At 43.2% G+C, this 109,799-nt stretch carries 90 protein-coding genes, 2 tRNA genes, 1 pseudogene and 2 riboswitches; of the genes and pseudogenes, 31 read left to right on the forward strand and 62 right to left on the reverse strand.

The window, feature by feature from the left end; translation table 11 throughout:
- Positions 1-384 precede the first annotated feature (384 nt).
- The 11 genes from G5B06_RS07380 to G5B06_RS07430 form a co-directional block, all read right to left on the reverse strand.
- Positions 385-472: transfer RNA gene (locus G5B06_RS07380), tRNA-Ser, on the reverse strand.
- A gap of 957 nt (positions 473-1,429) precedes the next feature.
- Complete coding sequence (locus tag G5B06_RS07385) at positions 1,430-3,115, reverse strand: sulfate adenylyltransferase subunit 1 (protein ID WP_173771632.1); 1,686 nt, start codon at positions 3,113-3,115, stop codon at positions 1,430-1,432.
- A gap of 1 nt (position 3,116) precedes the next feature.
- Positions 3,117-4,019 carry a sulfate adenylyltransferase subunit CysD gene (gene cysD, locus G5B06_RS07390; RefSeq protein ID WP_015526618.1) on the reverse strand — a complete coding sequence of 301 codons (903 nt, stop codon included), beginning with the start codon at positions 4,017-4,019 and terminating at the stop codon, positions 3,117-3,119.
- Positions 4,020-4,070: 51 nt separating this feature from the next.
- Positions 4,071-4,382, reverse strand: a complete 312-nt coding sequence (locus G5B06_RS07395) for a 4Fe-4S dicluster domain-containing protein (RefSeq protein ID WP_015526617.1) — start codon at positions 4,380-4,382, stop codon at positions 4,071-4,073.
- Positions 4,366-6,072 carry an adenylyl-sulfate reductase subunit alpha gene (locus G5B06_RS07400; RefSeq protein WP_173771634.1) on the reverse strand — a complete coding sequence of 569 codons (1,707 nt, stop codon included), beginning with the start codon at positions 6,070-6,072 and terminating at the stop codon, positions 4,366-4,368. Before G5B06_RS07400 ends, G5B06_RS07395 begins: the two co-directional genes overlap by 17 nt.
- A 5-nt stretch (positions 6,073-6,077) precedes the next feature.
- Complete coding sequence (locus G5B06_RS07405) at positions 6,078-6,494, reverse strand: M67 family metallopeptidase (protein WP_021976043.1); 417 nt, start codon at positions 6,492-6,494, stop codon at positions 6,078-6,080.
- Between the two features lie 77 nt (positions 6,495-6,571).
- Positions 6,572-7,378: a thiazole biosynthesis adenylyltransferase ThiF gene (thiF, locus tag G5B06_RS07410; protein WP_118071859.1), complete on the reverse strand. Its 807-nt coding sequence runs from the start codon at positions 7,376-7,378 to the stop codon at positions 6,572-6,574.
- Complete coding sequence (gene thiS, locus G5B06_RS07415) at positions 7,378-7,587, reverse strand: sulfur carrier protein ThiS (protein ID WP_021976045.1); 210 nt, start codon at positions 7,585-7,587, stop codon at positions 7,378-7,380. The genes thiF and thiS (G5B06_RS07415) overlap by 1 nt, the downstream gene beginning before the upstream one ends.
- A gap of 12 nt (positions 7,588-7,599) precedes the next feature.
- Entirely contained in the window at positions 7,600-7,845 is a 246-nt protein-coding gene (locus G5B06_RS07420; protein WP_015526613.1) for a sulfurtransferase TusA family protein, read from the reverse strand.
- Entirely contained in the window at positions 7,838-8,701 is an 864-nt protein-coding gene (locus tag G5B06_RS07425) for a 4Fe-4S binding protein (protein ID WP_173771636.1), read from the reverse strand. The genes G5B06_RS07420 and G5B06_RS07425 overlap by 8 nt, the downstream gene beginning before the upstream one ends.
- A gap of 38 nt (positions 8,702-8,739) precedes the next feature.
- The gene (locus G5B06_RS07430) at positions 8,740-9,978 is read right to left on the reverse strand and encodes an O-acetylhomoserine aminocarboxypropyltransferase/cysteine synthase family protein (RefSeq protein ID WP_173762202.1); all 1,239 of its coding nucleotides are present in this window, start codon (positions 9,976-9,978) and stop codon (positions 8,740-8,742) included.
- A gap of 304 nt (positions 9,979-10,282) precedes the next feature.
- Here G5B06_RS07430 and G5B06_RS07435 point away from each other — a divergent pair, with 304 nt between their 5' ends.
- The 3 genes from G5B06_RS07435 (at position 10,283) to G5B06_RS07445 (ending at position 13,617) form a co-directional block, all read left to right on the forward strand.
- Positions 10,283-11,473, forward strand: a complete 1,191-nt coding sequence (locus G5B06_RS07435) for a sensor histidine kinase (protein ID WP_294414086.1) — start codon at positions 10,283-10,285, stop codon at positions 11,471-11,473.
- Complete coding sequence (locus tag G5B06_RS07440; protein ID WP_173762193.1) at positions 11,474-12,187, forward strand: response regulator transcription factor; 714 nt, start codon at positions 11,474-11,476, stop codon at positions 12,185-12,187.
- Between the two features lie 143 nt (positions 12,188-12,330).
- On the forward strand, positions 12,331-13,617 hold the full coding sequence (locus G5B06_RS07445) for a hypothetical protein (RefSeq protein ID WP_173771638.1): 1,287 nt from the start codon (positions 12,331-12,333) through the stop codon (positions 13,615-13,617).
- 186 nt (positions 13,618-13,803) lie between these two features.
- Here G5B06_RS07445 and G5B06_RS07450 read toward each other — a convergent pair whose 3' ends face one another.
- From G5B06_RS07450 to G5B06_RS07475, 6 genes are all read right to left on the reverse strand, one after another.
- Complete coding sequence (locus G5B06_RS07450; RefSeq protein ID WP_173771640.1) at positions 13,804-14,820, reverse strand: sulfate ABC transporter substrate-binding protein; 1,017 nt, start codon at positions 14,818-14,820, stop codon at positions 13,804-13,806.
- Positions 14,821-15,251: 431 nt separating this feature from the next.
- Entirely contained in the window at positions 15,252-16,493 is a 1,242-nt protein-coding gene (thiH, locus tag G5B06_RS07455; RefSeq protein WP_148445792.1) for a 2-iminoacetate synthase ThiH, read from the reverse strand.
- Between the two features lie 46 nt (positions 16,494-16,539).
- Entirely contained in the window at positions 16,540-17,325 is a 786-nt protein-coding gene (locus G5B06_RS07460) for a thiazole synthase (protein ID WP_021977211.1), read from the reverse strand.
- A gap of 57 nt (positions 17,326-17,382) precedes the next feature.
- Positions 17,383-17,586 (reverse strand): sulfur carrier protein ThiS, encoded by a 204-nt coding sequence (gene thiS, locus G5B06_RS07465; protein WP_021977212.1) that lies wholly within the window; start codon positions 17,584-17,586, stop codon positions 17,383-17,385.
- Positions 17,587-17,784: 198 nt separating this feature from the next.
- A riboswitch (TPP riboswitch) is annotated at positions 17,785-17,892 on the reverse strand.
- Positions 17,893-18,084: 192 nt separating this feature from the next.
- Positions 18,085-19,017 carry a serine hydrolase domain-containing protein gene (locus G5B06_RS07470; RefSeq protein WP_173762190.1) on the reverse strand — a complete coding sequence of 311 codons (933 nt, stop codon included), beginning with the start codon at positions 19,015-19,017 and terminating at the stop codon, positions 18,085-18,087.
- Positions 19,018-19,022: 5 nt separating this feature from the next.
- Positions 19,023-20,369, reverse strand: coding sequence for an APC family permease (locus G5B06_RS07475; protein ID WP_021653084.1), 1,347 nt, complete (start codon positions 20,367-20,369; stop codon positions 19,023-19,025).
- Between the two features lie 259 nt (positions 20,370-20,628).
- Here G5B06_RS07475 and G5B06_RS07480 point away from each other — a divergent pair, with 259 nt between their 5' ends.
- Positions 20,629-21,462, forward strand: a complete 834-nt coding sequence (locus G5B06_RS07480) for a MurR/RpiR family transcriptional regulator (protein ID WP_118063617.1) — start codon at positions 20,629-20,631, stop codon at positions 21,460-21,462.
- A 21-nt stretch (positions 21,463-21,483) separates the two neighbouring features.
- Entirely contained in the window at positions 21,484-22,431 is a 948-nt protein-coding gene (locus G5B06_RS07485; RefSeq protein WP_118063619.1) for a serine hydrolase domain-containing protein, read from the forward strand.
- A gap of 91 nt (positions 22,432-22,522) precedes the next feature.
- Here the strand turns inward: G5B06_RS07485 and G5B06_RS07490 are convergent, their stop codons facing one another.
- The 5 genes from G5B06_RS07490 to G5B06_RS07510 all read right to left on the reverse strand — a co-directional run bounded on the left by G5B06_RS07490 (position 22,523) and on the right by G5B06_RS07510 (position 27,534).
- Positions 22,523-23,581: a sulfate/molybdate ABC transporter ATP-binding protein gene (locus tag G5B06_RS07490; protein ID WP_173771642.1), complete on the reverse strand. Its 1,059-nt coding sequence runs from the start codon at positions 23,579-23,581 to the stop codon at positions 22,523-22,525.
- Positions 23,571-24,407, reverse strand: coding sequence for a sulfate ABC transporter permease subunit CysW (gene cysW / locus G5B06_RS07495; protein WP_173771644.1), 837 nt, complete (start codon positions 24,405-24,407; stop codon positions 23,571-23,573). Before cysW ends, G5B06_RS07490 begins: the two co-directional genes overlap by 11 nt.
- Entirely contained in the window at positions 24,407-25,246 is an 840-nt protein-coding gene (gene cysT, locus G5B06_RS07500; protein ID WP_148445780.1) for a sulfate ABC transporter permease subunit CysT, read from the reverse strand. The genes cysW and cysT overlap by 1 nt, the downstream gene beginning before the upstream one ends.
- 37 nt (positions 25,247-25,283) lie before the next feature.
- Complete coding sequence (locus G5B06_RS07505) at positions 25,284-26,309, reverse strand: sulfate ABC transporter substrate-binding protein (RefSeq protein ID WP_244094538.1); 1,026 nt, start codon at positions 26,307-26,309, stop codon at positions 25,284-25,286.
- Positions 26,310-26,457: 148 nt separating this feature from the next.
- Positions 26,458-27,534: a LacI family DNA-binding transcriptional regulator gene (locus G5B06_RS07510; RefSeq protein ID WP_173771646.1), complete on the reverse strand. Its 1,077-nt coding sequence runs from the start codon at positions 27,532-27,534 to the stop codon at positions 26,458-26,460.
- A gap of 158 nt (positions 27,535-27,692) precedes the next feature.
- On the opposite strand from G5B06_RS07510, the gene G5B06_RS07515 reads away from it, so the two are divergent.
- Entirely contained in the window at positions 27,693-28,193 is a 501-nt protein-coding gene (locus G5B06_RS07515) for a substrate-binding domain-containing protein (protein WP_173771648.1), read from the forward strand.
- 51 nt (positions 28,194-28,244) lie between these two features.
- On the opposite strand, the gene G5B06_RS07520 is transcribed toward G5B06_RS07515, so the two are convergent.
- From G5B06_RS07520 to dnaA, 37 genes are all read right to left on the reverse strand, one after another.
- A complete protein-coding gene (locus tag G5B06_RS07520) occupies positions 28,245-29,561 on the reverse strand; it encodes an alpha-L-fucosidase (RefSeq protein ID WP_173771650.1) in 1,317 nt (438 codons plus the stop codon).
- A 47-nt stretch (positions 29,562-29,608) separates the two neighbouring features.
- Positions 29,609-31,072, reverse strand: a complete 1,464-nt coding sequence (locus G5B06_RS07525) for an alpha-L-fucosidase (RefSeq protein WP_173771652.1) — start codon at positions 31,070-31,072, stop codon at positions 29,609-29,611.
- Positions 31,073-31,092: 20 nt separating this feature from the next.
- Positions 31,093-32,340 carry an alpha-L-fucosidase gene (locus G5B06_RS07530; protein WP_148445770.1) on the reverse strand — a complete coding sequence of 416 codons (1,248 nt, stop codon included), beginning with the start codon at positions 32,338-32,340 and terminating at the stop codon, positions 31,093-31,095.
- Between the two features lie 39 nt (positions 32,341-32,379).
- On the reverse strand, positions 32,380-33,219 hold the full coding sequence (locus G5B06_RS07535; RefSeq protein WP_148445768.1) for a carbohydrate ABC transporter permease: 840 nt from the start codon (positions 33,217-33,219) through the stop codon (positions 32,380-32,382).
- 30 nt (positions 33,220-33,249) lie between these two features.
- The gene (locus tag G5B06_RS07540; RefSeq protein WP_148445766.1) at positions 33,250-34,143 is read right to left on the reverse strand and encodes a carbohydrate ABC transporter permease; all 894 of its coding nucleotides are present in this window, start codon (positions 34,141-34,143) and stop codon (positions 33,250-33,252) included.
- A gap of 98 nt (positions 34,144-34,241) precedes the next feature.
- Positions 34,242-35,573 carry an ABC transporter substrate-binding protein gene (locus G5B06_RS07545; RefSeq protein ID WP_173771654.1) on the reverse strand — a complete coding sequence of 444 codons (1,332 nt, stop codon included), beginning with the start codon at positions 35,571-35,573 and terminating at the stop codon, positions 34,242-34,244.
- A gap of 424 nt (positions 35,574-35,997) precedes the next feature.
- Positions 35,998-36,708, reverse strand: a complete 711-nt coding sequence (locus G5B06_RS07550) for a lysophospholipid acyltransferase family protein (protein ID WP_173771657.1) — start codon at positions 36,706-36,708, stop codon at positions 35,998-36,000.
- A gap of 22 nt (positions 36,709-36,730) precedes the next feature.
- Entirely contained in the window at positions 36,731-37,360 is a 630-nt protein-coding gene (locus G5B06_RS07555; protein ID WP_244092671.1) for a hypothetical protein, read from the reverse strand.
- 15 nt (positions 37,361-37,375) lie between these two features.
- A complete protein-coding gene (gyrA, locus tag G5B06_RS07560; protein ID WP_173771659.1) occupies positions 37,376-39,931 on the reverse strand; it encodes a DNA gyrase subunit A in 2,556 nt (851 codons plus the stop codon).
- A gap of 14 nt (positions 39,932-39,945) precedes the next feature.
- Positions 39,946-41,871 (reverse strand): DNA topoisomerase (ATP-hydrolyzing) subunit B, encoded by a 1,926-nt coding sequence (gene gyrB, locus G5B06_RS07565; RefSeq protein ID WP_173771661.1) that lies wholly within the window; start codon positions 41,869-41,871, stop codon positions 39,946-39,948.
- A gap of 281 nt (positions 41,872-42,152) precedes the next feature.
- Complete coding sequence (gene rsmI, locus G5B06_RS07570) at positions 42,153-43,004, reverse strand: 16S rRNA (cytidine(1402)-2'-O)-methyltransferase (RefSeq protein WP_173771662.1); 852 nt, start codon at positions 43,002-43,004, stop codon at positions 42,153-42,155.
- 734 nt (positions 43,005-43,738) lie between these two features.
- Complete coding sequence (locus G5B06_RS07575; RefSeq protein ID WP_173771663.1) at positions 43,739-44,479, reverse strand: tRNA1(Val) (adenine(37)-N6)-methyltransferase; 741 nt, start codon at positions 44,477-44,479, stop codon at positions 43,739-43,741.
- Entirely contained in the window at positions 44,469-45,359 is an 891-nt protein-coding gene (locus tag G5B06_RS07580) for a PSP1 domain-containing protein (protein ID WP_173771664.1), read from the reverse strand. The genes G5B06_RS07575 and G5B06_RS07580 overlap by 11 nt, the downstream gene beginning before the upstream one ends.
- Position 45,360: 1 nt before the next feature.
- A complete protein-coding gene (holB, locus tag G5B06_RS07585) occupies positions 45,361-46,350 on the reverse strand; it encodes a DNA polymerase III subunit delta' (protein WP_148445752.1) in 990 nt (329 codons plus the stop codon).
- A gap of 101 nt (positions 46,351-46,451) precedes the next feature.
- Positions 46,452-47,039: a guanylate kinase gene (locus G5B06_RS07590; RefSeq protein ID WP_173771665.1), complete on the reverse strand. Its 588-nt coding sequence runs from the start codon at positions 47,037-47,039 to the stop codon at positions 46,452-46,454.
- Between the two features lie 27 nt (positions 47,040-47,066).
- Positions 47,067-48,503 carry an aminotransferase class I/II-fold pyridoxal phosphate-dependent enzyme gene (locus G5B06_RS07595; protein WP_173771666.1) on the reverse strand — a complete coding sequence of 479 codons (1,437 nt, stop codon included), beginning with the start codon at positions 48,501-48,503 and terminating at the stop codon, positions 47,067-47,069.
- Between the two features lie 112 nt (positions 48,504-48,615).
- Positions 48,616-49,305 (reverse strand): response regulator transcription factor, encoded by a 690-nt coding sequence (locus tag G5B06_RS07600; RefSeq protein WP_148445746.1) that lies wholly within the window; start codon positions 49,303-49,305, stop codon positions 48,616-48,618.
- Positions 49,298-50,455 carry a sensor histidine kinase gene (locus G5B06_RS07605; RefSeq protein ID WP_173762177.1) on the reverse strand — a complete coding sequence of 386 codons (1,158 nt, stop codon included), beginning with the start codon at positions 50,453-50,455 and terminating at the stop codon, positions 49,298-49,300. The genes G5B06_RS07600 and G5B06_RS07605 overlap by 8 nt, the downstream gene beginning before the upstream one ends.
- Positions 50,456-50,618: 163 nt before the next feature.
- Entirely contained in the window at positions 50,619-51,821 is a 1,203-nt protein-coding gene (gene metK / locus G5B06_RS07610) for a methionine adenosyltransferase (protein ID WP_173762176.1), read from the reverse strand.
- An 86-nt stretch (positions 51,822-51,907) separates the two neighbouring features.
- Positions 51,908-52,009, reverse strand: a riboswitch (SAM riboswitch).
- 190 nt (positions 52,010-52,199) lie between these two features.
- The gene (locus G5B06_RS07615; protein ID WP_173762175.1) at positions 52,200-53,756 is read right to left on the reverse strand and encodes a pilin N-terminal domain-containing protein; all 1,557 of its coding nucleotides are present in this window, start codon (positions 53,754-53,756) and stop codon (positions 52,200-52,202) included.
- The gene (locus G5B06_RS07620; protein ID WP_148445738.1) at positions 53,740-54,648 is read right to left on the reverse strand and encodes a class C sortase; all 909 of its coding nucleotides are present in this window, start codon (positions 54,646-54,648) and stop codon (positions 53,740-53,742) included. The genes G5B06_RS07615 and G5B06_RS07620 overlap by 17 nt, the downstream gene beginning before the upstream one ends.
- Positions 54,649-54,651: 3 nt before the next feature.
- Positions 54,652-55,512 (reverse strand): class C sortase, encoded by an 861-nt coding sequence (locus G5B06_RS07625; protein ID WP_244092670.1) that lies wholly within the window; start codon positions 55,510-55,512, stop codon positions 54,652-54,654.
- Between the two features lie 103 nt (positions 55,513-55,615).
- The gene (locus tag G5B06_RS07630) at positions 55,616-57,217 is read right to left on the reverse strand and encodes a SpaH/EbpB family LPXTG-anchored major pilin (RefSeq protein WP_173762173.1); all 1,602 of its coding nucleotides are present in this window, start codon (positions 57,215-57,217) and stop codon (positions 55,616-55,618) included.
- Between the two features lie 68 nt (positions 57,218-57,285).
- Positions 57,286-62,682, reverse strand: coding sequence for an SH3 domain-containing protein (locus G5B06_RS07635; protein ID WP_173771667.1), 5,397 nt, complete (start codon positions 62,680-62,682; stop codon positions 57,286-57,288).
- 354 nt (positions 62,683-63,036) lie between these two features.
- Positions 63,037-63,933 (reverse strand): helix-turn-helix domain-containing protein, encoded by an 897-nt coding sequence (locus G5B06_RS07640; protein WP_244094539.1) that lies wholly within the window; start codon positions 63,931-63,933, stop codon positions 63,037-63,039.
- A 406-nt stretch (positions 63,934-64,339) separates the two neighbouring features.
- A complete protein-coding gene (locus G5B06_RS07645) occupies positions 64,340-65,632 on the reverse strand; it encodes a UDP-N-acetylglucosamine 1-carboxyvinyltransferase (protein WP_148445728.1) in 1,293 nt (430 codons plus the stop codon).
- 129 nt (positions 65,633-65,761) lie between these two features.
- Positions 65,762-66,268 carry a shikimate kinase gene (locus G5B06_RS07650; protein WP_148445726.1) on the reverse strand — a complete coding sequence of 169 codons (507 nt, stop codon included), beginning with the start codon at positions 66,266-66,268 and terminating at the stop codon, positions 65,762-65,764.
- 67 nt (positions 66,269-66,335) lie between these two features.
- Positions 66,336-66,917, reverse strand: a complete 582-nt coding sequence (locus G5B06_RS07655) for a flavin reductase family protein (protein ID WP_021975984.1) — start codon at positions 66,915-66,917, stop codon at positions 66,336-66,338.
- Between the two features lie 13 nt (positions 66,918-66,930).
- Positions 66,931-68,601, reverse strand: a complete 1,671-nt coding sequence (locus G5B06_RS07660; protein ID WP_118063668.1) for a putative manganese-dependent inorganic diphosphatase — start codon at positions 68,599-68,601, stop codon at positions 66,931-66,933.
- Between the two features lie 35 nt (positions 68,602-68,636).
- Entirely contained in the window at positions 68,637-69,542 is a 906-nt protein-coding gene (locus G5B06_RS07665) for a 30S ribosomal protein S1 (RefSeq protein ID WP_021975982.1), read from the reverse strand.
- A 535-nt stretch (positions 69,543-70,077) separates the two neighbouring features.
- A complete protein-coding gene (locus G5B06_RS07670; protein WP_173762170.1) occupies positions 70,078-70,545 on the reverse strand; it encodes a DUF1002 domain-containing protein in 468 nt (155 codons plus the stop codon).
- Positions 70,546-70,946: 401 nt separating this feature from the next.
- Complete coding sequence (rsmA, locus tag G5B06_RS07675) at positions 70,947-71,828, reverse strand: 16S rRNA (adenine(1518)-N(6)/adenine(1519)-N(6))-dimethyltransferase RsmA (protein ID WP_148445722.1); 882 nt, start codon at positions 71,826-71,828, stop codon at positions 70,947-70,949.
- Positions 71,829-71,857: 29 nt separating this feature from the next.
- Positions 71,858-74,734, reverse strand: a complete 2,877-nt coding sequence (locus G5B06_RS07680) for a tetratricopeptide repeat protein (RefSeq protein WP_420314378.1) — start codon at positions 74,732-74,734, stop codon at positions 71,858-71,860.
- Positions 74,735-74,780: 46 nt separating this feature from the next.
- The gene (gene recF / locus G5B06_RS07685) at positions 74,781-75,872 is read right to left on the reverse strand and encodes a DNA replication/repair protein RecF (RefSeq protein ID WP_148445718.1); all 1,092 of its coding nucleotides are present in this window, start codon (positions 75,870-75,872) and stop codon (positions 74,781-74,783) included.
- Between the two features lie 4 nt (positions 75,873-75,876).
- Positions 75,877-76,083, reverse strand: coding sequence for an RNA-binding S4 domain-containing protein (locus tag G5B06_RS07690; protein WP_021650164.1), 207 nt, complete (start codon positions 76,081-76,083; stop codon positions 75,877-75,879).
- 177 nt (positions 76,084-76,260) lie between these two features.
- Positions 76,261-77,376 (reverse strand): DNA polymerase III subunit beta, encoded by a 1,116-nt coding sequence (gene dnaN, locus G5B06_RS07695; RefSeq protein WP_173771669.1) that lies wholly within the window; start codon positions 77,374-77,376, stop codon positions 76,261-76,263.
- Positions 77,377-77,653: 277 nt separating this feature from the next.
- On the reverse strand, positions 77,654-79,024 hold the full coding sequence (gene dnaA / locus G5B06_RS07700) for a chromosomal replication initiator protein DnaA (protein ID WP_148445714.1): 1,371 nt from the start codon (positions 79,022-79,024) through the stop codon (positions 77,654-77,656).
- Between the two features lie 90 nt (positions 79,025-79,114).
- Between dnaA and G5B06_RS07705 the strand changes: the two genes are divergently transcribed.
- From G5B06_RS07705 to G5B06_RS07765, 13 genes are all read left to right on the forward strand, one after another.
- Positions 79,115-79,390, forward strand: a complete 276-nt coding sequence (locus tag G5B06_RS07705) for a hypothetical protein (protein WP_173771671.1) — start codon at positions 79,115-79,117, stop codon at positions 79,388-79,390.
- 205 nt (positions 79,391-79,595) lie between these two features.
- The gene (gene rpmH, locus G5B06_RS07710; RefSeq protein ID WP_005423866.1) at positions 79,596-79,730 is read left to right on the forward strand and encodes a 50S ribosomal protein L34; all 135 of its coding nucleotides are present in this window, start codon (positions 79,596-79,598) and stop codon (positions 79,728-79,730) included.
- A gap of 82 nt (positions 79,731-79,812) precedes the next feature.
- A complete protein-coding gene (gene rnpA / locus G5B06_RS07715; RefSeq protein ID WP_173762165.1) occupies positions 79,813-80,175 on the forward strand; it encodes a ribonuclease P protein component in 363 nt (120 codons plus the stop codon).
- Positions 80,153-80,365, forward strand: a complete 213-nt coding sequence (gene yidD, locus G5B06_RS07720; RefSeq protein WP_015526553.1) for a membrane protein insertion efficiency factor YidD — start codon at positions 80,153-80,155, stop codon at positions 80,363-80,365. Before rnpA ends, yidD begins: the two co-directional genes overlap by 23 nt.
- Before the next feature lie 83 nt (positions 80,366-80,448).
- Entirely contained in the window at positions 80,449-81,771 is a 1,323-nt protein-coding gene (gene yidC, locus G5B06_RS07725; protein ID WP_173771673.1) for a membrane protein insertase YidC, read from the forward strand.
- A gap of 21 nt (positions 81,772-81,792) precedes the next feature.
- Positions 81,793-82,803, forward strand: coding sequence for an RNA-binding cell elongation regulator Jag/EloR (jag, locus tag G5B06_RS07730; protein WP_173771676.1), 1,011 nt, complete (start codon positions 81,793-81,795; stop codon positions 82,801-82,803).
- A 353-nt stretch (positions 82,804-83,156) separates the two neighbouring features.
- Positions 83,157-84,533 (forward strand): tRNA uridine-5-carboxymethylaminomethyl(34) synthesis GTPase MnmE, encoded by a 1,377-nt coding sequence (gene mnmE / locus G5B06_RS07735; RefSeq protein WP_173771678.1) that lies wholly within the window; start codon positions 83,157-83,159, stop codon positions 84,531-84,533.
- A gap of 602 nt (positions 84,534-85,135) precedes the next feature.
- Positions 85,136-87,022 (forward strand): tRNA uridine-5-carboxymethylaminomethyl(34) synthesis enzyme MnmG, encoded by a 1,887-nt coding sequence (gene mnmG, locus G5B06_RS07740; RefSeq protein ID WP_173771680.1) that lies wholly within the window; start codon positions 85,136-85,138, stop codon positions 87,020-87,022.
- A 54-nt stretch (positions 87,023-87,076) separates the two neighbouring features.
- Complete coding sequence (gene rsmG, locus G5B06_RS07745; protein ID WP_173762160.1) at positions 87,077-87,796, forward strand: 16S rRNA (guanine(527)-N(7))-methyltransferase RsmG; 720 nt, start codon at positions 87,077-87,079, stop codon at positions 87,794-87,796.
- 208 nt (positions 87,797-88,004) lie between these two features.
- Positions 88,005-89,045, forward strand: a complete 1,041-nt coding sequence (locus tag G5B06_RS07750; protein WP_148445700.1) for an ABC transporter ATP-binding protein — start codon at positions 88,005-88,007, stop codon at positions 89,043-89,045.
- The gene (locus tag G5B06_RS07755; RefSeq protein WP_148445698.1) at positions 89,042-89,905 is read left to right on the forward strand and encodes an ABC transporter permease subunit; all 864 of its coding nucleotides are present in this window, start codon (positions 89,042-89,044) and stop codon (positions 89,903-89,905) included. The genes G5B06_RS07750 and G5B06_RS07755 overlap by 4 nt, the downstream gene beginning before the upstream one ends.
- A gap of 13 nt (positions 89,906-89,918) precedes the next feature.
- Positions 89,919-91,448: a GldG family protein gene (locus tag G5B06_RS07760; protein WP_173762159.1), complete on the forward strand. Its 1,530-nt coding sequence runs from the start codon at positions 89,919-89,921 to the stop codon at positions 91,446-91,448.
- Complete coding sequence (locus G5B06_RS07765) at positions 91,448-93,013, forward strand: DUF4340 domain-containing protein (protein ID WP_173762158.1); 1,566 nt, start codon at positions 91,448-91,450, stop codon at positions 93,011-93,013. Before G5B06_RS07760 ends, G5B06_RS07765 begins: the two co-directional genes overlap by 1 nt.
- A 107-nt stretch (positions 93,014-93,120) precedes the next feature.
- Here the strand turns inward: G5B06_RS07765 and G5B06_RS07770 are convergent, their stop codons facing one another.
- Positions 93,121-96,432 (reverse strand): YhgE/Pip domain-containing protein, encoded by a 3,312-nt coding sequence (locus G5B06_RS07770; RefSeq protein WP_173771682.1) that lies wholly within the window; start codon positions 96,430-96,432, stop codon positions 93,121-93,123.
- A gap of 394 nt (positions 96,433-96,826) precedes the next feature.
- Between G5B06_RS07770 and G5B06_RS07775 the strand changes: the two genes are divergently transcribed.
- Positions 96,827-97,417: a TetR-like C-terminal domain-containing protein gene (locus G5B06_RS07775; protein ID WP_148445690.1), complete on the forward strand. Its 591-nt coding sequence runs from the start codon at positions 96,827-96,829 to the stop codon at positions 97,415-97,417.
- Between the two features lie 141 nt (positions 97,418-97,558).
- Here G5B06_RS07775 and G5B06_RS07780 read toward each other — a convergent pair whose 3' ends face one another.
- Positions 97,559-98,512, reverse strand: coding sequence for an alpha/beta fold hydrolase (locus G5B06_RS07780; RefSeq protein ID WP_173762156.1), 954 nt, complete (start codon positions 98,510-98,512; stop codon positions 97,559-97,561).
- Positions 98,513-98,794: 282 nt separating this feature from the next.
- Entirely contained in the window at positions 98,795-99,238 is a 444-nt protein-coding gene (locus tag G5B06_RS07785) for an SseB family protein (protein ID WP_148445686.1), read from the reverse strand.
- A 399-nt stretch (positions 99,239-99,637) separates the two neighbouring features.
- Between G5B06_RS07785 and G5B06_RS07790 the strand changes: the two genes are divergently transcribed.
- From G5B06_RS07790 to G5B06_RS07840, 11 genes and pseudogenes are all read left to right on the forward strand, one after another.
- Complete coding sequence (locus G5B06_RS07790) at positions 99,638-99,793, forward strand: hypothetical protein (RefSeq protein ID WP_173762155.1); 156 nt, start codon at positions 99,638-99,640, stop codon at positions 99,791-99,793.
- A 908-nt stretch (positions 99,794-100,701) separates the two neighbouring features.
- Positions 100,702-101,469 carry a ParA family protein gene (locus tag G5B06_RS07795; RefSeq protein WP_118071877.1) on the forward strand — a complete coding sequence of 256 codons (768 nt, stop codon included), beginning with the start codon at positions 100,702-100,704 and terminating at the stop codon, positions 101,467-101,469.
- Entirely contained in the window at positions 101,469-102,398 is a 930-nt protein-coding gene (locus tag G5B06_RS07800) for a ParB/RepB/Spo0J family partition protein (RefSeq protein ID WP_173762154.1), read from the forward strand. The genes G5B06_RS07795 and G5B06_RS07800 overlap by 1 nt, the downstream gene beginning before the upstream one ends.
- A gap of 8 nt (positions 102,399-102,406) precedes the next feature.
- On the forward strand, positions 102,407-102,928 hold the full coding sequence (locus G5B06_RS07805; RefSeq protein ID WP_118170150.1) for a DUF4446 family protein: 522 nt from the start codon (positions 102,407-102,409) through the stop codon (positions 102,926-102,928).
- Between the two features lie 42 nt (positions 102,929-102,970).
- Positions 102,971-104,266: a serine--tRNA ligase gene (gene serS / locus G5B06_RS07810; protein WP_021976386.1), complete on the forward strand. Its 1,296-nt coding sequence runs from the start codon at positions 102,971-102,973 to the stop codon at positions 104,264-104,266.
- Between the two features lie 33 nt (positions 104,267-104,299).
- On the forward strand, positions 104,300-105,175 hold the full coding sequence (locus G5B06_RS07815) for a DUF3881 family protein (RefSeq protein ID WP_173762153.1): 876 nt from the start codon (positions 104,300-104,302) through the stop codon (positions 105,173-105,175).
- 646 nt (positions 105,176-105,821) lie between these two features.
- Positions 105,822-105,895 (forward strand) — tRNA-Arg (locus G5B06_RS07820).
- A 326-nt stretch (positions 105,896-106,221) separates the two neighbouring features.
- Positions 106,222-107,187: a ParB/RepB/Spo0J family partition protein gene (locus G5B06_RS07825; RefSeq protein WP_055160129.1), complete on the forward strand. Its 966-nt coding sequence runs from the start codon at positions 106,222-106,224 to the stop codon at positions 107,185-107,187.
- Positions 107,188-107,201: 14 nt separating this feature from the next.
- Positions 107,202-107,987: a ParA family protein gene (locus G5B06_RS07830; protein ID WP_055148854.1), complete on the forward strand. Its 786-nt coding sequence runs from the start codon at positions 107,202-107,204 to the stop codon at positions 107,985-107,987.
- A complete protein-coding gene (locus tag G5B06_RS07835; protein WP_101872287.1) occupies positions 107,977-108,879 on the forward strand; it encodes a ParB/RepB/Spo0J family partition protein in 903 nt (300 codons plus the stop codon). Before G5B06_RS07830 ends, G5B06_RS07835 begins: the two co-directional genes overlap by 11 nt.
- Positions 108,880-108,957: 78 nt before the next feature.
- A pseudogene (locus G5B06_RS07840) lies at positions 108,958-109,799 on the forward strand (replication initiator protein A); the annotation flags it as partial.

The raw sequence follows: 109,799 nt of genomic DNA on the forward strand, positions 1-109,799 counted from the left end.
TAAGCACGCCGCCAGCGTTCATCCTGAGCCAGGATCAAACTCTCTGATAAAATGTTTGATTCGTTTACTCAAGACAACCGTTTGGCTATCTCTCGTTTTTACTGCTTTTGGTTTGTTAAAACCGTTCTTTAAAATGTAAAGAAATTTTCGAGAATCGTATGTGTTTCACTGTTTAGTTATCAAGGTTTTTCGTTCTGTCTCTCAGACAGCTCATTTATTTTATCTCATCTCAAATCATTTGTCAAGTACTTTTTCAACTTTTTTCAAATTCTTTTTTGATGAATTTCTGTCTCGCTGACAGCTTGTTTACTTTATCATGTTTGCAAGCGTTTGTCAACAAGTTTTTTCATTTTTTTGAAAAGTTTATTTTTTTCAAAAAAATAACGGAGAAGGAGGGATTTGAACCCTCGCGCCGCGTTAGCGACCTATACCCTTAGCAGGGGCACCTCTTCGGCCTCTTGAGTACTTCTCCAGACTCCGAACTCATAATTTCTTATTAAATTGGAGTGCATTTCTTCTGTCTTTTCATCCGAAACGCAGGTTTAATTATAGCGGAAGGCGATATGCTTTGTCAACACCTTTTTTTATTTTTTTACATTAATTTTATTGTATTGCGATAGATGGGGAATAACAAAGGATGTATACTGTTGTTTATTGCCTTATTGCATAGGGCTACGCGGGTCGCATTTTCAATGCGGGAGATGCAGGGGGAAGGCCATCTCAGAGTTCCGTAAGCCCGAAGGCCCTCCCCCTGCACCCCCCACCCTCTTGGGCACGGAAACCAGTGTTACATCTTCGATGTGTAACACAGTTGACTCTTGTCTGTATTCTTCGGTATTCAGGATGTAGCTCTTTGCCGATCCAATCTTCTGTATGCTACGATATTCAAAATGGTTCTCTTTGCCGATCTAGTTTTCTATATGCCACTCTATTTCAAAATACTTCCCTTCACCAATTTAATCCATATACACTATAAGAAACTCCACACAACCAGGACAGGGCGCCACAGCGCCCGCCTCCGTCCCTCTGCAGGCTTGTTTTCTCCTTTCCGGCCTGAATGCACAGCCAAGGCTCAGGATACTGGCTGGCTCTGCTTCTACAGGAGGGGTGCGCTTCTTAGATGGCGGGAATCTGCGTTGTTTTTCAAAAGTTCGCTGTTTGAGCGAAGCGAGTTCGGACTTTTGGAAAACGGTTTTAGCAGATTTTCGGCATCTTAGAAGCCAGCCCCCGACGAAGCCGCAGACCGGACAGTATCCTGAGCCTCGGCGTCCCGTCAGCCACCAAACCGTCCAATCACCAACAACCTCCCGCAGAAGCCCACCCTCCCAGCCATCCAGCGCAGCGCTGATGGCTCAACAACCTTCAAATTCAACAAAAAAAGAGACTGCACACCCATGCAGCCTCTTAATGTTATTGATACAGTTTTTCGTTAGATCATCCAGAAATTATCCGTGCAGACAATCTTCCTATAAGTCTCAAACTTAAACCACTTATTATGAAACTCCGACTTATTATCAGCCCCCTTAAACTCCTCCAGGAACTGCTGATAATCATCATTACTGCGGATCTCCAGCGCAAAACCTCTCTCATCTACAACAGGAAGTCCCATAAAGGCATACTTATCCAGCGGAATAATATCCAGCACCTTCTTATCACGAATAAGAACAGCTGCATTGTCCTCCAGGGATACAATATCAAAATAACCCGGATACTCGAAGCTATCACCCTCTGTAGGTACAGTATCCCCTACATGATAAGTCTTGACCTCTTTATCCGCTTTGGAAAGCAGCGCATTCTCAAGGTTAAAATAGAACTCCTCAAAAACATAACCGCCAACCTTCACATCATCCTTCTGGAAATAAGGCTTCTCACCCTCAGTATCCACAGACTCCACAACACCACAAGCCGAAGTCATATGACTCACACGGTCGATCAGAATCAGTTCCCCAAGAGTCTTATTCTTCTTAAACTCATCCAACACAACCTTATCAGAAAGCCCGATCTTACACAAAGCAATCTCATTCTTCACAATCGTATCCGCAGGCAGATGCTCCCCGGTATTCACGTCAGTCTTAAACTCAATACTCTTAACCACACCTGCGATCTTCTTGGTACCAAGCTTCACAAGATATTCCTTGCCCACTTCAAGTCTGGAATCATCCATCCAGAGAAGCGTAGCCTCAAAACCTTTAGCCACCGGAATCTCATTATTATTGGTAAGAACACAGCCACGGCTGACATCCACCTCTTTATCCAGCTGAATGGTAACAGCCTGGCCTGCAACAGCCTCCTCACGGTTATCACTGCCCACCAGGATCGTCTTAACAGCCGCTGTCTCGTTGCTGGGGAGCGTAGTGATGGTATCGCCTACATGAACCCGGCCACTCTCGATCTGGCCCTGGAAACCACGGAATTCATGGTTTGGACGGGAAACTCGCTGGACAGGAAGATAAAACTCGCTGACATTCTCAGCCTCTGAAACATCCACAGTCTCAAGATGCTCCAGAAGAGCTTTCCCCGTATACCAGGGCATATTCGGAGACTTCTTCGTTACGTTATCACCCTCTGTAGCACTGACAGGAATAATCACAACATCCTGAAGACCCAGAGTCTCAGAAAGCTCATTGATATCCTTCACGATCTCGTTAAAACGGCTCTCACTGTAACCAACAAGATCCGTCTTATTAACAGCAAATACAAAATGATGGATACCCATCAGAGCGCAGATACGCGCATGACGTCTTGTCTGCACCAGAACACCCTGTTTTGCATCCACAAGAATAATGGAAAGCTGGGCAAAAGAAGCGCCAACTGCCATGTTTCTTGTATACTCCTCATGACCAGGAGTATCTGCAACAATAAAACTTCTCTTATCCGTTGTAAAATAACGGTATGCAACATCAATGGTGATACCCTGCTCACGCTCAGCCATCAGACCATCCAGAAGAAGAGAATAATCAATGGCACCACCTCTGGAACCTACCTTGCTGTCCAGAAGAAGGGCTTTTTCCTGGTCTGCATATAAAAGCTTGGAATCATAAAGAATATGGCCGATCAGTGTAGACTTTCCATCATCCACACTTCCGCAAGTGATAAATTTCAGTAATCCGCTCATCCTAGAAGTACCCCTCTCTCTTTCTTTTTTCCATGCTGGCAGCTCCGCCGTCGGAATCGATAACACGTGTAGTTCTCTCAGATTCCACAGAGCTTAAAGTCTCGTCAATGATCTCGTCCAGTGTTTCTGCGTCAGACTCGATACCACCTGTCAGAGGATAGCATCCAAGAGTACGGAAACGAACTTTTTTCATCTGCGGCTCCTCACCCGGGTTCAGACGCATTCTGTCGTCATCCACCATAATGATGTTGCCGTCTCTGTATACAACCGGACGCTCTTTTGCAAAATACAGCGGAACGATCGGGATATTTTCTCTCTTAATGTACTGCCAGATATCAGTCTCAGTCCAGTTGGAGATTGGGAAAACACGGATGCTTTCACCTTTGTTGATCTCAGTATTGTAAAGCTTCCACATCTCCGGACGCTGGTTCTTCGGATCCCAGGCCTGCTCTGCGTTACGGAAGGAGAAGATACGCTCTTTTGCACGGCTTTTCTCCTCATCACGACGGCCGCCGCCAAATGCAGCTGTGAAACCATATTTTTTAAGAGCCTGTTTCAGGGCCTGTGTTTTCATGATATCTGTATATGCGGAACCACTGTCAAAAGGATTGATTCCCTGTTTCACACCGTCCTGGTTAATGTACTCAAGCATTTCAATCCCGAGATCTTTTGCAGTCTTGTCACGGAATTCGATCATCTCTTTAAATTTCCAGGTTGTATTTACATGAAGAAACGGGAATGGCGGTTTCTCCGGGTAAAAAGCTTTCATCGCAAGATGAAGCATTACAGAACTGTCTTTTCCTATAGAATAAAGCATTACCGGCTTTTCGCACTCTGCTGCAACTTCACGGATGATGTAAATTGCCTCCGCTTCCAGCTCATCCAAATGTGATAATCCACTCATATCTGATCTCATCCTCCTGTTCCGGCCGCCAAAACCGGCAGCACCTGTTTTCTAGTATTTATTCGAATTTCGTCGATCCACATCGATCACGGATGTGGAACCGTCTGTTTTTGTAATGATCCAGTGAAGGATATCACCTTCGCTTTTTACATTCATGATACTTCCGTTACCACCGATATCCGCACCAAGGAAAAAGTCAATGGCGCCGGCTTTACATTCCTTTACACAGGAAACACAGCCCCAGCAGTTTTTCGGATATTTCATCACGGCTTTTTTGTCTTCCATGACAATCAGGGTTCCCGGACATACTTCACTGCACTTTCTGCAGCCAACACATTTTTTCTGATCAATTCGTATGCTCATATGTGTCCTCCTTTACAATGTCACGGAAAATGATCTTGATCTCGCCGTTTTCCAGTTTCGAATTTACATATTTATAAAATTTCTCATCGGTTTCCGGATGATCCAGATTTTCGTTGAAAGAATGCCATCTGGTCTCTTTTCGGTTTTTCAGATGAGCGATCAGTGAACGGCACACAATGAGACGCTCACGAAGTTCGTATGCAAACATCAGCTCATGCATATCTGCTGCCGCTGTTTTTTCGGCAAGAGCCTGAAGCTTAAGGATCTTTTCATCTGCAAGATCCAGCTGTTTCTCATTGAACTGATAATTGGAAGCAATTCCTCCCGCATACTCGTCCATGACTTTCTGCATGGCTTCCTCAAGCTCCTCAACGGAAAATGCCGGTGCATCTTCATTACGGAACTTTTCGTACTGAGAAAGGATTTTTTCTTCCTGAACTTTGATCTCCGCTTCTGTGGTAATATCCGCTTCTTTCAGAGATCCTGCGGAAAACTGTTTCACCATATCCAGTGCTGCAAGTTTTCCTTCTGCAAGTGCCCCTGTTACATATTTCTGGGGACATCCGCCTGCAACATCACCTGCTGCATAAAGACCTTTCACAGTAGTCTCACGGCCTGTGTTTACCCAGTAGCCGCTAGCTGTATGGCCGCCTACGATATAGGGCTCTGTTCCCTGGATCTCCACATCCTGCTCACTTGGGTTTTTTCCACTTTCGATCCATTTCAGAGTCTGGCTTGGTGCCATGTTCAGATAAGCTTTCAGAAGATCTTCATCCTGCTCTTTCGTGATCCCTGTAGTCTTCAGGTAACACGGGCCATGGCCAAGCTGATTTTCCCGGACTGTTCCGTAAACTCGCTCGCTTGTGGTCAGACCGTATTTTGTCTCGTAGATCTCGCCTGCCGCATTGATCTGTTTTGCGCCGACACCCTGTGCGATGGTTCCTGTAGGAGCGATGGTGTCCTTGCAGCGAAGAGCAATAAAACGCATCTCAAAAGATGTCATCTCCGCGCCTGCCAGGATTCCCATTGCGTATCCGGCACCTGTGTTAAATGGCGGATACCACATCTTATGTCTGGAAAATCCCGGATTGTTTGGTTTATAGAGACCAGCTGCACCTCCGGTCGCAACAAGAATTGCTTTTGCCCGGATAATGTATGCTGTTTCTTCCATAATAGAGAAGCCAACCGCTCCGTAAACCTGTCCATCTTTTACAAGAAGGTCTGTGATGTTTACATAATTCAGAACGTCTACATTTTCTGCTTCATGAACGGCATCAGCAAGAAGCGGTTTAAAATTCTCACCATTGATCTTGATGTTACGGTTTCCTCTGGCTACATAATCGCCATTTTCGTCCTTCAGGATCACAAGGCCAAGTTTCTCCATCTTCGCGGTAACTTCGTTGAAGTTCTCTGCAGCTGTGAGAAGAAGATCCTGCCTTACGATTCCTGCGGCATCTTTTGTGGCATAATCTACATAGTCCTGAGGTTTGCGGCCTTTTACAATGTAGGCATTGATGGCGTTGACACCTGCTGCAAGACAGCCGCTTCGTTTGATATTTGCTTTTTCTGCGATCAGCACCTTGCCGGCTTTCTGTTCTGAGAGAACCAGCGCCGCATAGCAACCTGCGGTACCTCCGCCTATGATCAGCACATCGGTTGTAATTTCTTTTGTGTTTAATCTGTTTTTCATACTCATCACTCTGTTATCTGAATCTCATGTACAGTTACATTTTTTTCTTTGTCTACGCCGAAGGCCTTCAGCACCGGGTTTTCTGCATCCATAAGGGAGAGGATCAGATATTCGATGTTCGGGTCAAAAGCAAGTCGTTTGTCTTCTTCGGAAGGCCTTGACGGAGACTCCGGATGAGAATGAAAGTTTCCGATCATCTGATATCCGTTCTGACGGATATCTTTGATCGCGCTCAGCTGTTCTTTCGGGTCCATGGAAAAGTGCTCGTTACTCTCGTCGATATTTGTCAGTAAATACACCTTCTCGATGGTTTTTACATCGCCCTCAATGGTCCCGCCCAGAAGGCCGCAGGACTCATTGGGAAGTCCCTTTCTGCAATGGTCTAATATTTTTTCGTAATCTTCTTTTTTTAATTTCAGCATTATCTTCGCAGCCTCCAATGGGTTTCTATACTTATTTATACTGCCTGCACCAGCAGACACTTTTGACTTCTATATGATCAGTGTTTCAGCTCGCACACAGCCTGCTCGTAATCGATCAGCTCTGTGATGGTCGGATTGTCGCCGCATACCGGGCAGTGATGGTTCTTCGGAAGTTTTACGGTACGGAATGTCATCTTCAGCGCATCGTAGGTAAGAAGTCTTCCTGTAAGAAGGTCACCCTGTCCGATGATGTACTTGATGGCTTCCATTGCCTGAAGGCTTCCGATCACGCCGCCCATGGCTCCGATAACACCAGCCTGCTTACAGGTCGGTACGGCATCCTTTGGTGGCGGGCTCTGGAATGCACATCTGTAGCATGGTCCCTGTCCCGGAACGTAAGTCATCAGCTGTCCCTGGAAACGGATGATACCTGCATGTGAAAACGGTTTCTCAGCCATTACACAGGCATCGTTGATAAGGAATTTTGCAGGGAAGTTGTCCGTTCCATCCAGAATGAAATCGTAATCTTTGATCAGATCCATAATGTTGCTGGAATCTACAAATGTATGATATGTATTTACGGTAACGTCCGGGTTGATGGCTTTCATAGTCTCAGCCGCAGACTCTACTTTCAGTTTGCCAACATCTGCAGTTGTGTGGATGACCTGTCTCTGAAGATTGGAAAGATCTACCTCATCTGCATCTACGATTCCGATTGTTCCCACACCTGCTGCTGCAAGGTAAAGGGCTGCCGGTGCTCCAAGTCCGCCGGCTCCGATGATAAGAACCTTGGCATTCAGAAGCTTTTTCTGGCCTTTTACTCCCACCTCTTTCAGGATGATGTGGCGGGAGTAACGCTCAAGCTGCTCATTTGTAAAAGCCATTATCTTGCGCCTCCTCCCATGTAGTACAGGAACTCAACAACATCACCGTCTTTTACAACTGTGTTCGGAACGTCTTCTTTGCTGATGAATTCATCGTTGATGGTTACGGTTACATACTCAGGACTTTCGATATCCTCTTTCTCAATAAGCTCTGTAAGTTTCAGTCCGTCTTCGTATTCTTTTTTATTTCCTGCAACTGTGATTGTCATTTCTCTGTTCTCCTATTCTTCAACTTTTCTTACGATCAGTGTATAAGTTCCATCTTCATTATCTTCAAGTTTCAGGATCTGATGTCCTTCTTCTTTTACGCTTCTCGGTACATTCTGTACTGGCTCGCCATCGTTCATTTTGATCGCCAGGATCTGTCCGTCGTCTAGCTCCTCAAGTGCTACTTTTGCTTTTACAAAAGTTACCGGGCAAACTACATCGGTAATATCTACTGTATCATCAATTTTAATATCAGCCATTGTATGCTCCTTTCAAAACTTCCTGAAGTTTTTCAGCGCCTACCCAGTCGATGGTAAATTTAAAACGCTCTCCCGGATTTGCATAGTCATCAAAGAACTGGATCGCTGCATCGGTCACTCTGAAAAGCTGTTCTTCAGAGGTGATCAGCGGAAGGAATTCCTGTCCCTTGCTGATGTGATTTCCAAACGTTCCGCCAAAGGAAACGATAAATGCTTCGTTTACATACCATGCATCTACAGGACAGGATTTTGCACATCTGCCGCAGTAGTTACATTTCTCTGTGTCGATCACCAGCTTGTCATCTTTAAAGGAGATGGCGTTTTCTCTACAGGCTTTTTCACAGACTCCACAGTGGATACATGTATCTTCTTTCCAGCTGACCTGTGCTGCTCCTTTGATTCCTACATCGTTCTCCTCTGCTTTCAGACAGTTGTTCTGACATCCGGTAACACCGAATTTGAATTTATGAGGAAGCTCTCTTCCAAAATATCTCTCATTTAATTTCACCGCAATGTCATAGCTGTTGATGTTTCCGCTTGGACAGACTGCATTACCCTGGCAGGCTGTAACTGTACGGACTCTCGGTCCGCAGACACCAGGTTTGCATCCGCCTTTCGCAAGATCATCTTTTACATCATCAATATCATCTAATTTAATGAACGGGATCTCAACTCCCTGTCTGGAAGTAAGATGTACATATCCGTCACCATATTTCTCAGCTACTTCTGCGATTTTCTTAAGGTTTTCTGCTGTAAGCGTACCGCCTACACAGGCAAGACGAAGAGAAAAATTATTTTTCTGCTTCTGTCTCATGAAACCACCTTTTTTTAATGTAGCGTAATCTACTTTTGCCATAACGAACTCTCCATTTCTCTGCCGTGCAGCTATCGATTTTATCTGTTACTCTCTATCGCTTCTTTAAAATCTCTCTTTAAATCTTCAATATCTTCAATTCCCACACTGATACGGATCAGGTCTTCGAATACTCCTGACTGCAATTTCTCTTCATCGGAAATGTGTGCCGCGATAGTGGATTCAGGATGAATGACCAGTGTCTTCGTGTCTCCGATGTTGGAGATGATCAGCGGAATCTTCAATGAATTAATAATGGAAAAAGCCTTCTCCTTGCTTCCGGTTCTTACGGTTACGATAGCTCCGTAGCCATTCCTGAACTGCTTTTTCGCAATTTCGTGATAAGGGCTTTCTTCCAGTCCCGGATAATTTACTTCAATGTCACCACCCAGGCTTTGTAAAAATCTGGCAAGTTCCAGTGCGTTGTCACACTGTCTCTGCATTCGAAGCCCCAGGGTTTCCAGTCCCAGATTATTAAGGAAAGCATTCTGCGGAGCAAGACACGCGCCAGTGTTCCGGAAAAGTCCGTTTCGAAGTTTGGCGATGTATGCAAATGGTCCGAATTTCCGGTATGGAGCAAGTCCCGGATATCGGTCAGGGTCCCATTTCAGACCCTTACCACAGACAAGAATGCCGCTGATTGCATCGCTGCTTCCATTGATATATTTGGAAGAGGAATGAACCACGATGTCAGCTCCAAGCTTCAGTGGCTGGATCAGATACGGGGTTGCTACCGTGTTGTCTACGATCAGTGGTACGTCATGCTTATGTGCCACTTCTGCAACCGCCTGGATATCGGTAACGTCCAGCTTGGGGTTTCCGATAGTTTCCGCAAAAACAAGTCTCGTTTTCTCTGTGATCTCTGCCTCAAAAGCTTCCGGCTTATTCTCACTTACGTACTTTACGGAGATCCCGAAAGGCTTCAAATCATCAAACAGTTCCACAGTTCCGCCGTACAGTCCGCAGGCTGCCACGATCTCGTCTCCTGCCTGCAGAATGTTCAGAAACGCATTGGTCAGCGCCGCCATTCCGGAAGCACATGCTACACTGCCGATTCCATCCTCCAGCATAGTCACTCTTTTCTCAAAGGACTCTACCGTAGGATTGTTGATCCTTGTATAGGAGAAGCCCATTTTTTTATTATCAAAAATTTTCTCCAGGTCTTCCGCGCTGTCATGTCGGAATGCGCTGCTCTGATAGATTGGAACCTGTGTGGCACCCTGCGGATATTTCTCATTGGTGCCGTGGAGCAGCCCTGTATTAAAGCCGTATTCGTTCATAGCCTCTGCCCTTTCTTTTGTTGACACTTATATTAACCTACTATTCATAGTATGTCAATAGGAAAATGGGATTAAATGTATTTTTTTGTGTACACAACTATACAGCAGCATGGTACAATTATAGCAGTTACGGGAATTACAACCCCAAAAGAAAGATGCTCGCAGACATACAAACCTACATTAAAAGCAGGAGGTGATCCCTATCAATATAAATCCGAAGCTCCGAACTATTTTTCACTCTTTATTCAGCCCCACCCTTGATTTCCGCGTCCGGCTGTTCAACATCCTCGCCTTGGGAGGTACTGTGATCAGCCTGATCATGGCCTTTCTCAGTCTCGGGACCGGTTCCTGGGGAAATGTACTGATCAATTTTGCGCTGGTTGCAATCTCCGGAGGGCTTTTTCTTTATTCCTATTACAGTGGAAAATATCAGCGCTGCTACCTGATCACCATTGTCGTGATCTTTCTGATCGTTTTTCCGGTGATGTTTTTTACCAGCGGCGGTTATCGTGGCGGCATGCCGGCTTTCTTCGTGTTTGCTATTATTTTCACCGTGCTGATGCTGAAAAAAAGACGGGCTCTGATCGTTTCTCTGCTGGAGATTATCCTATATATAGGACTGTGTCTGATTGCATACCATTTCCCGGACACTGTAACTCCTTTTGCCACGGAAGCTGACCGGCTGGCAGATATTCTTCTTGCGTTTGTCTCTGTAAGTATTGTCTGCGGCAGTGTTCTCTATCTTCATCTGAAGGAATATAATCAGCAGCAGCTCCTTCTGGAGGAACAGAATCTGCGGTTGCGCTCCCTTGATAATGCCAAGTCCACCTTCCTGACCACCGTTGCCCACGAGATCAAAAATCCTCTGAACTCCATCGCTCTCCACGCCCGTGACACCTCCGAGCTCCTTGAGGAAGATCCTCTGGATTTCTCTCTTATGCAGGAAAATCTCCGCACCATCGAACAATCAGTAATGCGGATTGACCGGATTGTGCTGGATCTTATGGATACCGTTTCCATTGAGCAGGGACGGCTTGCCCTTTCCCTTGTACCATCAGATCTGGGAGCACTTTTACATTCTGTGGAAAAAGATTTCAGCAGTCATCCAAGTCCCGGGAATAACCAGCTGGTCCTTACGATACAGCCCAACCTCCCGGAAATCTCTGCAGACCCGGAACGGCTGATCCAGGTTATCACCAATCTGATCTCCAATGCAGAACGGCACACCCAAAACGGAACCATCACCATTTCTCTTTCCGGCGAACCGGGCTGGCAGACCATCTGCGTCTCCGACACCGGAACCGGCATGTCAGAAGAAATGCGAAAAAACGCACTCAAGGGTTATGTTTCTGCAGATAAAGATTACTGGCGGCACGGCATAGGCCTCTATGTATGTCATCAGATAATCACTGCCCACGGCGGCAAAATATGGCTGAAAAGTAAAGAAGGCGAGGGAACTCAGGTGTTCTTCTCACTTCCGGAGGAGGAATCATAAATGAATGAAAAGAAATCGCTTATCCTTATGGTCGAGGATGAAGAACAGGTGCTGAATACCAACTGCCGGATGCTACGGCGCCGTGGCTACGATGTCCGCACTGCACAGACAGCCGCCGAAGCCTGTCATCAGCTTGAAGAACATCTGCCGGATCTTCTTATCCTGGACATTATGCTTCCGGACGGAAACGGTCTGGATATCTGCCGCCGCTTCCGCGAAAAAACCATGAATCCGGTTCTTTTTCTCACCGGAAAAAGTGATATCCGGGATCGGGTAGAAGGACTTCAGCAGGGAGGCGACTATTATCTCACCAAACCTTATAATTTCGATGAATTTCTGGCCGTGATCCAGATGCTTCTGGAACGCCAGAAACGAATGGAAAAAAAAATAAAAGAAAAATTTCAGTCCTCCCGTCAGATCACCATCGGCAGCCTGCGGCTGGATCTTTCGGACGGCCATGCATATCTCAATAATGCCGACACAGGTCTTACCCGGACCGAATTCTCTCTGCTGCGTCTCCTTGCAGAAAACCAGGAGAAGATTTTTTCTGCAAAGGAGCTCTACGAAGCGGTATGGGGCAGTTGTGCAGGAACAGATACCAGCACGGTACGGCGGCATATCTTTAACCTCCGGACCAAGATCGGTGCCGAGGATACCGATGAATATGACATTGTCTCGGTTTATGGGAAGGGATATCTTTTTACCTGCCGGTAAATGTCTCTTTTTTTTCACATTTCCGGATATCAGGATCTGTCTGTTACAATATACTTAACAAACAGATCCTTTTTATTTTGTAAAAATTTATGATACGTGGACAGTAACTGAATAACTGCTGCGCAATTTATCAGGAGGTGCCTATGCATAAAAAAATCTTAGTTCTTTTAACAGGCGCGATCGCTCTTTCCATATCTGCAGTCCCGGTCCTCGCTTCTGACCCTCCAACCGATGACGGTCAGTACATCTGGCAGGATGAAAACGGAGATTACTGGTACCGCAATGGTTCCGAGGATGAATATATCGGGGAAGGTAATTATGCCCCTGACCCGGATTCCGGTGAACTGATGGAAGGCAACAATGCCGGCTGGACCGAACAGGACGGTTATTTTGAGCCTCATTATTATTATGAGGACGGCAGTGTGTGGCTGGAAGATGCCACCGGAACTACTTATATTGGTTCCAGAGATGACTATTATATTGATGACTACGGCAATCTTCAGGAATATTCCGATTCAGAAGATAATTCCTCCTCCAATACTACTGGAAACTCCTCCTCGCAAACTTCCGATTCTTCATACCCCGGTTCCTCTTCCAATACAGATACAGAAGAATCTTCTGAATCGGAAAAGCGCGGCGAGCTTCATATGCGGGTTGGATTCCATGACAGTGACACGGTCATAGAATCCATGCCCGAAAAAGAAAATTATTTCGAACGACGTTATGTAAACGATGAAAAAAGCACTGCTGCTGTTTTAAAAGTAGCTAATTCTTCTCTGGAGGATTCCTCCGCGAATGATTTTCTGGCGGAATATTATCCGGTAAAAGGTGAGATCACTACAAAGAAAGACCTTACTTTTGAATCTTATCCGGCTACAAAATATCAGTATGTAACTTCCGTCAATGAGGAAGATAAAAATGTAGATGCCCTTGTATGCCAGACTGACGATTATACATTTGGACTTTTTATCCTGACTCCATCTGATACTTATGATAAAGCTGCCGAAAAAGCAGCAGCTGAACTGATCAAATCTGTAAATTTCATTTATGCGGAGCGTATTGATATGGCCATGACCGATCATTTCCAGGTTCTCACTCCGGAGCGTTGGAAATATCTCTGCCATTATGAGACAACCGAAACAGAAAACGGTGGCTATAAACTTACTTATTATAATGAAGATGTTCCGGTCCTGACTCTGGAAGCCAGATATTACGATGGCAAAGACCAGCCTCTGGACAGTGTATGGCAGGGTTATCTCGGTCGTATCGAAGCAATGGATGGTAAAAAATACGATCTTCTTGCCACTGTCAGCCAGTATTCTGAGGATGCCTCCGATGAGTGGAAAGAAATGTATGATACTTACGAAGATGTTATAAATGGAATCCGTATGCTGGATGGCTGTTCTCTGGTGGAAGGAAGCCATGCCTGATCCTTTTGTCCCCTCTGCCATTATTTTGCAGATTGGAAAATTCATGACTGCGTGAGATGTTGATCGTTGTCATTTTTTCCAGTTGCAAAAGGCACATCATATTTATGCAAAAGAAGCTGCAGAACTTGGGTCTTCATTGTTCTGCAGCTTCTTTATGTTGTTTTGTCTGATTATATCTTCTGATTTTTATCCTTCATAAATCTGGTCAAAAACACCACCGTCCGAGAAATGTGTTTCCTGTGCCTTTTTCCATCCACCGAAATCATCAATGGTAACAAGATTGATGTCCAGGTCAAACACATCGGAGTATTCCTTCAGAATATCCTGGTTTGACGGACGGTAATAATTGTCACCGGCGATCCGCTGTGCTTCATCGGAATAGAGATAATTCAGATATTCCTCTGCCACATCTCTGGTGCCTCTTTTGTCTACAACTTTATCGACTACTGCTACAGATGGCTGTGCAAGGATGCTGATGCTTGGTGTTACGATCTCGTAGTCGTCCGGATAATCTTTTACGGAAAGATAGGCTTCATTTTCCCAGGCGATCAGTACATCACCCTGTCCGTTTTCCACGAAAGAGGTCGTTGCGCCTCTGGCTCCGGTGTCCAGGACAAGTACGTTTTTGTAAAGATCTCCGATGAATTCTTTAATTTTATCCTCGTCTCCGTTATATTTATCTTTTGCATAGGCCCAGGCTGCCAGATAGTTCCATCTTGCTCCGCCGGAGGTTTTCGGGTTTGGTGTGATCACACCTACGTCTTTTTTTACCAGATCGTCCCAGTCTTTGATGTTCTTGGGATTTCCTTTTCTTACAAGGAATACGATGGTTGAAGTGTAAGGGGAACTGTCTTCCGGAAACTCATCTACCCATCCGTCATCGATAAGTCCTGCATCCTGGATCGCATCCACGTCATACTCCAGTGCCAGTGTTACCACATCTGCTTCCAGTCCGTTGGCAACTTCAAGTGCCTGCTTGCCGGAGCCTCCATGAGACTGCGTGATATCCACATCCTGGCCCGTTTTTTCTTTCCAGTGTTTCTGGAAGATCTTATTGTACTGCTCATAAAGTTCTCGGGTCGGGTCATAAGATACATTGGTAATGCTGACGCTGTCCGCCGCATATGTGGTTACTCCTGTAAGGCTTCCGATCGCTGCTATTGCTGCAAGAGCTGCTACTGCTGATTTCCATCTTCTTTTCATAATACTTACCTCCTGTATTTTGCCTCGTGTTTTGTTGTTGGGGCTATTATAAACATGAGTAAGTCCATATGAAAACTGTTAGATTAGAAACCGTTTTCAGCAGTTTTCAGAAACAGGGGTGTTTTTGCGGATTTCACAGGTTTTTATATCTGATTCCGGCCGATATTATGTTGTTTTTGTTGATTTTTGCATCGTATTTTATTGTTCCGGGAGTATATGTGAAAACGTCATCAGCCTTGTGAATCCAACAAATTCTCCCAGTACTCCCCTCTGTTTGGCAAAAATCTTTCTGCATTCATTTTTCTGAAACAGTTATCCACACCCGCCTTGAAAAATCTTTCTTTCGGGCGGGTGGTTTTCCACATATTCCACAGAAATTATCCCCTGTTGGCTGTGCAGTCATCTATGCGCTTGTGCGACATTATCTCTTTTTACAGATATATATAATCATTCATTACCGGCTGCAGGCCGTGGTCTTTCAGGGCGTTGAAGACTTCGTCCACGGATCTTGCATCAGAAATCTCAAACTGGTCATCGCCTTTATCTTCGATGTCTTCCACATGGCTTCCGATTCCTGTGCTGACACCTGCAGAAATCTTGGTTGCTGCGATATTTACCAGATTGTCACGGACACGCTCGCACTCTCTGGTGGATACAGTAATGCTTGCAAATGGCATAAACAGGCGATATGCACAGACTACCTGCAGAAGCTGCGGTTCGTGGACGTCCTTCGGATTGATCCGGTCATTGTTGATGATCGGGCGAAGTCTCGGGCAGGAAAAAGCAATCTCTGCGTGGGGATATTTTCTCTGCAGAAGGTATGCGTGATATCCCGTCGCAAAAGCATCTTTACGGAAATCATCCAGCCCCAGAAGCGCCGCAAAGCCAACTCCTCGCATGCCGCCTTTCAGTGCACGCTCCTGTGTATTTAATCTGTATGGAAAAATCCTCTTGTGGCCTGCCAGATGCAGGGTTTCGTATTTATCAGAATTATAGGTCTCCTGGAAAACAGTTACATAATCTGCACCGCATTTGTGAAGATATGCATACTCATCAGAATTCATCGGATACACTTCAAGACCTACCACCTTGAAATATTTCCGGGCAATCTCGCAGGCTTTTCCGATATATTCTACATTGGATTTGGATTTGCTTTCACCGGTAAGGATCAGGATTTCCTGAAGGCCGGTTTCTGCAATAGCTGCCATTTCCTTCTCAATCTCTTCCTCATTCAGCTGTGCACGGCGGATCTTGTTGTGGCAGTTAAATCCACAGTAAATACAGTAATTTTCGCAGTAGTTTGCAATGTAGATCGGTGTAAACATACAGACACTGTTTCCAAAATGTTTTCTTGTTTCGATCCGCGCTGCCTGTGCGATCTCTTCCAGAAGAGGCAGTGCTGCCGGTGAAAGCAGTGCCTGAAAATCTTCCGGTGTACGGTTGTCATGGGCCAGGGCTCTGCGTACATCTGCTTCTGTGTATTTGTCATAATCATATGCATTCATTGCGGAAATAACCTGATCCATCACATCAGACTCTTCCAGCTGTTCCATATCCGGAAGGTACTTCATGTGGTCGATACGATTCTTTTTCATGTCTTCCAGAATTTCTTCGTTTACGATACTCTCATTAAAATGGCCGTCCTGCTGACTGGCCTGTACTGTTTCTGCCATTGTTGTTATGTCGCTCCTCTCGCACTTTTATTATCTCTAAACTATTTTATTCATGAAGAAATCCGGTCAGCGGTGAAGACGCGCTGGCTCCTCTTTCCAGAGTTCTTCCCATGCCGGAAAGGTATGCACTTCTTCCTGCCTCGATAGCTTTCTTAAAGGCCTCTGCCATAACACGGACGTCTCCTGCTGTTGCGATGGCTGTGTTTGCCATAACTGCCGCAGCACCCATTTCCATAGCCTCACATGCCTGTGACGGACGGCCGATTCCTGCGTCTACAATGATCGGAAGGTCGATCTCATCTATGAGGATCTGGATGAATTCTTTTGTGCAGATTCCTTTGTTGGAACCGATCGGAGAACCAAGCGGCATTACACAGGCAGCTCCTGCGTTTACCAGATCTCTGGCAGCGTTCAGATCCGGATACATGTACGGCATGACAACGAAGCCTTCTTTTGCAAGGATCTCAGTTGCTTTGATAGTCTCATAATTATCCGGGAGAAGATATTTGGAATCATGGATAACTTCGATCTTTACAAAATCTCCACAGCCAAGCTCACGGGAAAGTCTTGCGATACGGACTGCTTCCTGTGCGTTTCTGGCACCGGATGTATTTGGAAGAAGTGTAACATCCTTCGGCACGTAGTCCAGAATGTTGGCAAGTCCGCCTTCATTTGCACGGCGCAGGGCAAGTGTTACGATCTGTGTTCCTGCTTTTTCGATACATGCTTTTACAAGATCCAGAGAAAATTTTCCGGAACCAAGAATAAAACGGGAAGTAAACTCATGGCCTCCCAGGATCAGTTTGTCTTCATTTGTGTTTGCTGTTGTCATTTTTTATGTCCACCTTTCTTTTTATCTGTCAATTACATAATAATATCGCCTTTTATCTCAGCAGCTTCCGCCGCCCATAAACTGCAGAATCTCCACAACATCGCCGTCTTTCAGCACTGTTGTATCGTAAGTCTCTCTCTTGATGATCTCTTCATTCAGTTCAACTACTACCTGCACCGGAACATAATTGCAGGCTTTCAGATATTCGGTTACTGTCACCGGATTTTCCAGTGTTCTTTTCTCGCCGTTTACTGTGATCATAAGCTCTCCTTTCCGAGAATAAAAAAAGAGTCCACAAAGAAATACACCCGCGGTGGTGCACCCCTTCATGAACTCAGTTCACTCTCAAAATTTCCTGTATTCCGTTGTAGATACCAGGGTTAAAAGCATCTGCTCTTAAGCCCTTCCTTGTAAATCCTGATCATAAATAAAAAAGGAGATACACCAAAGTATCTCCCGTAAATTCATCCTATACGTTCCTACGTTGGCATTATCCAAATCAGGTATAAGGGTCGAAGTTGAAGACTTCCTCTCAGCCTGCCATCACAAGCTCCCCTGTTATTTACAATGCTTAGTATAAGGCGAATTATGATTAATGTCAAGCCTGAAAGGCTTAAGCCACCTTACATAACGGAATAGAAAACCCCGGAAGGCTCGCACACTTCCGGGGTTTTCGTTTTTGCCAATGTTTGAATTTCATCACATTTCTTAGCTACTATTATCTCATGCTTTCCACTCTGTTTTGTCAACCAGAGTATATTACAATTCCGGAACCACTGTAGTCCATAGATGATTTCCTATTTTCTGGAAATCCCCCTCCAGAGACATTACAGTTACTACTGCATCCTTGTCAGGAAACGCCAGACAGAACTGACCATAATTTCCATCGGATCGATAGGAACCGGCTTCCGGATTCATGACAAACTGATATCCATATCCAAAACCGGAATAAAGATTTCCCGGACTTCCTGCCGCTGAATTGTCTACAAGATTGGAAGTCGCAACTTTCATATACTCTTCCGGCACCAACTGTTTTCCATTGTATTTTCCTTTATGAAGGATCAGCTGTCCATATCTGGTGAACTCGTCAATATTTACATAAAGACCATTCGCAGCATGTACATGACCTTTCGGACACAAAGTCCAGTCCGGATTTCCAATTCCCAATGGTTCAAAAAATCGATTTCTCAGATATTCCAGAAGGTTGACACCCGCACGTTTTTCAATGGCACAACTGATCATATATGTGTTGAAATTACTGTACAGCCACTGGGTTCCTGGTTTATTTACAACCTTCGCGTTCTCAAAGAAATATCTGATCCAGTCCGGTGTTGTATAACGTTCCGGCCAGTCACAGAAAAACAGTGAGCTTTCCAGACCGGTGGTCATTGTCAGCATATTTTCCAGGGTCACATCACCAAGATATCCTTCTGTTTTTTCTGGAACATACTCCGGAAAAATATCAACGATCTTCTCATCCAGCTGAATCAATCCCTCATCCAGTGCAATTCCCACTGCACAGGATACCACGCCTTTGCATGCAGACCAGGTATTCAGGCGGGTTTTCACCGGCATTCTTTTATATTCTGCCGTTAACTGTCCTTCACGCCATATCTGCGCATACATAACATTGAGATTTTCTTTTAAAGTTTTGATAGCAAATTCATTAATCAGGTTCTGGTCTTTATTCATAAACATTAATCCTCCCACACACTTGTTTCCATCTTTACATCAGGACTTACACTTCTAAACCATCCGTAAGCCATGCATACTACAATGGCTATCAGACTGATGATTACTACCGGAAGTTTCAGGCTTCTGCAAGAATTGATAAAAATGCAGATATATGCAAACAGGCTCAAACAGCAGAGGAAATAATATTTTCCGTTAGAAATATGCATTGGTGATTTTTCCCATGCTTCTGCATGTTTTTTCGGAAGCTGGAAATAAGCATAAATCTGCAGAAATGCCAGTGCTGATGCCAGAAGCATAATATTATTTACAACATCACTGATAGAAAAGTCCAGTAACACAGGTAATATTCCCATAAGATAAGTAAATGTCATCAGTTTCCAGTAAGCCCCTCTTCTGTTCTGAGCTGCCCATGATTTCGGAAGCCATCCATCTTTACAGGACTGTGCAACCGGAATACAGTTATTGGAAATTGTTGAATTAATGGATGAAGACAGTGCAAGTACCGGACCACCAATCATAAATACTGTGAAAAGTGCCGGATTTAAAATATTTTTTGCAACCAGGGTAAGCGGCTGTCCGGCTACCTGATCCAGAGGAAGCACACCACTTGCTACAATTGCAACACCGCCATATACAACCATCAGTGTCGGAATACAGTACAGAAGTGCCTTTGGAATATCTTTATGTGCTTCTTTTGCCTGTTTACCATAATTCATAATGCAGGAATATCCGTTTGTTGAATATACATACAGCATGATTGCGGAAAAGAATCCGGATGGACCATTGGAGAAAAAGTCTGGTGCTGTAAACTCAAACACCGGATTTTTCAGCTGGAGGCATCCCAGAACAATAAACAGACCAAGTGCAACAAACAGCAGGATAACCAGAATTTTCTGTACCTTCGCCATTACATCCACACCACACAGATTGATGGCAAAGAACACACTCAGGGCTGCAATTCCAAACCATTTCGCATTGATCTGCGGCCACAGGGAATTTGCATACATACCAATTGCCACACCATAAGTCGCCAGATTGATCGTCTGTGGCAAAAATCCTACTGCATACATACCGGCAACTCGTTTGCCGGCCATATCTCCTACCAGAGAATAAAATCCTCCTCCAAGTTTCAGTGTAGATGTGATCCATGGAATTGGTGCAATCATCATAAATCCCCAGATACATGCAGCTACATATGCCAGCCATGCTGACTGACCAGTCAAAAGAATTGCCGGTCCGATCAGTGTCAGAACACCCGATCCAATCGCCTGTCCTACACCGATTGTATAAAGATCACTTCGTTTCAGGTAACCTGTTTTTTCTTTTATTTCCTTTACTGTTGACGACATAAAAGCCCCCCTTTTTTATTGGCTCTAATATTAATAGTGCAATTAATTCTTTTTCTGACGTCATATGAATTATTTAATGCTATATTAACATCTAGGTTTCAAGATTTCTATTGACAATATTATTAAAAATACACACTTTAATTTGTGCATTATTTACATCTTTTTTATATCAAGAAGAATTTTTTACTCCATTATATTGTAATCAAACTTTACACCTGTTATAATTTATTATACTAATCGTACAATACAGGAGGTTTTCATGAAAATAGAACAGTTGATCCGTGAAAAAATATCTTCTCTTTCTGCCGGTCAGAAGAAAGTTGCCGAATATATATTACAACACCTTGATTCTTTCAGTTATTCCACCCTTGCGAAACTCAGCAAGGAAATTTCCGTAAGCGAAACCACTATCATACGCCTCGCTTATTCTCTGGGATTTGAAAGTTTTTCCGAGATGCAGAGAACTGTACAGAATGACATTCTTTCCATTCCCACAGCTACAGCAGATGACACACTGGACAATGGGAATTTCTATCAGAACATCATTGCAAAAGAACTCCATTCCATGGAAAACTGGGCTTCACACCTGAGTCAGGATGATATGGATCAGATCGTTACCTATCTGACCAATGCGAAGAAACGTCTGATTGTAGGCGCCCGTTCCTCTTACAGTGCAGCACTCTGGATGGGAACCTTGCTGAATCAGCTTCTTGGAAATACCAAGGTGGTTCATGAATTTTATGATCCCCATTTTGAATATCTCACGGAAGCTTCTGAAGATACTGTTGTTCTTCTGCTCTCTTTTGCCCGCTATACCAAATGGTCACTGAAATACGCACAGGTTGCCAAAAACCATGGTGCAAAGATCCTTGCCATCACAGACAGTATTTCATCACCGGCATGGTCTCTGGCAGATCATGCGGTCATTACAGAGATCAATCTCAATGAAATGGGATTTAACTCCTTTTCCTGTCTCTATTGTCTTTTTGACAGCATTGTTGCAAAAATCCGAAAAAGCAAGTGCAAGTCCATCAGTACACGCCTTCATGACCTGGAAGAACTTTACTCAGACTTTGATCTTTTTTACGAATAATAATTACAGGGAGGGATTATCATGCAGGAAATTTTAGATATTTTTCTTGAAAAATCTAAACATCATCATTCCAATATTATCTATGCCCAGATATATAAAAACGATGTTTTAAAAGAAGAATTCAGGCTTTTTCCGGTAAAAACCCGATTAAATATATGGTCTATCAGCAAGCCTTTTGTTGCCATGGCTGCTGGTATCGCAGAACGCGAAGGACTGATCACTCTTGATGAATATATTTATCCCTGGTTTGAAAAATATTTCCCATCTGATCCTTCCGAAAATCTTTACAAAATAAAGATCCGTGATCTGCTTACGATGTCATCCGGTCAGAAAGATCCTCTCTTTTTCTGCGACGGTCCGGAACGATACAGAGAAAAAGACTGGGTAAGATATTTTTTCCAGAATGATTCTTTTCCCTATACACCAGGTACCCATTTCGTGTACAGCAATTTCTGTTCCTATATTTTGTCTGTTCTTCTGGAAGAAAAATCCGGAACCGGTTTGTTGAATTATCTGCGATATCGTCTGTTTGAACCAATTGGCATCCCGAATCCGGACTGGACCCTCTGCCCTCAGGGACATTGCATGGCAGCTAATGGACTGTATCTGACGATTGATGAACTGGCCCGTTTTGGGCATCTGCTTCTGCATGAAGGTGCTCTGAACGGAAAACAGATCGTCCCAAAAAAATTCGTGATTGATGCCTGTCAGAAACATATCGATTCTTACAATCCACTGACGGAGCATCCGGATTACCAGAGCTATGGTTATGGATATTTCATATATATGGGACCTATGGAAGATACACTAATCCTGTCCGGCAATTACGGCCAATACTGCGTCGTTGATAAAAAACACCATATGGTATCCTGCGTTATGTCTTTAGATGGAAATGACCACAAAAAAATCCGTGATGATCTGGTAGATTCCCTTGCAGAATATTACGGTGTGAAAATTTCACATATATAAAAAAATGCCGCTCCCGCGGCCACATCATATGATATTCGCAATCCGCTAGCGCTACTTGCTCATAAAAAAATGCCGCTCCCGCGGCATTTTTTTATATCACCAGCCAATCCTCAACCATAGCTGTATTATGCAGCAACACGGCTTCATTTCCTTTCGTCACAAAGATCCTCTGTACGAAAACATCCACAACTTCACCTTCCCGGACGGGTTCTTCATCAAGGCTTCTTCTGGCGCTGAGTGTGGTATTTCCTACACGGACTTTCAGTTCCAGGCTGCTGCCGCGGAATGCGACTCGTTCTACGACGCCCTCTGTTGCGGAGCTTTTATATTTCTGTTCCTCGTTCTTCTTAGTCACTTTTACAAACTCCGGACGGACAATGGCTTTTTCGCCTCCCGGAACTTCCTCGAAGTGATTGAACACCTGGTAATCATCGATCACAGAAGTCTGCCCGAAAAATCCCGCCGTAAACGCAGTATCCGGATTCTGATAAACATCCAGTGGTGTACCCTTCTGCTCAATCCGTCCACGGTTGGTGATGATGATTTCATCCGCCACCTCAATAGCCTCATCCTGGTCATGGGTAACAAAAATACTGGTGATCCCCAGCTTCTCGATCATATCCTTCAGCCAGCTTCGAAGCTCCGTACGGATCTTTGCATCGATCGCCGCAAAAGGCTCATCCAGAAGGAGAAGCTGCGGATTCGGAGCCAGAGCCCGGGCAAAAGCCACTCGCTGTCTCTGACCACCGGACAGCTGACTCGGATATCTTTTCTCCAGGCCCTTCAGCCCGATCAGCTCTACCAGTTCCATAACCCTCTGCTTAATATACTTCTTGTCCGCCTTCTGTACCTTCAGGCCAAATGCAATATTATCATACACCGTCATATACCGGAAAAGAGCATAATTCTGGAACACAAATCCAATGCCTCTCTCGCTGGCAGGCACATCATTGACCACTCTTCCGTCGATGATGATCTCACCGCTATCCGGCTGCTCCAGACCGGCGATCATACGGAGAATCGTAGTTTTTCCGCTTCCGCTGGGCCCCAGAAGACCGATCAGCTTCCCCTTTTCGATACCAAAGCTTACGTTATCAGATGCCTTGTAATCCCCATATGTTTTATTGATATTTTTTAACTCAACGTACATCGCCTTTTTCCCCCTTTCCTTTATGCTCCAGAACATTTCTTGCGATCAGAAGGATCACCGCCAGGATCACCAGGATCGAAGAAACCGCAAATGCCGGAACATACTGGAATTCGTTATAAAGAATTTCCACATGAAGCGGAAGTGTATTTGTTTTTCCACGAAGATGTCCGGACAGTACGGACACAGCTCCAAACTCTCCCATGGCTCTGGCTGTACACAGCACAACGCCATAGAGGAATGCCCACTTGATATGCGGAAATGTCACCTTTGTAAAAATGGTCCAGCCTTTGGCTCCCATCAGTGCTGCCGCCTCTTCCTCATCCGATCCTATGGATTCCAGGACCGGAATGATCTCTCTGGATACAAATGGAAATGTAACAAAGATCGTTGCGAGGATAATTCCGGGAACCGCAAACACGATCTGAATTCCGGCTTTTTCAAGCACAGAATAAAGGGGGCTCTGTTTTCCAAAAACCAGAATATAGATAAGACCTGCGATAACCGGTGATACCGTAACCGGAATATCGATCAGAGTTGTGAGGATCTTTTTCCCCCGGAAATGAAATCTGGTCATAGCCCATGCTGCACACAGTCCGAAGATCGTGTTGCATACAACAGCAGCCACCGTTGCCTCAATAGTCAGCGCCAGAGCTTTCAGCGTATAAGAATCCGTCACAGCCTGCACATAGCACTCCCAGCCTTTACTCAGCGCCTGGGTCACAACAACCACCAGCGGAAGCACCAGCATTACAAAAAGAAAGATCACGGAGATCCCGATGAGGATCCATTTCACCGGCCCGGAAGCCTGCTTCTTTTTTTCGTCCATTACGCGTCCCTCCCTCTGATTCGTTTCGTATTTCTTGCCTGCACCATGTTTACGCCAAACAGGATCAGGAATGAAACTGCCAGTGTAACCAGTGCGATAGATGTTGCGCTTTCATAATCAAACTCCTGAAGTTTTGACATAATGATCAGCGGTGTGATCTCTGTATAATATGGTTTATTTCCTGCGATAAAAACAACGCTTCCGTATTCTCCCAGGCAGCGTCCGAAAGCAAGTCCGGCACCGGAAAGCATTGCCGGCAGAAGCTCAGGAAAAATTACCCTGCGGAAAATGGTGAATGGTTTTGCCCCCATGACACGTGCTGCCTCTTCATAGGAACCATCCAGTTTTTCCAGCACCGGCTGAATAGCCCGGACTACAAACGGAATTCCCACAAAGATCAGAGCCACCGTGATACCGATCCTGGTATACGCGATCTTGATCCCGAACTTTGCAAAAAAACTTCCCACAAGCCCTTTGTCGGATGTCAGTGATGTCAACGAGATACCGGCAACCGCAGTTGGCAGCGCAAACGGCAGCTCGATCATTCCATCCATGATCCGTTTTCCCGGAAAATCATATCTTACCAGCACCCACGCAAGGATCAGTCCCATGATGGCATTCACCACCGTGGCCGCAAATGCGGTAATAAAACTTACGTAAAATCCGGACAAAACTCGAGGTCTCGTGATCACCTGGATAAATTCCCGAAATCCCAGCCGCGCCGAATAAACTGCCAGAGATGCAAGGGGAATCAGAACCACGATACTCAGCATCGCCAAAGTCACTCCCATTGTCAGCCCAAAGCCTGGTATCACCCGTTTACTCTGTTGTTTCTTCATTTCTGTCTCCCCTCTTTTCTGTATCCGCTATGCTTTTTTACTCTTCATAAATCTCATCAAACACTCCACCGTCCACAAAATGTTTCTTCTGTACTGCATCCCATCCGCCGAAATCTTTGATAGTAGTCAGCTTCACACTCAGGTTAAAAGTATCTGCATGTTTTTTCAGGATGGTCTGATTGACCGGTCTGTAATAATTCTCAGCGATCAGCTCCTGCGCTTCATCGGAATACAGATATTTCAGATAAGCTTTTGCGGCATCTGCGTTATCGTGTTTTTTTACATTTTCATCTACAACAGCAACGGACGGCTGTGCCAGGATACTGATGCTCGGTGTTACGATCTCGTAATCATCCGGATTGTCCCTTACAGAAAGAAACGCTTCATTTTCCCAGGCGATCAGCACATCACCCTGTCCGTTTTCCACAAAAGAAGTGGTGGCACCTCTTGCTCCGGAATCCAGAACCAGGACATTTTTGTAAAGCTTCTTAATAAAAACCTTCATCTCTATCTCGTTGCCGTTATATTTCTCATTGGCATAAGCCCAGGCTGCCATGTAATTCCAGCGGGCACCACCGGAAGTTTTCGGGTTTGGTGTAATCACTCCCACACCATCCTTCGTCAGATCATCCCAGTCGTGGATGTTCTTCGGATTTCCCTTCCGTACCAGAAATACAATGGTGGAAGTATAAGGAGCACTGTCATCCGGATATTCATCGATCCATCCCTTGTCGATCAGACCAGCATTCCGGATCGCATCGATATCATATTCCAGAGCAAGTGTCGCCACATCTGCAGGAAGTCCGTTGGAAATCTCAAGAGCCTGCTTGCCGGAACCTCCATGGGACTGGATCACATCCACACTCTGGCCGATTTCTTCTTTCCAGTAATCTGCAAAGATCTTATTGTATTCCTCATAAAATTCTCTGGTTGGATCATAGGACACATTGATGATCTCCACATGATTTTTATCTTTTGTATTGTTTCCTGATACTGCGAAAGTTCCTGCCAGTACCACTGCTGCCAGTGCGATACAGACACCTGCGATGCGTTTTCTTTTCATGATCTATGTACTCCTTTTCGTCACCTCTGTGACTTTCTGTAAACGTTATCCTGATTGAATACATTAAACCATATTATTCCCATTAATTAAATAGGAATATCTGAAAACGTTTTCACGCATATATTCTGCCAGAACTGCAAACAGCTACTCAGATACAATAATCACTCCACATACTGTCTTCCACACTGCTGCAGCTGTTCCGGATCACCAGCTTTCCTTCCAGTTCCATCCGCACAATGCCGGAATGTCCGCCCTTCAGCCGGTCCAGCAGCAGATACAGTGCGAATTTTCCCATATCCTCTTTCGGTAAACTTACCGTTGTCAGCATCGGCTTGGTAAACTGTGCTTCCTGGATATCATCGCTGGATATGATCGAAGGCATATAATACCGGTTCCGGAATTTATTCAGGCACTTCAGCATTCCGATGGCTGAAATATCATTGGCACAGTAGATTCCTGTTGGCATATCATCTGACTGGAGGAATTTTTCCATGGCTTCATAGCCCTCGGCCTCGGTCTGCTTCGTTTCGATAACATACTCCGGGATCACATCCAGGTCATGTTTCTTCAGTGTTTCCAGATATCCGTTGTACCGGTCTTCACTGTGACACTGTCCAATATATCCGATATTTTTGTGCCCCAGCGAGATCAGATATTCCACTGCCGCTGACGCGATCTTTTTTCCATCGCAAAGGACTTCATCCACTTCATAATTGGTAGAATTCCGGTTCACCGATACCACACTCTTATATTTCTTGTTCAGTATCTTCAAAGCTTCCTTATTACATCTGCCGATGATGATCAGTCCATCCCTCTTCCCTTCTACCTCGTCATACATTCCGTCGATCAGCCGGTCCAGATTTTCCCTGCGGCACTTCCTGTCATTAGAAAATACCGACATGTACCATACTTTGGAAAGGATGCAGTTTTTATCATGGATCTCACTTTCGATCACACGAAGAAGCTCTGCAAAAAACGGATCTGTCGTAGAAGAATCCGTTCTTGTCATCAGGATATTGATATACCAGGTTTTCTCCTGCTTCGCGGAAACACCTCTTTTCAGATTCCGGGCTGCCTCATTTGGCACGTAATTCATCTCGATAGCTGTTTTCCATATCTTATCCCGGAGTCCGGGAACGGAACATTTATAATTGGGATTATTCAAAACCCGGGAAACCGTCGCCGGTGAAACCCCTGCCTTTTCTGCGATCTTCTTAATGGACATGTACCTTTCCCCTCTCTCTGAAAAAATTTCTACTCACTGCCAGTCCAGTAAACCTCTCAAATCTATCTAAAACAGATAATTTTCCCATTCCTAATTTCATAGTAACTAAATATGATTTATATGATAATAAGGCCGGTCTAAAAAGTCAATCTTATTTTGTGAAAACGTATTCTTTTTCGCTGTATCTGCACAGCCTTGAATCTATCAGCAGTTTTGACGAACGCAGAGATGGCTATTTTTCCGCCATGAAGCATTTTCATCTGGAGCTACCCCAGGACGACATCTACTATGTCCATTATTCTGAGGAAGAAAGTTACCAGGATATTTACCGGATTTTTAAAGATTCTCCAGTTCACTCAACTGCCTTTATCTGTGATGACGATACCATTGCCGCCGGTGCCTTAAGAGCGTTTCATATGCTTGGTTACAAAATCCCGGAAGACATTTCCCTGATTGGTTTTAATGACAGACCAAACGCATCGCTGACCCGGCCGTCGCTGACCACCATCAATGTTCCAAAAGGTGCATTTGGTACCGCTGCCGTTGATTCCATCATCAATCTCATCAGCAAAAAGCAGAACAACAACTGCTGGACCAGTTCCCTGAAAACCCGTATCGGAACACAGCTTGTCATCCGCGACTCTGTAAAAAAAATATAGACAAAAACAAGGGGAGGAATTTTCATTCCTCCCCTTATCTTATGATCTTAATTACAGTTTGTTAGTAAGTCCAACTATATACAGTTCTTTTCTGTACTCTGGAATCTTAACCAGAAGTCCCTCTTCTGTATCCGTTGTTTCTACTTTAACACTTGGATCAAATGGTCTCAGCTGTCCATGATAACCTTTGATCAGGAACTCATTTGCTCCCTCTTTCAGATGATCTGCAAACACATTGAGATTTCCCTCTTTCTGTGTATAATGCAGCTCAATTCCATTCTCCAGCATCTCAGATTCGCGGTCGCTGCAGCGTGTGCCATAAATACCATCATGGTTAACTTTCAGCCATGCACCAAGAATCTTCAGCCTCTTTACCTGTTCTTCCGGAATTGTTCCGTCTGCTTTTGGTCCGATGTTCAGAAGCAGGTTTCCATTGTTTGCAACAGTTCCTACCAGAAGTGAAATTAGATCCGGAACAGAAATCAGTTTGTCATCACCTTCATTGGCATTATAACCGAAGGATAATCCCATTCCACGGCACATTTCCCATTTCTCTTTTCGATTCACAGAACCGGATTTGTACTCCTTGGTAAGGAAGTCATGGTAACGGTCATTGAAACGGTCGTTTACTACACCTTCCGGCACTTTGTTATAATAATGTGCCAGGAAATACGGCATCATCTCTTCGCTCTGTTTCGGCCATCCGATATCGTTCCAGAAAACGCTTGGTGCATAATCATCTACCAGTTCATTCATCTGGTTGTATGAATAATCTGCATATGCAAATGTCGGGCTGGCTGTTCCAAACAGATCATCATCCTCAAAAATAGGATCATTTGCATACTGCCAGTCAATCAGTCCTGAATAATACAGCCCCATACGGATACCTGCATCCCGGACAGCCTCTGTCAGCTCACCGGTGATATTTCTCTTCGGTCCCATTTCCACAGAGTTAAAGTGTGTATACTTACTCGGGAACAGGCAGAATCCATCATGATGCTTGGTTGTCAAAACAACATACTCTGCACCTGCTTCTTTAAAAATCTCTGCCCACTGTTTCGGATCCCAGTTTTCAGCTTTCCACATAGGAATAAAATCTTCATATTTGAAATCTTTTCCGTATTTTTCCATATGATGCTCATATGTCGGGCCTTTTCCTATGTTCAGAGAATTATAATACCACTCTGCGTAAGGATTATCCGCAAACCACTCTTTGGAATCAACTTCTCCCAGTTCCCATGTATGTGGCGCAAAAGCCGGTACAGAATAAATTCCCCAGTGAATAAAAATTCCGAATTTACAGTCCTCATACCATTTTGGAACGGTATGTGTATTTACAGAGTTCCAGTTTCCCTTATATCTTTCCATAATACAGTCCCATGTCCTTTCTGTCTGTTCAGACTTTTATTGTATTATCATTCAATTGTAATCTTTAATACAACCGGCATATCTCCTGGCTCAATAACTTTTCCACAGGAAATATCCAGAGTTTTGTTTCTTGAATAAGACGGATGAAGATCTGTTCCCAGAATCTCAATATCCTTAATGGAAGACTTCAGAAGTTTCATCTCATTTCCAAGGGATTTAATATGAATTTCTCCATCTTCCGGCCAGTGAAGTACGGTAGCATAAATATGATTGCTCTTGCTTGTGAAACGGATATCCTCAGAAGTAAAGTGCTTGTCGTAAGTGTCTGTAAAATGTCCTTCCGGAACTACAGTTGGTCCCTCACCAAATACTTTCCAGTATCTGGTTCCATATATGGACTCACCATTTACTTTCAGCCATTTTCCCATCTCTCTCAGAATATGTGCATCTTCTTCCGGAATGGTTCCATCCGGTTTCGGTCCGATGTTCAGAAGAAGCGCGCCGTTTTTGCTGACTACATCAACAAGATCCAGAACTACATCTGATGGCTTTTTGTAATCATTTCCAACAGTGTAACCCCAGGAATTCTTTGCCACAGAGGTATCATTCTGCCACAGATCCGGTGTGATATGGTCTAACTGGCCTCTTTCCAGATCATTTACAGCACTGCCATAAACATATGCGTCAAATTTCGCATCAATGGCCGTTTCTTTTCCCCACTGTGCGGAACGGTTGTAATAGTATGCCGCAAATTTACGGAGATACGGTTTCCATGCATACTGCTGAATCCACCAGTCAAAATATACGATGGAAGGCTGATATTTATCTACAATCTCACATGTACGAACAAGCCAGTCCTGCATATGCTCCTCTGAAGGAGGATTGTCATAAATGCTACTGATATCTCTGCTGATTCCTGCTGCCGGTCCGTAAAGATCATCATACTCCGGATCATTGACATCAGATTCAGGAATCTGACGTCCGCCATTAAAGAACCAGTAATGCTCTGCTCTGTGAGTAGAAGCACCAAGTACCATTCCCTCTTTTTCAACTTCTGTTTTCAGTTCTCCGAGAATATCTCTCTTTGGTCCCATCTCTGCTGCATTCCAACGGCAGAGATCACTGGCATACATCTGGAATCCATCATGATGCTCAGCAACCGGAACAACAAATTTTGCGCCTGCTTCCTTAAAAAGCTCAGCCCATTCCTTCGGATCGAACTTCTCTGCTTTGAACTGCGGAATAAAATCTTTATATCCGAATTTATCCAGAGTTCCGTATTTTTCTTCGTGATGCAGATTTTCTTTGGAGCCTTTTATGTACATATTTCTGGGATACCACTCATTTCCGAATGCCGGAACACTGTAAACACCCCAGTGGATAAAAATACCAAATTTGTCTCTTGCGTACCATTTCGGAGTGGGATGCTCGCAGAGCGAGTCCCACGTATCTGTATATGGTCCCTGTGCAATCACTTCATCGATCAGGGAAAGATATTCTTCTTTTTTCATCCCGTTATCCTCTTTTTATATCATCCTTTGATAGACTCAAAAATTGGCTCCTCTTCTACGAGTTCAAGGCATACGCAGTAGTTCTTCTCATTGTGAAGCTCTTCCGGAATCTCTACCTCGATCATTCCGTCTCCCTCGCAGGATCTCAGAACTCTGTAGTCAAGCTTCTGTCCGTTTCTTACAAGATATGCACCTGTAAGCTGGTTACCAACATTAAGAAGTTCGATACGGATTCTTGGAGAAAGAACATGTACATAAAGTTTGTGCTCTCTTCTTGTAAACTCGATGCCAGGAATATCATACGGATAAATACCAACTGTCTTGGTTCCGTAAATAGCTTCACTGTTTTCTGTTACATATTTTCCAACTTCGTTCAGTACTTCCACACATTTCTCCGGAACAACACCGTCTGCTGTCGGTCCTACATTCAGAAGATAGTTTCCGCCTCTGCTGATGATCTTCAGAAGAAGGCTGATGATGTGGTCTGCACTCTTCCAGTTTGTATCATATTTGTTAAATCCCCATGTATCATTTACAGTTGCAGGGATTTCCCATGGATCTTCGTATGGCAGTCTCGGGATAAAGTTATCTCCAGTTGTCATGTAATCGCCCATGTGGTTTCCGGTACGTCCGCTCAGCAGGCAGTCCGGCTGAATAGATTTTACAAGATCAATCAGTTCCTGTGTCTGAGCTACTGTAATTCCCATCGGAGTATCGAACCAGATCAGGCTGATTTTTCCGTAGTTCTCAAGAAGCTCTTTTACCTGTGGTTTACATTTCTCATCGAGATATTTCTGGAAATCTTTTCCGGAGTTATCTTTATGAGCCATATATCCATTTGGATCATCCCAGTCCTGAGCCTGTGAATAATAGAATCCCATACGAACATCATATTTCTCGCATGCAAGCTGCAGATCCTTCAGGATATCTTTTCCATAAGGAGTTGCTTTTACAACGTTGAAATCGCTGACTTTGGAATCATACATTGCAAAGCCTTCGTGATGTTTTGCTGTGAGAACGATGTATTTTACACCCCACTGCTCTTTCGCTCTCTTTACAAAAGCATCTGCATTAAACTGTGTCGGATTAAACTGCTCTGCAAGTTTCTCATACTCCTCTACCGGAATATCGAAGTTGTTCTCGATCCACTCTGCAATACGATCTGTTTTTCTTCCTTTGTACTCACCTGCAAGGATGGAATACAGTCCCCAGTGAATAAATAAACCGTACTTTGCATCATCAAACCACTGCTGTCTTGTTTTTGCCATTCCTTAACCCTCCGTGTTATATTTACATATAAATTTTTATCAACCTTTAACCGCTCCGGCAAGCATACCGGCTTCTACCTTCTCATGAAGGATCAGATAAATAACTAACATCGGAATCATAGACATGATAACAAATGCAAACTGCGGACCATAATTCGTAGTAAAGTTTGATGTAAAGTTAAGCATTGCTCTTGAAATTGTATATTTTGTACTGTCTGTAATCAGAATCAGTGAGAAAATCAGTTCACTGTATCCATAAATAAATACCAGAATTGCTTCTGTAGCAATAATCGGTTTACAAATCGGCAGCAAAATCTGAACAAGAATCCTCAGATCACCGCAGCCATCAATCTTAGCAGCCTCATCCAGTCCTTTATCAAGGCTGGAAATATATCCTGTAAACAAAAAAACTGCCTGTGAAAGATTAAACGCTGTATAAATTAAAATCAGGAATATATAGCTGTTTTTTGTTCCCAGTGCACTGGAAATTTTTGTTACAGAAACCAGGGTACAATGTACCGGAACCATAACACCTGCCATAAACAGGATATATACTGCTTTCAGATAGGAATAATTCTTACGTGCAATTGCATAAGCTCCAGGCATTGCAATAATAACAGTAACCGCCAGTGTGGCAATGGCTACAAACAGGGAATTACCAATTGCCTTAAATGCATTTGCCGCCCGGACAGCCTCCGGATAATTACCAAAGTTCCATACTTTAGGCCAGGAAAACATTCCAAGCAAAATCTCCTCATTTGTTTTCAGTGAAGAGAGAAATGTTACAATCAGTGGAAAAAATGTCACCATTGCCGCAAATATTGCAATGAAATACATAAGACCTTTTTTCAGGCCTCTCCAGAATCTATTTTTATTCATTGACATCATCATCCTTTCTTCTGTTACACATCAGTCTCTTTCTTTGAAGATCACGTTATTAAGCAATAATGATAGAATCAGTCCTAATACCAGAAGAATGATACTGATTGATCCGCTTCGTCCCATAAGCTTATACTGGAATCCCTGTGTATACAGAAGAACTGCGGGTGTAGCACTGGAATCCATAGGTCCTCCATTGGTCATAGCCCATACAATATCGAAAGCTTTCAGACATCCTGTGATACACAGTACCGAGAATACCATAAACATATTTTTACAAAGAGGTGCTGTGATATAAATGACCTTCTTAATTCCTGTACATCCGTCAAGGAGTGCTGCCTCATGAACATCATCCGGAATTGCTACAATGCCTGCTGCAAAGATCAGCATATTATAGCCTGCGTACATCCACTCATTTACCAGTACGACACACCAGATATTTACTGTAGGTGTTGCCAGCCAGTTTATGATCCATTCAGAATGTCCGATTGCTTTCAGGAACTGCGCAAGCACACCGAAGTTTGCATTCAGCATAAAGGACCACATAAGACCTACAGCTGTTGTTCCAAGCATAACTGGCATCAGATATGCTGCTTTAAAAAATTTAGTTCCTTTAAGCTTACTTGTTACAAGAAGCGCCAGTCCAAACGCAATTGGCATCAGAATGATAAAACCACCAATCACAAAATACAATGCATTCAGCATACTATTCCAGAACTTGACACTTGTCAATGTTTTTATGTAATTCTGAAGTCCCACCCATTTTATCGGAGATCCACCGATTCCATTCCAGCTGTTCAGAGAAAGCCAGGCTGTATTGATAACCGGATAGATAACGAACACCAGTGTAATAATTACTCCCGGAAGTACAAAAAGCAGGGACTTAAGAAAAGCTTTTCTATATTTGGCTGATTTAAAAAACACGAACATCCCTCCTAAAATTTGAAGCGGCAGGCGTGCCGAACATATTTATTCCGCACTGCCCGCCGCTATTTACATCATCAATCTGTTATTCTGTTGTATTATTCATATTCAGCAATCAGATCTGTAATTGTTTTTCCTACTTCGTCGGAAGAATTACCCATTGCAATACCCTGTAATGCCTGACGAACCGTATTGATCATATGAGTTGCACTGTCATAATTCTCAATATCGCCACGAACCTCTTTTGTTTCAGCAATAATCTCATTTGCCTCTGCTGTCAGATAGTCACCAGCCTCTGTTGTTACGTTAACGCTCATCGGTGCCGGATATCCTTCATAGAATGTATTAACAACATCTTCGCTTGTCATATATTTCATGAAGAGAACAGATGCTGCAACTTCGTCTGCATCACCTGTATCAACGATATAATAAGCCTCGTTTCCACCGCCCATATCGTGGAACTCATATTTTTCATCTACATATGGGAAACGAATTGCATGAACTTTCTGGCTGTCAAAAAGCTCAAGTGCATCATGATCTTCTGCACAGAACCATGTTCCCATGGTAATAAATGCACAACCGCCGGTATTAAAGATTGATCTCTCCTGACCATCATCGTTTCCAAGAAGATTTGTTCCAAGATAGCCTTTATCTACTGCATCTTTGATCATGTCATAGATCTTTTTCTCTTCTTCACCATCGTAAGAAATTTCACGACTTCCAAGTTTCTCAGCGATTTCGCAGCCATATGTCTTGTAGTTCAGTACGGAATGAAGATGTCCGAAACGGTAATCATCTTTCTCACCCATCTCAAATGGCTGTACCCCATTCTCTTTCAGTTTCGCACATGCATCCATCAGATCATCCCAGCTTTTAAGAGATGCAGGATCAATGCCATTTTCATTGAGGATATCTTCATTATAGAACAACATTACTTCATATGCAGACCAAGGTACACCATATGTTCCCTCAACTCCATACGCTGTATAATCTGTCATTCCGTCACCAATTGAGTTAAATCTTTCTTTCCACTCCGGATACTGCTCATAATACGGATCCATATCTACGATCAGATCTTCCTGTACATAACCTGCAACACGGGATCCGCCGTACTCTACAATAATATTTGGCATTGAGCTCTTATCTGCCATAAGAACAGATTCGGAATTCAACCACTCAGACTCTGTCGGAATATTAATACTCTCTACCTTAATCCCCGGATATTTTTTCATAAAACCATCTACGATGTTCTGATAGAGTGTTCCCGTTATGTCTGCTGCATCCCATCTGGTATGGAGAGTAATTGTCACGTCCTTATATTCTCTGTTTTCCACATCATAATCTGTATCGCCGTCTGCGGCCATAACTACACACCCTGTTGATGCTACCATTGCTGCTGCCAATACAGCTGCCAGTAGTTTTTTCTTCATTTTGTATCCCCCTTCTCTTTTACATTTTTTTCTTGCCCCAATACCTTACGAAAATTTTTCTGTATTTTTTTACGCGCGCACTTTTTTAACAGATATTTTTCGACGTTTTTTTATTTTTTACCTCCTTTTTCTTTTTTGTTCGCTTTTAATATATGAGCATATATTACAATCAAACTTTTTAGTTGTACATACCCATTGTTTCACAATTTTCTCAATATTCTTTTGTTCAATATGCACATGTTGCTTTGTAATTTTTTATTATCATTATTCATTTTAACAGTTTTTCGCTTCATCATGAAATATTGTTCTTTTATGTTTCTTATTTTCATTTATATATTTTTTCTGTTTTTTGCAAAAAAACCACTGCAGACATTTTATATCGCCGTCTGCAGTGGTTTTTACTACACTAACATATTTATTATTTTCAGATATTCTCTTCAATCACCTTTTCGATCCGTCTCTTCACTTCTTCTGCGAGCTCTGTGGTATGCATATCTTTGTATTCCTCATAATACATCGGAGGAAGGATATGCACCTGTACGGTGATCCTCTCTGTAGAGCCGGTATCAAAAGCCTTAAAGGAATCGATCAGTGCAACCGGAACGATCGGGCATTTCGTCTTGGTGGCAGTCTTGAAGCTGCCGCCCTTGAACGGCCCCGGGTGATTTCCATTCTTACTTCTCGTTCCTTCCGCAAAGATCAGATAATTACGACCTGCCCTTACCTCACGGATTACATTGACAATCACCTGCATGGACTGCTTCAGGTCCTCTCTGTCAATAATAAAAGCCTTCATGCAGGCAAAAACCTGCTTCAGGAATGGAATATCTCCCACTTCTTTCTTAGCTACTACAGAAAAAGGAACCGGGCAGGCTTTAATGATCGCCAGTACATCAAACAGTCCCTGGTGATTCGGAAAAAACATAAATCCGTTTTCCTTGGGGATGTTTTCCTGCCCATGCACATCAATATGGATATTTCCACCTTTGATCGCATGATCATCCACATGTCTCAGGAATGTATATTTCTTTGCTTCCGGATAATCGTCGGTATGCGCCGCATACCAGCAAAGTTTAATCCACCAGTAAGGAACAAAAATCAGATTCCTGATCACCATCAGCAAAATTCGCTTCATTCTTATGTCCTCCTGCCTGTTTTTATCCGTTCAGTTTACTTGCAATTTTGTCCTCATATCCCGGATTCTTTTTCAGAAAGACTTCGTAAGCCTTGGTATAGTCTGTATAAGTCTTGGTGGTCATAAATTTCTGATAGTCTGCCGCAGCCTGCTGGCTGATCTCATCTGAAATTTCCGCCGGCGAATACAGATAATATTTCTTATCCTGCACTTTCACAAGGTAAGTACTGATGCACGGATATTCCTGGTCATTCTGCAGTACAAGATTATAACGAATATAAACATACGTATAATTTTTACTCTCAGAAATGGCATCACAGCTGTCAATATTTACATCCTTTGCTCCATGAGCCTGAAAATATTTGACCGTGGATGAAATTTCTGTTTTCGCTTCATCAGAAATCTTATCCGTGCCATAACATTCCTGCATTTTTTTGTCCTTACCTGCTACCGCTGCCTTGATATAACCTTCCATAAGCCCTTCCGGGGTTCTGTGGCTGATCCCCCCGCAGCCTCTGGCTGCCAGGATGATCACCAGCAGGATCAGAATGACTCCTGCCAGTGTCGCCACATGGACAAAATTCAGTTTTTTGTTGGAATATTTCAGTTTTTTCACAGATTTTTTTCTGCGTTTCTTTTTTGTCGTCGTCATGACTTATCCTCGACCTTATTCTTCTTCACTGCCTGTGACAGTTTCATCTGCAGATCTTTCTTCCCCGTTATCGCCGGTCTCTCCGTCAGTTTTTTCGGAATTTACCTCTGCTTCCGGATCTTTATCTCTTACCTTGGCGATACTTGCAACGGTTACACCATCCGTAAGATTGATCATCTTCACACCGGAAGTGATTCTTCCAAGAACAGAGATATCTGCACACTGCAGGCGGATGATGATACCTTCTGTTGTGATCATCATGATCTCATTCTCTTCATTGACAGCCTTGGCACCAACAACATTTCCGGTCTTCTCGGTGATCTTGTAGCACTTCACACCTTTACCGCCACGGTTCTGGACAACGAACTCACTCATGGCTGTACGTTTGCCCATTCCGTTCTCAGAAGCTACCAGTAGATAATCACCCTGGGTATTCAGCTGCATGGCAACCACTTCATCGCCATCTGTAAGGTTCATACCTCTTACACCCATGGATGCACGGCCTGTGCTGCGGACATCAGTCTCTTTAAAGCGGATGCACTGTCCGTCCTTGGTCACAAGAATAATATCTTTGTTATTATCGGTAGCCTTAACCTCGATTAGCTCATCATCGTCACGGAGAACAATTGCTGTAAGACCTGTTTTACGGACATTCTCATAATCTTTAATCGGAGTTTTCTTCACAAGACCCTTCTTGGTCGCCATCATCAGATAATGACCCTCTTCGTACTTACGAAGCGGAATCACAGCTGTGATCTTTTCACCCGGTGCAAGTTGCAGAAGATTGATGATCGCAGTTCCTCTGGCTGTACGACCGGCCTCCGGAATCTCATATGCCTTCAGTCTGTATACACGTCCGGTATTGGTAAAGAACATGAGATAATGATGGGTTGTGGTCATCAGAAGTTCTTCGATATAGTCATCCTCAATGGTCTGCATACCCTTGATTCCTCTGCCGCCACGATTCTGGCTGCGGAAGTTGTCAACCGTCATACGTTTAATATAACCAAGCCTGGTCATTGCGATCACAGTATTCTCTCTCGGGATCAGATCCTCTGTGGAAATATCGTATACATCGTATCCGATGGAAGTCTTTCTGTCATCGCCATATTTCTCTGCAATGGCAAGGATCTCCTCACGGATCACGCGGAGAAGAAGCTTACGGTCAGCAAGGATTGCCTGGAACTTGCGGATCTTCTCCATAAGCTCTGCATACTCGGCTTCCAGCTTCTCTCTTTCCAGACCTGTCAGTGCACGGAGACGCATATCCACGATAGCCTGAGCCTGAACATCTGTCAGCTCAAAACGATCAATCAGTTCCTGCTTGGCGATCTGTACGTTACGGGAACCACGGATGATGCTGATCACTTCATCGATATTATCAAGTGCTTTCAGGAGACCTTCCAAAATGTGGGCTCTCTCCTGGGCTTTATTGAGATCGTACTGTGTTCTTCTGCGGACAACGTTCTCCTGATGCTCCAGATAATACTCCAGCATCTCTTTCAGGTTCAGAACTTTCGGTTCCATGCTTCCATGATTCGGAACAAGAGAAAGCATGATCACACCAAAAGTATCCTGCAGCTGTGTATGTTTGTAGAGCAGATTCAGGATTACATTGGCATTGGCGTCTTTACGGAGATCGATACAGATACGCATACCCTCACGGCTGGAATGGTCATTCAGGTCCGTAATTCCGTCGATCTTTTTGTCACGGACAAGTTCTGCGATCTTCTCGATAAGACGTGCCTTGTTTACAAGGTACGGAAGCTCAGTGACTACGATACGGGATTTACCGTTTGGCAAAGTCTCGATATTTGTCACAGCGCGGACGCGGATCTTGCCACGTCCTGTACGATAAGCTTCCTCGATTCCTCTTGTTCCGAGGATGGTTGCTCCTGTAGGGAAGTCCGGTCCTTTGACGATCTCAAGAAGTTCTTCCATTGCTGTCTCGCGGTCTTCTTCCACAATGTTATCAATGATCTTAACAACCGCATTGATCGTCTCACGAAGATTATGAGGTGGAATATTGGTCGCCATACCTACGGCGATACCGGTAGTACCATTTACCAGCAGGTTCGGAAAACGTGCCGGAAGTACAACCGGTTCACGTTCTGTCTCATCAAAGTTCGGCTGGAAATCAACGGTATCTTTGTTGATGTCTGCAAGCATCTCCATGGAAATCTTACTGAGACGTGCCTCTGTGTATCGCATGGCAGCCGCACCGTCACCATCCACGGAACCGAAGTTTCCATGTCCGTCAACAAGCGGATATCTTGTTGACCATTCCTGGGCCATATTAACCAGCGCACCATAAATAGAGCTGTCACCATGAGGATGATATTTACCCATGGTATCACCGACAATACGCGCACATTTTCTGTGTGGCTTGTCAGGACCGTTATTCAGCTCGATCATGGAATACAGCACTCGACGCTGTACCGGTTTCAGGCCGTCTCTTACATCCGGCAGAGCTCGTGAGGCGATAACACTCATGGCATAGTCGATGTAAGATTCTTTCATAGTTTTTTCCAAATCCACTTCGTGGACTTTGTCAAAAATATTATCTTCCATTCTTCTTTATTCTCCTAGATATCAAGATTCTTGACGAATCTTGCATTTTCTTCGATAAATTCACGTCTTGGCTCTACCTTGTCTCCCATAAGAGTGGTAAATGTCAGATCGATCTCAGATGTGGCAGCCTCGTCCATGGTCACACGGAGAAGAATTCTCTTCTCAGGGTCCATTGTAGTCTCCCAGAGCTGCTCCGCATCCATCTCACCCAGACCTTTATAACGCTGGATCTTATTGTTTCCGTCACGTCCGATCTCGGTAAGGATGTTGTTCAGTTCATCATCATCGTATGCGTACCATACTTTCTTGTTCTTCTCTACTTTATAGAGAGGAGGCTGTGCCAGGTATACATATCCCTGCTTGATCAGCTCCGGCATGAAACGATACAGGAATGTCAGAAGCAGTGTGGCGATATGTGCACCGTCAACATCGGCATCAGTCATGATGATGATCTTATGATAACGAAGTTTGGAGATATCAAAATCCTCATGGATTCCGGTTCCGAAAGCAGTGATCATGGCCTTGATCTCTTTGTTTCCATAGATCTTGTCCAGACGTGCTTTCTCAACGTTCAGGATCTTACCACGAAGTGGAAGGATCGCCTGTGTGGCGCGGTTTCTCGCTGTCTTGGCGGAACCGCCCGCGGAATCTCCCTCTACGATGTAGATCTCGCAATTCTCCGGATTCTTGTCAGAACAGTCTGCAAGTTTTCCAGGAAGAGACATGCTATCCAGTGCAGATTTTCTTCTTGTAAGGTCACGGGCCTTTCTGGCTGCTTCTCTGGCTCTCTGTGCAAGAACAGATTTCTCAACGGTAGCCTTGGCAACTGCCGGATTCTGCTCCAGGAAAATCTCCAGCTGCTTACTTACAACACTGTCTACCGCACCTCTGGCCTCACTGTTTCCAAGTTTCTGCTTGGTCTGACCCTCAAACTGCGGATTCTCAATCTTAACACTGACGATTGCAGTCAGGCCCTCACGGATATCATCACCGCTTAAGTTCGGCTCACTGTCCTTGAGAAGCTTATTCTTACGTGCATAATCATTGAATGTGTTCGTAATCGCATTACGGAAACCGGTAATGTGTGTACCACCCTCCGGTGTATTGATATTATTTACAAAACCATAGGTGTTCTCTGTATAGGAGTCATTATGCTGCAACGCAACCTCTACAGACACACCGTCCTTCTCACCTTCACAGTAAATGATCTCCGGGTAAAGTGCCTCTTTACTTCTGTTCAGGTAGCTTACAAACTCACGGATACCACCCTCATAGTGGAATACCTTCTCACGCTCCTGACACTCTCTCTTATCTTCCAGCACAATGCGAAGACCTTTGGTCAGGAAAGCCATCTCACGAAGTCTCTGTTTCAGGATATCATAATCATAAACGGTCTCCTCAAAGATCTCCTTGTCCGGAAGGAAATAAACCTTCGTTCCGGAAAGCTCCGGATCACAGTCGCCTACAACCTTCAGCGGATACATGGTCTTGCCACGCTCATATCTCTGTTTATATTCTTTACCCTCGTGATAGATAGTAACCTCCAGCCACTCGGAAAGTGCATTTACAACTGATGCACCAACACCGTGAAGACCACCGGAAACCTTATATCCTCCACCGCCGAACTTACCACCTGCGTGAAGAATGGTAAATACAACCTCAACTGCCGGAATACCAGCCTTATGATTGATGCCAACCGGGATACCACGACCATTATCTGTAACGGTAATGGAATTATCCGGATTGATATCTACATGAATCTCCGTACAAAAACCAGCCAGTGCTTCATCCACTGCGTTATCTACGATCTCATATACGAGATGATGAAGTCCACGGCTGGAGGTACTTCCGATATACATTCCAGGCCTCTTACGTACGGCTTCCAGTCCTTCCAGGATCTGGATCTGATCCGCGCCGTATTCTGTATTCTCTGCGCCCATGTCATTCCTCCTGTTCTTGTCTGTCCGGACGTGTTTGAAAATTCATTTCTGCAGAACCACAGCAATTTCAGAAATTACTGCACCATACCCTGATCCATTAATTTCAGCAAATACGGTATTTTCAAATTTTGCAGAAAGCAATTCTCAAACCCGCTCCAGAAGTGTCATTTATACCTGTAAAATAAATGTTTTTTTACATACGAATACAGAGTTTATTATAGCACAAAAAAGCCTGTATTTCCACGCAAAATCATAGGAAATACAGGCAAAAAAGTATCTTATTAAATGCAATCCAGTAATGCCTTATAAATATCCCTCTTGGAAACACCCCGATCCTTAGCGGCAAGCTTCATCGCATCCTTCCTGGAGTTCCCCTGCTGCTCATACATCGCCACATGCTCCGCAATGGAAACCTCCTCCCAGGAAGCCCTCTTCTCCGCCTCCATCTCACTGCGGCTCCTGCCCTCAATCACAAGAACACACTCGCCCAGAGGCTTCTCATCTTTATAAAAATCCATCAGATCATCAATCGTTGTCCGAAACGCTGTCTCATGCTTCTTGGTCAGCTCCCTGCAAAGAGTCATCCTGCGGTTACCAAGTACCTCCCTGAGCTCGCCAAGAGTCCGTACAAGCCTGTGAGGCGCCTCATACAGGATAATAGTCCTCGTTTCGCTGGAAAGCTCTTCCAGAATCGTTTTCCGCTCTTTCTTATCAGCCGGAAGAAAAGCCTCGAAAGCAAAACGCCGCGTATGCAAACCAGACAGAGTCAATGCCGTAATACAGGCAGCAGGCCCCGGCAGCGAAGTCACCTCGATCCCCGCCTCATAACACATGGCAGCAAGTTCCTCCCCAGGATCTGAAATACCCGGAGTACCTGCATCTGTAATCAACGCAATATTTGTACCTGAGCGCATTTTTTCCACGAGAACGTGACCTTTGTCGATCTTATTATATTCATGATAACTGGTCATGGGGGTTTTTATGTCAAAATGATTTAAAAGTTTAATACTGTTGCGGGTGTCTTCCGCAGCGATTAAGTCCACTTCCCGAAGGGTTCTTAGGACTCGAAGGGTGATGTCTTCGAGGTTTCCTATGGGGGTGGCGCATAAGTATAGTTTTCCGTTTTGTTTCATATTTTCCTCTTTTCTCGCTTGACCGCGGGGGACTTTTTTCTCGCTTAACCGCAAGGGGATATGTCTCGCTTAACCGCGGGGATTTGTTTAAGTTTGGAAACTTTGAAAATCGCAAAGGGGCCGCAAAGCCGCGCCCCCTCTGCACACCCCTTGGGCTTTTTTTTAAGTAGTGCAAGGGATTCTTTGTTCTGATTTGTTGACTTGTGTCTGTATGCTTCGATACTCAGCTCACTATGCTGTGCCGATGTTGTTTATTTCTGCGTTTTCTCTGTGTTTCGCTTCTGGTAAGGTGCCTGTATGCTTCGATACTCAGTGCTCTACTCTTTGCCGATATCGTTTATTTCTGCGTTTTCTCTGTGTTTCGCTTCTGGCGAAGTGCCTGTATGCTTCGGTACTTAATGCGCTACGCTGTGCCGATGCGTCACACTGCGATCTCCCGCTCTGAATCTCAGGTGAGGGGAGGCAGGCTGCTGGTGGTGACGTTAGCGGAGCCCCCGTAGGGAGACGAGGATAGCTGCTGCCACCGAGAGCCTGTTTGAGCGAAGTGAGTTGGCTCGAATGGCAGCAAACCGGCGCCGCAGTCGAGTAGGGGGCGCAGCGTGTCACAACCAGCAGCCTGCCTCCCCTCGCCGTCCCTTCACCAACAGAAGTCACACAGCCACCATTGCCTCCCAGCCATCCAGCGCAGCGCTGATGGCTCAATACCTATCGCTTGGATATTAGAACTCTACCTATCACACCATTCTATACAACTCAAGAATATCCTTAGTATAAACCCCAGGCCTCTCATAAACCACCAGCGGCCTCTCAATCTGAATCCTGGAATTCCCGCCCTTACAGGCCTCAATCAACACCATATTCGGCTCCTTATCAATAAAAGGAAACACCAGCTGCATCCTCTTAGGCTCCAGCTTATACTTCGTCAAAGTCGCCATCAGCTCCACCAGCCGAAACGGCCTGTGCACCAGAAAAAACCTCCCCCGGTCCTTCAGAACCCGTGCAGCCTGACAAGCCACATCATCAAAGGTACACAAAATCTCATGCCTCGCAATCGCCTTAGGAACATGCGGATTCGTCAACCCATGCTGCCCGATCATATACGGCGGATTACACGTCACCACATCAAAAGAAGCCGCCCCAAAAATCCCGGCAGCCTCCTTGATATCACCTTCAACGATCCGAACCCTGTCTTCAAGACCATTATATCTCACACTACGGTCAGCCATCTCCGCACACTCATGCTGGATCTCCAGCCCCGTAAAATGCTCCCCATCCGTACGGTCAGAAAGCAAAATCGGAATAATCCCGGTACCAGTCCCCATATCCAGCGCAACTTCACCCTTCTTCACCCGGGCAAAACCAGACAACAGAACAGCATCCATTCCAAAGCAGAACTTCTTCGAATCCTGGATCACAAACAACCCATTCTGAAGATCATCCACACGCTCACCGCATTTAACAAGATCACTTCTCATTCGGTTTCGAATCTCCCTTTTTACCCTCTTTCTCCTCGTGGTCAGTTCCACCCTTACCCTTTTTCTTCTTAGGGCGGAACTTCAGATCACGAACCGGAAACTCCTGGATCTCCTTCTCATCGTTCACATCCACAACAATCTTAACCATCTGACGGAGAACATTCACACTCTGCACCGTACCTGTAGTACCCTGCGGTGTCGTCACCACATCACCAATACCCGGAAGATTACGGTTCAGTTCCTCATAAGTCTCCTGCTCATTCTTCAGACAGCACATCAGACGGCCGCAGACACCGGAAATCTTCGTCTGATTCAGAGAAAGATTCTGCTCCTTCGCCATCTTAATAGAAACCGGCGCAAACTCAGAAAGATACGTATGGCAGCAAAGCGTTCTTCCACAGATACCAATACCACCAAGAATCTTCGTCTCATCACGGACACCGATCTGGCGAAGCTCAATCCTTGTCTTAAACACAGACGCCAGATCCTTAACAAGCTGACGGAAATCAATACGTCCATCCGCTGTAAAGTAAAACAGTACCTTGTTATTATCAAACGTATACTCCGCATCAATCAGCTTCATCTCAAGCCCATGCTCACGGATCTTTTTTTTGCAGATCTTAAAAGCCTCTTTCTCCTTCACGCGGTTCTCAGCCTCATGTTCCTCGTCCTCTTTTGTCGCAACACGAAGAACCTCTTTCAGTGGATGAACCACCTCGTCCTCCTTCACACTGCGCGGATCCAGAACAACCCGGCCATATTCCACACCACGGGCAGTCTCCACGATCACATGATCGCCGACTTTTACCTTATAGTTCTTAGGATTAAAATAATAAATCTTACCAACGTTACGAAATCTAACTCCAACTACCATTTCCATTCTATTTCTCCCTAATTGTCAGGAACAGGAGCTCCAGGGCAAGTTCGAGATTAACATTGGCACGGAGACGCACCTTGGTCTTCTCCAGTGCCTCAAGGATTTTTTCGATATTCTCATAAGAACGCTCGCTGGCCTGCTCTCTGATAAAATTAATCTCCTGTTTAAAAACCAGGTTGTCAATTTCTCTTGTTGCCTTAAACATCAGAACATCGCGGAACCAGAACTGAAAAATATCCAGGTAATCATTGATATTGTTCTTATTCGCTGTCAGAGTCTTGATTGCCTCTGTCAGCTCATAAACTTCCATGGTATTGGCATATTTCAAAATCTTCAGTGCATTGGCAGTCATATCCGCAAACTCCTGGGAAGTAGCGGCCTCCTTCGCCTTACCAATGCTGCCCTGTGCATAGGACGCATCAATCTCAGCCTGATAATCTGGCACCTGAAGATGCTCCATCAGATATTTTTTTACAAGACCATCATCCACCACTTTCAGATCCAGACGCACACATCTGGAACGGATGGTAGGAAGAAGGCTGTCGATATTGCTGGTCAGCAACAAGATCACCGCATATTCCGGCGGCTCCTCAATTGTTTTCAAAATGGCATTCTGCGCCTGTACTGTCATCATCTCCGCATCTGGAATAATATAAATCTTATACGGACTGCAATACGGCTTGATATCCACATCATGGACAACCTGATCTCTCACCTCGTCAATGCTGATGCTGCCAGGTTTCTCATGAGTCACTGTGATAATATCCGGATGATTCTTGCCGATCACCTTCTTACAGGAATCACAGGTCATACATGGTTCAGACTCTCCTGATTCGCACTGAAGTGCTGCCGCAAAAGTTCCCGCAAGAAGCTTCTTGCCAGAACCTGCTTCTCCTGTAAAAATATAAGAGTGGGATACCTTCCCTGTCTCTATCGCATTCTTTAAATGCCTGATTATATCGTCATGGCCGATGATGTCATGAAATCCTGCCATAAGAATCACCTCTTTCTGCCTTTTGTGTCCTCCGTCATATCCGGCGGACATCTTTCAACTAATTATAACATAATCTTCCGTATAAAAAAAACTATTTTTCCCTATTGTACAGATTTTATATAATTTACGATTTCCTTCACACATTCATCCAGATTATGATTCCGAAATCGCTTCCATATACCAGCTTTCAGAATATTTTCTTCAGAAAAATCATTCTGATCCGCCAGAAAACGTCTGCACATCTCCTCGTACTTCGGCACTTCCTGCGTTTTTTCCCGGGCAAGGGCACGTTCCAGACGCTCCCCGTCCTCCACTTCTATATAAACCGGCCAGATAACCTCATTGCCATAATACTCCCGGAGACGCATATAAGACTCCAGCGTACCAATACCAAGGTAACTGTCATTTCCTACAGAAACCTGTCCGTCATCCGCTGTAAAATATGTCCACGGGCCATAAACCGTCTGATAGGTACGTGCCTCTATCAGCTTCCCGTTTCTTCGAAACTCTTTCAGTTTATTCTTATCTGTAAAAAAATATTCTCTTCCGTTCTTTTCTCCATCACGGATCGGACGGGTCGTATAAATCACAAGCCGTTTAAGCCCCAGTTCCTGGTTTTCTTCCAGCTGCCTGTAAATACTGTCCTTACCGGAAGAGCTTTTTCCCATAATGTAAAAAATCTTTCCCATTTATCTCCTCTGCTGCCATACGCCTGTTTACTCATTCTTCACAACGCATACAGTCTCACTTGTCTGGTCACTCAGGCCCTGTACCTCAAAGCCCTGTTCCAGGTATCTTCTCACATTTTTTACGAAATGTCCAGAAATCTGTTCCCCCGGAACAATCAGCGGAATTCCTGGCGGATAAAGATATGCAAATTCCGCAGAAGTCCGCCCGATACATTCATCCAGCGGATATCGTTCATTCTCTGCATCCATCGCCTCCGAAATACGCATCATCTGTTTCATTTTTCCGTTTTTCAGCGGTTCCTTTTCCACGGGTTCCTCTCTGTACTTTAACGATTCTCTCCGGTCAATCTCTTCAACCGCTTCGCAAAGTCTTCGGAATCCCTCTTCCGTATCCCCGACTGCTGCCAGTGCCAGAACATAATTCTCCGCCTCCATCTCCATTTCCAGATGGAACTCCTCCCGGAGAATCTGATGCAGCTGTCTTCCGTTCAGTGAACTGTTCACTGTGGAAAGAAGAATCTTGGATCTGTCAAAATCAAACACTCTCTGGCACTCACAGGCCTGCGGAGTCACCAGCCGGATATATTTACACTTTCCAAGACGCTCCCGGGCTTTTTCCAGATTCTCTGTAAATACCCGGAACATCTCATCGCCCTCACGCTCCAGCTTATCCATGCAGGCATCAATACTGCTCATCAAAATGTAGGACGGGCTGCTGCTCTGATAGATTCCCAGAAAACGCATGAGTTTTTCCCTGCTTACCCGGTCACTGCACAGATGGGTCACTCCCGTCTGAGTCAGACAAGGCAGAGTTTTGTGCACACTGTTAATTACAACATCCGCGCCAAGCTGAGCGGCGGACACCGGAAAATAATCCGAAAAATGAAAATGAGCCCCATGTGCCTCATCTACAATCAAAGGCACACCATGATTATGAGCAACCTCCGCAATCCGCGCCACATCCGACACGATCCCGTCATAGGTCGGGGATGTGATCAGCACCGCTTCAATCTCCGGATTCTCTGCCAGGTACATTTCCACACGGCTCGGTGAGATTCCGCCGTTTATCCCCAGTCTGGGATCCTCATGTGGATAAATATATGTAGCCCCCAGATCTCTTAAATAAATTGCATGGTAAACCGCCTTATGACAATTCCGTGCGATCAGGATCTGGCCTCCCTTACCCACAGCCGCAGACACCGCAGCCAGAATCGCCCCGGAACTTCCATTAATACTGTAAAAACTCTCCGGCACACCATAAAGCCGGGCAACATCCTCCTGGGCCCTTTTCAGGAGATCCTCCGCATGATGCAGGTTATCGAACCCGTTAATCTCCGTAATATCTCTCTCCACCGGAAAATCTCCGTCCACAGCCAGCGGATTGCGCTTATGTCCGGGCATATGAAACGGGTAAAAATCACTTCTGCCGTATGACTCCAGTTTTTTATACAATCTTTCTTCCATAATTCTCCTTTTTCAGCCAAACATTAAAGCGTTCATGTAATAATAAAGAGGGACTATCCTTAAACGATATTCCCCCTCTTTATCCTCATCGTATCTGTAATCCGGTATTTTCTCACACCTTAAACCGGTATCCCACACCCCAGATTGTCTCAATATACTGAGGCTTGGCAGTATTAAACTCAATCTTTTCACGGATCTTCTTAATATGCACCGTCACAGTAGCGATATCACCCACAGATTCCATATCCCAGATTTCACGGAAAAGTTCCTCTTTCGTAAATACCCTGTTGGGATTTTCAGCCAGGAATGTCAGAAGATCAAACTCTTTGGTGGTAAATGTCGTCTCATCGCCATTGACCCATACACGTCTTGCCGTCTTATCAATCTTAATACCACGAATTTCAATCACATCATTCTTGTGCACATTGGAACCAACCAGACGGTTATAACGCTCCATATGCGCCTTCACACGGGCAACCAGCTCACTTGGACTGAACGGCTTGGTCATATAATCATCTGCGCCAAGACCAAGTCCACGAATCTTATCAATGTCGTCCTTCTTTGCGGAAACCATGATGATCGGTGTATTTTTCTCCTCACGGACCTGTCGGCAAATGTCGAAACCGTCCACCTCCGGAAGCATCAGATCCAGAATAATCAGATCAAATTCTTCTTTCATGGCACGTACAAGACCGGTATCTCCACGGTTCTCAATCTCCACCTCAAAACCGGAAAGCTCCAGATAGTCCTTCTCCAGATCTGCAATCGCTTCCTCATCTTCTATGATCAAAATTCTACTCATTCATCGGTACCTCCTGATATTTTCTAAGGACAAAATACATAATCGTTCCGATTCCCAGCCGGCTCGTTGCCCAGACCTTTCCGCCGTGATCCTCCATGATCTTCTTTACGATGGAAAGTCCGATACCGCTTCCTCCCTTGGAAGAATTTCTGGAAACATCGGTACGGTAAAAACGGTCAAAAATATACGGCAGATCCTTGGCGGCAATTCCCTTGCCGTTATCCTCGATCTCCACCTGAATAAAATCACCCACATCCTTCACACGAAGCTGAATGATCCCCTTAGGCTTCTCCATATATTTAATGGCATTGCTCACAATATTATGAATCACACGGCGGATCTGCTCTCCATCCGCAATCACCTGGACATCTTTCTCCACATAATTGGCATACACAAGCTCAATTCCCCTGGTCTCCATCTCAAGTCCAAGTTCCTCCGCACAGTCCGAAAAATAATCCTCCACATTCAGCTTGCTGAACGTATACGGAATACGATTGGTATCAATCTTGGAATAAAATGTCAGCTCATTGATCAGATGATCCATCTCATTGGTCTTATTATAAATGGTACGTACATACCGGTCCATCTTCTCCGGTGTATCCGCCACCCCATCCATAATGCCTTCCACATAGCCCTTCACCGCAGTGATCGGCGTCTTCAGGTCATGGGAAATATTACTGATCAGTTCCTTGTTCTCCTTATCCATCAGGATCTTCTCTTCCGTGGACTCCTTCAGCCGTTTACGCATCTCCTCAAAATCCTGGCAAAGCTGGGAAAATTCATCCTTTCCCTCAACCTCCAGCACAAAATCCAGATTACCTTCTTTAATGTTCTGGGTTGCCTTCTTAAGCTTCACCAGAGGAACTGCAATACTCCGATAAATCCACAGTCCCACAGACAATGCGGTAAAAACAAGAATGATCGTTGCGGTCAGAATCATATCCTTGGCCATCAGCTTCACCTGGCTGCTGGAAGACTGCGCCAGGGAAATATCGTAGATCATCTGATTCGAATCTGAAGCCTGGCTGCTGCTCTCCTGTACATGTTTCGCCTGCGTCTGGCTGAACCCATAAAGACTCGCGGAAAAAAGAAGCAGCGGCAGCAGGATGATCGCAACGAAGCCCACAATAATACGTGTTTTTAACTTCATCTGTATCTCCGTCCTTTATAAATTCACACATTCACATACACGTATTATAACATAAACTATATTCCCTATCTCTAAATTTTCTATAAAAAACCCCATCTCACCATGCAAGAAGCCCCCGGTACTGGCATTACCGGGGGCCTCACTCTTTGTTCTTCTGAAATGATTATTCGTAGCTGTTGCAAAGATACTTCTTCAGAGTCTCAACCTTGTCCAGATGCTCCCATGGAAGATCAACATCTGTACGGCCGAAATGACCATAAGCAGCAGTCTGCTTGTAGATCGGACGGCGAAGGTCAAGCATCTTGATGATACCAGCCGGACGAAGATCAAAATTCTCACGAACGATCTCAACAAGCTTGGTCTCAGAAAGCTTACCTGTTCCGAAGGTATTCACACTGACAGAAGTCGGATGCGCAACACCGATTGCATAGGAAAGCTGGATCTCACACTTGTCAGCAAGACCGGCTGCAACAATGTTCTTTGCAACATAACGTGCAGCATAAGCAGCAGAACGGTCAACCTTTGTGCAGTCCTTACCGGAAAAAGCACCGCCGCCGTGACGTCCTGTTCCGCCGTAGGTATCAACGATGATCTTACGACCTGTCAGACCACTGTCACCGTGAGGTCCACCGATAACAAAACGACCTGTCGGATTGATGAAATACTTCGTATCCGCATCAACCATATCAGCCGGAATGATCGCATCAAAAACATACTTCTTAATATCCTCATGGATCTGCTCCTGAGTAACATCCGGATCATGCTGTGTAGAGCATACAACAGCATCGATTCTCTTCGGCTTGCCGGCCTCATCATACTCAACAGTAACCTGAGTCTTTCCATCCGGTCTTAAATATTTCAGAGTGCCGTCCTTACGAACCTTTGTCAGCTGCTGAGCAAGCTTGTGAGCCATGTTGATGGCATATGGCATATACTCCTCAGTCTCATTGGAAGCATAACCAAACTGAAGACCCTGGTCACCGGCACCGATGGAATCCAGCTCGTCCTCATTCATATCGTCCTCTTTCTGCTCAAGAGCCTTGTCAACACCCATAGCGATATCTGTGGACTGCTTGTCAAGTGATGTGATAACCGCACAGGTATCTGCATCAAAACCATAATCAGCATTGTCATATCCGATCTCACGGATCGTATCACGAACGATCTTCTGGATATCAACATTAGCTTTGGTTGTAATCTCACCCATAACAAGTACAAGACCTGTAGTAGTAGCAGTCTCGCATGCAACACGGCTCATCGGATCCTGCTCCATCATAGCGTCAAGGATGGCATCAGAAATAGAGTCGCAGACTTTGTCAGGATGTCCTTCAGTTACAGATTCAGATGTAAATAAAATTTTTTCCATGTTCTTCTCCTTTTGTAATAAAACAACGGTTATAGACATAAAAAACAGCCCGTACAATCCGGACTGTTTAAATTCTGTAAACAATCCTCTTATTGTTCGATTGCTCGCTCAGGTTGGCACCTTCCAGATCATTCCGGGGTTGCCGTGGCTTCACAGATCCTTTGTATCTCCACCACTCTGAATAAAAGGCTATCTTTTATGAAATTACTGCAACACATACAATATACTTCTCATCCCTAAATGTCAAGAAATTTTTTCTACAAAATTCTCTTTTGATAAAAAAAAGACAATATCATGAAAACCTGTTGTTTATTCCACAAAGAAAGACCAGACATTTCTGCCTGGCCTTTCCTCATGAGCATCCTCTATGAGGAGCTCTTATTTTTTCTTTTTTCTCTTTACTGCAATTCCTGCTGCACCACCAATTACCACTGCTGCTGCAAGAATTCCAACCCATACGCCAATCGGTGTATCATCTCCGGTCTTTACAGAAGTACGTCCTGTCGTTCCTCCGTTATCAGATGTACCACCGCCTGGTGTATTGTTATCCTGAGAAGGTGTCACAGAAGGCTGTGTTCCCGGTGTCGGAGTCGCTGTCGGATCAGGTTCTGTCTCCTGGCTGTTGGTAATCTCAATGTTGTTAATATAGCTTTCGCTCTTATTCAGAACTACATCGCCTTCACCACTTACGTCAAACAGGAATGTGTCCTTATCAATCGGATTTCCTTCTTCATCTGTCTCCATTACTGTATAAGTAACAGAATCCGGTTCCTCATTTGCCTCGAAAGAAACCTCGGCCCTTACTGAACCATTCTGTTCAAGTTCTACATTATTGATCAGTGTAAGTGTTCCATCAGACTCTTCTCTGAAAATACCGGCATAGAAAGTATCCGCTACTGTATCTTCGTTTCCGTCGACAAGGACTTTCTTGGTAATATCAATATATCCTCTTAAGGAGAATCCATCCGGAATAAAGTAATAGTAGTTATTTACATAGGACACGGATTCCGCAGTACCACTCCTGCTGACTGTAGCTTCATTGGACTCATTCTCATCAGGATCTGTAACATTGTAATAAAATGTGTTTCCGTCCTCCACTTCGATCACATCATTGATCGTCATCGGATCTCCGTTTTCATCCAGCTCAAATATATAATAGGTTCCATCCGGCACATTGGACCAGGTCGCTGTTCCACTGTGTGCATTGACAAGATGAATATCCTTCATATAATCACTGCGAAACGGAATGGTTCCATCTTTATCCAGAAACAGGCCAACCTTATAAACCGCATCATCTGCTTCCATGTCAAGAACATCAAAATTCTTGTCAATATAAAACAGCTGCTTGGTAACCTGAATTTTCGTTTCTTTTCCACTGTCATTTGTTACAGCTTTCGGATATGCCTGAACATCATAGGTCCATCCGGTTCCCTCTTCTGCAAAAGGAACCGAAAGAAGCATTGGGGAAACAGACACCTTACCATCCCGGTTATCCTGTACAATCAGATACATGCCTTCCTGCTGATTGCTGTACACGATTTTTCCCTGTGCGTCTGACTGTTTTTCAATTCCGGTAAGCCCGATTTTTTTTACTGCGGCAGAAAGAGTCTCTGCGGCAGAATACCAGTCTTCCGCTGTTTTCAGATTTTCAAAATCGACTCCCGTAAACTGAAGCGCACTGTCTGCCACAAAATGCACATTTCCATCATAGGATACACTTCCTACTTTATAGAGTGTCAGCTTTACATTTGGAATCGGTTTCTGGGTTCCGTCATCTCCGGTTTCCTGAACGGTCAGGCTGATAGTTCCGGTTTTTCCGGCTTCATAATTACCGGCCAGAACGATCTGTGACAGACTGCCGATCAGCATTACGCCCATCACCAGAAATGCCAGAAAACTGCTAAAAAAATTTTTCCGCTTAGTTCTCTTTTCCACTTTTTTCTGCCTCCTCTTTTTCTCCCGATACCCGCCTCTTTTCACCGCGACGGACAATCAGATAAACCAGCAGTATCAGGATAACAAGCACTACACTTCCCGCAGCTAGAACCTTCCTTGGATCTGTCTTTGCAAGCATCTGCGGAATTGTCTCATTACTTTCCTCTTCTTCCACATATTCTGTACGGATTCCCCGCACCAGAAGTCTGTGTGTATTTACACCATATGGGGTACAGGTGACAAGGGTTACAAGATCTTTTCCTTCTACAATATCCAGTTCACTGGTTTCGTCCGGAAGAACTGTCTTGATCTGGTCTACTTTATAAGCCAGGTTTTTTCCAAGAATATGCAGAATAAAAATATCTCCCACTTCCATCTGATCCAGGTCTGTAAAAAGTTTCGCATTGGGAAGCCCTCTGTGCGCCGCAAGTACCGCATGTCTGCTGGCACCTCCAATTGGAAGGCTGGTTCCTTCTACATGACCTACACCTTTTTCCAGGACATTTTTGCTGAGGCCATGATAGATTGCAAGTTTTGCCTGAATTTTTGGAATTTCGATACTTCCCATCAGACCGTCCCCGTTTGGATCAAGAACCTCATCATAAGGATGTGTCGGTTCATAATCCTCTTCCTCATCAAAAGCGTCCACAATGGAATTCACAGGATGTTCCGCATTGTATTCTTCTGCCTCTTTCCAGAGCTTCTCATAATTCTCTTCTGAAAGATTCGAAGTCGACTGTTCATATTTGCTGATCAGTTTTGCATTCCTGTACTGATTCCACATATCACTGAATGTAGGATAAAGAAAAATTCCTGCCCCTGTCAGAAACACTGCTGCTATAAAAATATTAAGGACAACATTTCCTTTTTTCTTCTTTTTCTTTTTTGCCATAAATTATTTCCTGCGTCGTTTTTTGTTCTGAACAGAATTGATTACTGTTACAAGAACAGCTGCAATCACAATTCCGATTACAACACAGAGAAGGATCATCGGAAGAGACGGATTGGTAGCTCCGCTGACTTTCTTCTCTGATTTTTGCGCTTCTTTCGCAGCTTCTACAGTTGTTCTGTGTCCCCTCACGAGAAGTCTGTGTGTATTTACCGCATACGGAGTACAGGTAACAAGAGTCACATAATCTTTTCCTTCTTCAATTGCCAGGGACTCTGTCTGGTCCGGCAGAACCGTCTGAATCTGATCTACTTCATAGGCAAGTGTCTGATTCAGAATATGCAGATAAAAAATATCTCCTTCTTCCACAAGGTTCAGATCTGTAAAAAGCTTTGCACTGGGAAGTCCACGATGTGCGGAAAGAATTGCATGGGTGCTTTCTCCGCCAACCGGAAGACTGCTGCCAAACAGATGTCCGGCACCTTTTTCCAGCGATTCATCTGTTGTGTAATGATAAATTGGAATCTTCACATCGATCACAGGGATCTCCACATATCCCATCATACCATCACCATTCAGGTTGAGAAGAGATTCGTATGTACTGTCTTTCTCTCCATCTCTTACAGAAAAAGCATCCGGTACACTTTCCTGTTTAATCTGTTCATTATATTTCTCTGCTGCTTTCCACATGCTGTCAATCTTCTCCGAATTCTCGTCCGAAGAAACACTGCTGCTATATTTGCTGATCAGGATATTATCCCTGTGTTTGTTCCAGACATCGCTGATCATCGGATACAGCAGTATGGACAATCCTATCAGAAACAGCAACCCAAGTCCAATATAATTTTTCTTCTTATTCTTTCTCATAGGTTTCTCCATACTGTTGTATTACCGTTTCCGGCCTCCGAAGAGGCCGGGCGGTAACTGATTTACTTTAAATATTTCTGATTTTGAAAATGATCCGTAAGGATTACTCCTCAGATCCTCTTCTGCGGCTGATGAAGAAAGCACCAGCTGCAACAGCCATAACTACAACACCGATAATAGTGAAGAGGTATGTTCCCATTCCACCTGTGGATGGAAGCTCGGAAATTTTGGTATTCTTAAATCCATATGGGTTGCTTGGATGATCTTTATCATTTACAAGTTTTACAGTTCCTGCATTCTCATTATACTCATAATGAGTTGTCTTTCCGCCAATAACTACATCATATCCTGTAAGTGTATCACCTTCGAAGCTAGCATTAATTTTCACTTCAATCGGGGTAGATACTAATTTATATCCTGTAGGCGCCTTTGTCTCAACCAGATAATAAACAACATCACTGTCAAGACCATTAATCTCAAGTTTACCACTTGCATCGGTTGTAAAAGTGCTATTTCCTCTTGCATCTGTAAACAGCTCGCCATCTGGCTTTCCAATATGAAGCTGGAATTCAGCACCGGAAAGAAGTTCTGTCTCTGTTGTTTTTGTTACTTCACCAGTTTTTTCGTCGTATCCTACCTCACCATTTTGGTTAATCTTAACAAATTCACCTGTCTTATTTGGTGTACCTGTCTCTGTTGTACCAACAACACTTGTATCAATACCAAATGTGTAATGTTTTGTTTTACTTGTTTTACTCTGTACTTTGTCATTTGTAGAGTAAGTAAGTTTTGCAGTATTGGTATTCAGGTCAATGTTAAGCTGTGCATCGCTTGTCACTTTTGCATAATAAGTAATAACAATTTTTCCACCTCTATGCGCAATGATCCACTCATCGCCTAAATCATTAACAGTAAAACTTGTATTTCCATCTACAATTGCTTTTTCTACTGCTGCTGTTAATGTAGCATCCTTTTTTCCATCAATAGTTGCAGAAGGTACATAAGTATCCTTATTAACTAAGCTCAGACCATCCAGTGTATCCTCGATGGAATACTGAATACTATCTTTGCTGCTTTCATAGCTTGGAACATCTGCTGTAATTGTAAACTTAATAATGTCTCCATACTGTGTTCCCTTGATATCATTTCCAGCTACAACAGTTTCTGCAGTTTTCTTAATCTCAGGCTCAGATTTTTTCATGTATACAGTGCCATTATCATTCCAGGTATCTGTGCTAAAATCAAGTGTTCCATATTTGTACTTACCGTCTGTATCCATTTTTACACTGATAATTGCCGGATTATAAAGAGCAGTATTTGAACCTGTTACAATAATCATCCATGTGCCAGGTGTTAATGCGCTTGTTGTATAAACACCTTCATCATCACGATCTGTGATATTAACTACATCTGTCAGATCATTAGTTCTTTTTGCTAATGCTTCAATGTTTGCAGATGTAGGGTTTAATGTACCATCTTCTGTTTTATCAATAGTATTCTCTAAAACCTCAGAATATGTTCCATTCTCATTATAAGTAATAATCTTATAAGCTTTTACTGTAATACCATCTTCCTTGTTGATTCCCTTAATAGTTGCGTGGTCTGCTACCATTGGATCATTGGTAGCAAATACTGCGGTGCACATAGACAGAACCATAACTGCTGCCATTAATAACGCACCAATTTTCTTGAATAAATTCTTCATACTAGTCTCCTTTCTTTCTATCCCTTTTCCTTTTTCATTCTCCTCGTATTTCCATTTACAATAATGAGTCACGATCTTTTTGCTTCTTCCTCCCTCCGTTTATTTTTTATAAACAACAGGAGTGCAGTCGCAAGAATTGCCACACCACTAATTGTAAATCCATAGATTCCGGGGCCACCGGCACTCGGTAAGTTATAAATTTTGTTGTTTTTGATTGTCAGTACGTTACTTCCATCAGAAGAACTTAAGGACCACATGGCATTTTCAGTCTGAAGTGCATTGCCATCTTCGTCTGTAAGAATGATCGTTCCGTTTTCCTGTCTGAAGTAAATCTGATCTGCCAGTAAAGTGCATCCATCCGGTGCCTTTGTCTCTTCCAGGTAATACTGCCCTGAAGAAAGATTTCTCAGAGCTTCTTCCTGCTGATCGTTATCAATCACAATTGGCTCTGTATTTACTTTACTGTATGTGTTTCCGTCTTTCTTATAAAGATCAAATTCCGCACCTGTCAGTCTTGTTACTGTGCTATCTTTACTGTTCAAAATCTTAACCAGGTCAAGATCCGCAGTATTTTCTGTGTAGGTGTTTTCAATTGCAACTTCTGCATTGCGGCCATCTGTAATTTCATAGGTTCCTGTTGCAAACATTGCCCACTGTTTCGGATAGTCAAAATGCAGGATGTTCTGGCAGTCATACCGGATTTTTGCACCTCGGAAAATCATGGTTCCTTCAATGCCTTCTCCACTGTAGAAATAACAGTTATCCAGTGTCGCGTTATTATCAAATCCGTTAATGGATTTAATAATATTTATAATCGCCAGTCTTTCATCAATACTTGCAGGATTTCGGGTCCATACAAAGGTTCCCTGACCCTTGGTCAGTTTTGCCACAATTAAATTCTGTACACCAATTTCGTAATCCTGTTGATTACAATTTGTGACTCTGTCTTTTGCTGTATACTTATAAGTCGAAGCCTCTGTGGTAACATCCACACCGTTCTGTTCCGGATTCTGAATTGTTGTTCCATTGATCTTTACTTCTGAGGAATATCCGTTTTTGTTGTAATTGTTCTCTGTAACGTGATACGTACCTGTTCCACATCCCTCAATTTTCCAGGTATAAGTCCAGGTGGTACCGCTTCCTGTTACGAACGCATCCCTTCTTAAGTAAAGATCCTGTGCGAAATCAACATAAGTATTGGTTTCTGTATCCAGTTTCTTTCCGGTTACCGTGATCTTATATGGAGGTTCCGCATTTGCAAGTTCTCCGATCTCGGTATCCGTAAGACCTTCAAATGTTTTTGATATTCTGATAAATGTCTGATCCTGTTCCTGGCCCTGATTCTTCGGAGTATTGGTAACAACCACATTCGCGTCCTGACCAAGTTTGATGCTTCCATCTGCTATATGACCATCAGTGTCTGTAACCACAGATGCATCCGCATTATTCACTGCTTTGTCAGGAGTATCATACTTCTCGGAATTCAGATCTACCTCTTCAACCCGGAAACTTGTTCCGGAAAGAATACTTGTTACTGCAACTGTGTATCCGGCAGGTACGCCGGTTACAGTTCCATCGTCTGTTGTCTTGCGGCCACAGACAATTGCATCACTTCCATTGGATGCCAGTGCACCGGAAGCATTGTAATACCAGTAGTTGTTATCTTCATCCAGCAGATAATAATCACCATTTGCATATGGGACTAAAACATTATCCTGATTGGAAAGCTGAATGCGAAAACTGAAGGTATCCTCTACAAAAATATCATCTTTGATCTTCTTGGTAATCTGAAGTTCTCGACTGTTGGCTGCCGAACAGTTATTGGTATAAACCACAACCGGTCGTACATTTACTGCCTTTTTATCAGTCTCAACCTTCTTGATTACTCCCTCTCCGGTTTCCTTGTTATCTTCATCATACTCTTTGTATCCGGTATCATTAATTTTAATCTGGCTGTATTCTTCGGACTTTACTCCGATCTCTCTTACATAATATTTCCTGTTCGCCTGTAAATCGGTAAAGATTGCAGACTCATCTGGTTTCAGATAAAAGACATTCTTGTATGGCGTTCCATTAATTTCCTTATCACCAAATTGAATTTCCTGGCTCGTCGGTTTACCTGCATTTCCATATACTGCACTGCCATTTCCCAGAGGAACATATTTATCAGAATAGATTTCATTTCCCTGGCTGTCTTCACCAACAATATCCTGTGCATATAACTGGAACGCAAACTCTACATTACTGTATTTTTCTTTATCAGTATTGCTGAGCTCTTTTCTTACTTCTACCTGTCCCTCCGGAATAACCTGGATGTTAAACTTCATATGAAGGTTGGAAGCACCAGCTCCTCGTTCCATATAAAACATCTTAAAGGAATGAGTTGTAAAATCCCTAAAAGTATCACCGTCGAAATAATTATCAACCTTACTGCTATCCCATTTTGTTCCATCCGGGAAATATCCTGCTGAACGGAACATTTCTTTAATAGTAGTTGTATACTCCTTTGGTACCTGTCCTGTATTACAATCCTTCCAGCTTACAACTCCGGTCTCAAAATTAATCTTACCGGAATGGGCATCGTGTACACCACCAATATCAAGTACCAGAACATCATCGATATAAATCCACATGTCGTCATCGCCATTGAATTCATAGATCATGGATTCTTTTTTGGAACTGTTCGGAGGTGTTACCTTTCCAGCTTTTGGCTGAAGGAAATTACCATCCATTTCCATACCAAACTGGTAATCATTCGTACCCTGAGTCTGATAAAGTACTTTTCCCTTATCCGGATCGCTGTCATCCAATTCATTACCATCTTCATCATATAAATTATGGGTATTAGATGCATATTTGCCATCCGCAATTGCATTATATGGCATAAAGTTTCCACGGCTGTAGAAATATGAGGTACTATCTCCTCTTGGTGTTCCTATTGCATCATAAACCGTAAAATTCGCTGATGTTCCAGGATTACTTCCTAAATATGCGTAGTTATTGAAACTGCTATATTCATAATATCCTGTCTGGTCATAAATGGTTTTTAAGAACAGATGATTTACTGTTGTTGTTTTTCCACCGGAAAACAGACTTTCCAAATTCGAACTATTACTTTTTACCGTTGGATATCCATTAGGTGCAAGAACGTTGTTTAACAGTCCTCTCTTGATATTTCCATTTCCATAGTCACCACCAAGAGTAAGCCAGGTACTCTGATCTGAATTCGGTCCGATCTTTTCACTGCTGTTACCCCATAAATCCTTCATCTTCATGGTAATACCATCGCTGGTATGGTCAACAGTCTCAACCGTTTTCAGGTTTTCTACCTTCTGATAAACAAAATATACTGTATTACTTCCAATATCGTACCATGCTGTCGTATCCTTCACATTCCGATCAGAAGTATACTGATATTTCCCGTTATTATAACGAACATTATTTACTACAGTTCCCTCTTCTCCTGCTGAGGAAGCAACTTTAGCTTTCTTGAAAGCATAGCCGCTAATCTTCGGAGCATCTGCATATGCTGTTGTATGTGAGTTTCCACTCCATGTTACAGATTTATTACCACTTCCAATAGAATTTCCTGTTGTATCAATCAACTGAATTGACAAACTTCTCCGAGCATCCTGCCAGGTAATCGTGAACACCGAAAAGCTATCCGTCTCAAATTCCGCTTTCTGAATTTCATTCTCTGCGGTAGTCTCAACTTTTGCAGTTCCCTGCTGTGTCATATCAACAACAGACTGCACATTACCAGCTTCATCCTCTACAAGATGCATCACTGCAACAGAAAGCTCCTGTGCATCTGTGGCTTCTGTATTCTCATCCTCCAGAGATATCTCCTCATCAGCTTCTGAACTGAATGTTGATGTCTCTGTGCTCTCTTTGATTTCCTGAGGAATTGATGATGCCTGATAATCCATGGAAACTTTAACGCTTCCGTTATTTGGCTCAATTTTATTTCCCTCATTGTCCTGGAAATAAATATCATATGCAAGAAAACCTGCAACTGTATAATCCCCTTCTTCAGCTTTTGCATGAAGCTGAGATTCTACTTCTGAATACTGAGCATTGTCTTTTTCAACAGGTGTTACGACCAGTTCCGCATCTTCAGGAAGAACATCCTTATCTGCAGTTGCTGTCACAACTACATTCCCTACCGTCTTGGAATAAGTAACAGGACCTTCCTGCGTGAGATCATCCGTCACTTCCTCTTCCGCCGGCTCCTCATCACCCGTCTCAACCACCTGAACCATATCACTTCTTATGTAAGCTTCCGTTCCCTCGTAAGAAACTCTGTACCAGGTTGTCCCGTCTTCTGCTGTAACAGTTTCCAGAACGGTAAGCTGTGTACCTGCTTCCACAGTTGTAACTACATCCGCATCTTCTGATGGACTGACACGAAGATTTACATCATCTCCAATGACAGTTACAATAACAGCTTCCTCTGATGGAACCTGTGTAATCTCAGGTTCTTCTTCTGGAACTTCTGTAACTTCCGGTTCTTCTGCCGGAGCTTCTGTTACGGTCGGCTCTTCCGTCGGTGCTTCTGTAACTTCCGGTTCCTCTGCCGGAGCCTCTGTTACGGTCGGCTCTTCCGTCGGTGCTTCTGTAACTTCCGGTTCTTCTGCCGGAACTTCTGTTACTTCCGGCTCCGGTGTAATCTCACCGTCTGAAATATCCACATCACTATCATTTCCCTCTGAATCAATAGGAGTGTCTGAATTTTCATCCTCACCAGAAACTGTTTTAGGGGAGTCCCACATCACCGCAAAAACAGCGGAATTTCCAGTTTCTGCCTGAATGGTCTGTACCTGCTTGGTTTCTGTTACATTCAGAACCTTCAGATCTTCATTCGGCTGTAAAACATAAGCTTCTGTCTCGCCGGTGCTGCTGTTATAACGAAGTTTTTCAACAGTTACACTCGTATTGGCTGCATCGGTAAGTTCCGGTGCTGCCGGTGTCTTGTATTCAATTGTTACCTTCACTCTGCCGTTCGGCTCAACTCTGTTTCCGTCAGCATCTGCAAAATATACATCTAACGCAAAAAAGCCCCGCAGGCTGCTGCCCTTATCTTCGGCCGCCTTCGAAAGCTTCTGAGATACTGTATTATAGAGTACTGATGAATTTTCGTTTACAGTATCGGCTTTCAAAGATGTATTTTGAGGAAGAGCTCCTTCTTCCTGCGCCTCTGCTGTTACTTTAACAGAATCATTTTCATATGTAAGCATAGTTTGCTGCGCCTGTTTTTCCTGGTCTGCGCTGCTTACATCCGGTGTCGATTCTTCGGCTTCGGGTCCCGATGATCCTTCACCATCTGTGAACAGATCATCTGTTCCATCTCCAAATGTCTCACTCGCGGAGATCGTGTATGCACTTGGCACACAAGATACCATCAACGCCAAAGCCACCATAAATGCCAGGATTTTTCTGAACTTATCTTTCCTCAATTTCTTCATACCTTTCCTGCTTTCCTGTGTGTGCATTAACGTGTACTATAATTCTTATTATTTTTCTTCCGTTTATATTCCTCTCTTCTTAAAAAAGCTTCAGGTTTTTTATCTGGTAATTAAAGCTGTTTCATACCGCAAACTTTTTATATTTACAGGATTCTCATGTCAATACAAAAAACATTTTTGGTATCCAATGATATCCAGATAAAAACTTTGGCTTCTTCTCCTTTCTTAAATATCGTTCTTTTTTGTTTTTGTTGAATATTTTTAAGTATTATCTGATTATTTGTCTTATTTATTATAACGTGAACCCAATTGTTACGTAAGGCCCATTTGGCTACAAAAAGGTGCCTTTGAACATCAATTTAACATATATTGTTTCAATTCCTCACGTTTCTTTATATCCAGCTTACAGAAAATATCCGTAAGATAATGTTTCACCGTATTCACAGAAATCCCCATATGTGCTGCAATTTCTTTATTCGTCCATCCACCACTTGCCTGCATCGCAATTGAAAATTCCATAACAGTCAGTTCATCGGTCACTTTGTTCTTCGTTTCAGGATTATGCACTGCCATCCATCCTCTGCTGAAAAACAGTACTCCATCTGTAATCCTTTTGTAGGCGTCCGGATCATTTTTCCGAATGCAAACCTCTATCAGTCCCTGAAGGAGTCCATGATGTTCTATAAACGGCTCTACAAAATCATCCTTCTCCGCCATTTTCCATCCTTCCATCAGATCAATCTGCGCTTCTTTTTTATACCTTCTGTTAATTCTGCACGTCGACATCATACACCGGAGATAAACCATACTGATCGGATAAGTCTCCCTCGTCATAAACAACGCTGCTTTACACATTCCATAAGCACTCCAGTACTCTCCGTTCAGATAAGCCTGATGTGCCAGTACATACACCGCAAAAAGTCTCAGCCCCTCAGAAAGAATGCCACTGTATTCCCACAGCGGCGGAATTCCTTCTGCTGGAAGATGAAGAAGCACCGCACCAACATATCCTGCCAGTACACAAGATGCCTGCAGTTCCTCCGAAATCTCTTTTTTCATTGCCTTACTGATGCATTCCTGAATTCCCTGCAGACCTCGCTTCGAAGCAACCGATCTGCCAAGTGTCAGATTTGCATAACAATAAAGCATACACGCCGAAAGGCGCAATTCCATTTTTTCATTTTCCAGATACAGTTCTGTAATCTCACAGCACTCTTTTGCTTTGCCCGTAAAATAATACAACTCAGCCATCGCAATATTTCTGAAATCTTTATCCTCAAACTACTCCACTGTCTCCAGGGCTTTTCCCGGTTCAAAAGAAGAATTTAAAAGCGGAAGTACCGTATATTTATTCATTTTCCACCCTCCGTGGTCATACCAGTATTCATTCAAGAATCTCCGCAATGAAGTTATTCTCTGAAGTCTCCGAATCTCAAATTTATGCTGTTTTTTAGTTATACGGATATTCAAAATCCGTCGTTTGTCCCGTTCATTATAGTAGAAAACTATTAAGAAATAAATTCAAAGTTTTTACAAAAATCCGTCAAAAATTTCCACTATCAGTATCTATTATGCAAAGCATATATTCTCCATACAAAAAAAGAGCTCCCGGGCACAAATGCCCGGAAACTCTCATAATTCATAAAAATCAAAAAAATCATCCAACCCGAAGTCTGAATTTCTGAATTTCCTTCTCACTGGAAACTCTCTCAATTTCAGCACCAAGGCTTCTCAATTTTTCTTCAAAATTCTCATATCCACGCTGAATATAAACAATGTCATCGACAACCGTAACACCCTCAGCAGCCAGTCCTGCAATAACAAGCGCTGCACCTGCACGAAGATCCGGAGCACTGACACGTGCACCTGTAAGCTTCTTCACGCCATCAATAATTGCGGAGTTCCCCTCCACCTTGATGTTCGCTCCCATTCTGGAAAGCTCATCTGCATACTTGAAACGGTTCTCAAAAATACTCTCAGTAACAATGCTTGTACCCTCAGCCAATGCCAGTGTAACTGCAATCTGTGGCTGCATATCTGTCGGATAACCAGGATAAGGCAGAGTCTTCACATGAGTACGATGAAGTTTATGCGGCGCACGAACACGAACCGCATCATCAAACTCCTCAACCTCACATCCAATCTCCTCAAGCTTGGCAGTTGTAGCTTCCAGATGCTTCGGAATAACATTCCGTACAGTAACATCTCCGCCGGTAGCTGCTGCTGCAAACATAAAAGTACCTGCTTCGATCTGATCCGGAATAATAGAATACTCTGTACGGTGAAGTTTTTCAACACCACGGATACGGATTACATCTGTACCGGCACCCTTAATATTGGCTCCCATACTGTTCAGGAAATTGGCCACATCAACAACATGCGGCTCCCTTGCAGCATTTTCAATAATGGTACGGCCAGCTGCCATAGAAGCTGCCATCATAATGTTAATTGTTGCACCAACAGAAACCACATCAAGGAAAATGTGGCTGCCATGAAGATTCTCAGCCTTGGCAACAATTGCGCCATGACGGATATCAACCTCCGCACCAAGAGCACGGAATCCCTTCAGATGCTGGTCAATCGGTCTGCTGCCGATATTACATCCACCTGGAAGCGGAACCTCCGCATGCTTGTACTTACCAAGTAACGCACCAAGAAGATAATAAGAAGCACGAATCTTCTTAATAAATTCGTAGTCAACACTGAGATTGCCGATGGTAGAACCGTTGATCTTTACAGTAGATTTATCGACACGCTCAACCTGAGCACCAATCTCTGCAATAGCCTCAAGCAGAACATTGATGTCCCTTACATCTGGCAGATTCTCGATTAATATAGTTTCATCAGTCATAATGGCTGCTGATAATATTGCAAGAGCAGCATTCTTCGCGCCTGCAATATCCACTTCTCCAACCAGAGGATTGCCGCCTTTAATCACATACTGTTCCATAACACACCTCTATTATTTTACTCCTCTATGAGCAAGAAACTTTCTCTGAATTTACGACGGAAACATACGTTCCGCAACACCGTTTTTTAGGTCAGTTGTATATTATAACACATATTTCGGATTTGTAAACTATTTCTCTCCCCGTTTCAGTGCATCCAGCACGATCTGAAGGCTTCCCTCCAGATCTTTATCTTCCTCGTCTACAACAATATCCGCATATTTCTCATACAATACAGTACGTTCCTCATAAAGACTCTCCAGTGTCTGGCCCTCTTTCAGAACAACTCCACGGTCTTTCAGATTGCCAAGACGTTTGGACAGCAGCTTCAGAGAAATCTTCAGATATACCACAACTCCTTCTGATTTCAGATGCTGCATTGCCTCATCACAATACACGACACTGCCACCTGTGGCAATGACCGTATTCTCAACCTGGATAGACGCATTCACACGATTCTCCACCGCCTTGAACCCGTCAATTCCATCCTGCTCAATAATCTCACTTAAAGTTCTCTTTTCTTCCTTCTGGATCAGCAGGTCTGAGTCAATAAACTGGTAACCAAGCACTTTCGCAAGTACAACACCGATGCTGCTTTTTCCCGCACCAGGCATCCCTATCAGTGTAATATTATTCATACTGTGTCCTTTCATTTTAACATAGCTGTAACAAAATCTCAACAATCGTTCCTGTGCCGTATTATTCTCAGCGTTTCTTCTTACCGTTTTTCTTCTTCACGCTGTAGCCAAAAGTTCCCACCTTCCGGCCACCAGCCAGATATTCCCCATGGGAATAAACCAGAAGTCCTGCATCATTGAGATGGAACTTGTTGTTTTTGTCCATATATGCTTCATCCGCATGGACCGCAAGTACATCTGCAAGAAACATATCATGCGATCCCAGTTCCTTCACCTCACGTACTCTGCACTCGATAGAAACCGGCGCTTCCCCGATCATCGGAGCAGAAACATACTGCGCTTTCTCTTTCGTAAGATTCAGTTTTTCGAATTTGTCAACATCCCGGCCGGAACGGACTCCGCAGAAATCCGTCGCAAAAGCCAGTTTTTCTGTTGTAAGGTTAATAACAAACTCTCCCGTTTTTTTCAGCATTCCATAAGAATAACGGGATGGTCGGACTGAAATATAAGCCATCGCCGGATTCGTACAGACCGTTCCTGTCCACGCAACGGTAATAATATTGTCGTTGCCCTCTCCGTCCGTGACACTGACCATCACTGCCGGCAGCGGATAGATCATATTTCCCGGTTTCCAAATCTGTTTTGCCATTGATCCGGCCTCCTTATGCGTAATCGCTGTTCATCAGCTGAGCAGCCTCCATCATCGCCGGAATCAGCTGTTTCTTTCTGGAAACCACACCTGGCAGACAGAACGCATCTCCGTCCGGCTTCTTCTCAAAAGCGATCTCAGCCATCTGCTGGCTGCCCTCACCATAAAACAGAAGCTCTGTAGATTCCTCCAGAATATTCGTCAGCATAAAGTAAACTCTCGTGATATCGTGACGTCCACACTCGCTGACCATAAACGGCATCAGCTTCTCCTTGATCTCTTTCAGCTCTTCGCTGTCCATGGAACTGATCTGGCCCACACCAAAGGAAACATTGCCCTCGCCGATAAACTTCTTGTAATCCTGGTAAAAAATCTCCTCCGGGGATTTATCTTTCAGATTACTTCCCGCTGAGAACATCTCTCTGGCAAAATCCTCTATCTTAATTCCCGCGATCAGGGCAAGGGCGCTGGCAGCGATCTTATCCGTCTGTGTACAGGTCGGTGAACGGAACATCAGCGTATCTGAAATAATGGCCGCACAGAGAAGTCCCGCAATTTTTTCCGGAATCTCCAGACGCTGCTCTCCGTAAATCTCATAAAGGATTGTACCCGTACATCCCACAGGCTCATTACGGAACGCTACCGGTGTCATGGTCTGCAATGTTCCAAGCTTATGATGGTCAATAATCTCAAGAATCTCCGCCTTCTCAATATTATCAACAGCCTGATCCACCTCATTGTGATCTACAAGAACAACTTTTTTCTTGTGCATGTCCAGGAAATTACGCCTGGAAATCGTTCCGATACACTTTCCATGAGGATTGATAACCGGGAACGCTCTGTGGCGGTTTTTGACCATAACATCCTGGATATCATCTGTAAAATCCTCGGTATTAAACGTAACCATGTTATCCCGTTTCATAACATAGCTGACCGGAATACTCTGATTGATCAGACGGGCGATGTTAAAGGTATCATAAGGTGACCGGATGATCACGATATTTTTTTCGTGGGCCAGCTTCACAACCTTCTCGGAAACCACAATGTTCAGCCCTACAATAATACAGCTTACATTCTGGCTGATGGCCTGAAGATGATCCTCCTCACGGTCTCCCATGATGATCATATCATTCTCCTCAATAAATTCCTCCATCATCTTCGGATTGGCTGTTCCAACCAGAACACGTCCCTTGACAAAATATCCGTGGCCATTTCCTTCCACCACTTCTCCGCCAACCGTCTCCGCAATCCTCTGATACTGTGTCCGCGCATTGGAAAGCAGATAACTGTCTGTGGTATCCATATAAGTCTTGGCAATATCTCCGATGGTCACAAGACCTTCCAGGCATCCCTCCTTATCACGGATCGGAAGGGATACGATTCCGTTCTCCTGCATCAGATCCCAGGTATTTTTCAGTGACATGTTTTTGTCTGCCTGGGGACTGAGACGGATATCCATATCCTTGACCTGTGTTCCGATATTTCCCAGATAAGCCGGCGGCTGTACACCAAAACGGTTCAGCACATATCTGGTCTCCTCATTGATCTGACCAGCTCTCTTCGGAATATATCTCTTACTCTGTGTAGTCCTGTTTTTAATATCCGCATAAGCGATCGCCGAACAGATGGAATCCGTATCCGGATTCTTATGTCCGATTACAAATATTCTCTCCTGTTTCTTCATTCACATCCATCCTTTTTCATCCAAAAATATAACAATTAATCAAGTTTGATGTTCGCAAAAAGTGAACCAAGAGATGTGGTTGCCTCTTCTCCTGACTCCGGCAGTTCAAAAGTCTCTTCCTCAACTTCCTTCGCCATCAGATCCGATGCCTCTTTGATACTCAGGCTCAGCTTGCCATCCTTGATCGCAATTACTTTCACCTTAACCTTGTCTCCCACACTTATCGCCTCTGATGGCTTCTTAATTCTTTTTTCGCAGATCTGGGAAATATGAACCAGACCGGAAATTCCGTTTCCAAGATCAACAAACGCACCATAAGGCTGCAGGCTCTCAACGGTTCCCTCTGTCACGAAACCAACCTCAATATTGGAAATCTTGTTTCTGCGCTCCTTCTCTGCTTTCTCACGGAGAAGTTCCTTTGCAGAAAGTACCAGTCTCTTTTTCTCTTTATCTACATCAATTACCTGAACCTGAAGCGGCTTGTTCAGGTACTCTTCTGTATCCTCTACATAATTCAGCGCAAGTTTGGATGCCGGGATAAAACCTCGAACACCTTCCACATAAGCAATGGCTCCGCCGTTTACGATTCCCTTTACAACAACATCCAGTGCTTCCCCGGATTCCTGAAGCTCCTTCAGTTTATCCCATGCAAGTACATCTGCTGCCTCTGCTCTGGAAAGAAGAATATTTCCCTGTCCGTCATCTTTCCTAAGAACGGTTGCCTGGATCTCTTCTCCCGGCTGAACTGCCTCTTTAATATTAAATCCCGGCTCTCTGGAAAATTCCTCTGCCGGAATAAATCCCTCAGCATAATATTTAAGATCAAGAACAACTCCTGTCTCATCCACACTGACCACTGTCCCGGCGATGATATCACCTTCCTCAATTTTCTTAAAAGAAGCCTCCAGCTCCTGCTCAAAATCTTTCATAGACTCCGCCATTTCCTGACCTCCGTTCACGCTTCATCTTTTCATCATTTACTTCCGGCCTTTTTCTTATTCTTTCTGCCGGATTTTCATTTTAATCTTAATTATTATAGCATGGGCAAACCACCGACGCTATTATTTTTTTGAATGCAAAATAGTCTCTTTATACAAAAAAACCTCCGCACATTGGCAGAGGCTACATTTCCTGATATTTTTCCCCATAAAACGAGGAGTGCCCCGGTAGTGGCTTACCGGGGCGATTATTATGAAAAAAATTGTATGTGTAATGATACTGATACACACCATTACAGCGTCTTTCGTAGTGTTCTTTCGAACTGTTATTATAGTATCAGATAAATATGAACAAATTATGAACAGCTCGTGAACTTTTAGCGTATTTGCACAATTTCTTTTCTGTTTTTCCTCTTTTTTTATAAAAACGCCACATTTGCTTTATTGACAAGCGTTCTAAATATTGTACATTTTGTACATTTCCAGTAAACTTAAGAATAATAATCCCAATAAAAGTGCCATTCTGAACACCTTCCTCCTACTGACGGGAAAGCATACCCTTAATAAACTCGATCGCTTTCTCAAAAATATTCTTTACATCAGACTTTGTAACACCCATATCTTTCAGAGTACTGTATGCATCGCTTACATAACCTTTAATCTGGTCATCACTGATGTCGATTCCTCTGAATTTGCTGATAATATTCACGAGAGAATTCTTATCATCCTCAGAAAGTGTCACACCATAATGATCTGCTGCCTCATCAATTCCCTGTGAAATCTCATCATCAGAAATCTGATTGGAATCAAAAAGCCCTTTTACATAAACAATAATATCTCCAACTTTATCCGGGTCAGACGCAAGAGATTCGATCTCGTTATCCTTAAGAATCTCCTCTGCCTGGCTCATAACAGAGCTGGAATCAGACGCCATGACCATCATTGGTGAAGTACATGAGATAACGCCTGCAACAACCAGTGCTGTGATCCTGTTCATTTTTTTCATAATATTCATCCTCCAGAAGGGCACTGCCCTCTATCCATAATCTGTAACTGTTTCCAGTTCCATAATTTTCAGTTCCTTTTTGACGCCACTCAGTATAACACAATACCCCACCCTTCTGTAAACTGGAATTTTCCTGTTTTTCGCCCTGTCAGGTCTGACTTTATGTATAAGTTCAAAAATATATTCACAATATTTTCATATTTTCAACAAACTTTCCTAACATCTCCTTTATAGAATAAATATTGTAAATTTTTCATTACTTACTTATGTCTGACACCTCAGACATAACCTCCTTTCTATGACAAGTTATATATGTCCGGATTGGATATCTCTCCAATTATCCCGTCCGGAAACGCAAAAAGAACCCGGAACAGCTGCCCGGGTTCTTTTTGCGTAATGTTTTATTTATTATTTTTTTCTTCGTAGATACAGTTGGCAAGCATGGCGAACTGCTCCAGTGTCAGCGCTTCGCCTCGAATATTCAGTGGAAGCCCACACTTCTCAAATATCTTCTCAATCTCTTCTTTTCCAAGGGAAAAATCTCCGGAGTTTTTGATTCCGTTTACAAGAGTCTTTCTTCTCTGGTTAAATGACGCACGGATCAGTCTGAACATGAGGCGTTCATCGTGAACCTCAACCGGCGGTTTCTCATAACGTGTCAGCTTGATCACCGCACTTCCGACCTTGGGCCGTGGCATGAAACAGTTTGGTGGTACATTTGCAACGATCTCCGGCTTCGCGTAATACTGAACAGCCAGAGAAAGCGCACCGTAATCCTTGGTTCCAGGTCCTACCTGCATACGGTCTGCAACCTCTTTCTGCACCATAACCGTGATAGAATCCACAGGAACATTCTTCTCAAAAAGTCCCATGATGATCGGTGTCGTAATATAATACGGCAGGTTTGCGACTACCTTTACAGGTTTTCCGCCATTTTTTTCATCGGCAATCTTTTTGATATCTGTTTTCAGGATATCGTTGTTGATCACCGTTACATTGTCCCATTCTTTCAGAGTATCCTTAAGAATCGGGATCAGAGAACTGTCGATCTCCACAGCAGCCACTTCTCTGGCCGCTTCCGCAAGATACTGTGTCATGGTTCCGATTCCGGGACCGATCTCCAGTATGAAATCATCCTTCGTTATTCCGGAAGAATCAATGATCTTTTCCAGAACATGTTCATCGATCAGAAAATTCTGACCAAACCTTTTCTGGAAAACAAAATGATACTTTTGAAGGACTTCAATGGTATATTTCGGGTTACCAAGATAAGGTCTGGCCATATTTTTTACCTCTGCTTTTCTGTTTATTTTCAGCTGAAATCCTTTTCAAGAAGTACGGTGAATCCGTCACGGTCCACACGCTTCTTGGAGCGTTTAAATAATCCGCCCTGTGCTTTTGCCATGGCATTATCCAGCATGGTCTTCACAGTTCCGATACACATCGGCTGATCTTCCTTCTGGTTGATCCCGATCAGATTGTACAATGCAAGCATGCCCATCTGATCAATGCGGAATCCATTTTCCATGGTGTAAACCTTGGCAAAATTAACAAGTTCATCATTTGTAAATACAGGAATATTGATCATGGATGTAAATTTCTTCGCAAGTTTCGGATATCTTGCGATCAGCTTACGCATGCCGATCTTTTCATCCTCGAGGATCACGATCATACCCTTTGTATTTCCATTCATTACTTCATCAAGCTCATCTGCTGTTTCCTGGGAAAGCTGGTTTGCGTTCTCAATAACAAGGAAACCGCCTGCAAGCTTGGATGCAATCTCTGCAATATTTTTTCCGTTAAGGTCTTCCGCAAATATGTAGGCAACCTTGGATGCCTCAATATTCAGCTCCTTGCAGATTGCCGGGATCAGACTTGAAATCAGTCTTGTTTTTCCAGTTTCTCTGCCACCCATAACGATTACATTTCCTGTCTGGGATGTATGATCCGCAGCGCCCGTCTGCACATCACAAAGCACATCCAGCAGCTGTTCTTTCATTCCCGGAACTGCTACAAAATAAGTGAAAAGCTGTTTCTCTTCATCTGTGAGCTGTCTTTTTCTGGAGATAATGGTATTCGGATCAATTTCCGGCTGAATATCCTCGATGAACCGCTCAAGCTGCTCTTCCTCCGTGAGTTCTTCTTCACTGTCGTCCTCTTCCATATCTTCTGTAAGGCTTGAGATAAAATCATCCTCTTCGTCATCTTCTGCCTCACTCTGAACGGAAACATCATCTGTACTGTATTCTTCTTCCTCATCGAGAGGTGTCTCTTCTTCTACAACAGTAGCAACATCATCCAGTTTCTCCGCTGTCTTTTCAGCAGTGTCATCTTCCGAAGCAGCCTCATCCAGGGATAATTCCTCCGGCATATCTGTGAGTGCTTCTTCATTCAGTTCTTCAATATCTTCAAAAGCGTCCTCTTCCACTGGCTTGGAAACACCGGCCGGGCCATTGAGAAATTCTGCTTCTGCAGCCTGCATATCTTCTTCTGTAACCGGCTCTTCATCTTCGTCCAGAATCAGATCCGGAACTCTTGTGCGCTCACGCTCAGACTGCTTCGCATCTTCTGCCTGCTGTGCGGAAATCTGCGCCATAATATCTTCAATATCTGCAGCATCCGGCTCTTCCGGAACAAATTCATCCGCTACGATATCCAGATCGTCTTCGTCATCTGTCTCCTCAGTTACATTTGACATCTGTACATCCGGTGATTTTTCTTCTTCCGGAATATCAATTCCCTGCTCTGTTGCGGCAGCAAGAATTGTATCCTCCAGATTGAACTCCTGCTCTTCTTCTGTTTCTGCCTTTGTTTCTTTATCCTTGGCCACCTCAGCCGCAATTTCATCAATACTTCCGAAAATTTCGGATGCGTCCGGAATTTTGGCTGCAGCGCTTGCATTTTCCGGGTCTACATTGATCATTGATTTCGGAATCTTAAGCTGTGGCATACGGATTGTCGCTGAGAAATCAGGTTTTCCTTCCTCGTTAAGCGGAACGCCGGATGGCTCTTCTGATTCCTTTTCCTGAGACGCCTTCATGATCTCTGCAACACTCTGGGATAATTCCTGTTCTGTAGTCTGTATAGGCTCTGCTGCTTCTTTCTGGATCTCTGCTTTTAATTCTGCAGTTCCTCCGGACAGATTTTCGATACCGGATGACAGCAGTTCTTCTCCATCTTCAGATTCCGGAATTTCTTCCTCTGTGTCCTCAGAATCCGTTTCCTCAGATTCTGCTGATTCTTCTGTGGCAGCAGTTTCTTCTTCCGGTGTTTCTTCACCTTCCTGAACATCCTCTGCCTCTTCCTCAGTGGAATCTTCTGATTCATCCTGTACGTCTTCTTCCATATCCTCTGGTTCTTCCGCTGCCTTCTTATGACCGCCGAAGATATCCCGGATACCTTTGGAAATCTTCTCCTGGAAAGTCTCAGCACTGTTCAGATCTCGTTCATCATCTACCTGAATCGTATCTGTAACCGGTCTGGATTCCTCATACTCGGACTCCCCTGCCGTTTCTGTTTCCTTACTTTCCCTGATCTCCTTCGCCTTTTCCGGCGGAATCAGTTTTGGAATAAAACGCTGTTCGTATTTCTCTTTTTCTTCTCCTGTGAGAACTCCCATACGCTGTTTCAGGTCAAGGGCCTTCATCACATAATTTCCATCATTAAACCAGAGAATCATCTCATTGCAGAGATCCAGGCACTTCTGCTTGTCTCCTGCCTTGTAATAGAGTTTGGCCAGTTCATAGGACCAGCGCTCTGTAAACTCTTTCTCCTTATATTCCTCAAGAATACGGATCTGTTCATTCAGAGATGCATTCTTCGCTCTGGCAATCTTGTATCGCAGTATATACTGACTGTTATCGTTACCTGCCACTTCTCTGTACTCATCAAAGAACTCTGTGGCTTCACTGATCTGTCCCATTTTCAGGGAAACTTCAATCAGGCGGTAAAGTATGTTCTTGCCAATCGGCGCTCTGTGATAGGCAAGAAGAAAAATTTCCTTGCTCTCCTCATAGCGCTTGTTAGCTGCGTAGATCTCGCCCACAACGCAAAGGGTACGGACGTTTTTCACACGACGCCAGTCGATACTGTCAACGATCTGCATGGCGCCTTTGTAATCCCGGGCTTCAACCAGTTTGTTGATCTCTCCCAGCTTGACGCGAAACTCCTCTTTATCCAAAATATTCACCAACTTTCCATAATCAGAATCAGTTTACCATATGCATACGGGCTTGTCAAAACCCTTTAGGCATATAAACATGCCCCTTTACCACCTGAAAAACCTTGTTAATCTCAAACTGATGACTCACAAAATCATCCAGTCCCGTACAGGTAATCAGTGTCTGAATATCGTGTATACTTTCCAGAAGATATGTCTGCCGGTTGCTGTCCAGCTCCGAAAGAACATCATCCAGAAGCAGAACCGGTGTATCTTTGATTTTCTTTTTTACCAGATAAATCTCAGAAAGTTTCAGTGAAAGAGCTGCTGTTCTCTGCTGCCCCTGGGAACCATATTTCCGGATATCGATCCCGTTTACCTTCACGCAGAAATCATCTCTATGCGGTCCCACAGAAGTCAGTTTCATCCGGAGATCCCGATCCCGGTTCTGTGCCAGTTTCTGCTCAAACTCCGATTCTGTCACACTTGGTTCATACAGAATCTCCAGTTCTTCCAGTCCGCCGGTCAGTCCTCTGTGAAGGCCTTTTGCAATCTCATTCAGCTCTTCCACAAATTCTTCTCTTTTTCCGATGATTTTTTTTCCATAATCAACCATCTGCATATCCCAGATATCCAGCGTACTTTTCAGGCCCGGATTCATATAACAGTCTTTGAGAAGACGGTTTCTCTGATTCACAATGTGATTGTAGCTGGCCAGCTCTGTGATATAAACACTGTCCAGCTGACAAAGCTCTGAATCCAGAAAACGTCTTCTCTCGCCTGGTCCGTTCTTGATAATATTAAGATCCTCCGGAGAAAAAAACACCAGATTTACCACTCCGAGCAGCTCTCTCGCCTTGCGAATCGGCAGCCCGTTAATGGCAACTCCTTTTGCTTTGTTCTTCCGGAGGTGCATATCTACCTTGTATGAAAGTCCACCCTTTTTTACCATCATTCGGATATGGGATTCCTCATTCTCAAAACGGATCATTTCCCGGTCCTTGCTTCCCTTGTGGGATTTGCTGGTTCCGGCCAGATAAACTGCTTCCAGAATATTGGTTTTTCCCTGGGCGTTGTCGCCGTAGAGAATATTGGTTCCCTGATCAAAATTCATCTCCAGCGACTCATAATTCCTGAAATTATTCAATCTGATGGATTCAATGTACATTCTTTCACCCAATTACATAAATATCTTTTCCATCGTAGGAAATGGTATCTCCCGGATGGATTTTTCGTCCACGGCGGTTCTCTACTTCACCGTTTACCAGGACGAGTCCGTCGTTAATCGCATATTTTGCCTCAACGCCGTCCTCCACAACGCCAGCCAGTTTCAGAGCCTGGCCAAGTTTGATAAATTCGTCTTTAATTCTGATTTCCAATTTTTTACCCTCTTAAATTTTTCTTTCCCGGATTCGGTTAACACTTTCCAATATATTGTCCAGTGGCGGTAGTTAAATACCCCCGTTTCCGATATTTTCCTAAAAGGTGGTATTTTAAATTACCACCTTTTGGCAGTTTTCAGAGCTTATCCTATGTCCATTATATTGCACAAGCTGTTATCTGGCCTGATTCTGGTTGATATTTACCGGAAGAATCAGGTACGTATAATTTTCTTCGTCGTCCCGGATAAAGCAAGGAGCTTTCGGGTTTACAAGATAAATTGTAACGGTTTCATCATCAATAACACGAAGTGCATCGATCAGGAATTTCGGGTTAAAGCCAATCATAATGTCTTTACCCTCTTTCTCAATATCAATCTCTTCATTCATGGAACCCATTGTGGAATCAATACGCAGCTCCATATCATTATCTGTAATGTTAATAATAATCGGTTTTTTATCAACTTCACGAACCAGGAGTGTTGCACGGTCAATACAATCCAGGAATTCTTTTTTGTTGATTTTGAGTTTTGTTTCATAATCACTGGAAAGCATCTGGTCAATTCTGAAATATTCACCTTCAATCAGTCGAGAAACCACCATAGTCTGATCAAATTCAAATAAAATATGGTTTTTTGTGAAGTAAATGCTTACCTGATCATCCACTTCACCGGAAAGAATCTTGCTTACCTCACTTAAAGTTTTTCCCGGAACTACCACCTTGCGGTCAGAATATTCTTTCTTAAGGGGCATTTTTCGGATAGCAATTCGGTGTCCATCCAGAGAAACTACCTTCAGACAGTTATCTTTAATTTCAAAAAGTTCACCGGTCATTAGTTTGTTGTTTTCATTAACAGCAATAGAAAAAATGGTCTGCCGGATCATTTCTTTCAGTGTGTACTGAGAAATTGTCAGCGGTTCATCCTTTTCGATCATTGGTAAGTAGGCAAAATCTTCTCCTGATTTACCAGGAATATTGAATTTTGCTTTTTCACATGTGATGGTTGCTGAATATTTATCATCTGTTCTGATAGTAATATCATTATCCGGAAGTCGTCTGATGATTTCATAAAAGATTTTTGCATCGAGAGCAACTTTTCCTTTTTCTTCAATCGTACCATCTACGATTGTTTCAATTCCCAGTTCCATGTCATTGGTGGTAAATTTAATCTGGTTTGTTGTTGCATCCATAAGAATACATTCCAGTATTGGCATGGTAGTTTTTGATGGAACTGCTTTGAGTGCGATACTTACACTTTTTAACAGACTTGATTTGGAGCAGATAATTTTCATAATGTGTATAACTCCCTTTCTGGATAAATTGTGGTTTTTATAAATATATTTATAGAAAAAATCCGCCGTAACCGCCGTAGGGGGCCAGATTTTGTGAAAAACTCCCGCGGGGCCAGTGTTTTCAAGGTTTTTTGAGTGGGATAACTTTGTGTAAAAGTGGTAGTTTCGGATGTGAATAACGCGGGGATAAAATTACCACCGTTTTTTCGCAAAAAAGTTGTACACATCTCTCCACATACAATCAACACGTTATACACCAGTAATGTGGAAAACTTTCCTAACCTTGTGGATTAATCTTCTTTTTCAATATATCAATGGTATTTTTTAAGTTATCGTCGGTCTGCAATTCGTTTTCAATCTTTTCGATACCGTGCATAACTGTAGTATGATCACGGTTTCCGAGAGCTTTTCCAATATTTTTCAGTGGTGTGGAGATAATTTCACGGCAGAGATACATGGAAACCTGGCGTGGCATAACGATTTTTGAATTTCGTTTGTTTCCACTTAAGTCTGCGGGCGTTACTCCGTAATGATCAGCAACAACGGATATGATATAATCCGGTGTAATTATTTTTTTCTCATCCGGAGAAATAATATCTTTCAGTGCCTGTTCGGCAAGTTCAAGAGTAACCTCTTTTTTCTCAAGTTTGGCTCCTGCCATAACCTTATTAAAGGCACCTTCCAGCTCACGGATATTGGATTTAATATTTGTAGCAATATATTTGATAACGTCTTCACTGATGCTGTAACCGTTCATTTCCTCATTTTTATGAAGAATTGCCATTCGAGTTTCGTAATCTGGCAGTGTAATATCTGCGATCAGACCCCATTCGAACCTGGAACGGAAACGTTCTTCCAGAATTTCCATATCTTTCGGAGGTTTATCGGAAGATATGATGATCTGTTTTTTGGCACTGTGAAGACTGTTAAATGTGTGGAAAAATTCTTCCTGAGTGGATTCTTTTCCTATAATAAACTGAATATCATCGACGAGAAGAACATCAATATTTCTGTATTTTTCACGGAATTTGCTCATTGCCGTGTTATTTCCGTTTCGGATGGTTTCGATCAGTTCATTTGTAAATTCCTCACTGGTTACATAGAGAACCCGGCTGTTTTTGTCGTGTTCCAGTATAAAATGAGCGATGGAATGCATAAGATGCGTTTTTCCGAGACCGGCTCCGCCGTAAATAAACAGAGGATTGTAGGTATCCCCCGGAGATTCGGCAACTGCGAGAGCTGCTGCCTGGGCGAATTTGTTGTTACTTCCTACAACGAAGGTGTCGAAGGTGTATTTTGGATTTAAATGTGCTTCTTCGTAACGTGTATCACGATTCTGTTTATCATAGGAAGGTTTTTTTTCTTCTTCTTTCTTGAGGAGATCTTTTTCCAGAACGAATTGAACTTCGCATTCTTCCATGCCTGTCAGTACACAGATTGTAACCTGGAGAGGTATTTTGTAGCGTTTGGTGATGTAATTAACACCAATACCTGCCTGCTCAGAGGGAACGGCCACTGTTATTAGATTCCCGTCAACCTCATAAACTTTCAGTGGCTTAAGCCAGGTATTAAAAGGGACATCAGTCACCTCATATTCAGATTTGACAGTTTGCAGGATCTCCTCCCATTTTTCAATAACAGCGTTCATTTTTTCCTCCCATGAGTATTATAATAACCCCAGTCTGCGACTGGAGACAGATATCCTTTTATATATTACAATGAAAATGGTGTTTTCGCAATGGAAAACCTTGAGATTTTGGGGAAAACAATGTGGATAATTTGGGGAAATTACTGTGGATTAGGGTGGAAAATAGTGTATAACTGGCAAATTGGTTTCCATAAGTCGACGTTGTGTGGAAAACACGGAGAATTTATGTGTATAAAATTATCCACTGTCAAAATACCGCAAATAAAGGGATTTTTTGAAGATACTGAAAAAAATAATCCTGAAACAGTGAATAGTTTTACCGATAATCCACTAGTTATCCACAAGTTATCCACAAAATGTGGATAATGTTACGTAAACCATAAGCGTAATCCACATATGGGTAAAAAATAAAAACCACGAGGCAGGCGGTATTTTTCAAACCCCTGATTTTATCGGGTTTTTTGCAATTTTCCCTTGACGAAAAGGATGTTTATTTATATAATTGAAACGATGTTCTGAATGATAAGTTATTTCATAACAATTAAAAATAGATAAAGGAGGTGCTTTACCTATGAAGATGACATTTCAGCCAAAAAAGAGATCCAGAGCTAAAGTTCACGGCTTCAGAGCTCGCATGAGCACAAAGGGCGGACGTAAAGTATTAGCTGCAAGAAGATTAAAAGGAAGAAAACAGTTATCAGCATAAGCTGCAAGACCGCATTTATGTGGTCTTTTCTTCTATCCGGAGAAATATCCGTGCAGACGGAATTTAATTAAGGAGGATTCGTTTGATCAGATCAGAGTCCTTAAAGAAAAATCAAGATTTTAAAGTTGTATATCAGAACGGAACATCATACGCAAATCGGCTTCTGGTGATGTACGTGCTGAAGAATCAGCACAGGAAGAATCGTCTGGGAATATCAGTAAGCAAAAAAGTAGGGAATAGTGTGGTTCGCCACAGACTCACCAGACTGATCAGAGAAAGTTATCGTCTCAACGAAACAGATTTTGACAGTAACCTTGATATTGTAGTAGTAGCGAGAGCTTCTGCCAAGGGCAAAGGCTTTCACGAGATCGAGAGTGCTTTTATGCATCTTGCAAAGAAGCATCATATAACAGGGCATGAACATGATAAAGAAATTTCTGATTAAGATGATAAGACTCTATCAAAAATATATATCGCCGATGAAGAGAACGAAATGTCCTTATATTCCCACATGTTCTCAATATGGTTTAGAAGCAATCGAAAAATATGGCGCATTCAAGGGCAGTCTTCTTGCGGCATGGAGGATTCTGCGATGCAATCCTTTTTCCCATGGAGGCTATGACCCTGTGCCATGAATTATTTTGTGACTGTCTGGCCTTTTCTCGGGCAGGGCAGTTACCATTGGACTTTTACAATTGAATAAGAAGTCTAGGAGGAAATGAATTTGGAACTGTTTTTAGCAACAAAAACCGGAACTCCTATTATCGGACAGATCGCGTCTGTGATGGGATGGATCATGGATGGCATATATAAGATGCTTGACGGCCTGTTCGGAATCCAGAACATTGGTCTTTGTATCATTATCTTCAGTATTCTTATCTTTGCCTTTATGACACCGCTGCAGATCAAGCAGCAGAAATTCTCCAAGTTAAGTGCGATCATGCAGCCCGAGATCCAGAAGATCCAGAAGAAATATCAGGGTAAAAAGGATCAGGACTCCATGATGAAAATGAACGAAGAAACCCAGGCTGTTTATCAGAAATATGGTGTTTCTCCAACCGGTAGCTGTGTACAGTTAGCCATTCAGATGCCTATTCTGTTTGCTCTGTATCAGGTTATCTACCGGATTCCTGCTTACGTTGGAAGTGTAAAGAACATTTTTACTGGTGTAGTTGACAACCTGTTAGCTGTAAACGGATACACAGATATCCTGCAGCAGTTTATCACAGACCATTCCATGACACGAGTACGTCTCGTTATGGACAGTGCCGGAAATGCTACAAGTAACTCTATTGTTGATTTTCTGTATGCACTTTCTCCTTCCCAGTGGAAAGAGTTGGCACAGATGGATCAGTTTTCAGGATTTTCTGATGCGATCACAAAAGCATCCGGAAATATTTCCAAGATGCAGGGCTTCTGTGGCCTGAATATCGCAGATCAGCCGCTGTACTATATCATGGAGTTCTTCAAAAATCATGGTTCTCTGTTACTTGCGATCGTAGCACTTCTGATCCCGGTTCTTGCATGGGCAACTCAGATGCTGAACTTGAAGCTTATGCCACAGGCTGCAACACAGCCGGCAGACGGAAATGATCAGGCCAGCGCAATGGCAAACTCCATGAAAACCATGAACATGGTCATGCCTCTGATGTCTGCATTCTTCTGTTTCACATTCCCGGTTGGTCTTGGTATCTACTGGATCGCCAGTGCTGTCGTTCGAAGTGCCCAGCAGTTTGCGATCAATCGTCATCTTGATAAGATGAACATTGATGATCTGGTTAATGAGAATATGAAGAAGATCGAAGCAAAGCGTGCGAAGGAAGGACTTCCGCCGCAGAAGATCACCAATCAGGCTCATCAGTCCGCCAAGAATATCAATAAACCTGTGATCAATAAGGGTAACAGCGGAAACAACGGTGCTTCAGACAGAGCACAGAAGGTTGATACTGCTTATGAGAAGGCAAGAAATGCAAAATCAGGCAGCATCACAGCTAAAGCTAATCTCGTAAGAGACTTTGATGAGAGAAATAAGAAAAAATAATCAGGAACGGAGGGGTTCGTAATGGAGGATTACATTCAGTTTTCAGCAAAAACAAAGAATGAAGCTATCACAAAAGCGTGTCTTGAGCTTGGAACTTCCAGTGACCAGCTTAATATTCAGGTTATCAGTGAAGGCAGCTCCGGATTCTTCGGAATCGGCAGCAAACCTGCCATAATTAAAGTTCGCAGAATCGAGCCAGTTTCTGATATGCAGGAGATCGATGATCTGGTAGAGTCCGTGAAACTGGACGCTATCAAAGAAGAGAAGAAATTAGACAAGCCATTTACTCCAAATGTAAAGAAAGAATCTGCACCGAAAGTAGCTCCTGTAAAGGAGAAGAAACCGGTGAAGACAGAAGCTGTACAGGTGGAGAAAGCATCCGAAGAAGCACCTGTGAAGGTTGCAGCGCCGAAGGAAAGACCGGCAAGAGATTTCCAGGGCAAAGCAAAACCAGCACGTGAAAAACAGCCGAGAGCTCCGAAGGAGCGTCAGCCGAAAGAAACACGTGAGAGAGCACCGAAGCAGGGCAGACCGGTAGAAATCCTCAGCGATCCGGAGAAGATCAAAGAAGTTGAGGAGAGAGCAGTCGTATTTCTTCGTGATGTATTCGGTTCCATGGATCTTGGAGAAGTGGAGATCACATCGAAATACAACACTGCAGACGGTTCTCTGGATGTAGATTTTGAAGGTGAGGATATGGGTATCCTCATCGGAAAAAGAGGCCAGACACTGGATTCATTACAGTATCTGACAAGCCTTGTAGTAAACAAAGGCGAATCTACTTATATTCGTGTAAAGCTTGATACAGAGGACTACAGACGCCGCCGTAAAGAAACTCTGGAAAACCTCGCAAGAGGAATTGCCTTCAAGGTAAAGAAAACCAGAAAACCGGTAGTTCTGGAACCGATGAATCCATACGAGAGAAGAATCATCCATGCGTCTCTGCAGGGCAACCGCTATGTAGAGACAGTCAGTGAGGGAGAAGAACCTTACAGACATGTAGTGGTAAAACTGAAACGTAATAATTACTGATTCAGTGGTAAGAATATAAGCCGTATCCCGGAGCGTTAAGCTTCGTGGATGCGGCTTTTTTTCATAAAACCGGAAAGTCAAGCGGATATTCGCAATTGAAGCAGGGGACTTACTTGATTTGGTTAAAAATTATCATTGCAATCTCCGTAACAATTCTTTATAATCATTGAAGAGCAAATAATAAAAGATATTTCTGCAGCGGACATCCGGAATGCAGAGATCAGCTTTATAAATATGGAAACTGACAGAAGATGTTATTCTAGGTGAAAGCGTGAATAACACGTGTTTTTTGCGTGTAAAAAGCTTTTCCGGAGTAACATTTTTTCGTTTAACCGGATAAAGGAGAGTGAAAAATGGAAGAGACAACGATTGCTGCGATTTCCACAGCCATGAGTGCATCGGGAATCGGAATCGTCAGGATCAGTGGTCCGGAGGCTTTTGAGATCGCATCCAGAGTATACCGTTCCAAAGGTGGAAAAAAATCTCTGAAAAACGTCCCAAGCCATACCATTCATTATGGATATATCTATGATAACGAAGAGATGGTAGACGAAGTGCTGGTTATGGCCATGCGCGGACCACGGACATATACGGGAGAAGACACTATAGAAATTGATTGTCACGGCGGCGTTTTGGCCATGAAAAAAGTATTGGAAACCGTGCTGAAAAACGGAGCCATTATTGCCGAACCAGGAGAATTTACCAAGCGAGCATTCCTCAATGGAAGGATCGATTTATCCCAGGCAGAAGCCGTTATGGACGTAATACAGTCCAAAAATGAGTACTCATTAAAGAATTCTGTAGGCCAATTAAAGGGATCAGTCCGAAAAACCGTACAGCAAATCAGAGAAAAATTACTGTACCATATAGCGTACATTGAATCGGCATTGGACGACCCGGAGCACTATGATCTGACAGGATATTCCGAAGAATTAGAGCAGATCGTAGCAGAAGAAAAAGAAAAAATACAGAATCTGTTAAAGACATCCGGAGACGGAAAAATTATCCAGGAAGGCATCCGGACAGTAATCCTGGGCAAGCCAAACGCAGGAAAATCCTCCCTGCTGAATCTGCTCCTGGGAGAAGACAGAGCCATCGTAACTGACATCGCAGGAACCACAAGAGATGTTCTGGAAGAGTACATCAACCTGCACGGAATCACATTAAAGATCGCCGACACAGCAGGAATCCGCCAGACCGAAGACATTGTAGAAAAAATCGGCGTATCCAAAGCCAAAGAAATGGCAGCAGACGCAGACCTGATTCTCTATGTTGTAGATTCATCCGTACCGCTGGATGAAAACGATGAAGAGATCATAAAAATTTTGCAAGAGAAAAAGACAATTGTCCTCTACAGCAAGACAGATCTTAAATCTGCTATAGATATAGAAGATTTAAAGAGCAGAATAAACCAGCCAGTGATCCCGATTTCCGCAAAAGAAGAAACAGGAATCACAGACCTGGAAGAAAAAATCAGAGAAATGTTCTTTAGTGGGGAGATAAACTTCAATGATGAAGTATATATCACCAATGAACGGCACAGACAGGAGCTTTTAAAAGCGCAGGAGAGTCTTTCTCTGGTAGAGAACAGTATAGAGAGCGGAATGCCGGAGGATTTTTATTCCATAGATCTGACAGATGCATATGAGAGTTTGGGGCGGATTCTGGGAGAATCGCTTGGGGAAGACCTTGTTAATGAAATATTCTCTAAATTTTGTATGGGCAAGTAGTTCCCACGTGGGTTGCGTGAGTACGCAGGGACTTGGCTATGCATATGCATAGGCTGCGGAAACCCGCAGAGGTACTTCACATTGGAATGTGAGAAAACCGCAAAGGGGCACAAGGCCGCGCCCCTCTGCACACCCCTGGGCCTTTTTTTACAAAGTGCAGCGATTGTAGAACACGGAAAGTTACTAACTTATACCTGTATGCTTCTGTACTGGCAATTCAACACTAAGCCGAAATGCGACAAACAGAAAGTATTACAAAAAGCAGCGAAAACCCCGCAGACGTGCACCGCACGTCGAGAATCTCGTTACAGCTACACTGCAACGATCGGCACAGCGTTCCACGCTCAATACCGAAGCATACAGAAATAAGTCAATAAAGCTACATTTACCACAATCGAAGCACTAAAAACAACATCGGCACAACGCTCCACATCCAACACCGAAGCATACAGAAACAAGCCAACACCGCTCCACATCCCCTTTGCGGTTTTTCTTAGCTTCCCAAAGCAAAAAAACTCAGCCCCTTGCCAAGGAAGAAAAACATACATTACAAAATAAACATAACAAAAACAGAAATAAAAAAGAAATAAAGGAGAAAAAGCATGAAAAATCTGGAACAGTTTTTCGACATCATAGTAGTAGGCGCCGGCCACGCAGGCTGCGAAGCCGCATTAGCAAGTGCCCGCCTGGGCCTGCAAACAGTCATGTTCACAGTCAGCGTAGACAGCATCGCCCTGATGCCCTGCAACCCCAATGTAGGCGGCAGCTCCAAAGGCCACCTTGTCCGCGAACTGGACGCCCTCGGCGGAGAAATGGGCAAAAATATAGATAAAACCTTCATCCAGTCCAAAATGCTCAACCAGTCCAAAGGCCCGGCAGTCCATTCCCTTCGTGCCCAGGCCGACAAACAGGCCTACAGCACAGAAATGCGAAAAACCCTGGAAAACACAGAGAACTTAACCATCCGCCAGGGCGAAGTAACCGAACTTCTGGTAGAAGACGGCCATATCACCGGTGTAAAAACCTTCTCAGGAGCCACTTACCACGCAAAAGCCGTAGTCCTCTGTACAGGAACTTACCTCAAAGCCCGCTGCATCTATGGTGATGTCAGCAACTACACAGGCCCTAACGGTCTCCAGGCAGCCAACTACCTCACCGATTCTCTGAAAGAACTTGGAATCGAAATGTTCCGCTTCAAAACCGGAACCCCGGCACGAATCGCCGGAAACACCATTGATTATTCCAAGATGGAAGAGCAGTTCGGAGACAAAAGAGTTGTACCGTTCTCGTTCTCCACAGATCCGGAATCCGTACAGATTGAGCAGAAATCCTGCTGGCTGACCTACACAAACGAAAAAACACACGAGATCATCCGTGCAAACCTGGACAGATCCCCTCTTTATTCCGGAATGATCGAAGGAACCGGACCACGTTACTGCCCGTCCATTGAAGATAAAGTCGTTCGTTTTGCAGACAAAAAACGCCATCAGGTATTCATCGAGCCAGAAGGACTTTACACAAATGAAATGTACATCGGCGGAATGTCCAGCTCCCTTCCGGAAGATGTTCAGTACGAAATGTACCATTCCGTACCAGGCCTGGAACATGCCAAAATCGTAAAAAATGCCTATGCCATCGAATACGACTGCATCAATCCACGCCAGCTCTATCCGACACTGGAATTCAAAAAGATCAAAGGTCTTTTCAGCGGCGGACAGTTCAACGGAAGCTCCGGATACGAGGAAGCAGCCGCTCAGGGCCTCATCGCAGGAATTAATGCGGCTATGGAGGTAAAAGGCAAAGAACAGCTGATCCTGGACCGCTCAGAGGCATATATCGGTGTTCTTATCGATGATCTGGTAACAAAAGAAAACCATGAGCCGTATCGAATGATGACAAGCCGTGCTGAGTATCGTCTGCTTCTCCGCCAGGACAACGCAGATCTCCGTCTTCGCAAAAAAGGCTGGGAAGTCGGCCTGATCGATGATGAGACTTACCATAAACTTCAGGAAAAAGAGCGCATGATCCAGGAAGAGATCGAGCGAGTTGAGCATGCAACTGTAGGCGGCTCCGCAGAAGTACAGAGCCTTCTGGAATCCCTGAACAGCACACTGCTGAAATCCGGAACCACCATTGCAGAACTGATCCGCAGACCGGAACTTAACTATAAAGTACTTGCGCCGATTGATAAAGAAAGACCGGAACTTCCGGAAGATGTATGTGAGCAGGTAGAGATCAACATCAAATACGACGGCTATATCCGCCGTCAGATGAAACAAGTAGAACAGTTCAAAAAACTGGAACAGAAAAAACTTCCGGAAGACATTGATTATGAAGATGTAGGAAGCCTCCGCATCGAAGCACGCCAGAAACTGGAAGCTTACAGACCGGTATCCATCGGCCAGGCATCCCGAATCTCCGGCGTATCCCCTGCTGATATTTCCGTACTTCTGGTATACCTGGAAAGCAAAGCCGGACATAAACATTGATAACATTCTGAACAATAAAACCACAGAAAAACAAAGAATAAGAGAGGAAACTGCATGTACAATTTAGAAATCCTTGAAAAAGGCTGCGAGGAACTTGGAATTACTCTCAATGATACGCAGAAAAACCAGTTCATCCAGTTCTACGAATACCTTGTAGAAAAAAATAAAGTCATGAACCTGACCGGTATCACAGAATTTGACGAGGTTCTCGTGAAACATTTCCTGGACAGCCTCTGCTGCGTCAAAGCCGTAGATATGAGCAAGGTAAAAACAGTCATGGATATCGGAACCGGTGCCGGCTTCCCGGGGGTTCCCCTGAAGATTGCTTTTCCGGAAGTAGAGGCCTGCCTTCTGGACTCCCTGAATAAGAGAGTAAAATTTCTGGAAGAAACCTTTGCTCTCCTTGGACTTGATGGCATCTCCGCCATCCACGGAAGAGCCGAAGAATACGCAAAAAACAAAGCCTACAGAGAAAAATACGATCTCTGCGTATCCAGAGCAGTATCCGGCCTTGCAACCCTGTCCGAATACTGTCTCCCATATGTAAAAGTCGGAGGACTTTTTGTCTCCTATAAATCCGGTTCTGTAAAAGAAGAAGCAGAAGCAGCGGAGAAAGCAGTAAAGATCCTCGGTGGAAAGATCCGCGACATTCAGTACTTCGACCTTCCAGGCTCCGAGATCAGCCGCTCCCTGGTTATCATCGAGAAGATAAAAAACACTCCAGGCAAATACCCGAGAAAAGCCGGAACACCGCTTCGGGAGCCACTGGCATAATTTTCTCCTCCTGTCGAACAAAGTCAAAATTTGTCCGACAGGAGATTTTTTTGCCCATCGGTTTCACAAAATTATCACAAAGTTATCCTACTTTTATCACAAATTACTCTTACACTATACAATGATAGAGATGCCCCTGGATTCCCCCATTCTCTGTTTCATCCAGGGGCATTTTCTATTGTAAAGATGCTTAAAGGAGGAGAGTAAAGTGATCGAAGTAAGTAATCTGGTCAAAAAGTATGGCGATCATACTGCAGTTGACCATCTTTCCTTTCAAATCGAAAAGGGGAAAATTTACGGATTCCTGGGACCCAACGGTGCAGGAAAATCAACAACAATGAACATGATCACAGGATACATTGCTTCCACAGAGGGAAAAGTAATGATCGATGGTCATGATATTCTGGAAGAACCGGAGGCAGCCAAGAAATGCATCGGCTATCTGCCGGAAATGCCGCCACTCTATTTTGACATGACTGTTCTTGAGTACATGAAATTTGCGGCTGATCTGAAAAAAATCCCAAGAAACCAGAAAGACAAACAGATAAAAGAAGTCATGGATATGGTAAAGATCACAGACATGAAAGATCGTCTGATCAAAAACCTTTCCAAAGGTTATCGCCAGAGAGTCGGCCTTGCACAGGCAATCCTGGGATATCCGGAAGTGATCATTCTGGATGAGCCGACCGTAGGACTTGACCCGAAGCAGATCATCGAGATCCGTGACCTGATCAAAAGCCTGAAACAGAAACATACAGTTATCTTAAGTTCCCATATCCTTTCCGAGGTAAGAGCCGTATGCGATTATGTTCTGATCATTTCTCACGGAAAACTGGTAGCCAGTGATACGCCGGATAATCTGGAACGTCTGGCAGCAGGTTCCAACAGTCTCCTTATGAAAATAAAAGGCGAGAAAGACACCATCCGAAAAGGCCTGGAAACCATCGAAGGCGTTACCGGTGTGGAAATGTCTTACGACAGCGATGAAGAGCTGTGGAAAACAAAGCTTTCCGTTCAGGAAAATGTGGACATCCGGGAAAAAGTCTTCTATGTCATGGCAAAAGCAAACTGCCCGATCTACGAGATGCAGGTTAAGAGAGTTTCCCTTGAGGATGTATTCCTTGAACTCACCGAAGGAGAAAAAAAGAAATCCACCGGAAACCCGGAGAAATCACAGTGGAAACCGGTAGAAGATAAATCTGAGGAACCGGAGAAAACTTCTGATGAGAAAGAGGGGGATCAGTCATGACAGCAATTTTTAAAAGAGAACTGAAAAGTTATCTGACCTCCATGGTTGGATATCTCTTCATATTTTTTGTCCTGGTGCTGACCGGAATTTATTTTTCTGCATATCAGCTCTCAGGTGGTTACTCAAAGTTTGAATATACATTAAGCGCACTGACCTTTGTGTTTCTGATCGGTGTGCCGATTCTTTCCATGCGTGTACTCGCAGAAGAACGCAAACAAAAAACCGATCAGCTTCTTCTGACAGCGCCGGTATCCGTATGGGATATCGTATTTGGAAAATACCTTGCACTGGTAGCAGTGTTTGCTATTCCGGTTGTGATCATGTGCTTTTATCCGCTGATCATGAGTAAATTCGGAACAGTAGCATATGCTTCTGCATACACCGGAATCCTGGGATTTTTCCTTCTGGGATGTGCCAATCTGGCAATCGGTGTATTTATGTCAGCACTTACAGAAAGCCAGGTAATTGCAGCAGTACTTACTTTTGTGTTCCTGTTTTCTTTTTATATGATGAATGGAATTTCTTCCTTCTTCTCACAGACTTCCATGTCAACCGCAGTAGCATTTGGACTTCTGATCGTGGCAATCGCAATTATTATTTATACCATGATCAAAAATGTTCTGATCTCTGCAGTGATCGGTGTTGTGGGAGAAATAGCCCTTGTGATCGTATACGTTATAAAATCCAGTATTTTCCAGGGCGGTATCCAGAAAGTACTGAACGTATTTAACCTGAGCGGACATTATGAAAACTTTACAAACGGTGTGTTTGACGTGACAGGAATTGTTTATTTTATTTCTGTTATTGCAATCTGCCTGTTCCTTACCATGCAGTCCATTCAGAAGAGACGCTGGAACTAGGGGGTGAATGGAAATGAAATTCAGTGAAAAATTCAAGAAAAATAAAGGCGAATCAGTTACAACAGAATCTGCACAGGATTCCGGTAAAAAGAAACATAAACCAGATCCGAAAAAACTGGTAGGTACCATCAGCAAAAAGCACATCAAAAACGGTTCCTACAGTATGGCTATGGCAGCAATCTTTATCGTGATCGTGGTTGTGATCAATATGATCGTCGGTGCAATCCCATCCAAATATTCACAGCTGGATGTAAGTTCATCCAAGCTTTACACCATCGGTGATGAAACTAAGAAAGTGCTGAAAGCGCTGGATAAAGACGTTACCATTTATCAGATTGCCCAGAGTGGTTCTGAGGATGATACGATTTCCAATCTTCTGAAACGTTATGAAGATGAGTCCAAACATATTAAAGTTGAGGTAAAAGACCCGGTTGTAAATCCGAAATTTGCATCTGAATATACAACCGATGATCTCTCTTCAAACAGCCTGATTGTAGTTTGCGGAGACAGAAACAAAGTTATCAATTACAACGACATGTATTCTACTTCTGTAGATTATAATACCTGGCAGCAGACCACAACAGGTTTTGATGGTGAGGGACAGATCACAAGTGCTATCGGATATGTAACATCGGAAGATCTTCCAATTATGTACACCTTATCCGGACATGGGGAAAAAGATCTGGACTCCAACTTTAAAGAAGATATCCAGAAAGCCAATATTGATATCAAAGAGCTGAACCTTCTTACCGAAGGAAAAGTTCCGGATGATGCGGACTGCCTGATGATCGTATCTCCGACCAGTGATATTTCCGAGGAAGAAAAAACAGAAATCCTGGATTATCTGGAGGCAGGCGGAAAGGCCATGATCTTCTCTGATTATACACAGGATGATCTGCCGAACTTCGATGCAGTTCTTGAAAATTACGGTGTAAAACGAGCTGAGGGAATTGTATTTGAGGGTGATAATCAGCATTATGGAATGCAGATGCCATATTATCTGGTACCGACTGTCAATAGTACAGACGCAAGCTCTGAGACAGCTTCAGCAGGATCTTATGTACTGGCGCCATATGCACAGGGCATCCAGAAAACAGATGATGTAAGAGATACCGTAACCATCAACAGCATTCTTACAACTTCCGATCAGGCTTATTCCAAGACCAACATGCAGAGCAGCAATATTGAGAAAGAAGATGGCGATGTAGATGGTCCGTTTGATCTTGGTGTGGCCATCACTGAGACATTAGATGATGACAAAGAAACACAGATTGTTTATTACTCCACAGCAAACCTGATGGAGAGCCAGGTAGACCAGATGGTATCCGGTGGAAATGAGAAACTTCTTCTGGAATCTTTAAGCTGGATGACCAGCACAGATGACAGCAATTCTGTTTCCATTCCATCCAAGAGCCTTCAGTCCACAAGCCTGACAGTAACCGATTATGATGCAGCTTTCTGGAAGATCTGTACTATCGGTCTGATCCCGGGAGTGTTCCTTGTTGCAGGATTTTTGATCTGGCTTAAGAGGAGAAAAGCATAATGAAAAAATCAACCAAACTTGTTTCTGCTGTTGTTGTTCTGGCAGTTCTCGGCGGTGTTTATGTAGGATTAAATACCTACGTGTCCAAAGAAGAACAGACAGAGAGCAGCAGTGAAGAGGAAAACAAAACCAAAGTGTTTTCCGTGAAAACAGAAGATATCAAGTCTCTGGAATTTATTGTGGATAAAAAGGAAACCACCTTTGAGAAAAAAGATGATTCCTGGGTAAAAAAAGATGAGACTGATTTCCCTGTAAATCAGACAACTCTGGATTCTGCAGCTTCCGCCATTGAAACGGTGGAAGCGGACAGAGTCTTGGAAAATGTAGATAATCTTACGGAATACGGACTGGATTCCCCGTCCAATACAATAACCGTTGATACCAGTGATGGTACAACGAAATTCAATATTGGAGATGAAAATACTTCCACAAATCAGTATTACATTACAAAAGATGACGATGACAGTACGGTTTATGTGGTAGCGGCATCTACCGTTACTCCGTTTATGGATTCTCTTTATGATTATGCACAGGGAGAAGATTTCCCGACGATTGATTCTTCCACAGTGAAAAAAGTGCAGGTCAGCGAAGATAAAGATTCCTACGTTCTGGAAGAAAATTCCGATGGAGCTACTTGGGATGTTTCCAGTGATGGAAGCAGTGATAAAGAAACAGCAGATACGACGGCAGCAGGAAATGTAACTTCCGGACTTGGAAATTTTGCGTTTGACCAGTTTGTAGACTACAATGCGGAAGATCTTTCCAAGTATGGCCTGGATAATCCGTATGCGACGATTACAGTGGATTATCAGGAAGAGGTGGAGGACACCAGCTCAGATTCCTCTGAAAGCGATTCTACGGCTTCTGAGAGCGATTCTAAAGATACACAAGGTGATGAGGCAGACAGTACGGATGCTTCCGACGACAGCAGCTCTTCTGAAGACACCAAGACAACTACAGTAGATAAACAGCTTGTTATCTACGTTGGTGATGAAGCCGGAGATGGCAGCAGATATGTAACTGTAGATAACAAACAGATTTATACAATGTCCACAGATACATTGAGTGCGGTTATTGATAAGACACCATCGGATCTCTGGTCCCTGATTGTGAATTATCTTTCTGTAAAAAATCTGGATCAGCTTCAGGTTACTTACGGCGGTACAACAAATACTGTAAATGTTTCACGTGAAACAACAACAGACGATGACGGTAATGATAAAGAGACAACAACCTATCAGCTGGATGGAGAGGACATAGAAAGTACAACCTTTACAACCTTCTATAACAAGCTGACAAATATGGCAGGACAGAAGAGGCTGACAGATACCTACACCCCGGCAACAGATCCGGAGATGACAGTTGTATTTACAGACTCTGACAAGAACCAGACAACCGTTACCTTCTACACATATGATACAAACTATTACGCAGCTGTCGTTGGAAACAAAGTATTCCTCGTAAACAAAATGACAGTAAAAGAAATGTTTAATGCATATGAAACTATGGTAAATGGTGAAACAAAAACAGAAGCCACAGCAACACCAACTGCTGAGGCGAAATAGAAAATAATACAAAAAAAACCTGTACAGTGGTTTCAGCCCACCGTACAGGTTTTTTTGTGTTATGTCCAACAGAAGGTTCGGGGGAGCTTCTGTCAGTTACATGTTAGTTAAGCAAGACCTCTTTCTTCCAGCCAGTCGAAGAGAACAACTTTTTCTGCTTTCTTTCTCTTGGCCATGTGATTGAATTGAAGGATTGTCAGGATCGTGAAGATCACAAACAGTACAGCCAGTACAATTACGGAAGTAGTAATACTTCTGCCACCACTGATTGTTGCACGGAATGCATCAACGGTGTAAGTGAATGGCAGGTATGCGTGAATCTTTGAAACAAATTCAGGAGAAATCTCAACCGGATAAGTACCGGCAGATCCTGCAAGCTGAACGACCATGAATACCAGCATCAGGAAGCTTCCTACTTTACCAAGTGTGATGTTAAAGAAATACATCATGGATGTAAAGGTCATTGCTGCGAGGCAGGCGAAGAGGACTGTCTTGCCCATCTCAACAGGGGTGAATCCGTTAAATGCATGTAACAGAAGGATCAGACAAATTGCCTGAAGGATTGCTACCGGATAAAGTACGGAAGCTTTGCTTGCCCACCATGCAAAACCGGATTTCAGTTTGCCTTTATACTGAGCCAGAGGATACATCAGGCAGAATGCCAGTGCACCGACCCAGAGGCCTACAGACATCATATAAGGTGCCATTGCGTGTCCGTTATTCGGAACATCGGTAAGTTTTGTTTCATCGCTCACAACTGGTGTTGCGAACATCTTGATTGTCTCGTCACTTGCTGAATTATCTTTTACAGTTTTAGCTCCATCGCTGAGGCTTGTAGTCAGTGTTTCAGAACCATCTTTTAGCTCTTTCACACCATTTCCAAGTTTCTTGGAACCATCATACAGCTGTGAAGAACCACTCTGAATCTGAGAAGCACCATCTGCCAGCTGTTTTGCACCACTGTTCAGAGTGCTGTTATTGCTTACAAGTTTTTTGGTACCAGTATAAAGAGTAGTAGTACCGCTTGCTAATGTCTTGGTGCCATTTGCAAGAGTAGTAGCACCGCTTGAAAGTGTTTTAGCTCCATTGGAAAGCTGGCTGGTACCGCTGGTAAGAGCGGAGCTGTTTGCTGCCAGTTTTGCAACACCATCTGTGTAAGTTTTGATTCCTGCTGTCAGTGTTTCAGAACCATCGGCAAGCTGACCTGCACCGGATTTCACCTGTGGAAGTGCGCTTGTGATCTGTTTTCCGGCTGCTTTCAGATTCTTAGCTCCAGAAGTAAGTTTCTTATCGTTAGCAGTTAATGTATCGAATCCTTCATTCAGTGCCTTGATTCCGGCAGCTGCCTGTGGGAAAGATGTTGTGCTTGTTTCCAGTGTCTGAAGACCTGCGGAAACCTGCTGGGTTCCGGCATTTACAGCTTTAGATCCAACATAGAGTTTATTTACTCCTGCGGAAAGCTGAGCGATCAGATCAGACGGAACTGCTGGGATCTGGCTTGCACCTGCGGCCATTTTTTCTGCACCCGCATTCATGCTGGCTGCACCCTCTGTCATGGAAGCTGCGCCTTTGGAAAGACTGTCTGCGCCAGCAGTAAGACCATTGGAGATTGCGCTCAGTCCGGTTGCTGCTTCGTTAAGCTTTGAAACAGTAGCATTCAGACTTTCCTGAGTGGAGGAGAGCTGACTGGATACACCGGATACTAACTGTGAAGCCTGTTCGGAATAGCTGTTCATATAAGAACCATCTACACCGGACATTCCACTAGCTGCATCGTTCAGTGCACCGATTACTTCGCTAAGGCTTTCAGCAGAAACTGTTCCATCTTCAGAAGCGGATGCCTGAATAGCCTGAAGTGCAGCTGCAGCATTGCTCATGCTCTGCTGTGCAGTACTTATTGTTGTGTTTGCTTCTGTAAGCTTTTCGGTAGTTGTCTGTCCATAGCCTGTGAGAAGATCATTGATCTGCTGTCCAACCTGTGAGAACTGTGCGCCTGCATTCTGTACTGCAGGAATCAGCTCGTTGGAAATGTTGGAACTGGTCTGGCTGGTAATGCCTGCTGCCTGATTGATATATCCAGCAGCGTTGTTGATTCCGTTTGCTGCATCTGTCATACCATTAGCGGCTGTTGTCATGCCATCTGCTGCATCATTCATGCCCTGTTTTGCAGAGGCAAGACCGGCAGATAAGGTTTTGATAGATTCATCAGTAGTGCTGTCTTTTAAAGAAGAAACAGTATCATTGAGGTTCTTTAATCCGGCTTCCAGCTGCTGGGTTCCGGATACAAGTGACTGAGATTTGTCACTGCCCTTTGTAACAGCCTGATTCAGCTGAGAAATACCATTGGAAACATCTCCAAGTTTTTCCAGACCGGAAAGCTGTTTTGCACCAGCTGCCAGCTGTTCTGCACCTTTTACATAAGCAGTTGTTCCATCGACAAGAGTGTCGGCACCGCTTACATACTGTGTGGTTCCACTGGAAAGGGTATTAATACCTTCGCTCAGTGCTTTTGCACCGGATTCCAGACTGCTTGCGCCACTTTTCAGTGCATCGGAATTTTCGTTAAGTTCGTCAACACCTGCGGTATACTGCTGAACACCTTTATCCAGGGTATCAACGCCTTCTGTCAGTTCCGGAACTTTTTCTGTAAGAGTGGCAACACCGCTGTTCAGCTGTTTTGCACCATCATCCAGACTTTTTGCTCCGTCGTTGACCTGTGCTACACCATCGGTGTATGTCTTAAGTCCTTCAGTAAGGCTGTCAGCGCCGCTTACAAATGTAAGAGTACTGGTGGAAAGTTTCTTCAGGTTCTTGGTAATGGTTTTATTACCATCGGCAACTGTACTTAAACCGTCTTCGATTTTTCCGGATCCGTCAGCTGCTTCCTGCATTCCGTCACCAGCTTCTGAGATAGAATCAAAAACGGTTTCGGTGTAGGTTTCAGTAACCTGTGATGCAATGTTGTCACGAAGTTTCAGGATCGCGGTTTCACTGAGCTTGGAAGCTATGTAGTTGGTTCCTGGGTTGGTCTGATAGCTCAGCTCCATCTGTTTTGGATTATCATCCATTACTGTAGAAGCATTTGCGGAGAAGTCTTCCGGAATGGTAATAACCATGTAATAGGTTCCGTTTGCCAGACCGTCCTCTGCTGTCTTACTGTCTACAATGTTGAATGCCATTGAGTCGTTGTCTTTCAGCTCATCCGCCATATCCTTGCCTATACTTAGTGTCTTGCCATTGTACTCGACGGGTTTATCTTCGTTTACCACAGCCACCGGCAGGTTATCCACGCTTCCATAAGGATCCCACATGGATTTCAGAAACAGGCCTGCATAGATGATCGGGATAACGATGATTGCGATTACAACGATAAGCATGAGCTTATTGCGAAGTAAGCTTTTCCATTCGTTTTTGATCATTTTACCTATCCCTTTCTTATTAAATTTTTTGTATTTATAGTTTGCAGCGTTCCGATTAATGATTACATTGAGACAGATTCTGAAAAAATTCTTCCTGATGTAAGGATTTTCTGGATTGCTACAGTTGATTAATCAAACTTTATTCCAGTAATGGTATCGAGTTCTATTAATCACTCTTGACTCTATTAATAGTTCTTAAATCCATTATCAAACAAAGTGTTGATTTTCTTTACGTGATGTATTATACTAAACACATACCACAGATACAACCATTAAATATTTGCGGAATGTACATTAGTAGACATATATTGAATATTTGTCTATAACACAATAAAATCTACAAGATAGACAAATAACAGCTATTTTTTACAGGAATGATTGGGGGAAATTTGAAATGGCGGAAAAAGTTGACAGAAGAGTACGAAAAACGAAAGCGCAGCTTCGTGCAGGACTGGCTCGCCTTATGCAGAAGAAGAGCATTAAAGAGATTACCGTGAAAGAACTTGTCGAGGAAGTGGATATTAACCGTTCGACGTTTTATCTTCATTATACAGATATCTATCAGATGCTTGAGTCTATTGAGGCGGAATTGATGGATGAGGTTTCTCATCTGGTAGCGGATTATCCTCTGGATCCTATTAATAATAAGGAGAGTTCTTATCCGTTTATTGAGCAGATTTTTACGATTCTGGACAATAATAAGGATATTTGTATTGCACTTCTCGGAAAGAATGGCGACATGGCGTTCGTCAGTCGGATTGAAAAGTTAATTGCAGATACAGTTCTGCATCGCCTGTCTATTCGTCTGCCGAAGGATAACCGTGACATTGAGTATGCGTATGCTTTTTGCCTGAATGGATGTGTAGGAATGATTAAAACATGGCTTTCTTCTGAAAATCAGGAATCTACACAGCATATGGCAGAACTGACACATAAGTTGATTGATAATACAACACATATGTATTTAGAACAGGCTTTGAGATAGTAGAATCTTTGATGTTTCACGTGAAACAGTAAATAAAAAAATGAAATAAGAAAATAGAGGCTATATAATTGCTATAAAATTATATAACCTCTATTTTTTTATGAAATCTTATGAATGTTTTTTAATAAATATTTTCTGGATTTACAGGAAAATAGATACCTGCTCCAGAAAATGCTCCGGATCTTCAAGGTGAGGAAGATGTCTGGTTTCGGGGATTACAGCAGTCTCAATGGAAGAATTCAACTTCTGATATTCTTCTGCAATAAGAGAACCGGAAGCTTCTTTTTCGCCGGAAATAATATAAATGCAGGCATCAGAAGATTCTACAGCATTATTAATACTGATGTTGAGATATTTTCCAATATAGCTGGAGTACAGATATTTGGCATTGGAACCGCCTTTATGAGCGGACTCATAATAAGTATCGACCAGTATATCTGTCACGTGGAACGGATTATAGAATAATTGTTCCATGAAAAGACTGCTGATAGTTTCACGTGAACATGCAATATGATAGATCAATGTTCCGAAAACAGGGAATTCGATCAGGCGTTTGAATAATTTATTATCCTCACAAGGTGCCTGCTTCAGAGAACTGAGGCTTGGCGGATTGACAAGCATAATTTTTCGGAAATAATCAGAATTATTACGATATGCCATAATTGCAAAGGATCCGGAAAAGCCGCTGGCAATAACGTCTGTTTCCTGCTGAATAACATTTTTTGCAAAATCGCAAAGTAATTGAGCATATACAAAATTGGTGTAAGTAATATCCGGCTTTTCTGATCGGCCACATCCAAGAAGGTCTAACGTGTAAACAGTATGTTCTGTCGCAAGCTGTTTTTCAACGGAACTCCATTCATATCCGGATGCTCCTGGCATCATATCGTGAACAAGAAGAAGCGGAGCCCCATGTCCCTGTTTAGTATAGTGGATTTTTCCAAAACGCCAGTTATAGGTTTTGCTATGTGGCTGTTCCAGCATGTCTTTAAGCTGTGATGTAGCATCTATAAAACGGTTGGCAATATGAATGACTCCTGCGGCTGTGCCTAATAAAGCTACAAGTGTAAATAGTTTGTGTCCATTTTTCTTCATTAAAAGCCTCCTGAAATTCGTACAAAGTGATCAGGGAAAATATACTGCTTTATGCGCTAAAACTTCACTGATCTAATGTGTTTTGTCTGAATATTTCTTTGCTTTATTATACGCTATTGAGGGGGATTTTACAATGCTTTTGTAGACTGGGAGAAGAAAGGTGAAACGTGAACAGTAACATGTGAAAAACAATAGAAAAGAAACAATTTTATGAGTTTTACAATGTATGTTTCACGTGAAACACACATTGTAAATACATGGCTGTAAATAATATTACACAGATTATACAGGATTTCCAAGAATGATATTGATTAAAGTTTTATTGAGCATAATTGTCCGATTCCAGGGATTAATAATTACTCCTTCAATAGATGGTTCCTCCAGTGCGGAATAAAAAAGTTTGTCAATATCGGCGGTAAAAGTAGACATGATCTGGTTACTGCCTTTTAATTCTTCGTCAAAGCTGGTAAAAGTAGCCCACCATTGTTTTCCGTCGCTGGTTTTTATGGCCTGAAGATTGATTATTCCATCACCTTTGGGTGGTTCTACTGCGATGATCAACTGAGCACGCTCTTTCGTTCTGCGACGAATTACAGTGAGAACGTGCGCCAGCATTTCTTCTGTAGCGTCCTGCTGGAGAGCAGCGATTGCAGTTTCGATTTTGTCATTTCCCTGAAGCGTTTTATCTAATTGGGCCTTTGCCTGATCGTGGTTAATTGGATTCATGATAGAAATATTCCTTTCAATATAGATAGATTGTTAATGGTTGTATTATAGCATTTCCGGAAATAGAGCGGCAAGATTAAGTTAAATGCAAATATGCATGCTTTTATGGATGAGGGTGTGAGGAAGGAAATGTAGAAAGAAAATATATATGTCCAATATATCGGACTTTTCTGTGAGAAAGAAAAATAAAAGAAGAGATATGACAAAACATAAAGGTTTAACGCTAAAAATAGCATAAAAGTACGATTTATAGTACTATAATAATATTAATGTACGATTTATAGTACATATATAAAAATGCACAAAAATCCCCCAATACCAATATGTGCACCTGCACACACCGAAAATGCAACAAATACTACCGTTTTTATTGCAAATACCTTATGAATAAGGACCTGAATGGGCGACGGTACAAAAAAAGTCCTTTTTATTTCTGAAATGGCACAATTAAAGGGGATTTTTTTAATACTTTATGCGGCTGTACGTCTTAAATATGCTGCTGTAATGGTGCATGTAGGTCCTGAATATAGCTATTTTGATAAAAAATCCTTTTGATGATGGATTTGAGGCTTATATATAGAGAAGAAAAGGTACTTTGAGCTGCCTGAAAGATCAGTTTGGACAAATCAGAAGAGCTTCAGATGGAGATTTTGAGACCGATAAGCTATGAATGGAGAGATACTGGCAGGCAAATGTCCTGGGGATGACTGAAAAAAATACAAATACGCCGCTTCGCGGCGTATAGCCAGAATAAAAAGATGACACAAAATGAAACTTTGCTGTCTGAAATAAGAAGATGACAAATGTTTTTCACAAGATATAAATTCAACTATATTGTGCTTGTAATGACTATAAAATAAGCATTTTTAATACTTTATAGTTTCTATATATTATATAAAAATGACAAAAACAGCAAAAATCAGACGTCTCTAAAATACGCCAAAATTCGCTGTTTCATTTTGCTATATGACAAAATACGCCGATATATTTCCTGAAACGGTACCAAAAAATCTTTCACAACATTTCGCTCTTCATCGTAATATCAATTGGTTTTACTTCTGTCCTGAAAAGAAAATAAGCGACGTTTGAGTGCCACAATGTATAAAAGCAAGTCCCCACCCACTGCTTATTGCTTTTCGCAACCCCGCAGGGGACTTCCTTGATTCGGTTAAATGGCGATAAAGCTCAGGCTATATACGCCGAAAAAAAGAGGCGTAATTGATGATAATAAAATATGAAATAATTGCATTTATAACAGGACAGGTTCTGGAGTAAGAACCGTGTATTGTAAGAGCAGTTTAAGAGCCCTGAAGTTTGGGTATACTACACAATAAATAAAATAATTCAAAACCCATTTTCTATTGTTTCACGTGAAACATTATGTGGCGGTTTAAAAATAAAAGTGTTATAATGGTATCCAATGAGTAAAAATCCCTTAAAAAATACAAAAAAGGAGGGGTAAAATGGGACGAATCATTGCAGTTGCCAATCAGAAAGGCGGGGTTGGAAAATCAACAACGGCAATTAATTTATCGGCCTGCCTTGCTGAAAAAGGGAAAAAGGTTCTTGCCATTGACATAGATCCGCAGGGAAATACCACAAGTGGACTTGGCGTGGACAAGAATGCAGTAGAAAATACCCTTTACGAGCTGCTGCTTGGAGAAGCAGAGACAAAAGATACCATTATAAAAAACGTAGTAGATAATGTTGACCTGATACCATCGAATATGAATCTTTCCGGTGCTGAGATTGAGCTGGTAGATCTTGAGGATAAGGAATATATCCTGAAAAAGATTACTGACAAGCTGCGTCGGAAATATGATTACATAATCATGGATTGTCCGCCGTCACTGAGCATGCTGACAATCAATGCCCTGACGGCGGCAACTTCTGTTCTGGTACCGATTCAGTGTGAGTATTACGCACTGGAAGGTCTGTCACAGCTGATACATACCATCGAACTGGTGAGAGACAGATTGAATAAACGTCTGAAAATCGAAGGCGTGGTCTTCACCATGTATGATGCCAGAACAAATCTGTCACTCCAGGTTGTAGAGAATGTAAAAGAAAACCTGGATCAGAATATATACAAAACGATCATTCCGAGAAATGTACGACTTGCAGAGGCTCCAAGCTATGGAAAACCAATTAACCTGTACGATTCAAGATCTACAGGAGCAGAAAGCTACCGTCTTCTGGCAGAAGAAGTTATCAGCAGGGAGGGCGAATAATGGCTGCAAGAAAAACAGGAGGCCTTGGAAGAGGTCTGGATGCACTGATTCCTAATAAAGCCGGCGGACCGTCAAAGGAAACCGCAAAAAGGACAAGATCCACAGTTAAGAAAGAAAAAACAGAAGCACAGGAAAAACCTGCGGCAGAACGTCTTGTAAAAATTTCCAGTGTGGAGCCGAATCTGAATCAGCCGAGAAGGCATTTTGATGAGGACGCACTGATGGAGCTTTCTGAATCCATCAAGCAGTATGGAGTTCTTCAGCCACTGCTGGTATCAGATAAGAAGGATTATTTTGAGATCATAGCAGGGGAACGTCGCTGGAGAGCAGCCAAGATGGCTGGACTTAAGGAAGTTCCGGTTGTGGTAAAGGAGTTTACAGATCAGGAGATTGTGGAAATTTCTCTGATTGAGAATATTCAGCGGGAAGATCTGAACCCTATCGAGGAAGCGATGGCTTATAAGCGTCTGATGGAAGAGTTTCACCTGAAACAGGATGAAATCGCAGACAGAGTTGCCAAAAGCAGAACCGCGGTAACCAATTCCATGCGTCTTCTGAAGCTTACTTCAAAAGTCCAGGAAATGGTAATTGCAGATATGATTTCTGCAGGTCATGCAAGAGCACTTCTGGGAATTTCCGATGAAACCTTTCAGGAAAATACAGCCATGAAGGTTTTTGATGAGAAACTCAGTGTCCGTGAGACAGAGAAACTTGTAAAAAATCTGGTTTCCCCGACTAAAAAAGAGAAAACAGAGAGAAATACCGCAGAAGATGCCATTTATGAAAGCCTGGAAGAAAAAATGAAAGGCATCATGGGAACAAAGGTATCCATTCAGCGAAAGAAAAACAACAAAGGTAAAATTGAAATTGAATATTATTCCAGGGATGAACTGGAGAGGATCATTGATCTGTTCGAATCTATCAGATAGGAGGCAGAATGAGCGGAATTTTTGAAAGCATAGGAATTGATTCCGGGATTGTGATCATTATTTTGCTGATCCTTACCATCATTCTTCTGATTAATGTGGTGAGCAGCAATATGCGTCTGAGCCGTCTGGAACGGAAATATAAGCTGTTTATGAGAGGCGGAGATGCACAGTCACTGGAAAAAGTTTTTGTAAGAAAATTTGCACAGATCGACCGGCTGTATGAGGCAAAGGAAGATCATGATCATGACATCAGCTTTATCAAAAAAAATCTGAATGTAATGTTCAGCAAATATGGTGTTGAGAAGTATGATGCTTTTGATGATGTAGGTGGAAAACTTAGTTTTGCGCTGGCACTTCTTGATAAGAATAACACAGGTCTGATCCTGAATGCGGTTCACAGCCGTGACAACTGTTTTCTTTATTTAAAGGAGATTGTAAAAGGTGAATCCTATGTTGTCCTCAGCCAGGAAGAAGTGGAAGCTTTGAGAAAAGCCGTAAACTTCGGACTTGGTGAGATCGAGAAAGAATAAAAATTACAAAAATAAGAATATTTTTAATACAGGAGGAATATCATGTTAGACATTAAGTTTGTGAGAGAGAATCCGGAGGTTGTAAAACAGAATATCCGCAATAAGTTCCAGGACAGCAAACTGGAGCTGGTTGACAAGGTTCTCGAACTTGATAAAGAAAACAGAGAGATTAAGCAGGAGGTTGAGGCTCTCCGTGCTGAGAGAAACAAGATCTCCAAACAGATCGGTGCTCTTATGGGCCAGGGAAAAAGAGAAGAGGCAGAAGAGGTTAAAAAGCAGGTTGCTGCATCCGGAACCCGTATTGAGGAACTTTCCCAGAGAGAGAAAGAGGTTGAGGAAGAGCTTCTGAAAGACATGATGGTAATCCCGAACATCATCGATCCGTCTGTACCGATCGGTAAAGATGACAGCCAGAACGTAGAGATCGAGAAATTCGGTGAGCCGGTTGTTCCGGATTTCGAAGTTCCGTATCATACAGATATTATGGAGAGCTTTGACGGAATCGACCTTGACAGCGCAAGACGTGTTGCAGGTAACGGATTCTATTATCTGATGGGAGACATCGCACGTCTTCATTCCGCAGTAATTTCCTACGCAAGAGATTTCATGATCAACCGTGGATTTACTTACTGTGTACCGCCTTTCATGATCAGAAGCAACGTTGTTACAGGCGTTATGAGTTTCGCTGAGATGGACGCTATGATGTACAAAATCGAGGGTGAGGATCTTTACCTGATCGGTACAAGTGAGCATTCCATGATCGGTAAATTCATCGACCAGATCATTCCGGAGGAAGAGCTTCCGAAGACACTTACAAGCTATTCTCCATGCTTCCGTAAAGAGAAAGGTGCTCACGGACTTGAGGAGAGAGGTGTTTACCGTATCCATCAGTTCGAGAAACAGGAGATGATCGTTGTCTGCAAACCAGAAGAGAGCAAAATGTGGTTCGACAAACTGTGGCAGAACACCGTAGATCTGTTCCGTTCTCTTGATATTCCGGTTCGTACACTTGAGTGCTGCTCCGGTGACCTTGCTGACCTTAAAGTAAAATCCCTCGATGTTGAGGCATGGTCCCCACGTCAGAAGAAATACTTCGAGGTAGGAAGCTGTTCCAACCTTGGCGATGCACAGGCACGTCGTCTGAAGATCCGTGTAAACGGAAAAGATGGTAAGAAATATCTTGCACATACATTAAATAACACAGTAGTAGCACCTCCGAGAATGCTCATCGCTTTCCTGGAGAATAACCTGAATGCAGACGGTTCTGTAAGCATTCCAAAAGCTCTGCAGCCATACATGGGCGGTATGACAAAGATTGAGAAAAAGACACGCGCGTAAGAGAAACGCAGGCTTTTTCAGGGAGGTGTTCTTGTGCATAGTTATTTAAAGGCCGTTGGCTTTTCACAGGTTACCAGAAGAAGTGAAGTAAAAGAAATCATCCGTGATGTGATCGTAAACTACGATGAAAAAGTTTGCGTGGAAAATCATCCGGAAGGCGTATTTGTACAGTTTTCCAAGAATTACGGCTGCGACTGTGGAATCAGCGTTTGTGGTCCGTACGATGAAAACGGTGAGTTTCACGTGGAATATTATTTTCCGTTTTTCAGAGGAACAGGAATCACATCCAGGGAAAAAGTAACTGTTGAACGTCATACAGAGAAAGAATCTTATGCAGGTGCATGTGATGATCTTCGCATTGGTGTGACGATGATCTTTTATCTGCAGAACCCGGCAGAATATATGCAGGAAAAATGCAGAGGCCTGAAAGATCCCGGAAACAGACCTGTAACAGTTTCCGGTCTTGCTTCAGAAGGAAAGATCCTTTTTCCGGTGCAGAAAGATAAAGAGGCTGTAAAGGTGGAACGTGAGCTTGCCAAAAACAGAACAAATCTTATCGAGGCTGCAAGAAATGGTGATGAGGAAGCAATGGAAAGCCTCACAATGGAAGACATGGATACGTATTCCATGATCTCCCAGAGGATTGTTACTGACGATATTTTAACCATTGTGGATTCCTATTTCATGCCATATGGAATTGAGTGTGACCAGTACAATGTACTTGGCGAGATTCTGGATATTATGAAATTTAAGAATATTCTGACTGGCGAAGAAATCTGCCAGATGACTATTGAGAGCAACGATATGCAGTTTGATGTCTGCATTAACAGCAAAGATCTTCTCGGTGAGCCTGCAGTTGGCCGCCGCTTCAAGGGAACGATCTGGCTGCAGGGACAGCTGCATTACTAAGTTTCCGGACCTGGAATTAATTCTTGTAATTTCAAAATAAATATAGTAAAATAATGGTTGTGAAACTTCTGGAAGCATCCGAAATGTTTCACAACCATATATGTCCTCGTAGCTCAGCTGGATAGAGCACTCGCCTCCTAAGCGGTGACCAGAGTTATCGCCTCGGCGTATAACAGAAAAATGAATTTGAGTTCGATTCTGTTATGTGATGTCACAATTAAGAGGATATGCGTTTTTGGAAAAGGCGATAGCTTCATACCAAAAAATTTCATCATATAAGATTGATTCAGCTGACGTAAGTCAGTTTTAAATCATAAAATCCAATGCCGTTGAAATGGCTGAAAACCTTGATTTTAAGCCAAAAATCCGGTATTAGTCCTGTTAGTTTAATGGATAGAACAAGTGCCTCCTAAGAGAAAGCCGAGGCATTCCCCAAAGGGAAAAAATGAAAAACAACTTTCAGTTCGAATCTATTCTGAAAAATGCTAATGGTGACAACAAAGCATTCCCCAAATTGGGGAACGTTCTAATGTTACCAAATCAAAAAAATCTGTAGATTGACAACTCGAAAAAGAGTTGATAATCTTATATATGGCCGAAGGGAAAAATCCCAGAAACCCAGTAAAATCAAGGGTTTGCGGCATGTGTCGTCATAGCTCAGCTGGATAGAGCACTCGCCTCCTAAGCGAGGGGTCGGAGGTTCAAATCCTCTTGGCGACGGGCTTCAAAGCGTTCGAAAATGTTAGCTGGATTAGCTGACAGCGAACGCTTTTGTTATTTTCTAATCACGTTCGTGACACAAAATTCCATTCAAAATGATCAATTTCCAGCTAACGCAATCCGATTTTTGTTAGCTGACAGCTAATCAAAATTACCGGTTTGCAAACATGGGTTTTAAGAAGTCCAGCTAACATTTGGGTTCCGCTCCGTTGTCACCCCTTATTCGGGGATGTAAATCAGAGAAAAGGCGGGAAAAGAAACAATCTTTCCAAAACCTGCAAACATGAATTAGCTGAAACAGTATTCAATTCTATTAGCTGTAGCTAATGGTCAAACAGCAATGTCTGTTTGGAACTTTACTATCTATAAAAGTTCCAGGCAGGCATTTTTTATTTCCTGAATCCTGGAGGAAAGGAGTCAAGATGACTGAGCCAAACAGACAATCAGGAGAAAACGAAGAAAGAATCATAGAAATTGAGATTGAGCGTCTTCGTCCGTTCAAAGAGCACCCGTTTCAGGTAAAAGATGATAAGGAAATGTTTCTTTTGCAGGAAAGCATTGAGAAGTATGGAATTTTAAATCCGCTGATCGTCAGACCAGTACCGGATGGATACTATGAGATCATATCCGGTCACAGAAGAAAACATGCTGCGGAGAAACTGGGATACCGTAAAGTACCGGTAATCATCCGGGTATTAAGTGAAGATGATTCCATCTTGAGCATGGTAGATTCCAATCTTCACAGAGAACGGATCAGCTACAGTGAAAAAGCTTTTGCTTACAAACTGAAGAATGACGTATTAAAAAGAAAAAGTGGTCGAAAAAAGAGCCAAGTTGACCACAAAACACCAAGAAAGCGGGCAATAGAAATCATCAGTGAAGATTGTGGTGATAGCCCAAAACAAGTGCAGCGTTATATTTCACTGACAAAACTGATACCGGAAATGTTGCAGAAACTGGATGATGAGATTATTTCTTTTTGTCCGGCTGTAGAGATAGCTGCATTAAGTGAAAAAGAACAAAGAGAACTGCTTGTAGCAATGGAGTATGCACAGGCAATCCCATCACTCTCACAGGCCCAGAGGATCCGGCAACTGAGTAAAGAAAAACAGTTGTCACTGGAAAAGATGGAAGAGATCATGTGTGAAGTGAAAAAGGGTGAGATCACAAGAGTGGCATTCACAAACGAGCAGTTGCACAAGTATTTTCCAAATTCTTATACACCGGCAATGATGAAACGGGAAATACTGGCACTGTTGAAATTATGGAAAAAAGAATCATGGGAAAGTTAAAGGAGGAAGAAATCATGTGTAAAGTTATATCCGTAGTAAACCAGAAAGGTGGCGTCGGAAAGACCACCACAACCGTAAATGTAGGCATTGGACTGGCAAGAGAAGGTAAGAAAGTGTTGTTGATCGACGCGGATCCACAGGGAAGTTTAACCGCAAGTCTTGGATATGAGGAACCGGATGATCTTCGCATCACATTGGCAACGATCATGATGGATGTCATCAACGAAGAAGAAATCTCTCTGGAAGATGGGATTTTACATCACCAGGAAAATGTAGATCTTCTCCCGGCAAATATTGAGCTTTCCGCACTGGAAGTAACGATGGGAAATGTTATGAGCAGAGAAATGATCATGAAAGAATATATCGATGCGATACGATGCCGATACGATTATATCCTGATCGACTGTATGCCGAGCCTTGGTATGATGACAATCAATGCACTGGTCTCTTCCGATTCTGTGTTGATACCTGTGCAAGCCGCATATCTGCCGGTGAAAGGACTTCAGCAGCTGATCAAGACCATTCTTACAGTAAAGAAAAGACTGAACCGGAAACTGGCGATTGAGGGCATTCTCCTGACCATGGTAGATTTCAGAACCAATTACGCAAGGGATATTGCATCGAGAGTACATACAACCTACGGAAGTCAGATCGAGGTATTTGAAAATGTGATCCCGATGTCTGTAAAAGCTGCTGAGACCAGTGCAGAGGGAAAAAGCATCTACATGCACTGCCCGAAAGGAAAAGTTGCCGAAGCATATAAGAACTTAACACAGGAGGTTTTGAAAAATGAAAAATAGAAGTGGCGAAAAGATTAAATTGGCAAGCATTGATGAACTGCTGGGTGTGGTAAATGAAGAATCTGCAATGGAGATAGAAATCAGTAAGATCCATCCGTTTAAAAATCATCCGTTCAAGGTGCTGGATGATGAAAAGATGCAGGATCTGGTTGAAAGTGTAAGGATCAATGGAGTACTGACACCGGTACTGCTTCGAATGGATGATAATGAAGAATATGAAATGGTATCCGGTCATAGAAGAATGCATGCAGCACAGCTTGCAGGACTTACGACTATTCCGGCAATCGTAAGAGAATTATCGGATGATGATGCCGTGATTGCGATGGTGGACGCTAACATTCAGCGAGAGGAACTGTTGCCCAGTGAGAAAGCCTTTGCTTATAAGATGAAACTTGATGCAATGAAAAGACAGGGGAGTCGGACAGATTTAACTTTGTGCCAAAGTGGCACGAAGTCGAGAACAGATCAGTTATTAGGAGAACAGGTTGGAGAAAGTGCACGAAGTGTTCAGCGGTATATCCGACTGACAGAATTAATTCCGGAACTTCTTGATCTGGTAGATAACAAAAAGCTTCAATTCACGGTTGCTGTCGATATCTCCTATATCGACAAGGAAGTACAGGAATGGATTTACGAATATATCAGCGACACCGGATTTATCAAGCCAAAACAGATTGCAGCACTCAGAAATCAGCTGAATGATGGACCAATCAATCAGATCCAGATGTTATCAATTTTCAATAACTGTGTGATGGCAAAGAAAGTATCCCGGTCTCTTACTTTCTCAGAAAAGAAACTGACAAAGTACTTTCCGGATGATTATACAGCCAAAGATATGGAGCAGGTGATTGAATCATTATTAGAAAAATGGATGCAGGAACAGTCCTGTTAAGGATAGAAAAAGCTAAGAAAACAAAGTCAAAGAAGTTTAAAAAGAGGACTTCTTAGCAGAAAATGAAAGGAGGAAATTATGGAGAAAAAAATGACATTTAATTATTTTTACGGTACTGAAGCTGATCAGTTCAGCTTCTACCGCATACCAAAAGCATTATTTACAGACAGTTACTTTAAAGATTTATCAAGCGATGCTAAAATTTTATATGGACTGATGTTGGATCGAATGTCTCTTTCCATCAAGAATCAGTGGTTTGACGACAAAAATAGAGCATATATCTACTTTTCCATCGAAGATATCATGGAATTACTGAACTGTGGCAGAAATAAAGCCATCAAATCCATGAGAGAACTGGATGACGAAACAGGGATTGGCCTGATTGAGAAACGCAGACAGGGATTTGGAAAGGTAAACGTCATCTACGTGAAAACCTTTATGCCTGAGAAAACAGATGAGAAAAAATTTGAAGAGGAATTAAAGAAGTTTAAAAAACAAACTTCTGTGGAAAATGAGGAACCCGCAGAAGTTTACAATTCAAACTTCATGAAGTCCCAAAATCAAACTTCTAGAAGTCCCGAAAACAAACTTCAAGAAGTTTACATTTCAAACCCTAATAATACTAATCTTAGTGATACTGAAATGAATGATAATAAATCTAATCATATCTGTGGATGAGAAAAGATTTGATAGCGATAATCGCTCTGAGGATTATCAGGCTTATGAAAACCTTGTCAAAGAGACCATTGATTATGAATCACTGGAAGTAACCCATCGTGACGATATGCGGCAGGTAGATGAAATCGTGAACCTGATTGTAGAGACTGTGATGTGTAAAAATGACAAGATCTTGATTGCCAGCAACTGGTATCCGGCATCACTGGTGAAGAAAAAATTTCTGATGCTGACCTATTCACATA

Origin of the sequence: Blautia luti, from assembly GCF_013304735.1 — a bacterium.
Taxonomy (GTDB): Bacteria; Bacillota; Clostridia; order Lachnospirales; family Lachnospiraceae; genus Blautia_A.

Bases quoted from the DNA above. Each gene is read 5' to 3' on its own strand.
- G5B06_RS07385 (WP_173771632.1), bottom strand. From the start codon at position 3,115: ATGAGCGGATTACTGAAATTTATCACTTGCGGAAGTGTGGATGATGGA.
- cysD (WP_015526618.1), bottom strand. From the start codon at position 4,019: ATGAGTGGATTATCACATTTGGATGAGCTGGAAGCGGAGGCAATTTAC.
- G5B06_RS07395 (WP_015526617.1), bottom strand. From the start codon at position 4,382: ATGAGCATACGAATTGATCAGAAAAAATGTGTTGGCTGCAGAAAGTGC.
- G5B06_RS07400 (WP_173771634.1), bottom strand. From the start codon at position 6,072: ATGAAAAACAGATTAAACACAAAAGAAATTACAACCGATGTGCTGATC.
- G5B06_RS07405 (WP_021976043.1), bottom strand. From the start codon at position 6,494: ATGCTGAAATTAAAAAAAGAAGATTACGAAAAAATATTAGACCATTGC.
- thiF (WP_118071859.1), bottom strand. From the start codon at position 7,378: ATGGCTTTTACAAATGAGCAGCTTGAGCGTTACTCCCGCCACATCATC.
- thiS (WP_021976045.1), bottom strand. From the start codon at position 7,587: ATGACAATCACAGTTGCAGGAAATAAAAAAGAATACGAAGACGGACTG.
- G5B06_RS07420 (WP_015526613.1), bottom strand. From the start codon at position 7,845: ATGGCTGATATTAAAATTGATGATACAGTAGATATTACCGATGTAGTT.
- G5B06_RS07425 (WP_173771636.1), bottom strand. From the start codon at position 8,701: ATGGCAAAAGTAGATTACGCTACATTAAAAAAAGGTGGTTTCATGAGA.
- G5B06_RS07430 (WP_173762202.1), bottom strand. From the start codon at position 9,978: ATGAACGAATACGGCTTTAATACAGGGCTGCTCCACGGCACCAATGAG.
- G5B06_RS07440 (WP_173762193.1), top strand. From the start codon at position 11,474: ATGAATGAAAAGAAATCGCTTATCCTTATGGTCGAGGATGAAGAACAG.
- G5B06_RS07445 (WP_173771638.1), top strand. From the start codon at position 12,331: ATGCATAAAAAAATCTTAGTTCTTTTAACAGGCGCGATCGCTCTTTCC.
- G5B06_RS07450 (WP_173771640.1), bottom strand. From the start codon at position 14,820: ATGAAAAGAAGATGGAAATCAGCAGTAGCAGCTCTTGCAGCAATAGCA.
- thiH (WP_148445792.1), bottom strand. From the start codon at position 16,493: ATGGCAGAAACAGTACAGGCCAGTCAGCAGGACGGCCATTTTAATGAG.
- G5B06_RS07460 (WP_021977211.1), bottom strand. From the start codon at position 17,325: ATGACAACAGCAAACACAAATGAAGACAAACTGATCCTGGGAGGCCAT.
- thiS (WP_021977212.1), bottom strand. From the start codon at position 17,586: ATGATCACAGTAAACGGCGAGAAAAGAACACTGGAAAATCCGGTGACA.
- G5B06_RS07470 (WP_173762190.1), bottom strand. From the start codon at position 19,017: ATGAATAAAGACCAGAACCTGATTAATGAATTTGCTATCAAAACTTTA.
- G5B06_RS07475 (WP_021653084.1), bottom strand. From the start codon at position 20,369: ATGTCGTCAACAGTAAAGGAAATAAAAGAAAAAACAGGTTACCTGAAA.
- G5B06_RS07480 (WP_118063617.1), top strand. From the start codon at position 20,629: ATGAAAATAGAACAGTTGATCCGTGAAAAAATATCTTCTCTTTCTGCC.
- G5B06_RS07485 (WP_118063619.1), top strand. From the start codon at position 21,484: ATGCAGGAAATTTTAGATATTTTTCTTGAAAAATCTAAACATCATCAT.
- G5B06_RS07490 (WP_173771642.1), bottom strand. From the start codon at position 23,581: ATGTACGTTGAGTTAAAAAATATCAATAAAACATATGGGGATTACAAG.
- cysW (WP_173771644.1), bottom strand. From the start codon at position 24,407: ATGGACGAAAAAAAGAAGCAGGCTTCCGGGCCGGTGAAATGGATCCTC.
- cysT (WP_148445780.1), bottom strand. From the start codon at position 25,246: ATGAAGAAACAACAGAGTAAACGGGTGATACCAGGCTTTGGGCTGACA.
- G5B06_RS07505 (WP_244094538.1), bottom strand. From the start codon at position 26,309: ATGAAAAGAAAACGCATCGCAGGTGTCTGTATCGCACTGGCAGCAGTG.
- G5B06_RS07510 (WP_173771646.1), bottom strand. From the start codon at position 27,534: ATGTCCATTAAGAAGATCGCAGAAAAGGCAGGGGTTTCACCGGCGACG.
- G5B06_RS07520 (WP_173771650.1), bottom strand. From the start codon at position 29,561: ATGGAAAGATATAAGGGAAACTGGAACTCTGTAAATACACATACCGTT.
- G5B06_RS07525 (WP_173771652.1), bottom strand. From the start codon at position 31,072: ATGAAAAAAGAAGAATATCTTTCCCTGATCGATGAAGTGATTGCACAG.
- G5B06_RS07530 (WP_148445770.1), bottom strand. From the start codon at position 32,340: ATGGCAAAAACAAGACAGCAGTGGTTTGATGATGCAAAGTACGGTTTA.
- G5B06_RS07535 (WP_148445768.1), bottom strand. From the start codon at position 33,219: ATGAATAAAAATAGATTCTGGAGAGGCCTGAAAAAAGGTCTTATGTAT.
- G5B06_RS07545 (WP_173771654.1), bottom strand. From the start codon at position 35,573: ATGAAGAAAAAACTACTGGCAGCTGTATTGGCAGCAGCAATGGTAGCA.
- G5B06_RS07550 (WP_173771657.1), bottom strand. From the start codon at position 36,708: ATGAAGCGAATTTTGCTGATGGTGATCAGGAATCTGATTTTTGTTCCT.
- G5B06_RS07555 (WP_244092671.1), bottom strand. From the start codon at position 37,360: ATGACGACGACAAAAAAGAAACGCAGAAAAAAATCTGTGAAAAAACTG.
- gyrA (WP_173771659.1), bottom strand. From the start codon at position 39,931: ATGGAAGATAATATTTTTGACAAAGTCCACGAAGTGGATTTGGAAAAA.
- gyrB (WP_173771661.1), bottom strand. From the start codon at position 41,871: ATGGGCGCAGAGAATACAGAATACGGCGCGGATCAGATCCAGATCCTG.
- rsmI (WP_173771662.1), bottom strand. From the start codon at position 43,004: ATGAAACAAAACGGAAAACTATACTTATGCGCCACCCCCATAGGAAAC.
- G5B06_RS07575 (WP_173771663.1), bottom strand. From the start codon at position 44,479: ATGAGAAGTGATCTTGTTAAATGCGGTGAGCGTGTGGATGATCTTCAG.
- G5B06_RS07580 (WP_173771664.1), bottom strand. From the start codon at position 45,359: ATGGAAATGGTAGTTGGAGTTAGATTTCGTAACGTTGGTAAGATTTAT.
- holB (WP_148445752.1), bottom strand. From the start codon at position 46,350: ATGGCAGGATTTCATGACATCATCGGCCATGACGATATAATCAGGCAT.
- G5B06_RS07590 (WP_173771665.1), bottom strand. From the start codon at position 47,039: ATGGGAAAGATTTTTTACATTATGGGAAAAAGCTCTTCCGGTAAGGAC.
- G5B06_RS07595 (WP_173771666.1), bottom strand. From the start codon at position 48,503: ATGGAAGAAAGATTGTATAAAAAACTGGAGTCATACGGCAGAAGTGAT.
- G5B06_RS07600 (WP_148445746.1), bottom strand. From the start codon at position 49,305: ATGAGTAGAATTTTGATCATAGAAGATGAGGAAGCGATTGCAGATCTG.
- G5B06_RS07605 (WP_173762177.1), bottom strand. From the start codon at position 50,455: ATGAAGTTAAAAACACGTATTATTGTGGGCTTCGTTGCGATCATCCTG.
- metK (WP_173762176.1), bottom strand. From the start codon at position 51,821: ATGGAAAAAATTTTATTTACATCTGAATCTGTAACTGAAGGACATCCT.
- G5B06_RS07620 (WP_148445738.1), bottom strand. From the start codon at position 54,648: ATGGCAAAAAAGAAAAAGAAGAAAAAAGGAAATGTTGTCCTTAATATT.
- G5B06_RS07625 (WP_244092670.1), bottom strand. From the start codon at position 55,512: ATGAGAAAGAATAAGAAGAAAAATTATATTGGACTTGGGTTGCTGTTT.
- G5B06_RS07630 (WP_173762173.1), bottom strand. From the start codon at position 57,217: ATGAAGAATTTATTCAAGAAAATTGGTGCGTTATTAATGGCAGCAGTT.
- G5B06_RS07635 (WP_173771667.1), bottom strand. From the start codon at position 62,682: ATGAAGAAATTGAGGAAAGATAAGTTCAGAAAAATCCTGGCATTTATG.
- G5B06_RS07640 (WP_244094539.1), bottom strand. From the start codon at position 63,933: ATGGCTGAGTTGTATTATTTTACGGGCAAAGCAAAAGAGTGCTGTGAG.
- G5B06_RS07645 (WP_148445728.1), bottom strand. From the start codon at position 65,632: ATGGAACAGTATGTGATTAAAGGCGGCAATCCTCTGGTTGGAGAAGTG.
- G5B06_RS07650 (WP_148445726.1), bottom strand. From the start codon at position 66,268: ATGAATAATATTACACTGATAGGGATGCCTGGTGCGGGAAAAAGCAGC.
- G5B06_RS07655 (WP_021975984.1), bottom strand. From the start codon at position 66,917: ATGGCAAAACAGATTTGGAAACCGGGAAATATGATCTATCCGCTGCCG.
- G5B06_RS07660 (WP_118063668.1), bottom strand. From the start codon at position 68,601: ATGAAGAAACAGGAGAGAATATTTGTAATCGGACATAAGAATCCGGAT.
- G5B06_RS07665 (WP_021975982.1), bottom strand. From the start codon at position 69,542: ATGGCGGAGTCTATGAAAGATTTTGAGCAGGAGCTGGAGGCTTCTTTT.
- G5B06_RS07670 (WP_173762170.1), bottom strand. From the start codon at position 70,545: ATGAAAAAAATGAACAGGATCACAGCACTGGTTGTTGCAGGCGTTATC.
- rsmA (WP_148445722.1), bottom strand. From the start codon at position 71,828: ATGGCCAGACCTTATCTTGGTAACCCGAAATATACCATTGAAGTCCTT.
- recF (WP_148445718.1), bottom strand. From the start codon at position 75,872: ATGTACATTGAATCCATCAGATTGAATAATTTCAGGAATTATGAGTCG.
- dnaN (WP_173771669.1), bottom strand. From the start codon at position 77,376: ATGAAAATTATCTGCTCCAAATCAAGTCTGTTAAAAAGTGTAAGTATC.
- dnaA (WP_148445714.1), bottom strand. From the start codon at position 79,024: ATGAACGCTGTTATTGAAAAATGGGAGGAGATCCTGCAAACTGTCAAA.
- G5B06_RS07705 (WP_173771671.1), top strand. From the start codon at position 79,115: ATGGAAAACCTTGAGATTTTGGGGAAAACAATGTGGATAATTTGGGGA.
- rpmH (WP_005423866.1), top strand. From the start codon at position 79,596: ATGAAGATGACATTTCAGCCAAAAAAGAGATCCAGAGCTAAAGTTCAC.
- yidD (WP_015526553.1), top strand. From the start codon at position 80,153: ATGATAAAGAAATTTCTGATTAAGATGATAAGACTCTATCAAAAATAT.
- yidC (WP_173771673.1), top strand. From the start codon at position 80,449: ATGAATTTGGAACTGTTTTTAGCAACAAAAACCGGAACTCCTATTATC.
- jag (WP_173771676.1), top strand. From the start codon at position 81,793: ATGGAGGATTACATTCAGTTTTCAGCAAAAACAAAGAATGAAGCTATC.
- mnmE (WP_173771678.1), top strand. From the start codon at position 83,157: ATGGAAGAGACAACGATTGCTGCGATTTCCACAGCCATGAGTGCATCG.
- mnmG (WP_173771680.1), top strand. From the start codon at position 85,136: ATGAAAAATCTGGAACAGTTTTTCGACATCATAGTAGTAGGCGCCGGC.
- rsmG (WP_173762160.1), top strand. From the start codon at position 87,077: ATGTACAATTTAGAAATCCTTGAAAAAGGCTGCGAGGAACTTGGAATT.
- G5B06_RS07755 (WP_148445698.1), top strand. From the start codon at position 89,042: ATGACAGCAATTTTTAAAAGAGAACTGAAAAGTTATCTGACCTCCATG.
- G5B06_RS07760 (WP_173762159.1), top strand. From the start codon at position 89,919: ATGAAATTCAGTGAAAAATTCAAGAAAAATAAAGGCGAATCAGTTACA.
- G5B06_RS07765 (WP_173762158.1), top strand. From the start codon at position 91,448: ATGAAAAAATCAACCAAACTTGTTTCTGCTGTTGTTGTTCTGGCAGTT.
- G5B06_RS07770 (WP_173771682.1), bottom strand. From the start codon at position 96,432: ATGATCAAAAACGAATGGAAAAGCTTACTTCGCAATAAGCTCATGCTT.
- G5B06_RS07775 (WP_148445690.1), top strand. From the start codon at position 96,827: ATGGCGGAAAAAGTTGACAGAAGAGTACGAAAAACGAAAGCGCAGCTT.
- G5B06_RS07780 (WP_173762156.1), bottom strand. From the start codon at position 98,512: ATGAAGAAAAATGGACACAAACTATTTACACTTGTAGCTTTATTAGGC.
- G5B06_RS07785 (WP_148445686.1), bottom strand. From the start codon at position 99,238: ATGAATCCAATTAACCACGATCAGGCAAAGGCCCAATTAGATAAAACG.
- G5B06_RS07790 (WP_173762155.1), top strand. From the start codon at position 99,638: ATGGGCGACGGTACAAAAAAAGTCCTTTTTATTTCTGAAATGGCACAA.
- G5B06_RS07795 (WP_118071877.1), top strand. From the start codon at position 100,702: ATGGGACGAATCATTGCAGTTGCCAATCAGAAAGGCGGGGTTGGAAAA.
- G5B06_RS07800 (WP_173762154.1), top strand. From the start codon at position 101,469: ATGGCTGCAAGAAAAACAGGAGGCCTTGGAAGAGGTCTGGATGCACTG.
- G5B06_RS07805 (WP_118170150.1), top strand. From the start codon at position 102,407: ATGAGCGGAATTTTTGAAAGCATAGGAATTGATTCCGGGATTGTGATC.
- serS (WP_021976386.1), top strand. From the start codon at position 102,971: ATGTTAGACATTAAGTTTGTGAGAGAGAATCCGGAGGTTGTAAAACAG.
- G5B06_RS07825 (WP_055160129.1), top strand. From the start codon at position 106,222: ATGGTCAAACAGCAATGTCTGTTTGGAACTTTACTATCTATAAAAGTT.
- G5B06_RS07830 (WP_055148854.1), top strand. From the start codon at position 107,202: ATGTGTAAAGTTATATCCGTAGTAAACCAGAAAGGTGGCGTCGGAAAG.
- G5B06_RS07835 (WP_101872287.1), top strand. From the start codon at position 107,977: ATGAAAAATAGAAGTGGCGAAAAGATTAAATTGGCAAGCATTGATGAA.